Raw genomic sequence first — 96,101 nt, forward strand, 5'->3', positions numbered from 1 at the left:
CCAAGGATCAGGCCACCATCGGTGCACTACGCAAATCCGCTGAGGGTCATGATGTTTCGATCCAAGCACTGTCCAAGCACGACCACGGCCACACCGATCTGACCGCTCAACTCAACGCGGCCACCGGCTCGCAACGATGATCCGACGGGATCGAGACCGCCGGCTCAGTGGCCGCCTCGGCCGGTGATGTGTTCGAAGGCGTGATTCAACCGTCGCGTCATGCGTTTGGTGTCGCGCAGATCCGCGTCCGGCTCGACATCGGCGAAATCGCCGATGCCCGCGGCGTAGGTGCCGGCCACCACCGCCGACCAGACGGTGATGGTCCTGATGATCAGCGGATCGTCACGCTTCATGCCGTAGTGATCGGCGAGTGCGGGTGTGAGCGTCTGTTTGCGGCGCGTCGCGCTGAGCTCGGCCACGGCGGGTGACGCCATGGCCAGCAACCCCATCTGTTGCATCCGTTCCAGCGGCACCGCTCCGGTACCGGCGATGATCTCGCCAAGCATTTCCTTATGGGCCCGGCTCAGCGCGTCGACCAGATCCTCGTCCTGCTCGCCGTCGGCCAGGTGCCTGACGACGGCAGCCAACATGTCGTCGACGACGTCGAGGACTACCGACTCCTTGGTGGGGAAGGCCGCGCCGAGAGTCTCGACGGGTATCCCGCCGGCTTCGGCGATGTCGTCGAGCGTCGTGGGACCGAATCCGCGCGACAAGAAGAATTTCAGCGCTGTATCGATCACCGTGCCGCGATCGAATTCCGGCGTCATTGTTCGTGTGCTCCTCGACGCGCGAGTAGTTGCGCAAGCAAATACCTGGTTGTAGCGATGGTAACGCGTGTGGCATAGATCGGGCGCATCGATTGAGCGAACGTGGCCCCTTATCGTCGGCGCAATGCGAAGGTAAAGACGATGTTCCGACAACTGACTGCGCTGCCCACGGTTGTTGCAGCCGCCATGTGCGTGGCGGTTGCGCCCGTCGCGGCGGCCAGCGATGACGACTGCGCCTTGCTGCTGCCGGCGGCGGATCAGTTGGAAGCGGTGTTCAACACCATCACGCCGACTGGGACGCCGCCGTGGGTGGCCGCCCAGGTCCGCGCCCCACTGAGCCCGCTGCACAACCTGAGCAGCGCGCCCGGGATCGATCTGCGGATCCGGTCGAACATGGTGGCGTCTCAGATCGACAACAGCGATCCATACCGGCCGGCCAGCCCTGAAGGACTCGCCAGCGATCTCGGCAAGGCCAGGGGCTTGTTAGTCGCGGTCCGCGATTACTGCGCGCCGTAACGCCCTAGTTTCCGCCCAGGCCCCAACGTTTGATCTGAACGCGTTCGGCGTCGGGCCAAATAGCCTTGGCGGCAGGCGAATTGCAGAAGTAGTCCTCGGCTTGGTGGTCGGTCATGTCGACCGCGTGCAGCCCATCTTCCTGGTGCGCACGGCAATTGACGGTCAATGCCTGATTGGTGGCCGGATCAGCCTCCAGGACTTCGATAGTCAACACGACCACGAGTGTGTACCCCGCCCCGGTCGGTAGGTAGAAGGTCAGATCCCGGCTGGACGGGCCGCCGCCGTTGGTGACCAGATAACCGTCGCCACTGGGATAGACGGCTTGGGCGACCATCTGGGTCCGTTCGTAATGCTGGCTGTCACCCGGCGCACGCCACACCGAGAACCGGGTATTGGGATTGCCGCCGTTGAGCAGGTTCTGGGAGATCGGGATGATCAGCTCCTCGCGGCCGTCGCCGTCGACATCCTGCAATCCCACGCCGCCCGGGGCCGAGGGCTCCAGTAGCTCATCGATGGTCTGCACGACCGCCCCCGACCGATCGGTCACGGTGACCTTTACCGCTCTGGGCCGTGGCAATTCGGGCACACTCCAGTACTTGACCGTGAAATCCAGGTCGCCGGCGTGCAGGATGCAGTCCACCTGGTCGGACGTGCCGGTTGGGGTGATGACCGGGTCGGTCTGGGGGCACGGCGGCAGCGTGGTGTCAGCGGCCGCGCGCGGGGGAGGCACCGCACCGGCAGTCACCATCGTCACGATGGCGACCAGGAGCGGCAGTCGTTTCACGGACGTGGAGCCGGAGCTGGTATGGCCGGTGCCGGTCCCGGCGGGGGAACGGGTACGGGACCGGTGCCAGGCGCGGGCGCAGGACCACCGGGCGCCGCCGGTGCCGCGGCACCCGGAATCTGTTGTTCCTCAGCAGCTTTGGTGCCGGTCTTCGGGCCAATGTCGGCGACCTGCCAGCCGTTGCCGGCCTTGGCCACGGTGACTTGCAACAGGATGATGGACACTTTCGGCGTTGGGTTCTGCAGATTGCGGGTGGTCTGATGCGCTGACACCACCACCTGGAAGGAACCGTCGGGCTGAAGGACCGGGTCGGTGGCCAGCACCTCACCGGTGGAGCTCACCTGCGCCTGCAGCATGACCGCTTTGAGCAGATCGGTGGCGTTGACGTACTTGTCCTTGAGCTGCTGCGACACCCCGTCTTCGACGGCCTTGAAGAAGGCGTCGGGATCTTCGAAGGTGTAGTTCAGCGACTTCAACGCGTAGTCCCTGGCGAGCTGCGCGACCGCCTCGCGATCAGCCTGGGCTTGACGCAACTGAGCGAGCTGGTCGCTTACCTGCTGATATTTGATGAAGCCGAACACACCACCCGCGAGCACCGCTGCCACCAAAACGACTGCGACCCAAAGCCCGCGCCGCTTCGACCACGGCTGCGGCGCCGGCATTGGGTCGACGGCGAGCTTTCCTTCGGCTTCAGCCTTCGTATCCGTGGCCTCGGGTGCGCTCTCGTCCACCTTGTCGTCTTCGCCGACGGTTGACTCGCCCATGTCAGATGATTCCTTGCTGTTGGTGTCGTTCGCGTTCACTGGTGCCACTCAGGCACGTTGAGTTGAACCCGCACGCCGCCGGTGTCGTTGAACGTCGATTCCCAAAAGTCCAGCCAGTGCCCCGCGTCCACCTTAACGTCGTGGAGCGGCGCCAGCGCCGGCTGCAGGATGGTGGCGAAGGTGCCCAACGGGCCGGCCAGCATGTCGAGCCACTCGCCTAACTTGTTCACCAGGATCCCTGCCGGATCGTGTGGGCCGATCACGCCGATGCCGGTGTGCGACAGAATCTCGATCTGGTGGACAAGCTGCAAGAACGCCGGCACCGACTTCGGCAGGATCTTGCCGGTCTCGCTGATGATTTCGCCGGCGTGGAGATCGCCCAGGTTGGTGGTGAACGTCGAGACGTTGCTGAACAAGGTGCCCATCAATTCCTTGTCGTCGCGGATCACCTTGGCGGTCAACCCCGCGGTGACGGCCAGCGAATCGATGGTGTCGTCATTGCCCTTGAACGCCGCGGACATGTCGTTGATGATGCCGTGTATCTGGTCCAGGTTGAGCGCGGTGAACAGGACGTTGGCCTTGGTGAGCAGGTCGCTGGCCGTGACGATCGGTGCGACCCGGTCTGGCTGAATCACCGCGCCGTCGGTAAAGTACGGTGGCGCAATCAATTTCGGCCGGAAGTCGATGTACTGTTCGCCGGCCGCCGACAAGTTCTCCACACTGATCATGCTGTCGGCGGGGACCTCGTATTTGCGGTCGACCTCCATCGATACCGCCAGCCCGGTATCGGTGGTCTGAATGCCGGTCACCCGGCCGACCTTGATGCCGCGCATCGTCACTTCCGAAGTAGGCATCAGGCCGCCGGAGCTGTTGAGCAGCAGCGTGAGTCGATTTACCTGCTTGGTCGGTCCCATGTCGAGGACGCCGAACGACATGTAGGCCGCGCCGGCCAGCGTCATCACCACCAGGATTGCCAGCGTGGTGCGCGCGTTGAATTTCATGGCACCATTCCCATCGTCTGCATCGCCTTGACCGCCGCGTCGGCCTTGTCGGCGGGGTCCACGCCCTCTTGCCCGGTCGGTGCGTGAAGTTCGGTGATGTTGTATTTCGGGCCGCCGTCGCGGAAGAACCCCAGAAGCTTGTAGCGCAGCAGCGCGAGGAATTTGTCGGCGATCACCGGAATGGTGGTGTCCGCGGTCGCCATCGTGTCGACCATCGGCGTGATGTAGGACAGGATCTGCATCAAATCGCCGGCGATCGGGTTGATGAGTTCCCCGCCGAGTTTCCCGACGTCCTTGGAGGCGCCCACCACGTTCAGGATGGCCATGGTGACCGCCGACAGGCCTTGAAGTTTCGCCGGGCCCTCGGTGATCAACCGGTTGAACACCTGCGTGTTCGCCGCAAAGCTGGAGGTGATGTTCTCCATCCCGGAGAGGATTCCGTCGATCGTGTCCTGGTTGGCGGCAAGGTCATTGAGCACTCCGGCGACGGTGTGCTGCATGTGGGTCAGCTCGTTGGGATCTTGCGGGAACGCCTTGTTGACGTTGACCACGGTGGTTTGGAGCGTGCCGATGGCGCCGCCGGCCACCAGGTTCGACATCGACCGCAACAGGTCTTCGACGTTGTCGGCCGGCGCGGTGTTGCGCATCGGGATCGTGTCGCCGTTGCGCAGTATCGGCCCGGACCTGTCCTCCGGTGGCAACAGTGCGATATAGATATCGCCCAGCGGCGTGGCCTGGCGAAGCTCGGCGCGGGTATTGACGGGAAGTTTTGTATCGCCGGCTATTTCGACGTAGGTGACCGCCGTGTTCCCCACGAGCTCGACGCGATCGAGCACACCGATCTGAACGCCACCGGAGTCGACCTTCGCCCGCGCGGGCAGATTGAGGACGCTGGAGAACTCGATGTTGATGTTGTAGGGGTGACGGGGGGTGTAGGCGCCAGGGACCGGCAGCCGGGTCGGATCCAGCGAGCAGGACGCGGTGAAGCTCATGGCCACCGTGGCCAGCAGGGCACACAGCGCGCGCATCGTCGGTCGGGTCATGGCAGTGCCGCCCCCAGAACGAGATTGGTGAGGCCCAGCGTGACCGGGTCCGTCGGGGTGCCCGACGCGCATGCCGCCGCGGCACCGGGGATGTTGCGCGCTTTCAGCCCTTCGCAGATGGCGCCGGCCTGTGTCGGCGCGATCGACACCTGCGGCGGGATATAGGTGACGTTGTGCGTACCCCAAGACGGCTCGTAGATATCGGCAATCCAGTGGCTGAACTGCGGCCACGAATTGATCATCGCGGTGATCGCCGGGATGTGTCGGTTCAGCAGGTCCCGCAGCCCCGAGAACCGGGCATCGAATTTCTCATACCACCGCGGTCCGAACCGGCTGAGCGCTTCCACCAGGATCGGCAGCAGATGCGAGAAAGACGCCAGCGCGGCGCCGAAGTTGTCCGACAAGCCCTCCATCAACTGAGTGGTGACCGGAAGCGTCCGGATGACCGACGCGAAGCTGTCCCAATTCTTGAGGAAGTCGGAGGTGAGGATCTCGCTGTTCTCGAACAGCGCCCGGTAGTCCGCGTCGGCCTTGTACGGGTCGGCCAGCATGGTCACCAGATTGCGCATCGTCTTGTTGATGCCGGGACCTGTGCCCTTCAGTGAATTGCTGGCCGCGGTCAGGCTGTCATTGATGGCCTGCACACCTGGTGCTTTGGAGGCGTCTTGGCCCGGCTGGTTTCCCAGGATGTCATCGGTGAGATTGCCGATGGCGGCGAAGGTTTCGCTGACACTGATCGGGGTCTTGGTGGACTTCAGCTTGATGCAGCCCGGACCGGTGAACTTCGGTCCGCCGGTGTAGGCCTTGGTCAGTTCAATATGGCGATCAGTGACAATCGACTGCGAGTAGGTGACTGCGCCGACGTCGGCCGGCAGGGCGAGGTCGGCCGGCACGGTGAAGTCCACCTCGACGTGGTCGGGCTTGTTCACGATCGCGTTCATCGAGCCGACCTCGATACCCAGCAGCGCGACTTTGTTGCCCGGATACAGCCCGACCGCGTCGGTGAATTCGGCGCACATCGCCCGGGTGGGGTTGATCTTGGGCGTCAGGATTTTGATGCCCACGACCACTGCGACCGCGATCACGACGACGACCGCCACCACCGCTGCGATCACCCGTCGCGATCGCAGTCGGGCACCGATTCCCGCGCTGTCGGCCATCTCAGCAGGCCTTCATGATGTTGGGCAGACACAGGTCTTGTCCGGGAACCAGCCGGTTGTGCTCGTCGAAGACGACTCCGTTTCCGCTGAGCATCGGTCCGATGATGTTGAGGGTCTGGCCCAGACCGTCGAGGGCTTGGCCCCACTGTTCGGGGTGGGCGGCCAGCGTGTCGCTGATATCTTCGATTCCCTCGGCTACGGGAGCCACGTCCCGGCCGTACCACACGGTGAGGCGGTCGAGCAGACGGGCCAATTCCTTGATCAGGCCGAAGAACTCGACGATATCGACTGCCTTCGAGGTATACATCTTGCCGAGGATGTCGAACTGCTCGAATAGTGCGATGAGCTGTGCGCGTCCGTTCGTCATGGCGCGCAGCCCGTTGTTGACGAAGTCCAGACCGCGGTGAAAATCGACGGTGGACTTGCTCATCGACTCCGTCAACGTGTCCGCCGACTGCAGCAGGTTGCGTATCGCGTCGGGATACCGGTTGGCCGCGTTGGCAACTTCGGCGAAGGTGTCGTGGATGACCTGACCGTCCACCTTCTTGACCACCGGGGTGGCTGCCTGGATGATGTCGTTGACCTCGAACGGCAGGGTGACTCGGCTCGGCGGAATTCCGTTGCGACCCAGCGGCATCCCACCCTTGGGGTCCAATGCCACATAGTGGCCGCCCAGCGGAGTCAGCAGCTTGATGTCGAGGGTGGAATCCGAGCCGACCTGCACGGAGTTCTCGACGTCGAACTTCATCTCGACCAGCGCACCGTCCAGGCGAACGGTGGTCACCTTGCCCACCGCGATACCTGCGACACGCACCTGATCGCCGGCGCGTAACCCGGCCGAGTTGGGCATGTGTGCGGTGTAGCCGGCCTCATCGGCCGGATTGAGGTAGGCCATCGCGGTGCCGGCCAGCGAGGCGATGATGACGACGACGCCGATGATGCCGTTGCGGCGGTTTCGCTTGGCGGTTTCACGCTCGTCGAGCGAGCCGTGCCTACCGCCGATTTTCGCGCGGAGTGCGGCGATTCGGTTGGCGCGTTCCATTACCGGCACACCACCAGGTTCTGCTGCGCGAACGACACCTGACCGATTCCCGGCAGCGTCACTTCGCCGCGCGAGCAGGAAAACGTTGGGGCGGCCGGTTGTTCGTCCACCAGCCAGTCCCGCATGCCCTGGATCAGCGAGGGCGCCAGCGACAGGCCGGCGATGATCGTCGGGGTCTGCGGCCACATCCGGCTGGTCAAGTCGTAGAGCGGAACGGTGGTCCCGTCGAAGGTGCGCTCGAAGTATTGCAGAACGTGGGTGGTGCTCCGAAGGACCGGCAGTCCGCTGTCCAGGGACTGACGGAATTCCTCGGCCTTGGAGCCGAATTTCGCGAGCACCTCGTTGAGTTCGGAGATCAGCTGAAACAGCTGGCCTGACTTTCCGCCCAGATCTTGGGAGATCGCGCTGAGGTTGCGGATCATGGTGGTGATGACGAGTTGGCGGTCCACCGCCAGCTTGGAGATTTCGTCGAGGTCATGAAGGAACGGGCCGATGCCGGATTCGTCGCCCTGTATCAGCCGCAGGAGGTTCTCGCCCAGAAGGTTGAATTGGGCCGGGTCCAGCGTCTGGAAGATCGGCTGAAACCCGTTGAACAGCTTGGCGACATCGAACGACGGGATGGTCTGCCCGATGGGGATGGCCCCGCCGTCGGGCAGCTGGCGGTCGGGCGTGTTCGGTTGGACGAGTTCGACGTAGCGCTGACCGATCAGGGTCTGGTAGCGCACTGCGGCAACGGTGTTCGTGTACACGGGATGGTCGGCTTGGGCGGTGAAGTCCACCTTCGCGACGCGCCCGTCGAGGCGGATGGTTTCCACCTTGCCGACCTGCACTCCGGAGATCCGCACGTCGTCACCCACGTAGAGCCCGGACACATCGGAGAATGTCGCGGTGTAGCGGGACTGGGCACCGTTGACCGGACTGCGCAGTGCAGTCAGCACGATGAGCGTGCAGACCACGGCGACCGCAGTGAAGATCGTCAGCCACACCACCGATTTGGTGACACTTCTCATCGGCCACCCGCCTCCGCCGGAAGTGGTGCTGGGGCGGGGTCGGGAGGTTCGCCGGCGGGCAGCGCGTTGGTCAGACCCGGCATGGTGTCCAGGGTGAGTTCGAGGTTCAGCCGGACCTTGCCGTTGATGATCGGAAACGCCGCGCTGGTGCGGTCCAGCAGACCAGAGATCCGGTCATAGGCCGGCGACATACTCCCGATGCTGTAGGCGTACGGCAACCACACGCTCATGATCCCGCCGAACAGCGGGACCAGCCACGTCATGTGCTTGGCGAAGATCCCGTCCATGTTGAAGAGCAGCTTGGCGGTCTGGTCCATGATGAGGTTCATCCGGTCGACCCCGTCGGGGTGCGCCAGGAACTCCATCCCGTTGAGCAGGTCGTAGGCCAGGCTCACGAGCGGCACGGCATCGCTGACGCCGTTGACCACCGAGGCGAGAACCGAAAGTGTCTGAGAGAAGGGCACTTTCTGGGAGTCGGTGAGCATCTTGATCAGGTCGAAATACGACCGGGTGACCGGCTCGGTGAGGTCGGCGTGCTTGCGCACGATCCCGATGATGTGGTCGATATCGGGGGAGTCCATGATGCGGCCGAACTTCTGGCCCTGCCGCAGCAGGCCGGTGATGGACGCCGACTTCACGTTGGTGTCGACCGTCAGCGTCTCGTTCGGCGTCAACCGGGGCCCGGTTCCGCTGCTGACCAGTTCCACCGCTGCGAGGCCGAAAGTGTTGGAAGACGTGAAGTTTGCGGTGGTATCGGCGGCCAGGGCCGCAGCTTGGCGCGGCTCGAGTTCCAGGGTGATCTTCTGCTTGTTGAAGCCGGCCGACTGCAGCGTTTTCACCGAACCGATGGTCAGGCCGCGGAATTTCACTTCCGCGCCCGGGGTGAGTCCTTCGCCGAGCTTGTCAGCCATCACCGTCAGCTTGAACGTGTCGGAGTAGCCGCCGGTACCCAACTGGTAGAGCACGGCGCCGATGAGAGCCAGCACCACCGCGGCAACGAGGCCCCGAATTCGCAACGAGCGTGAACTGGGTACCCGTCCTCCTGGATCTGAGGAAATCGGCATGCCCTACCCCGAAATCCGAATCCCGGGACTGTTACCCCAGAACAACAGCGTCAGCACCATATCGGCGGCGACCACGGTGACGATGCTGGCCCGGATGGCTCGGCCCGAGGCACGTCCGACACCTTCGGGACCGCCCATGGCGTAGTAGCCCTGGTAACCGTGGATGGCGATGATCAGTGTCACGAAGATGACGGCCTTGAGCACCGAGAACACCACATCGGACGGCCCGATGAACGAATCGAAGTAGTGGTAGTACGTGCCCGACGACTGCCCGTGCAGCACGTTGACCACCAGTGCGCATGACACGTAGCTCAGCGCCAGTGTCACCACATAGAGCGGAATGATGGTCAGCATCCCGGCGATCACGCGAGTGGTGACCACGAACGGGATCGATCGGATGCCCAGCGCTTCCAGCGCGTCGATCTCTTCGGAGATCCGCATCGCGCCGATCTCGGCGGTCATGCGGCAGCCGGCCTGGGCGGCGAAGCCGATCCCGGCGATCATCGGCGCCATCTCGCGGGTGTTGGCGTAGGCGGAGACGAATCCGGTCAGTGGGCCCATGCCGACCATGTCGAGGGCGCTATATCCTTCGATGCCCACCGAACCGCCGACCGCAGCGCCCATGAACACCAGCACGCCGATGGTGCCGCCGCCGACGATCAGTGACCCGTTGCCCCACATCACGTCGACCAGCAGCACCCCGGTCTGGTGCCGGTAGTGCTTGAGCGTGTGCGGGACCGCCCCGAGCACCTGAGCCAGGAAGCTGACCTGATGCCCGAGACGTTGGAACACCGAGTCGCCCCGCTCGGCGACCCATAGCGGGGCGCGCAGGACGCCCGGGAGATACCGGGCCGGAGTCGCCATCAGCCCATCCTCAGCGGCATGGACATCGACACACCCTGGGTGATGATCAGGTTGAGAACGAACACCGCGACCACGCCGATGACGACGGAGGCGTTGACCGCGTCAGCCACACCGCGCGCGCCGCCGGTGGTCTCCAGGCCGCGCTGGCAGGCGACCAGGATCACCACGACGCCGAACAACCAAGTCTTGAGCATGGCGACCACGACGTCGCTGACGCTGGCGAACGACGCGAACGAGGCGATGTAGCTGCCGGGTGTGCCGGACTGGAAGCCGACGTTGATGGCATAGCCCGCCGCCAGCCCCATGAAGATGATGAAGGCGCACAGCACCGGTGCGACGAACACGATCGCCGCCAGTCGCGGGGTGACGAGTCGCTGAACCGGGTCCACGCCCATCACGCGCAGTGCGTCGACTTCTTCGCGGATGGTGCGGGCGCCGAGATCGGTGGCCACTGCCGAGCCGGCCGCGCCGCCGAGCAGCAACGCGGCCACCATCGGTGCCCCTTGCCGGATCACACCAAGGCCACCGGCCGCGCCCGAGACCGACGAGGCGCCGACCTGCTGGATGAAGTTGCCCACCTGCACGGCCACGATCACCCCGAACGGGATGGACACCAGCAGGGCCGGAATCGCGGTAACACTGATGATGAACCAGGCCTGGTTGACGGTGTCCCGCCACGGGTGGCGCAGCCGGACCAGGTCGGTGACGAGGAACGCGAACGCCTGTGCGCCGAGGCCGAAGAAGCGGCCCAATGTCTGCAAGGACGAATCCATTTGGGCGAGCACATGCCTAAGCGGTCTGCTTAGGATGGCGGCGACCTGGCGTCCGGTCGACGGCTCCGCGACGGGCGCGCGATCTTCGTGTGGGCCGGACGTCGTGTCGTCGGAAACGATGTCGACGGGGGTGGCGACGGCCATGTCGACGTCGATGTCGACGCAGGCGAGATCGTTGCCTTGCGCCTCGGGAGCTGCTTCGGCCGCAGTCGCGTCATGGACACCTGCGGTCAACGGCAGACACCTCCTTAATCGCTGGTACGACTACTTCCCCCAGCAAAGTCCGAGCTTTGTCGTCGTGCGTTTACCAGCGGTACGAGTACGTGCGTTGTACCAGCGACGGCGTGCGTGTGTTCACGGAAAGAAGATCAGTGTGATGTACGCCACAAACGCCCGTCAAGAGCTGTTCGCGCTCCGCCGCGCCGGCGGATGCGGCCGCAGGGTTGCGGCGGGGTCAATAACGTGCGCAGACAGGTGCCGCACGCGTCAATCTGGGTAAGTTCCCAGCGTCCGCGATGCTTCGCGGAGGCGAGGCTGTGTTTTCGTCGAGGCGCGCCGGCCTCGGATGGCTGCGCGGTACACAGGCAATTGCCAGTGCGGCAATTCGCCGTTAAGCCGAAGAATTCGCCCCGGCCCGATCACGGCTCGCGGGCGCGAAGTCAGGGCCGCCGGTGGGCCGTTGTACCGGAGATCGTCGTGTTCACATTTCGCGCACGGCAGGTTGGCGCTGGGCTCGGGCAAATACCGCTACGACCCGGCGCGGTTCTCTGCCAGATCGTCAAATCCCGGCGAAATACCGCGCTTCTGGATTAGGGTTCGTGCGAGTTGGACCGACTAGGTGGGGGTCATGGCGAGCGCTGTTTCTGGGCACGTGCCGGGGGAGACTGCGCTCGAACGTCATGCCGGTCAGCTCTGAGCGCATCGGCGCAGGGGATGGGCGCACGCGAGTAGTCGACTACATCGTCGAACACCTGGCACGTCGCGGCCTCCGGCATGTGTTCGGCGTCGACGGCGCCAATATCGAGGACCTCTACGACGCCGCCTACTCATCACCGGACGTGACCGCAGTGATCGCCAAGCACGAGTTCTCCGCGGCCGCGATGGCGGACGCCTACAGCCGTGCCGGCGACGGAATCGGCGTCGTGGCCGCGACGTCCGGCGGCGGAGCCCTCAACACCATCCCGGGACTGGGGGAGTCGTTCGCCAGTCGGGTGCCGGTCCTGGCGCTCATCGGCCAGCCGCCGACCACCATGGACGGGCGCGGATCATTCCAGGACACCAGCGGCATGAACGGCGCGCTGGACGGGGAAGCGTTGTTCTCCGCGGTGTCGGTGTTCTGCCAGCGGGTGTGCAACCCTGCCGACATCGTGACCGCGCTGCCGCGGGCACTGTCTGCCGCGAAGAGCGGTGGTGGACCGGCGGTGTTGTTGCTGCCCAAGGACATCCAGCAGGCCTTGGTGGAAGCCCCCGAGCACGACATCTCCGAGAGTTCGACACGCACGGTCGAGGATCTCGCGGCGTTGATCGAGTTGCTGAATGGTGTCGACGGCCGGGTGACGATCATCGCCGGCGATCAGGTCGTCCGCGACGACGCCCGCGCGGAACTGGACAACCTGCGCGCGGTGCTGCGGGCGAGCATCGCGACGGTGCCGGATGCGAAGGATGCCGCGGATGCGGCAGTGGGCGTGACCGGGGTGATGGGTCACCCCGCGGTGGCCGCGGGGCTGGCCGGCAGCTCCGCCTGCCTGCTGGTGGGCACGCGGCTGCCGCTGATGGCGCGCGCTGGACTGGACGAAGCGCTCGGATCGGTGCCGATCGCGTCGATCGGCTCGGCCCCGCCGTATCTGCCTGCCATACATGTCGACAGCGACGACCTGCGTGCCTCGCTGGCCCGGTTGGTTGCGGCGTTGAGTCCGGGCCGTACGGCCCTGGCCGTCGATTCGCCACCACCGAGTGAACTGACCCCACCGCCGTATGTGGGGTCCGGCGTTCGGTACCGGGACGCCATGCTCACACTGGACGCCGTGCTGCCGCAGGACACCGACATCGTCGTCGACGCGGGCAATATCGGGGCGGCCGCGATCCATTGGCTGCCGGCCCGCCGCAACGGCCGCTTCCTGGTGGCGCTCGGAATGGGCGGAATGGGATACAGCTTCGGCGCAGGCATCGGGATGGCGTTCGCGCGCGGCCGCACCGCGGTGATTGCCGGTGACGGAGCATTCTTCATGCAGGGCATGGAGATTCACACCGCCCTGCATTACCGGCTTCCGGTCACCTTCGTGCTGTTCGACAACCATGCCCACGCCATGTGCGTCACCCGTGAGCAGCTGTTCTACGGCGACCGGTACAGCTACAACCGGTTCGGCCCCAGCCGACTCGGGGCCGGGCTGGCCGCGATGTTTCCCGCGCTGCCGTCGATCGACGTCTCCGACATAGCCGAACTCGGGGTGGCGATCAAAGCCGCGCTGGACGTCGACGGTCCGTCCGTGGTGGCGGTCGAGTGCTCAGCCGACGAAATACCGCCCTTCACAGCCTTTTTGAAAAACTCAACACCGAGGGACAGCTGATGACACTTCCGGCACTCGAAGACATCACCGCTCACCACGGCGGCGACGACCCGATTCCTGGGCTGATGCGGATCGAGACCTCGCCCCGGGAAAAGGCCACCCCGATCCTGATGGAGATGATTCACGCGGTCTATCCGCACGACGAGGTCTTCGGCGAGTACTGCACCGTCAACGATTTCATTGACTGCCCTCCCGATGAGCTGTTCGACTACCTGGCCGACACCCGCTCCCTGGAGGAGTGGACCTACAGCCTGCGTGGGTTCACCCGCACCGAGGAGGACGGGTTGTGGGTGGCCTACGACCGGTTGGGCAGCGAAACGGAGATCTATACCCGCACCGTCGCCAACCGCGAGGCCCGCACAGTCGACTACCACTGCGCTTGGGACCAGGGGCGGCACCTGTGGATGATCTATCTGATGCGCGTCGTGGACGCGCAGGTGGTCTTCAACAAGCCTGGCTCGGTGGTGCTGTGGACCAACTGCCACCACCCGTTCTACGACGACAACCCCTATCCCGATACCGCGCCGCCGGAGCGACCGGTCTGGGTCGGTGACTTCTGGGAGATGTTCGGTGCCGGCCACCTCCTGGAACTGAAGAACCTCAAGGCGATTGCCGAATACCGCCACCACAACGGGTTACCCATCACCCCGCACTGGATGCGTGAGGCATGAACACGGTCAGCCTGATCGACGTCGCTACCTACCTGCCCGAAAACCGGGTCCCGGCGCAGTGGTACACCCAATTCAGCGGCAGCGACGACCTGCGCGACAACCCCATGTTCCGGGCCCCTGAATACCGTCACCACGCGGCCGACGACGAGTCGAACGTCGACATGATCCAGCGCGCCGTCGCCGCCTTGACCGCCCGTCACGGGTCCGATGTGCTCAATGACGTCGACGTACTGCTCACCCACTCGCAGCTGCCTGATCTTCCGATCCTCGGTGCCGGCGGCGAAGTTGCCAAGCGGCTCGGTATCAGCCCGGAGTGGATCATCGACGTCCACAACGGCGGTTGCGCGGCATTTGTGTTGATGCTCAAGCTGGCTCGCCAACTGCTGACCGGTGGCGCCGGGCGCACCGCTCTGATCGCGGTCGCGCAGAACGCCGCGGGCAAGATCTTCGAGCAGGAGCAAGTGCGCAAGCTGGCCCAGGCCTCGGTTCCTGGCGACGGCGCCGCAGTCGGGCTGGTCACCCTGTCGGACAGCTCACCGGTCCTCGATATCGAGTGCCGCTACTTCGGTGAGAACGCCACCGACATGACCCTGGCCGCTGATCCTGCGCGGCGTTGGTGGGAAGCCGGCCTGGGACAAGGCTACGTCGGGTTCAACGAGGGCAAGATCATCAAGGTGCTGGCCCGAGGCAACCGGCAGGTGCCTGCGGTGGTGCGCGCGGTGTGCGACCGCATCGGGGTGAAGCCAGGCGACCTGGACCTGCTCGTCACCAATCAGCCGAACCGGTTGCTGCTGCGGAATTGGAATGAGGCGCTGGGCCTTTCACCTGAGCGCCATCGCGACACATTCCACGAATGCGGTAACCTGTTCGCGGTCGCCATCCCGGTCAACTTGGAGGCCGCGATCATCGACGGCCGGATCGGTGCCGGCGACATCGTGATGATGGCCGGGTTCGCGCACGCCGGAGACTTCGCGGGCGCCGCCGCCATCCAGTGGGGCGGAACCCGGAGATGACGGCAGCCGGTGGACCGCCGACGACCTTGGCCACCGTCACGCAGGAGATCATCGGACTGATCGAATCCGAAAGCGGCAGCGCGGCAGGAAATCTCACCGCCGAATCGGGATTGCAGGACGCCGGGATGGATTCGGCCCAGGTGCTGTCGTTGGTGTTCCGTATCGAAGCACGTTATGACATCGACCTGGATGCGCAGGACGATGACGACCTGCACACCATTGGTGAGCTGGCCCATCTGGTGCTGCGCCGCATCCGAGAGCGCTCATGAAGGGTGCCCCGGCCATCCGGCCCAAGTTCGAGACACTGATCGACATGCTCGACGCCGCCGCACTCGGTGGCCAGAGCCTGTTCTTCGTCGACCGAAACGAGGCCGACACCGAAGTCGCGATGGCCGACATCCGCAGCGACGCACGCTCACTGGCCGCCGGGCTGCGCGCCGCCGGCGTACAGACCGGCGACCGCGTCGCGCTGGTGTTGCCGACCGGCCCGGAGTTCGTCGCGTCCTTCTTCGGGGTGCTGTACGCGGGCGCGGTGCCGGTGCCGCTATACCCACCGGTGCGGCTCGGCAAGCTCGATGAGTACCGCGACCGGACCGCGGCGATGCTGCGGGCGGTTCAAGCGATCCTGGTGATCACCGAGGACCGGATCCGCCCGTTGCTCGAAGCCACCCAGACCAGGTGTGCCACCCCAGCGGATCTGAGCGCCGGGAATTACCCCGAGATCGGTGTGGCCGCTGCCGATCTCGCCTTGATCCAATTCTCGTCCGGCACCACGCACGATCCCAAACCCGTGGCCCTCACGCATGAGAACCTGCTGTACAACCTTGCGGCGATCGCCGGGTATTTCGCCGAAGCCGGCATGCCCGAGCAGGTGGGCGTCACGTGGCTGCCGCTCTACCACGACATGGGATTGATCGGCAACCTGCTGATGGCGTTCTATCTCCCGCGCCCATTGGTCTTGCTTCCGCCCGAACTGTTTCTTGCCGTGCCTGGGGCCTGGTTGCGTGCCATCTCCCGGCACCGCGGCACCATCACCGCTGCTCCCAACTTCGCATTCGGCTTGTGCCTGAAGCGAATTCGTGATGATGAGCTCACCGGTGTCGACCTGAGTTCGTGGCGGCTGTGCCTCAACGGGGCCGAGCTGACCAGCGCGGAGGTTCAGCGCCGGTTCGGTGAGCGCTTCGGGCCCTGGGGATTTGACGCGGGCGCGTTCACACCGGTCTACGGGCTGGCCGAGGCGTCGCTGGCGGTCACCTTCAAACCGGCCGGCTCGTCGTTCAAGTCTGTCGAGATCGGTGGCAAAGAACTGGTGAGCACCGGCCGGGCGCTGGCCGGCGTCGAGGTCGAGATCCGCGGCCACGATTCGCGACCACTGCCCGAAGGCGAGGAGGGGCACATCTTCGTTCGCGGGCCCAGCGTGATGGCCGGCTACTTCGGCCGACCCGACCTCACCGAGCAGGCTCGGCACGCCGGCTGGCTGGACTGCGGCGACCTCGGATTCGTCCAGGACGGTGAGCTTTTCGTGTGCGGACGCAGCAAGGAGACGGTGGTGATCCGGGGAGCCAACCACGCACCCCAGGACTTCGAGGCCGCCCTCGACGGGCTGGCCGGCGTTCGCGCCGGATGTGCGATCGCAGTGGGCTACCTTCCCGCAGATATGGACGACGAGGCACTCGCCTTGCTGGTCGAGACCACCCCCGACGCCCCAGCCGGATTGGCGGCCGATGTGGCGGCGCGGGTGCTGCAGCGCACCGGTATCGCCGCGCACCACGTTGAGCTGTTGGCGCCGGGCACATTGCCGCGCACCTCCAGCGGAAAGCTCCGCCGGCTCGAGGCGCGTACGCAGTGGCTGGCAGGGACGCTGACGCCGTGTTAGCGGGCATCGCTCGGCTCGCGACTCGTGCTCCCCGGCAGATGGTCGCGGTCGCCGTGCTCGTCCTGATCGGCACGGCAGCCTTCGGCGTTCCGGTGGCCGGCCGGCTGTCGGCCGGGGGACTCACCGATCCCGGCGCGCAGTCCTCACAGGCGAAGACCTTGCTGGCGAGCACTTTTGGCCAGGGTGACATGCCGCTGCTGATCACGGTCAGTTCGCCCGACGGGGTCAATTCCGCCGCGGCGAGGGCGGTGGGCACCGAGATCGTGCAGACGCTGAGCCATGCGCCGGCCGTGGGCGCGGTGACCTCGCCGTGGACCGTCCCGCCGCCCGCCGCCGCACCGTTGATCAGTAAGGACGGCACGATCGGTCTGATCGTCGCCGGTGTCACCGGCGGAGACAACGGCGCTCCGAAGAACGCCCAGGCGCTGATCGGCGCAGCGGTGCACGACCGCGACGGCGTCACCGTGCGGGCCGGCGGTGAGGCGGCCATGATGCAACAGATCACCCTGCAGAGTGAAAAGGACCTGAAAATCATGGAAGGCGTGGCGATTCCGCTGAGCTTCCTGGTACTGGTCTGGGTGTTCGGCGGTCTCGTGGCGGCCTCGCTGCCGGTCGCGGTCGGTGCTGTCGCGATCTTCGGGGCGATGGCCGCGCTACACGTGATCACCTTCGCCACCGACGTCTCCATCTTCGCGCTCAATCTCGCCGTCGCCCTCGGTTTGGCCCTGGCCATCGATTACACCCTGCTGCTGCTGAGCCGATTCCGCGACGAGCGGGCCGCAGGCGTCCAGCGCGACGACGCACTGATGCGCACCATGGTGTCCGCCGGCAGGACGGTGTTGTTCTCGGCGATGACCGTCGCTCTGTCGATGTCGACGATGGTGTTGTTCCCGATCTACGCGCTCAAGTCGTTCGGTTACGCCGGTGTCGCCGTGGTCGCGTTCGCTTCCCTCGCCGCCGTCTTCGTGACACCGGCGGCTATCGTGCTGCTCGGTGACCGGCTGGACTCGCTGGATCTGCGCCGGTGGCTGCGGCGCCCGGTCGCGGCTGCGCGTCCGGTGGAAGAGAGCCCGTGGTATCGGGTGGCGATGTTCTCGATGCGCCGGGCGGTGGCCGTCGCATTCGTGATCGTCGCCGTCCTGGTGGCGCTCGGCGCACCGTTTCTCGGCGCCCGATGGGGCGTGCCCGATGATCGGGTGCTGCCGACGACGAGCTCGCCGCACGCGGTGGGCGATCAGCTGCGCACGCAGTTCAGCGCCGACCCGGCGAAGAGCCTGACCGTCGTCATCCCGGATGTCAACGGAGTCGGTGTCGCGCAGCTGGATGGCTACGCGGCCGCGCTGTCGCGGGTATCCGACGTGTCGTCAGTCTCCGCTCCCGGCGGCACATTCGTGGGCGGTGCGCCCGCGGGACCGCCGACGGCGCCCACCGCGATCACCAATGGCAGCGCGTACCTCACCGTCGCCAGCACCGCGCCGCTGTACTCCCGCGCATCCGAGACGCAGCTCGACCAGCTGCAGGCCGTTGCCACGCCGGCCGGCCGGCACGTGCTGATCGGTGGAACATCCCAAGTCAACCGGGACACCGCCGGCGCCATCGCATCCCGGCTTGGCGTCGTGCTGGCCATCATCGCTGGGATCACCTTCATCCTGCTGTTCCTGATGACGGGCAGCGTCGTGGTGCCGCTGAAGGCGCTGCTACTCAATGTGTTGTCGCTGACCGCGGCGTTCGGTGCGCTGGTGTGGATCTTCCAGGACGGCAACCTCGGTGCGCTGGACACCACGTCGACCGGAACCCTGGCGATCAGCATCCCGGTGCTGCTGTTCTGCATCGCGTTCGGGCTGTCGATGGACTACGAGGTGTTCCTGGTGTCGCGTATCCGCGAATTCTGGTTGGCCAGCGCCCAGACCGTCGCCGACAACGACAAAAGTGTGGCCCTGGGACTGGCTCGCACCGCGCGGGTGATCACGGCTGCGGCGCTCATCATGGCTATCTCGTTTGCGGCGCTCTCCGGAGCGCAGGTGTCCTTCCTGCGGATGCTGGGCGTCGGACTGACGCTGGCGGTCCTCGCCGATGCCACGCTGGTGCGTGTCCTGCTCGTGCCGGCGTTCATGCATATGATGGGCCGGTTCAACTGGTGGGCCCCGAAATCACTGGTGCGCCTGCATGAGCGGGTCGGATTCCGGGAGGTGCCCCATGCCTAGACGTGCCAGGGTGCCACCCGCGCGACTGGCCCGCGCGGTCGAGTGGACCCGCCATCACCTCCTGTTACTCCACCAACGGCTGCTGCCCGCCCCGATGGCGATGATGGAGCTGGTGGTGTCCGGCTGGCCCGCGCAAGCGATCACCACCGCCGCCCAGCTGGGTATCGCCGATGCGCTTGCCGACGGACCACTGCCCATCGACGAGCTGGCCGCCAGGGTGGGCGCCGACGCCGACGCGCTGCGTCGGCTCATGCGGGCACTGATCGGCCGTGGCATCTTCCGCCGTCGCCGCGACGGCCGGTACGCGCTGAATTCCCTTGCCGCCACACTGCGTTCGGACGCGCCGATCTCGCTCAGGGGCGCGGCCCTGTTCCAGGGCTCGCAGGAGCAACGCGAGCGCTGGACTCTGCTGACCGACTCGGTCCGGACAGGCGAATCGGTGGTCCCGGCATTGCGCGGAATGGAGGGGTTCGACTACCTCGTCGAGATTCCCGAGCATGCCGACCTTTTCGACCAGACGATGACCAGCCTGGCACAGATGACGCTGGCTGTCGTGGTGGGAAGCTACGACTTCGCCGCCTACCGCACCATCGTCGACGTCGGCGGCGGGCAGGGTGCGATGCTGGCCGCCATCCTGGAGAGGGCGCCGGGCTCGCGCGGCGTCCTTTACGACGTGCCACGCGCCGTCGCGGGTGCACCAGAGTTGTTGAACGCCAGGCATGTCGCGGACCGGGTGCAGATCGTGGGCGGGTCGTTCTTCGACGAGGTTCCCGCCGGGGGAGATGCCTACCTGCTCAAGAACATCATCCACGACTGGCCTGACGGCAAGTCGCTGCAGATCCTGCGCAACGTGCGCGCCGCCGCTGAGCCGGGAGCCACCGTGCTGCTGGTCGAGATGGTGGTGCGCGAGAACGGTCGCGACGGCCCAGAGAACTGGGTGGATCTGGAGATGCTCCTGAATCTCGGATCGCGTGAGAGGACCGCAGACGAGTACCGGAAGCTGCTGCGGGAAGCCGGTTTCCGAATGACGCGGGTGGTGCCGACTGCCTCGCCGCTGAGCGTGGTCGAGGCCGTCGCCGACGAAGCACCATCCGGCTGAGGGAGGCAGGGATGGACATCGCGACCATGCCGCGCGGCGGGTTCGACGCGTCGTGGCTGGATCGGCGCCTGCAGACCGACCGTCCGGAATTCCTGGACCGCAACGATATCGACGATCGAATCAAGCGAGGGGTCATCCGCTGGCTTGACCGGATGGGCCGGGTTCTGCGGGATCACGAACATCTGGCTGGGCGCGCCCTGCCCCTCGTCAGCGACATTGCCGAGCCGAGAATTCTCGAACTCGGAGCCGGCCATGGCGCACTTTCCCAGGCGGTGCTCGACATGCATCCGACCGCCCAGGTCACGGTGACCGACATCGATCCGATCTCGGTGTCGAACATCGCTGCCGGCGAACTCGGTAGAAATCCGCGTGCCGTCGTGCGTCAGGTCGACGCCACCGACATCGGTGCCCCCGACCGCTCGTACGATCTGGCGTTGTTTGCGTTGTCGTTCCATCACCTGCCGCCGGCTCAGGCCGCCCGGGTGCTGGCCGAGGCGACCCGCGTGGCGGACCGGTTCGTCGTGTGCGACATCTACCGGCCTGCCGCCGCTGTGCACGTGTTGCGACTGGCATCGATGCTGCCGTTCGCGCTCGTCTGGCCCTTCGCTCATGATGGGCTGATCAGCTCGTTGCGTGCCTACAGTGCTTCGGCATTCCGGGCGTTGGCCGCATCCGCCGACTCGGCCATCACCGTCGAGTTCAGCCGGCTGGGCCGCAATATGGTCGTCGTTGCGTCGAGGACGACGTGAAAGCAACGCTGGCGGCGCTGGGGCGCGCCGCCTGGGCCGGTGTCGACCCGGAGGGATTCTTCCGGCGTCATGCGGCCGATCCCACGCCGTTCTCGGTGCGGTTTCCCGGTCTGGGTGAGGTGCTGTTCGTCTCGACCGCCGACGGTGCGCGCGATATCTTGACCGCCCCGGCAGCGCTGTGTCGCGCTCCGCTGCCCAACCCGATCGAACCTGTGGTGGGGCAGAACTCGCTGATCCTGCTGTCCGGCGAAGCGCATCGGCGGGCCCGAAGCATCCTGACGCCGCCGTTTCGCGGCGACCTCATGCGGTTTTACGTCGACATGATCGCCGAGGCAGCCGAGGAGCACATCGCAGATCTGCACCCGGGTGATCAGCTGCTGGTCGGCGACGCGGCACAAGCCATCACTCTGGACGTGGTGATCCGGGTGGTGTTCGGTGTGACGGACCGGTCCCGGCGTCGAGAATATGCGCGGGTGACATCGCAATTGCTTCGCTCTGGCAGCGCGGTTCTGATGCTGGTGCCCTGGTTACGTAGGGACCTGGCCGGTCGGGGACCGTGGGCCCGCCTGGTCGCGTTTCGTGCCCAGCTGGACAGCCTATTGTCCGAACAGATCGAAGAGCGAAGGGACAGTGGCGAACTCGGCAGCGACGTGCTCGGGCTGATTCTGAACGCCACCGACGACGAGGGCAACAGGCTGGGCGACGATGTGCTGCGCGACCAACTGCGGACGATGCTGGCCGCGGGGCACGAGACCAGCTCGACGTCGTTGTCTTGGGCGCTCCACCACATTCACCGCGACGAGAGCATTCGTGCGAAGGTCGCCGGGGAGTTGGCCGCTGCTGCGACACCGGCAGACATCGCCGCCCTGCCCTACCTGGGGGCGGTGATCCAGGAAACCCTGCGTGTGCACCCGACGGTGCCGATCGTCCTGCGCCGGCTCACCGGGCCACTCACCGTGGCAGGCGTGTCCTGTGCGTCCGGTGATGTGGTTGGGATCGCGCTGCCTGCACTGCATTTCAACCCCAGCGCGTGGAGCGATCCCGAGTCGTTCAACCCGGAGCGATTTCTGGACGCCAAGCCTCCACCGTTTCAGTACGCTCCGTTCGGCGGCGGCTACCGTCGCTGTATCGGTGCCGCGTTCGCACACAACGAATTGGCTGTGGCGATCGGCACGATCATGAAGACCCTGGAATTGCGGGCGCCTGCGGATGCGCGGCGCGGGAAATCGCCGCGCGCGGTGCCCCGCGGTATCGCCACCAAGCCCAGCCACGAGATCGCTCTCGATGTGATCGCGCGGCGCTAGTCACTGGCGATAGGTTGCCAGGAACTGCCCGATTCGCTCGATCGCGGATTCCAGCTCGTGGGCCCGGGGCAGCATCACGATCCGGACGTGGTCAGGCTCGGGCCAGCTGAGACTGGTACCTGGAACGATGTGAATCTTCTCCTGCAGCAACAGATCGAGGACGAACTGCTCGTCGTCTCGGATGGGGTACCTGCGCAGGTCGATCTTCGGAAAGGCATACAGCGCCGCCTTGGGCTTGACGCACGAGACGCCGGGAATCGCATTCAGCCCCGCCCAGGCGCGATCACGCTGCTCCTGTAGCCTGCCGGTGGGCAGGGTCAGATCAAAGGTGGTCGGATCGGCTTCCAGTGCAATGCGAATCGCCTGCTGGGCAGGCACATTCGCGCACCGTCGTAAACCGGCCACGGTGGTCAGGCCGCCCAGGTAGCTGGCTGCGTGGTCGGTCGGCCCGGATACCGCAAGCCAGCCGGCCCGAAAACCCGCGCAGCGGTACGCCTTCGACAGGCCATTGAACGTCAAGCAGAGCAGATCCGGTGCCAGCGAGGCCGTGGTGATGTGCTCGGCGTCGTCGTAGAGGATCCTGTCGTAGATCTCGTCCGAACAGACGATCAGGTTGTGTTCCCGCGCGATGTCGAGGATCGCGGTCAACACCTCCGGCGGATACACCGCACCCGTCGGATTATTCGGGTTGATGATCACGATCGCCCTGGTTCGTGCGGTGACCTTTGCCGCGATATCGGCTGCATCGGGGTACCAGTCCGACGACTCGTCGCACCGATAGTGAACGGCGCGGCCGCCGTTGACGTTGACTGCGGCGGTCCACACCGGGAAATCGGGTGCGGGCACCAAGACTTCGTCACGGTCTTCCAGCAGTGCGGTCATCGCCATCGTGATCAGCTCGGAGGCGCCGTTGCCCAGGTACACGTTGTCGACATCGACATCCGCGACGCCGCGGCGGGAGTAATAGTGCGTCACCGCATGCCGCGCCGAGAGCAACCCTTTGGGGGAGGTGTAGCCCGCCGACGCGGATAGACAGGTGGCGATTTCCTGAACCAGGGCCGCCGGCGGCTCGAAACCGAAGGGGTGGGGATCGCCGGTGTCCAGCCGCATGACCCGGTGGCCCGCCGCTTCCAGCCGAGCCGCCTCTTCGGCTATCGGGCCCGGGGTTTCGTGCGACAGGCTCGACAACCTGCTCGACTGGGCGAACTTCATGCGGTTCCTTTCGCCGCAGAAAGCATCGCAGAAAGTGCCCTGCCCAACGCGGTTAACCGATGGCCGATGTGCTCGCCGGATGTCTACCGGTCAATTCGCAGGTCATCTGGGGTGACGACGGTATTTACGAATGCGTCAGAAGCCTAGCGTTCGGTTACGGAACTGATCAATTAGTCAGTCGGCGGGTCAGGTCAGGAGTTTGGTGACACACGTGGTGTGGCGGCCGGGTGTACGTCACGCCACCGGCGGCAGCGGCACGGGAAGGGCAACAAGAAGTGCCCGTAACGCAGTAATCGCCGGTCAATGACAGCTCGGCGTTAATATCTACCTGCGACGCAGGTCCGTGCGCCCGCACGGAGCAGCCGTATCAGGGGAAGGCGGCCTGCCAGTGGAGTGGCCGTTCGTTGCCCGATCGGCAGAGATCCGTCAGGCGATCGACGCCGTCGAAAACCCCCCATTCAACGGTGTTGTTTTCGTCGGGGACGCCGGTGTCGGCAAGACGGTGCTGGCGCGCCAGGTGGCCGCGCATCTCGGTGCCCGCGGCAGGCGCACCCACTTCGTCCTGGGTACTCAGACCTCCCGTGCGGTGCCGCTGGCAGCGTTCGCCGGGATCGTGCAGATCCCCGGTGCGCTGGAACCGATCCGCCTGCTCGCCGCCGCGCACGACGCGCTCGACGGAGTGGACGACCTGCTCCTGGTCGTCGACGATGCGCACCTGCTCGACCCGCTCTCGGCAATCGTCATTCACCAGCTGGCGGTGCGAGGAGCGGCGACCCTGATCGTCACCATGCGCTCGGACGCCGAGGTGAGCGACGCCATCACTGCGCTGTGGAAGGACCAGTATCTTCGCCGCGTCGAAGTGGGCGCGTTCTCCCACGCCGACACCGGCCGATTGATCACCGAAGCGCTGGGGGGTCCTGTCGCCGGCACCGTGGTCGACCAGCTTCACGAGCTGTCGGCCGGCAGTCCGCTTTTGTTGCGTGGCTTGCTCGACACCGCCATCGACGACGGCGCGCTCACCGACGACACCGGCCGGTGGCGGCTGACTCATTTGCCGCGCCTGGGTGCCGATATCGAACAACTGCTTGAGGCGCGGGTGCGTGGGCTGCCGCCGAACGAGCGCGATGTACTCGAAATCGTCGCAGCCGCAGAGGTTCTGGACTGGAACACACTGCTATCGATGTGCGATGTCGATGCGATCAGCGAGGCTGAACGGCACGCCGTGATCCACGTGATCAGCGACCCGCACCGGGTGCGTGTCCAGGTCGCCCACCCGGTGCTGGCCGACGTGGTCCGCAAGAGCTGCGGTGTGGCTCGACTGCGCCAGATCAACACGTCTCTCGCGCAGAGGTTTTGGTCCCTGGCGGGCGATACGGGCCAGGGCTCGGCGAAAGATCCCCGGCTGGTCATCGAACTCGCGCGGCTGATGATGAACAGCGATACGACACCCGACGTCGATCTGGTGGTCGACGCGGCCGAGAGCGCGATGACGATGTCCAGCCTGACGCTCGCCGAGCAATTGGCGCGCTTCGCCTACGACCACGACGGGGGATTGCGCGCCGCGATCGCGCTCGCAGACGCTCTGGGCTGGCAGGGATTCAATGCGGAGGCTGAAGAACTGCTGGCGACCTTCGACCCGCGCGACGAGGTCATGCTCGTGCGCTGGGGATGCCTGCGCGCCACGAACCTGTTCTTCGGCCTCGGGCAGCGTGTGATTGCCGAGGAAGTGCTGGGCACCGTCCGGTCTCGTGTCACTATCCCGGCGTTGCGCAGTTATGCCCTTGCGGTCGAGGCGTCGATCGCCTACTTCGCAGCCGATCTCGACACCGCCGACGCCGCGAGTGCGGCCGTTATCGCCGATCCGGACGCGATGCCGATGGCAGTACTGTGGGCGGCCGTCCCGGCGGCGGCCTCTGCAAACCTGCGGGGCAGGGCCGAGGGCGTGGTGGCCGCGGCCAGTCGTGGCGCCGACGCGGCGCTTCATTGCGCGTCCGGTCCCCAGCAGTACGCGATTTCGTTGTCCGAGGCGCTATCTGCGCTCAATCAGGGCGATATCGCCGGCGCGCAGGCGATCGTCGACCGTCAGCAAGCCCTGGCGCACGGCGCCCCGCACGCGGAAGCCATCGTTGCGGCGATGGCCGGCCGTGTCGAACTCGCAGCCGGCCGTCCGCAATCCGCCTGCGACTGGCTTCAGCGGGCGTTGTCGGCGATGGTGTCGACGCTGTCCGGCGGATGGGTTCCGCTCGTCGCGACCTGGACCGTTCAGGCCGAGGTGATGCGCGGCGACACTGGTGCGGCGGCGCGGGCACTGAGCATGGCGGAAGGCGCGTGGGGACCTGCGGTAGAGGTGTTCCGGCCCCTACTCGAGCTGGCCAGGGCTCATCTCAGGGCCGCCACCGGTGACACCGTCGAAGCGCACCATGCGATCGAGCGGGCCGCGGAAGCCGCCCGTCGTTCCGGCAACACCACCGGCGAGCTGGAAGCCCTCTACACCGGGCTGCGATTCGGGATGGAACCCGATCTGGGTCGCTTCAAAGTCCTTGCAGAACAACTGAATACCCCGATCGCGAACCTGGCTGCCCGGCACGCCGAAGCCGTCGCCGCCAACGACGGCGACGGTCTGGACAGCGTGGCCGGCGAATGGGAATCCCTCGGGATGGTGGCGCATGCGGCGGACGCATTCGCCGCGGCGGCATCGACGTATCGGCGGGCCGGTGCGCGCCTGCCTGGCCTTCAGTCCTCGACCCGAGCGCATTGGCTGGTCAGCACGTTCGGGCTGCATACCCCGGCGACCGCGTCGGGCGGGGTGCCGCTGCCGCTGAGCGATCGGGAACGTGAGATTGCCACACTGGTCGCCAGCGGCCTGTCGAATCCACAAGTCGCCGAACACCTGGTGGTGTCTGTTCGCACCGTGGAAGGCCACTTGTACCGGGTGTACAAGAAGCTGGGCATCACCGACCGTGAACAGCTGATCCGCCTGATGCGCAAGGCTGATCCCGACGCGCCGAGCGGCTAGTAGCGGTGGGAGAACTCCGGGTTGCTCACCGGCGCCGACGACGGCTCGTCGTCTGGCGATGTGACGGCTTCGGATTCGACGGGGTGGGAGAAGAGGGGTTCGATGGGGTGGGACACGGGAGGCTGAGAATCAATCATGCGCAGGCCGATTCGAATTCACCGCTGGTGGAGATCGGCAGTCCGCTGCGTGGCTCGCAGAAGTCCACCACGCGCGTGACGCTGTGCGCTGGTTGGACCAGCCACGTGACGCCGGCCGTGCGGCAGCGCTCGTCGATGTACTGCAGCGCCGAAAAGCCGGCACAGTCAAAGAAACTCACCAAAGTCATATCGAGAACCAATCTCTTGCAGTTGCCCGCGCGTCGGAATACATAGTCACTGAATTCGTGCGCTGTCGACATGTCGACGTCGCCGACAGCCGTGATTCGAACGTCGGTGGCGCTGAGCCATTCGGTAAGAAGTTGCAACCGGTTTCGAGTTTCGACGCCGAGGTAGGAATCGGAAGTAAAAGAAGACATTAAGCGGCTCCAGTGAGCATTAGACAGGTTAAGCAAGTGTGGGTGGGACGCGCCCGAGAGGCTCGCATTGCGGGTGCAAAGCACACCGCACGCCTGCGACGAATACCGCGGCTGGAAAGTCAACCTTGCCCCAGCCTACACGTAGCGGACCGGTCCGCTCGTTTCGTCAGGAGCAGGGGGCGTCGCCCGGGGTGTAGTAGGTGGAGCCGTCAGGGGAGAAGCAGGGCTCTCGTCCGGCAGCGGCTTGGGCCGCCGCGTCCAGGGGGTCAGCGAAAGTGATGCCGGGACCGACTTGAACATTGGGGCCGACGACGTTGGGACCGAACACGTCATCTGCGTGCGCCGACGCAGGGGCTAGGAGCAGAGCCGCGGCCGTCGTACCAGCGGCGAACAGTGTCTTCATCTGCCTATTTGTAGCCTAAAGTGCGGCTGGATTCGCGCTCATTCGCGTCAATTCAGGTATATGTGGCACATGGCACTGACGAAGATTTCCTTCACCACGGTTTTCCTCACCGGTGCCGCAGCCGCCGCGGTCGCGGCCGCTCCCTTGGCCGCCGCGGACCCCGTGGGCTGCATCAACCCCGACGGCAGCGTGTGTGGAGCCGCCTCGGCCGGACCAAACGGCGCCTCGGGCAGCATTCCGGGCGGCCCCGGTGGCACGGCCGGTCCGGGTTATGCAAGCGGTGGTATCCCGAACGGGCCCAGCGGTTCGGCATGGCCCGGCGGGGCCACGGGTTGCCTTCCGTACGTGGGCTGCGCCACTGTCGGTCACTGAAACCGGGCTAGCCCCAACGGTTTTCGCTGACGAACTCGGCCAGCGGCCGGCCGAACGTCCACTCGTCGATCTCCAGGGCGGGCCGGTCTGGAAAGTCGGGCACCGGACCGAGGCACAGGACCGCCACCGGCTCGGCGCCCGCCGGCATCTCGAGCAGGTCGCTGAGGCGCTGCGGATCGAAGATCGAAACCCAACCCATGCCGAGGCCCTCGGCGCGCGCCGCCAGCCACAGATTCTGGATGGCACACGACACCGAGGCCAGATCCATGTGCGGCATGGTGCGCCGGCCGAACACGTGGCCGTCGCGGCCGTCACCGAGGGCGACCACGAGCAGCTCCGCGCAATCGAGGATGCCCTCGACCTTGAGCGCCAGGAACTCCTCGGCGCGCTCGCCCAGTGCTGACGCGGTTTGTTGACGCTCCTCGTCGACCAGCGCGTGGATTTTGTGCCGCAGGCCGTCGTCGGTGATGCGCAAGAACCGCCACGGCTGCATCAGCCCGACGCTGGGGGCGGCGTGCGCGGCCGCCAGCAGGCGAGCCAGCACTTCCTCGGGCACCGTCCCACCCGGGCTGAACCTGCGCATATCCCGGCGTTCGTTGATCACGCGGTAGATGGCGCGGCGCTCCTCGGCGGAGAACGCGTGGTCGGTCACCGGGTCATCTTAGAGAGCGAAACCAAGCGATAACGATGGGCGCGGTCTACCGGTTCACACCGCCCGTGACGACTACTGTGGACAACCCCGGTGTGGCAGCGTCGCTGCGCCGAGCAAGGGGGAACCATGGCCACGGCCCATGCGACCGTTCTCAGCGGTCTCGCGCTACCGCCCAGCCAAGCCGTCGAGGTCAAGGCGGCCGACGGCACACGGCTGCACACCGAGGTGTTCGGGCGCCCGGACGGCTATCCGATCGTGTTGGCGCACGGCATCACCTGCGCCATCGGTGTCTGGCACCAGCAGATCAACGACCTGTCCCGCGACTACCGGGTGATTGCCTACGACCACCGCGGACATGGCCGCAGCGGGCTGCCCCGCCGCTCGGGCTACAGCCTCGGCCACCTGGCCGGTGACCTGGATTCGGTGCTCGCGGCCACCCTGAGGCCGGGGGAGCGGGCCGTGATCGCCGGCCACTCGATGGGCGGTATCGCGATCAGCGCCTGGTCCGACCGCTACCGGCACCGGGTCGCCCATCGCGCCGACGCCGTCGCCTTGATCAACACCACCACCGGTGACCTGCTCGAAGAGATCAAGCTGCTGCGGGTTCCACCGCCGCTGGCAGGTGGCCGGTCGCTGGCCGCGCGCGGGATGATCAGGACGTTCGGCGGGGCGCCACTGGTGCGCGGCGCGCAGCCCGGCAGCCGCTGGTTCGTCACGATGATGGCCGTCGGCGCCGAGGCCGACCCCGCGGTCGGCGCCCTCGTCCACGACCTCTTCGCCGCCACCCCGGCCGCCGGCCGCGGAGCCTGGGCGCGGGCGCTCGTCGACGAGATGGGCCCGCGCCACATCGACCTCGCCGGCCTGACGGTGCCGACGCTGGTCATCGGAAGTACCGAGGACCGGCTGCTGCCGATGTGCCAGGCCCGCAAGATCGCCGCCGCCGCACCCAATCTGGTCGAACTGGTGGAGATGCCCGGCGGCCACTGCGCGATCCTGGAGCACCCCGAGGCGGTCAATGGGCGCCTGCGGGCGTTGGTCGAATCGGTGACCGCGCAGGGGCGGATCAGCTCCTGAGGGTCGCGGCGACTTCGCTTGCCGCGCGCAGCCCGGAGCGCACCGCGCCGTCCAGGAAGCCGGTCCACTCGTCGGCGGTCTCGGTGCCCGACCAATGCAGCGGCCCGACCGGTTGGCGCAGCAGTGGGCCGAACTGTGTCCACATCCCTGGCGGCACGGCCGCTGTCGGCCCACCGGGTGCGAAAGTCTCTGCCCCCCAACAATGATCGAGGTATTCGATCGGGTTTTCGGCGTCGGGTCCGAACAATGCCGCGAAGCTGGCAACGGCTTGCTTCCGGCGCTGTTCGGGGGGCAGCGCATCGAACCCCCGGGAGTCGACGAACCCGAGCAAGATTCCCGGACCGTCGTCACTGGGGCTCACGTCGAAGGTGATGAAGACCGGTCCTTTGTCGGACAGCGCTTGACCGGACAGTTTCTGATCCCGCCAGAACGGCCGGGGATAGGCGGCATACGCCTTGCTCAGAGCGCCCTGCGGCCACCGTTGGGCCAGCTGCTGGTAGCCCATCGGCGGCGACGGGGCGATGTCGATGGCCAGTCGGTGCGCCGGCGGGATCGCCAGGATGGCGCGGCGCGCCTCCACGACACCGCCTGACGACGCGACGGCCACCGCGTCGTCGGACCATTCGATTCGGGAGACCACGGCGCGCAGGTGAACGCGGTCACCGAGCTCGGCGGCCATCTTGTTGGCGATCTGCTGAGTGCCGCCGGGGAAGTGGTCCTGCTGGGCGCCGCCGACCACGTCGAGCATCCGGTCCAGCCCGCCCGCGGCCTTGACGTAGCGCACCGCATGCAGCATCGACACCTCGTCGGGCTCGGCGCCCCAGGTCACCCGCGCCATGATGGCCAGTAGGTCCCGCGACGAGGAGCCGGCGCGCACTGAGTGCAACCAGCCGTCCAGTGTCATGCCGTCGAGATTCTTGGCGCTGGAGGCCGCCCACGGTTCGGTGATGTCGATAGCCCGGCCGAGCCGTTCGAACTGCCATTGGATCCGGCCGATGTCCAACAGCTGGAACAGCGACATCCTCGGAATCGTGCCGCGGTACGTGCGCACCTTGCCACGCCACCGGATCAGGTTGGAGCCCTGGTTGTAGGTCGGGGAGGTGGGGCAGTCCAGTTCCTTGGCCAGCGCAATCACCGCATCCTGGGTGGGGCCGACGAAGGTGCCGCCGAGGTCTACTGGGATACCGGCCAGCGTCGCGGTGCTCGACCGCCCGCCGACTCGGTCGCGGCCCTCCAGCACCACGACATCGAACCCGTCCTTGACCAGCTCACGGGCGGCTACCAGGCCTGCGAAGCCGGCGCCGATGACCACAACGTCATAACCCACCACCCCACCAGTGTTGCCTTTCCTTACGCCCAAACCAACAAACGGGCGCGAAAGCGTGAGTAGAACCCGTCAATACGTCGATCTCGGCGCAGGTCTCAGCGGGCCAGCTCGTCGACGATCTCGGCCAAGGTATCGATGGCGATGGGGCCCGGCTGGTAGAGGCAGACGGTGTCGCCGACGCCGTCGACGCGGTCACGGATGTGCGCCGCGATCTGCTTGGGCGTGCCGCACGCCGCGATGGTGTGCAGCACCTCGTCGGTGATCAGACCGGCCATCTGCAGCCATTTGCCTTGTTTGGACATCGAATTCAGCTCGGGCTGCAGATCGCCCCACCCGTGGATATCCAGGACCGGACGGTAGGCCGGGGTGGACCCGTAGAACGCCAGCAGCCGTCGCGTCGCGTCGTGATCCTCGCCGGCTGACAGGATGATCTCGGGAACCACCGCGAACGACGACTCCTCTCGCCCCGCGGCTGTCAGACCGTGGCGCACTGCCGGCATCGTCGACTCGCGTAGGAACTTCGCCGAACCGAACGGCATCACCAGCAGCCCGTCAGCCACCTCCGCGGTCGCGCGGGTCAGCCGTGGACCGAGCGCGCCCACGTAAATTGGCGGCGGCCCAAAAGGATTCGGTCCGGGATTGAACATCGGCGTCATCAGGGTGTGCCGGTAGTAGTCGCCGCGGAAGTCCAGGCGTTCGCCGGTCTCCCAGGTGTTGAAGATCGCCCGCAGTGCACGCACGAGCTCGCTCATCCGCGCCACCGGCTTGTCGAACGCCGCACCGTAGTGCTTCTCGATCTGGGCCCGCACCTGGGTGCCCAGCCCCAGGATGAACCGACCATCCGCGAGCAGCTGATGATCGTAGGCCTGGTGAGCCAACTGGATTGGATTGCGGGGGAACGCAATTGCCACATTGGTCATCAGGTCCAACCCGCCGACACCGGAGGCCAGCGTCAGTGGGGCGAACACATCGTGCGGGCCTTCGAATGTGAAGACGCCGCTGGCGCCGGCCTCGCGCAGCGCACGCGCGCGGTCGACCGCATCGGTTGGCCCGTACAGGGCGGTCATGACTTTCACGGCGTGCTCACCTAGCGATCGAAATCGACGTAATGGCGGGACGGGTCTTAGGGCGCGACTGTCAACCAGTCCGCGAAGCCCGACGGGTCGTGGCGGCCCAGCGCGCCGTGCTCGAACAGGCCCCAGCCCTCGACCGACGACTCGCCGTCATGGCAGACCGCGCGACCGACGTGGTCGATCACCCCGAACCCCGAACGCCCGATGATCGCCGGATCGTTCATGTCGTAGGTGAGCCGCTCGGCGAACTTCTCGCCTTTCCAGACACCGTGTATCCAGTCCGAGTCGCCGCCGTAGCCGCCTCCGACGTGGATGGGGCAGGGAAGCTTGGACTCCACATCAAAACGGAGCGTCAGCCCCTTCGCGTCGGTGGCCTCGATGGTGGCACCGGTGGGAATCCGGGTGCCGGAACGGTAGTGGATCTTCACCCGCGGCCAGCCCAACTGCTCGACCCTGCCGTCGCGCCAGATCCGCGTGCAGTCGTTGAGTGAGCGGAAGCCGTCCGGCGCCTCCTGGATGATGACCACAATCGCGTAATCCTCGAAGGCCATCGGCACGTACAGCCACCACATGCCCTCGAACGGCGGGTCGGCCGGGCGTCCAGCGGGTTCGGCCTCGCCGATCGGGCGGATGCCCCACGATCGATCCCGGCTGCCGATCCACACCGACGGGTCGACGGTGATCTCCTCGCCATCGATGACGATATGGCCTGCCCAGGAACCCAATTGGGCAAAACGCTGCGCATCCAGCGTGACCCGGTTGCCCTGGCGCATGATGTGCGGCTGCTCCTGCACTACCGGGAACAGACCGTCCCAGGTGAGGTCGACCGCCATGCCCTCGGTCTCCTCCAGCACGATCCGCACCTTCTGAAGCGGCTCGACGACCTCGATGCGATAGCTGTTGCAGTGCTGATTGAGACGGTCCTGATCGATCGCGTCGGACACGTGCACCGCGGTCTGCGTGTGACCGCTTCCGCCGGATTCGCCGCCTCCGCGGCGGGAGACCAGCACGTAGGCGTCTTTCACCCCGAGGTTGGGGTAGTAGCCCAGGCCGGTGATCAGGAAGATGTTCCCGGTGCGGTCATGGGCGTTGAAGTAACTGCGGTCGTAGAAGTTTCGGTCCGAGGACCCCGGCCACGCGATCGGCAGCGGTGCCTGGTGGACGGGATATTCGTCGAGCGGTCCGAGCATTCGGGTCAGGCCTCCTTGTTATCCCGTGCCGCTTCGCTGCTGCGCTCCGGCTCCTCGATGAGCCTTTGCAGCAGGCCGGCGTGGTAGAACATCGACTCGACGTCCTCGGGTTTTTCGATCTCGCCGAAGTGCACGCGTCGTGCGCCGGTGCGCATGAACACGCAGCACCAGATCACTCCGGAGTAGACGTAGAACCATCGCAGGTCGCCGAGTTCGACGCCGGTCAGCTTCTGATACGTGGCGCGAACATCCTCTTCGCGCATGACATCCGGCAGTCCGGGCATTCCGGCCAGCCCGGCGAGTTCCTGGAAAACCATGTGCGCGAAGATGATCCACGCGACGTCCAGCTCGCGCGGCCCGAGTGTCGCCATCTCCCAGTCCAGCACCGCGACCGGGCGGAAGTCTTCGTAGAGCACGTTGCCGACCCGCGAGTCACCCCAAGCCAGAACCGTCTCTCCCGCGGCGACGTCAGCCGGGAAGTTGTCCTCCAACCACGCCAGGGCTGTCTCGACCAGCGGCGAGCGGCCGATGTCGGGAACGGCGAACTCGTACCATCCCTTGAGCCAGTTCAACTGGCGGCGCAACGGAGTGTCGCCCTCGGGCACCGCCTCGGCCAGGAAGCCGAAAGTCTTTGCCGCATCAGGGATCGAGTGAAGCTTGGCCAATACCTCGACCGTCGAATCCTGCAGCGCGCGCTGTTGTTCCACAGATGCGTCGGCGAACCAGTTGCCGCCGAAGGTGTAGGGCATCACGTCGGGCGGGACGGTGCCCGAGACATGGTTCATCAGGAAGAAGGGGGCGCCGAGTACCTTGCCGGTCGAATCGATCCAGCGCACCTTCGGCACCGGCACGTCGGTCAGTTCATCGACCAACCGGATGACCTCGAACTGATGATCCATCCGATAGGTGATGAAGACCGGCACGTCTTCCTCGGTGGGGGCCACCCGGGCCACCCACTTCTGCTCGACCTCTTTGCCGTCTTCTTCCCAGCGGCCGGTCAGGATGATCGTCTCTGACGACATGCCGTTGGAGTCGACACCGCTCTCGACGACCACTTCCGGTGCCACGCCGCCGGGCATGACAGTGGAAAGCCATTCAGACAGCACCGCGGGAAGCGTGCTGACGTCACGACCGGAACGTTGTAACCGCTCGACGTCGGTTTCTACGGTCGGTTGGTTGGTCACCTTTGTCCTCTCCAACCCTATTACGATACGGTGGGTAGCGTTATGAAAGCAGACGCGTCTTCGCTTGACAAGACCACGGTCCCGGGGCGGCCCCGGGATCCGCGTATCGACGCTGCCATATTGCGTGCAACGGCGGAGCTGCTTGTCGAAATCGGTTATCCGAATCTGACTTTGGCGGCAGTGGCCGAACGGGCGGGTACGACGAAGACCGCCCTGTACCGCCGGTGGTCCAGCAAGGCCGAGCTGGTCCACGAAGCGGCCTTTCCGACCGCGCCGACCGCGTTGGCAACCCCCGCGGGCGATGTCGCCGCCGACGTACGCGCCATGCTCGCCGCCACCCGCGACGTCTTCACCAGTCCGGTGGTGCGCGCCGCCTTGCCCGGTCTGATCTCGGACATGAGCGCCGACGCGGACCTGAATGCGCGGGTGCTGGCCCGGTTCGCCGACGTGTTCGCCGCGGTGCGGGACCGCCTGGTGGAAGCCGTGCACTGCCGCGAGGTTCACGCCGATGTCGACCCGGAACGGCTCATCGAACTGATCGGTGGTGCGACGATGATGCGGATACTGCTGCGCCCCGAGGATGTTCTCGACGCGAACTGGGTGGACCAAACCGCCGCGATCCTCGTGCACGGGGTGGCGATCTGACCGGAGGAGTGCGATGACTGGACGACTGGCAGGCCGAACCGCCATCGTCACCGGCGCCAGCCGTGGACTGGGCCGCGCGACAGCGCTGGCCCTGGCCGTCGAGGGCGCCGCGGTGGCGGTGGTGGCCCGAACCGAACAACAGTGGGACGAACGGCTGCCGGGCACCATCGGCGAGACCGTCGCGGCCATCGAAGCCATCGGCGGGCGTGCCGTCGCCATCCAGGCCGACCTACTCGAACGCGACGACCTGCCGCGACTGGTCGCCGACGCGCGCGGCGCACTGGGCCCCGTCACGATCCTGGTCAACAACGCCGCGTTCACCGCTCCGGGGCGCCCGCCGAAACCAGATGCCGCATCGAAACCGGCGAAACCAACGAACACACCGGCGGCGGCCAACGCGGACTGGCCCGGCTTCCTGGCGATCCCGCCGAATGCCTATCGCCGTCATTTCGAGATCGGTGTGTTCGCCTCCTACGAGCTCATCCAGCTGGTCTGTCCAGACATGTTCTCCGCAGGTGTCGGATCCATCATCAACGTCACCTCGGTTGCCTCCCGAGTGCCGGGCGACGGGCCCTACACGAACTTCGACGGTGGCGTGCTGCCCGGCTACGGCGGATCCAAAGCGGCGCTGGAGCACCTGACCTGGTGTGCCGCTTACGATCTGCAGCGCCACAACATCTCCGTCAACGCGCTGTCGCCCTCACGGCCGATCCCCACTCCTGGCCTGTCGTACTACCGCAACGAATTCGCGAACGTGTCTCCGGAGGACGAATTCGCTTGTGCCGCAGCCGAACTGACGCTGGTAGACCCGAACATCGTGACGGGTCGCACCATCGGGCACCTTGAAGTGCTCGACGGCAGCTTCGCCCCGTTCACGAACACCACGTCCGCATTGGGCTAGTGATGAGCGACCACGTCAGCCCGTTCCGGGCCGATCTGCTGGCCGGGAAGGTCGCACTCGTCACCGGTGGCGCGACCGGCCTCGGGCTGGAAGTCGCTCGGCTGCTCGGCGCGCACGGCGCTCGCGTGGCCATCTGCAGCAGAAAAGAGCCGAATCTGGAAGTAGCTGTCACCCAACTGCGTGGCAATGGTATCGACGCCATGTACAGCGTCTGCGATGTCCGCAAACCCGATGAGGTCGCGGCGACGATGCAGAGGGTGTTGGCTCAGTTCGGGCACTTGGACATCGTCGTCAACAATGCCGCGGGCAACTTCCCGGCCCCGATCTCGGGACTGAGCGCCAACGGATTCAAGGCCGTCGTCGACATCGACCTGCTCGGCACCTACAACGTGTCGAAGGCCGCCTACGAAGCGTGGCTGCACCAGCACGGCGGGGCCATCGTGAACATCAGTGCCGCAACCCAATACCGCGGCATGGCGCTGCAGGCCCACGTGGTGTCCGCGAAGGCCGGCGTCGACGCCCTGAGCAGGGCGTGCGCGATCGAATGGGGTGCCGACGGAATACGTGTCAATGTCGTGGCACCCGGGGCGATGGCGGGAACCGAAGGCGTCGCCCGTATCGCGGGTGGGGAGTTGGGCGCCATGCCGCACATTCCACTGCAACGCGCGGGCTCGACCACCGAGGTGGCCCAGGCGGTGCTGTTCCTCGCCAGTGATGCCGCGTCGTACATGACCGGGGCGATCGTCGTCGTCGACGGCGGCGCCTGGCTCACCTCGGGTACGAGCACGCCGAGATCGATGTGATATCGGCTTTCACTTGCACTTTCACGGCCCCATGTCGGTTTGGGCGCTAGAGAATCTGCCGCTTGTTGCGCTCGGCGACCTCACGCTGCCGGGCAGCGAGCTGGGCGGTGTCCACCGATGCCGCACCGGCCACCGTACGTTCGGCTTTCAGCGCAGGCCCGGTGACCGCTGCGGTGCCGGTGCGGTAGATCTCCTTGAGGCCGGCCATGGTCGGCGCGGGCACCTCCGCGATCTGACTGGCGAGTTCCAGCGCGCGGGGTAGAAGCTGTTCGTGGGCAACCACTTCGGTGACCAAACCGATCCGTTCGGCGCGCTGCGCATCGACCACCTCGCCGGTCATCGACAGCCGTCGCGCCATCCCTGAGCCGACCAGCCGCGGCAGCCTAGCCGTCATCCCGCCGCCCGGAAGGATCCCGACCCGGGCGTGGGTGTCGGCGAAAACCGCGCGCTCCGAGGCGATCAGGAAGTCACACGCCAGCGCGATCTCGAGCCCGCCGGTGAACGTCGCGCCGTTGATCGCGCCGACGACCGGCTTGCGCAGCTCGACGATGGCGTCCATGCAGTTCATCTTGTCGAAACGGCCGAAATAGTCCATGCCCAGGTTCTGCGCCTGCTTGAGATCCACGCCCGCGCAGAACGCCGGATCGGTGCCGGTGAGCACCACGGCACGGACCGAGTCGTCGCCGTCGGCGGCACCGAGTGCGGCGTAAAGGGCCTCGAAGAGCTCGGTGCTCAATGCGTTGCGCACTTCGGGCCGGTTCATGGTCAGGACGCGGACGGCGTCGTGGTCTTCACTGAGAAGGATCATCAGTTCAGGAATCTAGCCGCATGGTCGACGAGGTCGAGCAGCGGCTGGGGTAGCGCGCCGAGCGCGAACGTGATGGCCGCGGTCAGGGCGATGGTCGCGACGCTCAGCGAGCTGGGCGTGATCACTTCCGGGGCGTCCTCGGGCGGATCGGTGAAGAACATCAGGACGATCACCCGCACATAGAAGTAGGCGGCGATCGCCGAGGCGATGACGCCCACCACCACCAGCGGGATGGCCCCACCCTGCCCAGCCGCTTTGAACACCGCGAACTTGCTGACGAATCCACTGGTCAGCGGGATACCGGCGAAGGCGAGGAGGAACAGCGAGAACACCACGCCCACAAGGGGATAGCGGCGGCCCAGCCCGGCCCAGCGAGCCATGTCGGTCTCCTCGGCACCGCCTGTGTCGCGGACAACGCTGACCACTGCGAACGCGCCGAGGGTGGAGAAGCCGTAGGCGAACAGGTAGAACAGCGTGGCCGAAAGCCCGGCCGGGTTGGCGGCGATCACACCCGTCAAGATGAAACCGGCGTGCGCGACGGCCGAGTACGCCAGCATCCGTTTGACGTCGGTCTGGGTCACCGCGGTGATGGTGCCGACGGCCATGGTCAGGATCGCGACCGCCCACAGCACCGGCCGCCAGTCGTGGTTGAGGCCGGGCAGTGCGACGTAGAAAATGCGGAGCATGGCGCCGAATGCCGCGACCTTGGTAGCCGCGGCCATGAACGCGGTGATGGGTGTGGGTGCGCCTTGATAGACGTCGGGGATCCAGGAGTGGAAGGGGACGGCGCCGACTTTGAACAGGATGCCGACGGTGACCAGTGACGCCCCGATGAGCGCCAGGGCCGAATTGTCGGTGCTGGTGTCGATGGCGTGCGCGATGCCGGTCAGCCTCAGGGTGCCGGCGTAGCCGTAGAGCAGCGCGATGCCGTAGAGGAAGAACGCCGAGGAGAAGGCGCCCAGCAGAAAGTACTTCAGCGCGGATTCCTGGGACAGCAGCCGCCGGCGCCGCGCCAGTCCGCACATCAAGTACAGCGGCAGCGAGAACACTTCCAGTGCGACGAACATCGTCAACAGGTCGTTGGCCGCCGGGAAGAGCATCATGCCGCCGATGGCGAACATCGTGAGCGGGAAAACTTCGGTTTGGACAAGCGCCGACTTGGTGGCGATCTTCTCCGCGACACTGCCGGGCACCGCCGATGCGTCGGGGGTGAAGGCGTCCAAACCTGCTGCACTGCCGTCCGATTCGGCTGGCACCCGTCGTTCGGCGATCAACAGGACACTGAGCACTCCGATCAGCAGGATGGTGCCCTGCAGAAACAGGGCCGGCCCGTCGACGGCGACCGCGCCGACAACAGCCGACTCTCCGACGCCACCGTGCAGACCTCGTGCCACCAACACCACGGCGACGAACGCCGCCGTCAGACCGGCCACGCTCAATGCGACCTGCGTGGGGTAGCGGCTCTTGCGTGGCAGGAACGCCTCGACCAGCACGCCGGCGACGGCCACACCCAGCACGATCAACATCGGTGAGAGCTGGCCGTATTCGATGCTGGGCGGGGTCATCGTCATGGCCGCGCCCCTTCTGCGACGGTGGGTTGCGGGTCGGGTTGATGAATCGACGTCAGCGTTGCGGTCACGGCGGGGTTGATGACGTCGAGGGCGATCTTGGGATACACCCCGAGTCCGATCAGCAAGGCGATCAGCGGTGCCACCACCAGAAGTTCGCGGGGCCGCAGATCCCGGACGTTCTCGTTGCCGTCGGTGACGGAGCCGGTCATCATCCGCTGATACAGCCAGAGCACGTAGATCGCGGACAGCACCAGAGCCGCCGACGCGATCACGGCGAAGGCCGGGTAGCGGGTGAATGTGCCGATCAGAACCAGGAATTCACTGATGAACGGCGCCAAGCCGGGCAGCGACAATGTCGCCAGACCCGCCACCAGGAAGGTGCCGGCCAGGACGGGTGCGACTTTCTGGATCCCGCCGTAGTCGGCGATGACGCGGGTGCCGCGGCGGCTGACCAGGAATCCGGCGATCAGGAACAGTGCGGCCGTGGAGATGCCGTGGTTGACCATGTAGAGCGTGGAGCCGGCCTGGCCCTGGCTGGTCATCACGAAGATGCCCAGGATGATGAAACCGAAGTGGCTGATCGAGGTGTAGGCGATCAGCCGCATGACGTCGGTCTGGCCGATGGCCAGGATGGCGCCATAGACGATCCCGACGACCGCCAGCGCGATGATCAGTGGCCGGAATGCGGTTGCCGAGTGCGGGAACAACGGCAGACAGTAGCGCAGCATCCCGAACGTGCCGACCTTGTCCATCACCGCCATCATCAGCACCGCCGATGCGGGCGTGGCCTGCACAGCGGCGTCGGGCAGCCACCGATGGAACGGCCACAGTGGGGCTTTCACCGCGAAGGCGAACATGAACCCTCCGAAGAGTGCGTTGGCGACGCCGGGGCTCATGGTGAATTTCCCGGTGGCAACGGCATCGGCGATCGCGCGGAAGTCGAACGTGCCGGCGTCGAACGCCTTGCTGGCCGAGGTGACCACGTAGAGCCCGATGACGGCCGCCAGCATGATCAAGCCGCCGAACAGGTTGTACAGCAAGAACTTCACCGCGGCTTTCGACGCCGCGGAGCCGGCGACATCGGATTGAGCCCGGTTTCCTCCCCCGAATCCGCCGATGAGGAAGTACATCGGGATCAGCATGGCTTCGAAGAAGACGTAGAACAGCAGGATGTCCAGGGCGACGAGCGACATCATGACCATGCCCTCGACGGCCAGCGTCAGCGCGATATAGCCGTGCGGCCCCCGCCCGGAGAGTCCGGGCCGGTCGTCGGCGTCGGTCCAGCCGGCGATAAGAAGCAGCGGCACGAGAACGGCGGTGAGTACCACCAGGGCAAGCGCGATGCCGTCCAGGCCGAGAATGTAGCCGGTGCCGAATGACGGTATCCACGGATGGTTTTCGACGAACTGAAACTGTTTGCCGGATGGGTCGAACCGCACGGCGAGCAGAAGGGACAGCGCGAGCACGGCCACCGAGACGACCACACCGGCGTACTTGGCGAACTGCCGCAGGGAGGCGGGCAGCACGATGATCACCGCGGCGCCGACCACCGGGATCGCCCAGAGGATGGTCAGCCAAGGGACGTTGGCCATGGTGTTCACCTCCACGCCGTGAAGAGGACTGCGGCGACCACCAGCGCCGCACCGGCCAACATGGACAGCGCGTACGAGCGGGCGAATCCGGTCTGCAGTTGGCGCAACCGGTCCGAGATCCGGCCGACCGCGAAGGCCAGTCCTTGCGTCACGCCGTCGATCCCCTTCTCGTCCACCACCACAAGGCCTTTGGTCAGCTCCTGGCCGGTGCGCATGAATGCCACTTCGTTGAAGGCGTCGCCGTAGAGGTCGTTGCGTGCTGCGACGGTCAGCGCGGACACGTCCAGCGGAGGAGTCTCGGGCACCTTGTGCATTGCGTACTGCCGGTACGCGACCGCGATACCGATGGCGACCACGCCCAGAGCGGTGACGGTGATGAGCCAGGCCGGGATCAGGTGTTCGGCTTCGTGGCTGCCGACTACTGGCTCGAGCCAGCGCTGCAGCGTATTGCCCAGGGCCAGAAGGGCGCCGGCGCCGACGGAGCCGAACGCCAGCACGATCATCGGGCCGGTCATCACCGCGGGTGACTCGTGTGGATGTGCGGCTTCTTCTTTTTTGGTCCAGCGTTGCCGGCCGAAGAATGTCAGCAACATGACCCGGGTCATGTAGAAGGCGGTGATACCCGCACCCAGCAGGGCTGCTCCGCCGAGGAGCCAACCCTTGAGTCCGCCGCTGTTGAACGCGGCCTCGATGATGGCGTCTTTGGAGAAGTACCCGGCGAAGGGCGGAACGCCGATGATCGCCAGATATCCGAGTCCGAAGGTGGCGAACGTGATCGGCAGCAGGGTGCGCAGACCCCCGTAGCGGCGCATGTCGGTTTCGTCGTCCATGGCGTGCATGACCGATCCCGCGCCGAGGAAGAGTCCGGCTTTGAAGAAACCGTGGGTGAGGAGGTGCATGATCGCGACGGCGTACCCGGCGGGCCCGAGCCCGGCCGCCAGCACCATGTAGCCGATCTGGGACATGGTCGACGCGGCGAGGGCCTTCTTGATGTCGTCCTTGGCGCACCCGATGATCGCCCCGAACAACAGCGTCACCGCACCCACGGTGACCACCGCGGTCTGAGCGGCGGGCGCAGCATTGAAGATCGGACCCGACCGGACGATGAGGTAGACGCCGGCCGTGACCATGGTGGCGGCGTGGATCAGCGCCGACACCGGTGTGGGGCCTTCCATGGCGTCGCCCAGCCACGACTGGAGCGGCACCTGCGCGCTCTTACCGCAGGCGCCGAGCAGCAGCAGCAGGCCGACCGCGGTCAGCGCACCCTGACCCATGGCCGGTACCGACGAGAACACCGTGCCGAAGGTGACCGAGCCGAGGCTGGCGAACAGCACCATCAACGCGATCGCCAGGCCCATGTCGCCAACCCGGTTGACCACGAACGCCTTCTTGGCGGCGGTGGCGGCGCTGGGCTTGTGCGACCAGAAGCCGATCAGCAGATAGGAGGCTAGACCGACGCCCTCCCAACCCATGTAGAGGCCGAGGTAGTTGTCGGCAAGCACCAGCAGCAGCATCGCGGCCACGAACAGGTTCAGGTAGGCAAAAAATCTGCGACGGCCGGGATCGGTCTTCATGTAGCCGATCGAGTAGATGTGGATGAGCGCCCCCACACCGCTGATCAGCAGCACGAAGCACATCGACAGCGCATCGACTTCCAGGCCGAAGTCAACCCGCAGGACGCCGACGGGTACCCACGAGAACAACACGTCATGCACCATGCGGTCTTCGGCCGGTAGGCCGAGCAGGTGGCTGAACAGCACTGCGCCACAGGCGAAGGCGCCGATCACGGTGGCGCAGCCCAAGAGATGCCCCCACGCGTTGGTGGCTTTTCCGCCCAGCAGCAGGATCACCGCCCCGGCCAGGGGCAGCGCGATGGTCAACCACACCAGGGTGTGCATCAGTGCCGCAGCAGGTGGGCGTCGTCGACGTTGGCGCTCCGTCGGGTGCGGAAGATCGTCATGATGATCGCCAGGCCGACCACCACCTCGCAGGCGGCCACCACCATGGTGAAGAACGCCACCACCTGGCCATCCAGATGGCCGTGCATACGAGAGAACGTCACAAACGCCAAGTTCGCCGCGTTGAGCATCAACTCCACACACATGAACATCACGATCGCGTTGTGCCGCAACAACACCCCCGAGGCGCCGATCGTGAACAGCAGCGCCGACAGGTACAGGTAGTTGTCCGGGTTCATCGTTGATCGTCCCCGTGCTGATGCCGCAGGATCGTGCTCACCGACGATTCCTCCTCCGAGCCGTCCGGTAGTCGAGCGAGGGTGTTGAGAGCGTTATGACGGGCATAGACACCCGGGTTGGGCAGCGGGGTGGCGCGGGCCCCGGTTTGGAACCGCTCGATGACCAGCTCGCGCTGGGTCTTTCGTCGCTCGAAACGCTCCCGGTGAGCCAGTACCATCGCGCCCAGCGCCGCGGTGATCAACAGCGCGCTGGTCAGCTCGAATGCCCACAGGTCCTGGGTGAAGATCAGCGCGGCCAAGCCTTGTACATTGCCGCCCTTGTTGGCTTCGGCCAATCCGACGAACCCCGTTGTAGAGACGGTGCCGATACCGGCGATCAGCAGGATGCCGAAGCCCAGGCCGGCCGCGATGGCCGCAACGCGTTGGCCCCGAATGGTTTCCACCAGCGACTCGGCGGAATCGACGCCGATGAGCATGAGCACGAACAGGAACAGCATCATCACCGCGCCGGTGTAGACGACCACCTGGACCACCCCAAGAAACAGCGCGTCCTGTGCGACGTAGACCATCGCCAGCGCGATCATCGTGGTAGCCAGGAAGATCGCCGAGTAGACGGCCTTGGGTGCGGCGACCACGCCGATCGCCCCCGCGACCGCAACGACGGCCAGGATCCAGAAGACCACTGCCTCGGGAGTGGATGTGCGGGTGAGGGTTTCGACCGCCAGCAGGGCTATCGTCACCCCGCCACCTCCTTACCGCCGGTGATGCGACCGAGGTAGTAGTCGTCGTCCGTGGTCCCGGGTTCCATCGCATGCGGGGGCGACTGCATGCCGGGCTGCAGCGGAGCCAGCAGCTTGTCCTTGCCGTAGATCAGGTCTGAGCGGTTGTCATCGGCCATCTCGTAGACGTTGGTCATGGTCAGCGCTCGGGTGGGGCAGGCCTCGATACAGAGTCCGCAGCCGATGCAGCGCAGATAGTTGATCTGGTAGACCTGCCCATACCGTTCACCCGGGGAGAAGCGTTGGTCCTCGGTGTTGTCGGCGCCCTCGACATAGATGGCATCCGCGGGGCACGCCCACGCACACAACTCGCAGCCGATGCACTTCTCCAGCCCATCGGCGTAACGGTTGAGCTGGTGGCGGCCGTGATAGCGCGGCGCGACCGGACCCGGCTTCTCCGGATACTCCTCGGTGATGGGACGTTTGAACATCGTCCCGAACGTGACGCCGAAACCCTTGACCGCATCGAGGAACTTAGGCATCTGCTTTCTCCTTGCGTGGCGCCGGGGTACCTGGCATCGGAGGGATGGGGAAAGCCCTGGCATCCGCGGCCGGCGGCGGAGGTGGTGGCGCGTTGCGCTGGATCATCCTGCGCCGCAGCGAGTTCACGGCCAGCAAGGCGAGCAGCAGCCCCGCCGCGGCGATCAGGTTTTCGATGATGCCCTTGTGACCGAACGAATGCAGGACGGCCACGATCATGATCCAGATCAGTGAGATCGGGATGAGCAGCTTCCAGCCCAGCGCCATGAACTGGTCGTAACGCAGCCGCGGCAGGGTCGCGCGCAGCCACATGAACACGAACAGGAATGTCCACACCTTGGCCACGAACCAGATCAGCGGCCACCAACCGGCATTGACGCCAGGGATGAGACTGATCGGCCATGGCGCGTGCCAACCGCCGAGGAACAGTGTGGTGGCCAGCGCGGAGACCGTGGTCATGTTGACGTACTCGGCGAGCATGAACATCGCGAACTTCAGCGAGGAGTACTCGGTGTGGAACCCGCCGACGAGTTCGCCCTCGGCTTCGGGCAGATCGAAAGGTGCCCGGTTTGTCTCGCCGACCATAGCCGTCACGTATACCGCGAATGACGGCAGCAGCAGGAATACGTACCAGGTTTTTTCCTGGGCGGCCACGATCCCCGAGGTGGACATAGTGCCGGCGTAGAGGAACACCGCGGCGAAGGACAGCGCCATGGCGATCTCGTAGGAGATCACCTGCGCACTGGAACGCAGGCCGCCGAGCAAGGGGTAGGTGGAGCCCGACGACCACCCCGCCAACACGATGCCGTACACCCCGATCGAGGTGACCGCCAGAATGTAGAGCACCGCGACCGGAAGATCGGTCAGCTGCAGCGGAGTTCGGTGCCCGAAGACCGACACCACCGGACCGAGGGGGATCACCGCGAATGCCAGGATCGCCGGGATCACCGAAATGGCCGGGGCCATAAGGTAGATGGGTTTGTCCACGCCGGCCGGCGTCAGCCCCTCTTTCAGCGCGAGCTTGATGCCGTCGGCCAGCGATTGCAGGATGCCGAACGGGCCGACCCGGTTGGGGCCGTACCGCATCTGCATGCGGCCCAGGATCTTGCGTTCGGCCAGGATCGCCACCAACACGGTCAGCAGGAGGAAAGCGAAGATCGCGACGGCTTTGATCAGGATCAGCCACCACGGGTCGTGGCCGAACACCGTCATATCCGGCGGGATCATCGGGCTGTCTCCTGCCGCTCGATTCGCACGACCGTGCCCACGGTGACTCCGAGTTGTTCGTGTACCGCACTCCCGGGGGAGTTCAGCGGCAACCACACCACGCCGTCAGGCATTTCAGTGATCACCAACGGCAGACTGATCGCTCCCCGGCCCGTCGACACAGCGACCACGTCCCCGTCGCCAGCCCGGATGTCTGCCGCCGTCGCCGGCGACAACCTCACCACCGGCGTTCGCGCCGTGCCGGCCAGATAGGGCTCGCCATCCTGTAAGCGGCCGGCATCTAACAACAATCGCCAGCCTGCCAGTACCGCCTCGCCGGATTCCAACGGCGGCAGGTCTTTCGGCGCGACGGCCGGGGGAGCGGGCCGATCCCCGTCCCATAGCCCCAGCGTGGCGATCTCGGCGCGCGCCTCCGCGGCGGTGCGGAAGCCGAGATCCACACCGAGTTCGTCGGCCAAGATCTGCAGCACCCGCAGATCGGGGAAGGAGTTGGCCGGCAGCGCCGGCTCGAAGGACCGTATCCGCCCCTCCCAGTTCAGGAATGAGCCGGCCTTCTCGGCAACGGGTGCGATGGGGAACACCACGTCGGCGAGCGCCGTGACTGTCGACTCGCGTAGTTCGAGGCTCACGACGAATCCGGTCGACTCGACGGCTGCCAGCGCGCCCTGGGGCTCGATCAGGTCGGCCGTGTCCACCCCGCCGATGAGCAGCGCGTCGAGGTCGCCGTCGGCCGCGGCGGCCAGGATGTCGGCGGCATCGCGACCCGGTGCCGACGGCAGCTCGTCGACATGCCACGCGGTCGCGAGTTGTCGCCGCGCAGCAGCGTCTGCGACCGGGCGCGCACCGGGCAGCAGGTTGGGGAGACAGCCGGTGTCGACTGCGCCGCGGTCGCCGGCGCGACGGGGAATCCAGGCCAGCCGGGCGCCGCTGCGCTGGGCCAGCCGGGCCACCGCCGACAGCGCACCCGGACTGGTGGCCAGGCGTTCTCCGGCCAGGATGATTGCCGCGGAAGGCAGTTCATCGGCCAGTCCATCGAGGGCGAACGCTTCCTGGCCGGGCGCCGTCGGGACCAGACGGGCGGACAGCTTGGTGGATCCCGGCGAGGCGAACGCCGCGATCGTCACGACCTTCAGCCCGTGTTTGCGGACCGCTTTACGCAGCCGCAGGAACACGATCGGGGACTCGTCCTCCGGTTCGAATCCGGCCAGTACCACCACGGGTGCGGCCTGCAGATCGGCGTAGCTGACATCGCGGCGGCCCGCCACTTCGGCGGCCAGGAACTCCTGCTCCTCCACCGAGCGCGGGCGGGACCGGAAGTCGATGTCATTGGTGGCCAACGCAATCCGCGCGAACTTGGAATAGGCATAGGCGTCCTCGGCGCTTACTCGGCCACCGACCAACACGCCAGTCCGGCCTGCCGTCAGCCCGGCGGCGGCCACCGCGATGGCCTCCGACCAGGAGGCCGGGCGCAATCCACCGCTCTCGTCGCGCACCAGCGGTGTGGTGATGCGATCGCCGAGGCGGGTGTAGGTGAACGCCCACCGGCCCTTGTCGCAGTTCCATTCCTCGTTGACTTCGGGGTCGTCCCCGGCCAGCCGTCGCAGTACAACGCCGCGGCGATGATCGGTGCGCTGGGCACACCCGGATGCGCAGTGCTCGCAGACGCTGGGGCTGGACACCAGATCGAATGGGCGAGCCCGGAAACGGTATGCGGCGCTGGTCAACGCCCCCACCGGGCAGATCTGGACGGTGTTGCCGCTGTAGTAGGAGTCGAACGGCTCGCCGGGGGCGATACCGACCTGCTGCAGCGCGCCGCGTTCCAACAGAGAGATGAACGGATCACCGGCGATCTGCTCGGAGAACCGCGTGCAGCGGGCGCACAACACGCAGCGTTCGCGGTCCAGCAGGACTTCGCTGGACAGGTGGATCGGTTTGGGGAAGGTGCGCTTGATGTCGGTGAAGCGGGTCTCGACCCGGCCGTTGGACATCGCCTGGTTCTGCAGCGGGCATTCCCCGCCCTTGTCGCACACCGGGCAGTCCAGTGGATGGTTGATCAGCAGCAGCTCCATCACCCCGTGCTGCGCCTTGTCGGCGGCCTCGGAGGTGAACTGGGTGCGTACCACCATGCCGTCGGAGACGGTGGTGGTGCAGCTGGCCATCGGCTTGCGCTGGCCTTCCACTTCGACGAGGCACTGGCGGCAGGCCCCCACCGGATCGAGCAGCGGATGGTCGCAGAACCGCGGGATCTGCACCCCCATCAATTCCGCGGCGCGAATCACCAACGTGCCCTTGGGAACCGCCACCTCGACATCGTCGATGACGAGATCGACCATCTCGACGGGGAAGGCTGCCGGTGCGCCCTTATCTGCCGTCTGTGTCATCAGGCTCCCACCCCCTCCGGTGTGGCCAGCATCGAGGCGTACGGATCGAACGGGCAGCTGCCGTTCAGGTGAGCCTCGTATTCGGCGCGGAAATACTTGATCGACGAGATGATCGGTGAGGCGGCGCCGTCACCCAACGCGCAGAACGACTTTCCGAAGATGGTGTCGGAGATGTCGAGCAGTGTGCCGATATCTTCGGCGGTGCCGCGGCCGGTCTCGAGTCGCTCGTAGATCTGGCTGAGCCAATAGGTGCCCTCCCGGCAGGGGGTGCATTTGCCGCAGGACTCGTGGGCGTAGAACTGGGTCCACCGGCGCACCGCACGGACCACGCAGGTGGTTTCGTCGAAGATCTGTAGGGCCTTGGTGCCGAGCATCGACCCGACAGACGCCATGCCCTCGTAATCCAATGGCACGTCGAGATGTTCGGCGGTCAGCAGCGGGGTCGATGAGCCGCCGGGGGTCCAGAACTTCAGTTCGTGACCGGCTCGGACCCCGCCCGCGTACTCGAGCAACTCGCGCAGCGTGATGCCCAGCGGGGCCTCGTATTGGCCCGGTGTGGTGACGTGACCCGACAGCGAATACAGCGTGAAGCCAGGGGATTTCTCCGATCCCATGGACTTGAACCAGTCCACGCCGCCCAACAGGATCGGCGGCACGCTGGCGATGGACTCGACGTTGTTGACCACGGTCGGGCAGGCGTACAGTCCCGCGACCGCGGGGAACGGTGGGCGCAGCCGGGGTTGGCCGCGGCGGCCCTCCAGCGAGTCCAGCAGCGCGGTTTCCTCACCGCAGATGTAGGCGCCTGCCCCCGCGTGCACAATCAGGTCCAGATCGAACCCCGAGCCCGCGATGTTGCTGCCCAGGTAGCCCGCCTCGTAAGCCTCGGCGACGGCGGCCAGCAGCCGCCGCAGCACCGGCACCACCTCACCGCGCACGTAGATGAAAGCGTGCCGGGCGCGGATAGCGTATGCCGCGATGATCGCGCCTTCGACGAGGAAATGGGGGGTGGTGAGAATCAGCGGAATGTCTTTACATGTTCCGGGTTCAGACTCATCGGCATTGACCACCAGATACTTCGGCTTGGCTCCGGCGCCGGTGGCATCCTGCGGGATGAAGGACCATTTGGTCCCGGTCGGGAAACCTGCGCCGCCACGGCCGCGCAGGCCGGACTCCTTGACCGTCGCGATGACATCGTCGGGCTTCATGCTCAACGCCGTGCGCAGCGCCTGATAACCGTTGTGTCGCAGATAGGTTTGCAGCGTCCATGGCTCGGGCTCATCCCAGAACCGGCTCAGGACCGGTGTCAGCGGTGTGGCGGGGCTCATCGGCCCTCGCTTTCTCCGAATCGGGGTGCTGACATACCGAACTCGCGAGCGATCCGCAGACCCGCCAGCGTCGCGTCGCCGGGCGCACCACCGGCGGATTCGCCGGCATGCGGGAGCCCGGCCAATGTGCGCGCAGTGTCGCGAAACGAGCAGACCCGCGAGCCGCGGGTGGCGTTCGGTGCCTGGCCGGCGCGGATCTGCTCGACGAGTTGGCGCGCGGTGATTGGGGTTTGGTTGTCGAAGAATTCCCAATTGACCATGATCACGGGGGCGTAGTCGCAGGCGGCGTTGCATTCGATGTGCTCGAGGGTGATCCGCCCGTCGCCGGTGGTGTCGCCGGCGTGGACGCCCAGGTCGGATTCCAGGGTGTCCAGAATGGCGTCGCCACCCATGATGGCGCACAGCGTGTTGGTGCACACCCCGACCAGATACTCGCCGGTGGGGGTGCGCCGGTACATCGAGTAGAAGGTGGCGACGGCGGCCACCTCGGCATCTGTGAGGTTGAGTTGTCTTGCGCAAAAGGCGATTCCGGCCGCGGTGATATAGCCGTCTTCAGATTGAGCCAGGTGCAGCAGGGGCAGCAGTGCCGAACGGGCCTGAGGGTAGCGGGCCATGATGACCGCCGCGTCGGTGGTCAATCGCTCTTCGACGTCCGCCGGGTAACTGGTGGGCCCGCTGATCGGCGGTCCGGGTTCCTCAGGGCGGGAACCCAACACGAGGTCGATGCTCACCTGTCGACACCTCCCATGACCGGGTCGATGGACGCCACCGCGGCGATGACGTCAGCGACCATGCCGCCCTCGCACATCGCCGCGACGGCTTGCAGATTGGTGAAGCTGGGGTCGCGGTAGTGCACCCGATACGGTCGGGTGCCGCCGTCGGAGACGACGTGCACGCCGAGTTCTCCGCGAGGGGATTCCACCGCGATGTACACCTGGCCGGCAGGCACCCGGATGCCCTCGGTGACCAGTTTGAAGTGGTGGATCAACCCCTCCATCGAGGTCCCCATGATCTTGGCGATATGAGCCGGCGAGTTGCCCAGCCCGTCGGGCCCGAGTTGCAGGTCGGCAGGCCAGGCCAGTTTCTTGTCGCTGATCATCACCGGACCCGGCTCCAACCTGTCCAGGCACTGCTCGACGATGCGCAGTGATTGGTGCATTTCACCGACCCGGATGAGGTACCTGCCGTAGCAGTCCGCTCCGGTAGCGGTGATGACGTCGAAGTCGTAAGACTCATAACCACAATAGGGTTGGGTCTTGCGTAGATCGTGTGGAAGCCCGGTGGAGCGCAGCACCGGCCCGGTGATGCCCAACGCCATACAGCCGGTGAGATCCAGATAGCCGATGCCCTGGGTGCGGGCCTTCCAGATGTAGTTCTCGGTCAACAGGTCTTCGAGTTCGCGCAACCGTCCCGGTAGAATCTTGAGCAGCTCACGGACCCGATCTTCGCCGTCGTCGGGCAGGTCGGTCGCCAGCCCGCCGGGACGGATGTAGGCGTTGTTCATCCGCAGACCGGTGATCGCTTCGAACACGTTCAAGATGAGTTCGCGTTCGCGGAAGCCGAAGAACATGGGCGTCATCGCGCCCAACTCCATACCGCCGGTGGCCAGGGCCACCAGATGGCTGGAGATGCGGTTGAGTTCCATCAACATCACTCGCACCACACTCGCCCTCACCGGGACGTCGTCGGTGATGTCCAACAGCTTTTCCACGCCCAGGCAGTAGGCGGTCTCGTTGAAAAACGGTGAGAGGTAATCCATCCGGGTCACGAACGTCACGCCCTGGGTCCAGGTTCGGTATTCGAGATTCTTCTCGATCCCGGTATGCAGGTAGCCGATTCCGCAACGGGCCTCGGTGACGGTTTCGCCCTCGATCTCCAGGATCAATCGCAACACCCCATGGGTGGAGGGATGTTGCGGACCCATGTTCACTACGATCCGTTCGCCGGCTTCGCCCTGGCGGGCGGCGGCCACGATTTCCTCCCAGTCCTGGCCACCCAGGACGATCACGTTCTCGTCTGTGCTCATCAGTGATACGACCTGCGTTCGTCGGGCGGCGGGATTTGGGCGCCGTGGTATTCGACCGGGACGCCGCCAAGGGGATAGTCCTTGCGCTGCGGGTGGCCCACCCAGTCGTCGGGCATCTCGATCCGGGTCAATCCCGGATGCCCGTCGAACACGATGCCGAAGAAGTCGTAGGTTTCCCGCTCGTGCCAGTCGACGGTCGGATACACCGAAAACAACGACGGCATATGTGGATCCGCGTCCGGGCAGGTCACTTCCAGCTGGACCCGGCGGTTGTGCGTGATCGACATCAGGGGGTAATACGCGTGTAACTCGCGGTCGCTGTCCTGCAGGTAGTGCACACCCGATACGCCACAACACAATTCAAATCTCAGTAGCTCGTCGTCGCGCAGTACACGGGCGACGGTCCGCAGATGCTCCCGCCGGACCTCGAGCGTCAGCTGGTCTCGGAAGACGACCACCCGCTCGACGGCCGCACCGAATGCGTCGGCGCCCAACACCTCGGCCAACCGGTCGACGAGCTCGTCGAAATGGCCGCCGTAGGGCCGCGGCGTGCTGCCGGGCAGCGCGACTTCACTGACCAGCCGTCCATAGCCCGAGGTGTCGCCGCTGCCGTCGATGCCGAACATGCCATGGCGCACGCCGATGACTTCTTCATCGGTCACCGCAGCAGACCCTTCAGTTCGAGGGTGGTGGGCGCGGCCAGGGCGGCCTTCTCGGCCGCCGCGATCGCCTCGGCGCGGTGCACCCCCAGCGGCATCTCGGCGATCTTGGCGTGCAACGCCAGAATCGCGTTCAACAACATCTCAGGGCGTGGCGGGCAACCGGGGAGGTAGATATCGACCGGTACCACGTGATCGACGCCCTGCACTACCGCGTAGTTGTTGAACATTCCTCCGCTGGAGGCGCAGACTCCCATGGCCAGGACCCACTTCGGTTCGGCCATCTGGTCGTAGACCTGCCGCAGCACCGGAGCCATCTTCTGGCTGACCCGACCCGCCACGATCATCAGATCCGCCTGCCGCGGTGTGGCCGAAAACCGCTCCATGCCGAACCGCGCGATATCGAATCGCGGGGACGCCGTGGCCATCATCTCGATCGCACAGCAGGCCAACCCAAACGTCGCCGGCCACAGCGATCCCTTGCGCACAAACCCGGCGACCTTCTCCACCGTCGACAACAGAATGCCGCCCGGCAGCGCCTCCTCTAATCCCATTCCAGCCCACCCCGGCGCCACACGTACCCGTAGGCCACAAATACCGTGCCCATGAAAATCAGCATCTCTACCAGCGCGAACGTCCCCAGCGAATCGAACGAGACCGCCCAGGGATAGAGGAACACGATCTCGATGTCGAACACGATGAACAACATCGCGGTCAGGTAGTACTTGATCGGAAAGCGCTGCCCCGCCGGTTCCCCGGTCACCGGCTCGATCCCGCACTCGTAGGCCTCGAGCTTGGCTCTGTTGAACCGCCGGGGGCCGATCACCAACGCGATCACCACCGACACGATCGCGAACCCCGCCGCGATCACGCCCAACACCAGGATGGGTGTGTAGAGATTCATCGGGCTGTGTCACTCCTCGCTTGGGCTGGAGATGTGAGCTAAGACACACCCTACCGATGTTCAGACGTGGGTCGCCGCGTTTTCGTTAGGATGTCTTCAATAACTGAGCGCGGCCATTTGCTGTTCGGGATGGCAAGGGCGGCAGTGCTTTTGGGTGTTTAATTCACTGCACGGGTGCGCGCAGCAAACCGACGACCGCGTCGCCCAACCGGATCGGGTCGATCGGGTGCGGCACCGCGGCCTCCGCGCGCGACCAGTTGGCCAGCCACGCATCGTCGGGCCGGCCGGTCAGGACCAGCACCGGTGGGCAGTCGTCGATCTCGTCCTTGAGCTGTTTGGCAATGCCCATCCCCCCGACAGGGGAAGCCTCGCCATCGAGGATCACCAGATCGAATCCGCCGGCATCCATCAGCTGGACCACCATGGGGCCGGTGGCGACATCGGTATAGGTCAGCTCCGGCAGTTCGGGATGGACGCGCTTGCCCAACGCCAGGCGCACCTGCTCCCGGGTGCGAGCATTGCTGCTGTACACCAGAACGTGGAGTGGCTGTGCACCGGGCCGAGACACCCAGCCGATGTTACTGCGACGCCTCGGAATTCATCGTGGATGCGCCGAAATCGACGCCAGCGCGGGAATTGTCGAATGATGCACCCGCCGGCGTCGATCTCGGCGCGAGCCGAGCGCGTTCGTCTTGATCGTGGGGGGTTTTCGTCGGCGATCGTCTGGCGGTTCACCGATAACCCCCACGCTCGGCGCGTTCTACTCCGCCTTGGCGAAGATGATGTCGGCCAGCAGCGTGGTCGTCGTCGGCATCATGCCGACCATGTTGCCGTTGACGCCCAGTTTTGCACGGTCGATCGTCGCCTGCGTTCGCACGTGCACGGTGCCGTCGCCCAGTCGGTCGATGGCGGCCGACAGCGGCAGCGGCTCGGTGGTACCGCGCACGGTCAAGGTGGCCTGCACGTCGGCGGTGTTGGTGCCGGTGGACGTCAGTGCCGTCACCTCGACACGGATCTCCGGGTGCTTCTCGACATCGAAGAAGTCGGCCGAACGCAGGTGCTCGTCCCGTTTCTTGTTGCCGGTCTTCAGCGACGCCGCCTGAATGTCGAGCCCGCCGGTCACCTCACCGTTCGCGCCGATCTGGCCGGCGCCGCGCACATCGGCGAATTCGCCGGTGACGGTGGCCAGTCCCCAGAACGTCTTGTTCTTGAAGCGCACTGAGGATCGGGCCGGCACCAGCTGCCAGCGACCGGGTTCGTCGAGTATTCCCTGTAGGGACGCCATGGGATTTCCTCCACTTAGGACAGTAGCGGCGCCAACTCGGCCGGATCGAGGTATTCATCGATCCGCCGGATGAGGCCGTCGTCGCCGATCTTCACGACCAGGCATACCCGCAGCGCCACGTCTTCACCGCGCCCGGTTCTGGAATGCAGGATGTGCTGCTGCACGAAGCCGCCGTCGAACACTTGCCGGTCGAGCACTTCGTAGCGTCGGTAGGTGGTGGCGCCGACGTACCACCGGATCACCTTCAGCGCGCGGGCCTTGTCGTTGTCACGATCGTCGCCCTGGTGCCACACGGCGACGTCCTCGGACCACAGTGCGGCGACCGCGTCGGTATCGCCCGCCGAGATGGACGCGAAAAGTTGGTCGGCAACCTCGATGATCCGATTTTCGGCGGACATCAGCGCGTCCCTTCCTCTGATTGGTCGTATCCGGGATGGGCGATGGCAATGCGGTGCCGGACCAGTGTGCGCAGACAGCTCACCGTCTCGTCGGTGCGGTCATCTAGGTCACCGGCGCGGATCGCGGCGGCTAGCGCCTTCTCGTCGGCAAAGCCGAGCTGCGCCAGGGCCGCCAATGGCTCGGGGGCGTTCTCGTCGAGCAGCTCGCGTTCGACGGTGCGCAGTACATTGGCGGCGACGAGGGCGTGGAAGTTCACCGATCCGGTGGTGTTGGCCCGGACGTCGCCCTCGAGGAATTCGGCCACGGCAGCAACGAGTTCGGCGGCGGTGGGTCGCCCGTTCGGTCCGGTCATGACACCTGCTCCAGCAAGTCGAGGACGTCCCATTCGGTTTCGCAGACCCGCCGCCCGATTGCGGCGAGTTCGACGGAGCGGGTCTGGCCACTCAGATGTCGTTCGGCCTGGAACCGGCAGATCACCCCCCAGCGCAGAGTGGCCAGCACCAGCCACCAACGCAGCGCGGCGCGGTCGACGGTCGCGCCGCCGGCGTCCTGGTAGGCCGCGACGAAGTCGTCGATGCTGCCCAGCCCGCCTGCTGCCATGCTGGGCGGGGCGCCGAAGCGCCAGGCCCTGATGCAGAACCAGGCGAGGTCCTCGTAGATTTCGCCGATGTGGACCAGTTCCCAGTCCAGCACCGCGGCCAGGTTGGAGCCGTCCACGATCATGTTGCCCATGCGGAAGTCCCCGTGCACCAGCCGTAGGGGAGAGGGTGCAGGGCGGTGCGCAGCCAGCCAGCGGAACGCCCATTCGAATGTCGCTGTGGTGTCGCCCATTTCGTCCAGTCGCAGCCGCCATTCAGCCAGGTCGTCCTGCTCGGCGAGGCCGGGGGCGTCGGCTGCGCCGCGGTGGATGGCCGCCAGCGCCTGGGCGCACTGGCGCAGTAGCGCGGCTCGGCCTTGGTCATCGAGCTGCCGCTGAATGCGCCGCACGATGGTCTCACCGGCGATCTCGTTGCAGATCAGAAACGGATTGCCGAGTGCCTCAATGGAATCGGAGGCAACCAGCACCTCGGGAACCGGGGCCCCGGCCGCGGCGGCGGCCCGCTGGACGGCCGCCTCCAACTCCATGCCGGCATGCACGTCGTCGGGCGGGCCGGTACGCAGGATCAGGGCGCGCCGCTGCGCCCCGGTCACCGCATCGAACGCCCACGTGGTGCGGCTGGCGCCGCCGGTCAGCGCGCGCAGGTTGTCGATCTCGGTGCCCGGACCGAGCTGCGGGCGTAAAACGGCGGCCAGGTCGGCGGGCAGCGTCTCAGCGGTCACGTCAGCGGGCCGGCTTGCCGAACTTGAACATCCGCTGGGCCACCCGGCGCATCTGAATCTCTTCGGCGCCCTCGGTGATCCGGTAGCGGCGGTGATGGCGATAGATGTGCTCGAAGGGCTCGTGGCGGCTGTAGCCGATGCCGCCGTGCACCTGCATGGCCCGGTCGGCGGCCTCACACACCAGCCGATTGGCGCGGTAGTTCGCCATCGACACCTTGTCGGACACTTCCAGGTGATGGTTGCGGTCGAGCTCCCAGGCGGCGTAGCGGACCAGCAGCCGCACCATCTGCGCTTCGGTCTGCAGCTCCACCAGCGGCCACTGCACCGCTTGATTGGTCGACAGCGGCTTTCCGAAGGTCACCCGTTTACCGGCATACTCCACGGCGCGATCGATGCAGTGCTGGGCGGCACCCAGGCTGCTCGCGGCCTGACGAATCCTGTTCTCGTGCAGGAACGTCTGCGCCACCTCAAGTCCGTGGTCCAGCTCGCCGAGGACTGCATCGGCGGGCACCCGCACGTCGCGCAGCTCGACTTCGCCGTGATCGGTGGGCATGTTGAAGGTCCACCAGTAGAAGGGCACCTCAAAACCGTCTGCGTCACAAGGAACCAGGAAGGCCGTGATGCCCCGGGCCTGGCCGGGCTCACCCGAGGTGCGGGCGAACACCAGATCGTGGGTGGCCCGGTGTACACCGGTGTTCCAGCGCTTGGCCCCGTTGATCACCCAGCTGCCGCCATCGCGCTCAGCGCGCGTCTCCAGCCACGTGGCGTCCGAGCCGTGGTCAGGTTCGGTGAGGCCGAACGCCATCGACCGTGTGCCGGTCAGCATTGCCTCGATCCATTCGCTCTTCTGTTCATCGGTGCCGAATCGGTCCATCATGATGACCTGGGGGAAATTGCCGACGATCGATGACTCGTCCTGAAGGTCGTTGTGCAGCCCGAGTCCCTTGTGCGCCAAATGTTCCCGAATGACCGCCATGTCCAGATTGGTGCCGTCGCGGCCGCCGAACTTCGAGGGGAGTCCGTAGCGCAGCCAGCCCGCCTTGTCGGCGCGACGGCGCATCTCGTCGAGCAGATCCTCCCATTCCCGTCGCGGGATGCCGCCGTTTTCCACGTCGGTGCGGGCGAATTCGCGACGCTGGTCGAAATACTGCATGTTCTCGCGTTCGAGCGGCATGATCTCGGCTTCGATGAACGCGTCCATCTCGGCCAGCAGGCCCGGAAGATGTTCGGGCAGGGTGAAATCCACGTTGATCTCCTTGCTTGGTCAGAAGCCGTAGAGCGTTTTCTTCCAGATGGTCGACAGGGTGGCGATGGCCTCGGTATCCGACAATCGCAGGCCCAGGCCGGTGCTGTCGGGACGCAGGCACACCGTGGTGAACTGTTCGAACAACAGCGCGATCGCCAGTGCGGTGTGTTCGGGCTGCAGGCCGATCGCGTAACCGTGGTCCTGGGCGCGCAGCACTGATGCCGCGACGATGTCGATGCCGAACTGGCGGAATTGATTCTGCAGGCGGGCGAAGCGGGGCTGCGTCGCGGCGAGCTGATCGACGGCGACCATGATGCCGATGCTCCGCTTGAACATCTCCCAGTAGGCGGTGACGACCGTGACGAAGAACCGGGTGTCGTCGGGGGATTCGGGCAGATGCAGCCGCAGGCCTGACGGCAACACGACGTCGTGCAGAAAGGAGTCCGCCAGTGCGGCCAGCAGGTCTTCTTTGTCGGTGTAGTAGCGGTAGAACACCGCGGGCGACCTGCCGGCGGCCGAGGTGATATCGACCAGGGTGGTGCCGTGAAAACCCCGCTCGGCGAACATTTTCCGAGCCGCGTCTTCGATGGCCTGCCGGGTCTGACGACCCTTGGAGCTCAGTGCCCGGGCGCCGTCGCTGGCCCCGTCCGCTTTGTACGAACGGCTGGACGGCTCCATGGTTGGCCCCCGTGCTCGCCGGTGAAAAAACTAAAGCTGACGTTACTTTTTGTTCCGGTGGATGGCAAGAGCGCCATGCGCTCTGAGATTTCGTTTTCACCTGCCTCAACAACCCCGTCGTCGCTGTTCCTGGCAACGATCCTCAACAAGGTGGGTACACTTACCGAGAAGTCGGGGAGGCTCTCGAACAGTCTGGAGCTGCGCTAACAGAAGCCCAACGTCAAAGGCCCTTCCCTTGTCACACGCAACCAGCAACAAATCTCCTCTGAAGCCGCACTTCGAGGACGTCCAGTCGCACTACGACCTGTCGGACGACTTCTTCCGACTCTTCCTCGACCCGACGCAGACGTACAGCTGCGCATATTTTCAGCGCGACGATGCGACCTTGCAGGAAGCGCAGTTGGCCAAGATCGACTTGTCACTGGGCAAGCTTGGCCTGCAGCCCGGAATGACGCTGCTTGACGTCGGCTGCGGATGGGGCGCCACGATGCGCCGGGCGATCGAGAAGTACGACGTCAACGTCATCGGGCTGACTCTGAGCCACAACCAGCAGGCGCATGTCGAGCGGGCGTTCGCCGAGATGGACACGCAGCGCACCCGCCGCGTGCTGCTGCAGGGCTGGGAGCAGTTCGACGAACCGGTAGACCGCATCGTGTCGATCGGAGCCTTCGAACATTTCGGGGCAGATCGCTACGAGGCGTTCTTCGAGTTCGCCTACGACGCATTGCCCGCCGACGGCGTGATGCTGCTGCACACCATTGTGCAGATTCGGCGCGCCGAGATGGAGGCGCTCGGGCTGCCGATCACGATGAGCCTCCTGAAGTTCTTCAAGTTCCTCTCAGTGGAGATCTTTCCCGGTGGTCGTCTGCCGACGGGCGACCTGGTCGAGGAACTTGCCGGAAAGGCCGGCTTCGCAGTCGATCTCGTGCAACCACTGCAGAAGCACTACGCGAAGACCCTCGATTTCTGGGCGGCGGCACTCAAATCGCGTCGGGATGAGGCCATCGCAATCCAGTCCGAAGAGGTCTACGACCGCTACATGCGGTACCTGTCCGGCTGCGCAGACCTGTTTCGCAACGGCTACACCGATGTCCGTCAGTTCACTCTGACGAAGAAGTAGATCACCCCTGGCTCGCGCGCCACTTGTCCAGCGCCCGGCGGTCGCGTTTGGTCGGACGGCCCGCCCCGCGATCGCGGGCCGCTACCGGCACGGACAACGTCGGCGGTCGCGGCGGCGTGCGGTCCAGGTAGCAGGTCACGGCATCAGCGGCCCCGACCCGCTTCGGTATGGCCCTCAGGACCTCGACAATGCGCGTCGTGTCGCCCACCCGGACGCGTACCTCGTCTCCTGGTGAGACCGCCGTGGAGGGCTTGGCTGATCGATCGTTGACTCGGACCTGTCCGCCTCGGCACGCCGCGGCGGCGTCCGGCCGGGTCTTCGTCAGCCGGACCGCCCACAACCACCGGTCCACTCGGGTTGAGTCCATGAAACCCAGCTGACTCCGATCAGTTCAGGATCCGGTCGCCGGCCCGCAGCAGCGCGCTGGGCAGGTCGTGGCCGACCACCGATCGCGCGACGGCTGCGGCGCGGATCGCGGCCTCCAGGTCGATGTCGACGCTAATCCCGCTGTCTCGCAGCAGGTACACGAGGTCTTCGGTGGCGATGTTGCCGCTGGCGCCCGGCGCGAACGGGCAACCACCAAGCCCGCCAACCGAGGAATCCAGGCGCGTGACGCCGGCCGTTACCGCGGCGTACGCGCTGGCCAGTCCGGCGCCGCGGGTGTTGTGGAAGTGCGCGCCCAGCGGCAGGTGACCGATGCGCGGTTTCACCTCATTCATCAGTGCGGTAACCCGGCCGGGGGTCGTGGTGCCGATGGTGTCGGCGATCGCGATCCGGTCGGCGCCGGATTCGCATGCGGCATCGACGATGTCGAGCACCCGCTGCGGCGGGGTCGGGCCGTCGAAGGGGCAATCCCAGGCGGTGGCGATGATCACCTCGACAGTTACCCCGGAGTCGTGGGCGATGGCCACGATCTCGGCGATCTGCGCGGTGGCTTCTGCACTGCTGCGCCCGACGTTGGCCTGGCTGTGCGCGTCGGCTGCCGACACCACGTACTCCAGCGAACGCAGGCCGGCGGCGATCGCACGCTTGGCGCCGTTCGGACTGGCCACCAGCGCGGAGAATTCGATGTCGGGGTAGTCACCGAGGTGTGCGGCGAGCTCGGGAGCATCGGCCAGTGCGGGAACCTTCGAGGGGGAGACGAACGCCGTCGCCTCGACCTCACGGACTCCGGTGGCGGCGATGGCGGCCAGCAGTTCCAGCTTGGCCGACAGAGGAATCGGCTCTTCGATCTGTAATCCGTCGCGCAGGGCGACTTCGCGGATCGTGACGTGTTCCGGCAGCTCGCTCACAGCACCCCCTGAGATTCGAGGTCGGCGATCTGTTCGACGGGCAGGCCCAGCAGGTCGACGTAGATCTCGGCGTTGTGCTGCCCGGGGCGCGAGGAACCCGCCGACCGGATGGTTCCCGGCGACTCGGACAGCACCGGAACCACGCCCGGCCCCTTGACATTACGGCCGATCCGCTCATCCCAATGATCGGCGATCATCCCGCGCGACACCAGCTGCGGGTCGGTGAACACCTCGGCGACGGTGTTGATCGGGCCGCTGATGACTCCCGCCTCGCTGAGGGTGCCGATGATGTCGGCAGGTTCCCGAACCGACGCCCAATCTCCGATGATCTTGTCGAGCTCGTCTTGATTGCGGCCGCGGGCAACGTGATTGGCGAACCGATCGTCGTCGGCGAGTTCGGGCTGACCCATCGCCGCACACAACCGGCGGAACACGGTGTCCTGATTGGCGGCGATCACCACCCAGCTGCCGTCGGCGCTGCGGTAGATGTTGGACGGGGCGATCCCGTCCAGTCTGGTGCCCGAGGGCCCGCGCACCACGCCGCCGATGTCGTAATCGGGGATCGTCGACTCCTGCACTGCCAGGCAGGATTCGGTCAGTGCGGCGTCGACGATCTGGCCCTCCCCGGTGACGGTGCGCCGGTAGAGCGCCGCCAGCGCGCCCTGCGCCGCGAACATGCCGGCCAGGCTGTCGCCGAGCGACAGCGCCAGCCGCGGCGGCGGCCCGCCGGGGAAACCGTTCATATGGCGCAGCCCGCTGGCGGCCTCGGCCACCGACGCGTAGCCGGCCTTCTTGGCCTCCGGCCCGGTCTGCCCGTAGCCGGACACCCGCACCAGGATGATGCCCCGATTACGTTCCCGCAGAACGTCGTAACCCAGGCTCCACTTCTCCAACGTGCCGGGCCGGAAGTTCTCGACGATGATGTCGGAGCGCTCGACCAGATCGAGGAAGAGCTCGCGGCCGCGGGCTTCCCGCAAGTTGAGGGTGACGGCCTTCTTGTTGCGCGCATGCACGGTCCAGAAGAAGTGGTGGCCGTCGAGTTCGGCCTGGCCCCAGGTGCGCAGCGGGTCGGGGGCGCCTGGCGGTTCGATCTTGATCACCTCGGCTCCCATGTCGCCGAGCAGCCGGCCCGCGAACGGCCCCGAGATCAGGGTGCCGACCTCGATCACCCGAATCCCGTCGAGCGGTCCCGTGGTCACGCCGGCCACCTTTCCCGCGCCATCAGTCCGCCTTCGCGAAGTCGTGCCGCACCAGCCAGTCGGTGACGATCCCGATCGCTTGGCGCAGCGTCTCCCGTTGGTCGGGCCCGGAGTAGTAGTGATTCGCGCCCGGGATCTCGTACATCTCCTTGTCAGGATGCCCGATCGCTCCGAACAGCCGCCGGGTGTGGCTGGGCGTGCAGGCGTCGTCGGCGAGATTGCCGATCACCAGCGCGGGTACCGCGATGTCCGGGCCGGCCTTCACGGCGTCACCGTTGGCGTCGTCATAGCTCCACTGTGACAGCCAGCTGCGCAGGGTGCAGAACCGCGCCAGCCCGACCGGGCTCATGTTGACCACCTCGGGATCGCCCAGATAACACGTACCCGGAGCGCGGTCGTTGGGGTCGACGGTCGGGTCGAGCCACCGCGGGTCGGCCATCGTGCCGTGCACGACGAAACCGAACTCTTCGAATTCCGCGCCGGGACGTCCGCTTGCTTTTATTTCGGCCAATTTTTCTTTGACCCACTTGGTGATTCGCCGGTTACGTGCGATCTGTGCGTCGTGATAGCGCGCCAAGAACTCCGGGGTATAGGGCGGCTGGTTGGGATTGTCCTTGTTGTAGAGGTCCAGTTCGGGATCCCGTTTGGACGGGTCGTTCTCGTCCAGGATCGAGGCGTCCATCCACTCGGTCATGGTGCCGTGCCTGCTGATGTGTGCGGCCAGCAGCATGATGCCGTCGGCCGGGATCAGGCCGAGTTTGGTCAGATCCGGGCCGTCTCCCGACGGGCTGGCCGTGACCGTCGGGTTCTGGGCCTGCTGCTGATAGAACACCGACAGCGAGCCGCCGCCGCTCCAGCCGGCCAGCACGACCTTGGAGTAGCCCAACCGGTTCTTGGCGTCCTTGATGCATTCGCCGAGATCCTCGACCACCTTTTCCATCAGCAGCGCCGAGTCGGTGCCGCGGAACCGGCTGTTGCAGTAGATGACGTGATGGCCGGCCCGCGCCAGGGCGTTGATCATCGGCAGGTAGGCGCCGCCGCCGATTGGGTGCATGAACACCAGCACGGTATCGGACGGGGTCGTCGGCTTGAGCAGGTAGCTCTCGAGCACCACCAGCTCCGCGACGCCGCCGTAAACATCGCGGACAGCCGAATTATTTTGGTAGGCAACCAGATACGGGATCCGCTCGTAGGCGCGCTTGACCGGAGTGGACATCAGTGTTGCCCCAGATCGTTGGCCAGGACTTCCGGTGATGGAACCAGTCGCTTGCGGGTGTCGATGGCGATGACTTTCCAATCCACTCTGGTGAAGTCGTCGAATTTTCGCCTGGCTCGTTCGCGGGCCTTCTCCGGGGCGCCGTGGTGCACCCCCTGCGGCGCGTGGCTGATCAGGCCCGGCGGCATCGGGATGCCGTAGAGCGAGCCACCGTGAAAGAACGCGATCTCGTCGAAGTCGACGTTGCGGTGATACCAGGGGGTGCGCTCGGTGCCGGGCACGGATTCGGCGGGCTTGGGCAGGAAGTTGCACACGTAGACGCCCGTCGCCTCCATGAACAGGTGAACCATCGGCGGCAAGTGCACGCTGTCGGAGGTGATCACGTTGTAGTCGTCGAGGTTGAAGGTGAAGGCGTAGTTGTCGCCGCGCCAGCCCTCGACGTCGATCGGATTGTGCGGATAGATCAGCGTCGTCGTCTCGAGGCCGTCGATCGGCCGGTGGTACAGCCGCACCTCATACTCACCGTTGCTGTGCGGACCGTCGCCGTCGGCGATGGGCTCGGGATCGGGGACGACGGCCTGCGACGGGTCGAACGGCCAGTGCCTGCCGAGCGGCCCGGCCGGAGGCACCCGGAACTCGTCGGTGGCCTCGATGATGAGCCAGGTGCTTTCCGATTCGGGAAGTTGGCGCCAGGTGCAGGCCTTCGGCACGTAGATCCAGTCGCCGGCGCGGTAGGAGAGTGGGCCGAACTCGCTCTCCAGGCGGCCGGCGCCCTGGTGGACGAAGCAGAGCAGATCGCCGTCGACATAGCGGACATAGAACGGCATAGCCGCCTCCCGCCTGCTCAGCGAGATGCGGCAGTCGGAGTTCGAGAACAGAAGCAGGGGAGCGCCGGCGGGATCGGTGAGATCGCCCGGTTTGAGCTCACTGGAGAGCACATCGATCGGTCGCAACGGCCCGCTGGCGCGAAATGTGGTGGGATCGTTGCGCCGATAGATATTGGCAGTACGGCCGGTGAATCCACCGCGGCCCAATTCGTCGTCCTTGAGACCGTCGAGGTCCGCGTGCAGCCGCCGTGGGGTCGTGCCTTTGCGCAGGTGGGTGAAGGATTCCATGAATTCTCCCGAGTTCGGCGTCGAGGTACGGGCGGGCAGAAAACTAAAAGTGACATTAGTTTTTGTTTAGCCTGCTGACAAGGGGGGAACCTCCTGCGGGTAACGTGGCGGACTTTCACAGGTTCAAGACGACATGTTTTACTCAAGTCTGAAATCCGAGTACCGGGGTCTAAGAAAGCTGGGTGGGTTTGTGAAGTCCTTGTTTGACAAGGTGCGCGGATGGCCGCGCCGATTCGCGGTCGCGGCCATCGTGACGGCGGCTCTGCCGGGCCTGATCGGCCTGGTCGGCGGATCCGCAACTGCGGGCGCGTTCTCGCGCCCCGGCCTGCCCGTGGAGTATCTGATGGTCCCGTCCCCGTCGATGGGGCATGACATCAAGGTCCAGTTCCAGAGCGGTGGCCCGAACTCTCCGGCTGTCTACCTCCTCGACGGCCTTCGCGCCCAGGATGACTTCAACGGCTGGGACATCAACACCCAGGCGTTCGAGTGGTACTACCAGTCCGGTCTCTCGATCGTGATGCCGGTCGGTGGTCAGTCCAGCTTCTACGCGGACTGGTACTCGCCGGCCTGCGGTAAGACCGGTTGCCAGACCTACAAGTGGGAGACCTTCCTGACGCAGGAGCTGCCGTCGTGGCTGGCCGCCAACCGTCAGGTCAAGTCCACCGGCAACGCAGCCGTGGGCCTCTCGATGGCCGGCTCGGCATCGCTGATCCTCTCGGTCTACCACCCCGAGCAGTTCGTCTACGCGGCGTCGCTGTCGGGCTTCCTGAACCCCTCCGAGGGCTCGTGGCCGTTCCTGATCAATATCTCCATGGGTGACGCGGGTGGCTTCAAGGCCAACGACATGTGGGGCCCGACGCAGGACCCGAACAGCGGCTGGATCCGTAACGACCCGATGGTGCAGATCCCCAAGATCGTCGCCAACGGCACCCGCATCTGGATCTACTGCGGTAACGGCACTCCCAACGAACTGGGCCACGGTGACCTGCCGGCCACCTTCCTGGAGGGCCTGACCATTCGCACCAACATCACCTTCCGCGACAACTACCTCGCGGCGGGCGGAAAGAACGGTGTGTTCAACTTCCCGGACAACGGCACCCACGACTGGGCCTACTGGGGTCGCGAGCTTCAGGCGATGAAGCCCGACCTGCAGAAGACCCTGGGCGCGGTTCCGCAGTCCTAACAGGTCAACGAAAAGCGGGCCGCCGGTCTAGTACCGGCGGCCCGCTTCGTTGTCTGGGGGTCAGAACCCGCCCGCGACCCGCACCACCGCGCGGCCGGAGTACTTCCCGGCCCGCACCAGGTCGATGACTGTGACGACATCCTTGACGTCGACCTCATGGGTGACGTCGCCGAGATGGCGTGGCTTCAGATCGCCGCCTAGGCGCTCCCACAGCGCGCGGCGCGGATCGATCGGCAGCTGCACCGAGTCGATGCCCAGCAGGGACACACCGCGCAAGATGAACGGCATGACGGTGGTGTTGAGGCCAGGGCCTCCGGTCAGCCCGCTGGCCGCCACGGCACCGCCGTACTTCAGCGTGCTGATGACATCGGCCAGGGTGGCCCCGCCGACGCAATCGACCGCACCGGCCCAGCGCGTCCTGCCCAGCGGGCGCGGTTTGGCGTCGGGGTCCTCGGGCAGGCGACCGATGACCTCGGCGGCCCCGAGTGCCTTGAGATGTTCCCGGGCTTCGGCCTTGCCGGTGGACGCGACCACTTCGTAGCCGGCGGCCGCGAGGATGTCCACGCTGACCGAGCCGACGCCGCCCGTCGCGCCGGTCACCACGATAGGCCCATCCGCCGGCGCGATGCCGTGCGCGATCAACGCTTCGACGCTCATCGCGGCGGTGAAGCCGGCGGTTCCGATTGCGGCGCCTTCTCGCGGTGTCAGCGAGCCCAGTGCGACGACCTGTGCGGCGGGCAACCGGACGTATTCGCTGTAGCCGCCGTGATGTCCGGTCCCGATATCGTAACCGTGCGCCAAAACCTGTTGTCCGACTGTGAATTCGGGGGACTGGGAGTCCACGACCTCACCTGCCAGGTCGATGCCGGGCACGATCGGGTACTGGCGGACCACTCCGCCGCGCGGCGTCAGCGCCAGTGCGTCCTTGTAGTTGACGCTGGAATAGGCGACCCGGATCGTGACCTCGCCCGGCGGGAGTTCGGTCGCGTCGAGAGTCTCGATCGCAGCGGTGATCTGATCGCCGTCCTGACGGGCCAGCAGTGCTGTGAAGGAATCCATAGCCAAAGACCGTAGACCTCGCTGCCGCGCTCCCTGCGCGTCACCTACTAGGCCTATAAACCCGTTGCGTGACGAGCCAAGCCCGGGAACCATCAGTGACATGCTGATCCATCCCTGGGACGCCGCGCTGGATGCCGGCGAATGGCGGGACTGGCTGGCGACCATCGATCGGTTCGGTGTCCTCGCCGTCAACAACGTGGACCCCGCTCAGGCACCGTTGGTGTTGCCCACCCACTTCACCCTTGCCGGCGAGGAACTGCTGTTCCATCTGGCGCGGCCCAATCCGGTCTGGCCGCATCTGGAAGCCGCCGTCGAAGTGCGGCTCGCGGTGACCGGTGACTATGCCTACATTCCCTCCTATTGGCGGGCCAAGGCGGGCGGCCCGGACGAGGACGGCGTGCCGACCAGTTACTACTCTTCTATCCAATTCGTCTGCCGTCCAACGATTGTCGACGAACCGCACGCTAAGGTCGATATCCTGAGGACCCAACTCGGCGACCTCCAGCCCGAGGGCGGCCACGCGGCCGTCAGCGTCGACGAAGATCCGTACGGCCGGATGCTGTCGGGGATCCGCGGTGTGCGACTGGCGATCGTGCGCGTCGAGGCCAAGTTCAAGTACGACGACGCCAATCCCGTCGAACACCGACAGCGTGTCGTCGGCTACCTCGAGGAGCGCGACCGTGGTCTGGACGGCGCGGCCGCCGTTCAGCAGCGGCGGCGCCTTTCGGTCATCGGCGACTGGCGCACAAACCGGCAGTAGAAGGCTCAGTCGGTGACTGAGTCGGCCAGGCGATGCAACATGTCGGTCATTACCAGTTGCTCCTTGCTCGACAGGATGCTGAACAGTTCCTCGGCCGCCGCGGTATAGGCGGTGGCCCACGCCTCGGCCTGGGCCCGCCCTGCCGTGGTCGTCTTCAGCAGGGTCACACGGCGATCGGAGTCATCGGGCGACCGCTCGATGAGGCCCTCGCGCACCAGCGCGTCGATCAGGGTGGAGGCGGTGCCCTGCGTGATGCCGATCGTCCGCGCCAGGTCGGTGAGTCGCACTGGGCCGCAGCGGTTGACTTCGAATAGGACCTTCGAGCGCGGGGTAGACACACCGTGGTCGCCGAGTCGCTCGTCGAGGGCTCGGACCAACGTCTTGCCGGCGCGACCGAATGCGTCGGCGAGATCGACAGCCCGCTGACGGGATTGGTTGCCATGTGCTGAGCGTGAAATCTGGCTTCACCTCCCTGGGTTGACATGGAGCCTATCGCGACAGGAAGATAGTTTGATATCGAACAATTCGGTCTCAAAGAGAATGGATGCTCCATGCAACGCTTTCCGCTCGCCGGTTACAACGTCCACCGCGTCGGATTCGGCGCCATGCAGCTTCCCGGCCCGGGCGTGTTCGGGCCGCCGCGGGATCGAGAGCAGGCACTGGCAGTGCTGCGCCGCGCTGTCGAGGCCGGTGTCGACCACATCGACACCTCACAGTTCTACGGCCCCGACGTGGCCAACGAGCTGATCCGCGAGGCACTGCACCCTTATCCCGACGACCTCGCTCTGGTCAGCAAGGTGGGCGCCCGCCGCGACGGCCAGGGAGGGTGGCTGCCGTACAACGAGCCGGATCAATTGCGTGCAGGCATCGAGGAGAACCTGCGCAGCCTGGGAGTCGACCAGCTCGCCGCGGTCAACCTGCGCGTGATGGAGTTCGAACCCGACACGCTGTTCACCGACCAGCTCGGCGCGATGATCACCGCCCGCAACGAGGGCCTCATCGCCGGGATCGGGTTGAGCAACGTCAGCCACGAGCAACTGCTGCACGCGCTTGAGCTCACCGAGATCGTCTGTGTGCAGAACCCGTTCAATCTGGTGGATCGCGCATCGCAGCCTGTGCTCGACGAGTGCATCGCCCGCGATATCGCGTTTGTGCCGTTCTTCCCACTCGGATCGGCCTTCCACGAGGTGAACCCGGTGCTGACCCATCACCTGATCGAGGGGGCGGCCAAGCGGCTCGGCTATACCCCGGCGCAGATCGCGCTGGCGTGGACGCTGGGCGTCGCCAGCAATGTCCTGCTCATCCCGGGCACGTCGTCACTGGGTCACCTGGAGGAGAACCTCGCCGTCGCCGATATCGAACTCGACGAGGAGACCCAGCGGGAGCTGACCGCCGTCGCCTGACTACTTCAGCTCGGTCGACGACAACCCGAGCAGCCGGCGAGCCACCACCAGCTGCTGAATCTGCTGGGTGCCTTCAAAAATGTCGAGGATCTTCGAGTCGCGCGCCCACTTCTCCAGCAGTGTCTGCTCGGAATAGCCTGCCGTCCCGGCCAATTCGACAGCCTTGAGGGTGATGTCGCTGGCGACTCGGGCGGCCTTGGCCTTACCCATCGAGGCTTCCTTGGAGTTCGGGATCGCGTTGTCGGCCTGCCACGCCGAGCGCACGGTCAGCAGGTAGCCCGCCTCCCAATCCGCTTCCATGCGAAGGAATTCCGCGGCCGCGGCACTCTGGGCATGGGCAGGCTTGTCGTAGGAGATCTCGACACCCGCCTCGGTCAGGATCGTCCGAAGCTCCTCCAGCGCGGCTCGGGCGACGCCGACGGCCATCGCCGCCACGATCGGACGGGTGTTGTCGAAGGTCTCCATCACCCCGGCAAAGCCCTTCTCCACGTGGATCTCCGGGTCGCCGAGCAGGTTTTCCGTGGGGATGCGGGCATTGTCGAAGCGGATCACCGCAGTATCAGAGGCCTTGATACCGAGCTTGTGCTCGAGACGTTCGACGGTGACGCCGGGATGCTCCCGCGGGACGATGAACGACTTGATGGCCGCGCGTCCCTTCGACTTGTCCAGTGTCGCCCACACCACGATGTGGGTGGCTCGCGATCCGGCGGTGACGAAGATCTTCTCACCGTTGATCACGTATTCGTCGCCGTCGAGCACTGCCGTTGTGGACACCGCGGCCGAGTCGGAACCGAACGACGGTTCGGTGATGGCCATTGCGGCCCAGACGTTCTTGCCCAACCGCTCCAGTTGCTCGTCGGTGGCCACGCCCGAGATGGCGGCGTTACCCAGACCCTGGCGGGGGACCGACAGCAATAGCGCGATGTCACCCCAGGAGATCTCCAGTGCGTTGAGCAACGCGGACATATTGCCGCCGTTGATATTTCCCTTGGGTCCATCGTCGCTGTCGCGGAAGGCCTCCGTGCCCGCAAACGAGATCGTGTTGGCCTCCGACATGCCCTCGAACAGGGTTGCCAGAGTGTCCAGCTCGACGGGGTAGGCGTGCTCGGCGACGTCGTACTTGCGCGAGATCGGCCGCAACATCTCCGCGGCACCCTGGTGGGCCTTCTCGATCACGGCTTCGAGCTTGCGCGGCATTTCCAGATTGATTGCCATGACAGTCTTTTCCGTTCGTTAGCCGGTGCCGCTTACAGGACGACAACACCCTCGGCGACGCCGATGGCCCGCAGATCGCGGTACCAGCGCTCGACCGGGTGTTCCTTGGTGTAGCCGTGACCGCCGAGTAGCTGCACACCGTCCAGGCCGATCTGCATGCCCTTATCGGCGCCGAGCTTCTTGGCCAGCGCTGCCTCGCGGGCGAACGGCAGACCCCGTTCGGCGCGGGCGGCGCCGCGCCAGGTGATCAACCGAAGTCCGTCGAGCTCGATGGCGATGTTGGCGCACATGAACGCCACGGCCTGGCGCCGAGCGATAGGCTCGCCGAAGGCTTCGCGTTCCTTGACGTAGGGGATCACGTAGTCGAGCACGGCATGCGACGTACCGACCGCCAGTGCGGCCCAGCCCAAGCGCGACAACGCGATTGCTTCGGAATAGTCCGCGTCGGTGGCGCCGTCCTCGCCGAGCCGCGCCGACAGCGGGACCGACACCTTGTCCAGTTCCACCCGGCCCAGCGCGGCGGCGCGGATTCCCATGCTGGGATCGGCCTTGATGGATACGCCGGGGGTGGACGCCTCGACGATGAACAGGGCCGGCCTGCCGTTGAGTTGTGCTGCAACGATGAATAATTCGGCGTCAGCAGCGGCCGGCACCAGTGACTTCACCCCGTCCAGGCGATAGCCGCTGGGTGTGCGTACCGCGGTGGTCTTCAGCGCGGTCGGGTCGAAGAGAGCGTGCGGTTCGGCGATCGCCACACAACCCTGCGGCACGTTGTCGCCCGTGAAGTCGTTGAGGTAGGTGGCTTGCTGGTCGGCGCTGCCCCAGTGTGTCAGTGCGGATGCGACACCCCCAGGCGCCAATATCGGCAGCGCCAGACCCATGTCGCCATAGGCCAGCGCCTCGGCCACCAACGCGTTGGTGACCGTGGTGCGGTGCTCGGCGATGCCGTCGAAATCCTCGGGCACGTTGATCGCGGTGATGCCTAGCTCGGCCGCCTTGGCGATCAGACCCGGGGGATAGGCCGCCGCTTCGTCGGCATCGTGTGCCGCCGGACGCAGAATCTCCTCGGCGAACTCGTCGACCGTGCTGACAATCATCTTCTGGTCGTCGTCGGGGGTGAGATCGAAATAGTCGGCGCCGCTGGGCCGCAGCCGTGTCGGTGCCTTGCCGACGCCCTGAATCTTCTTGAACTGTCGCGTCGCTGCGCCTGCGGTCGAAAACGCTTGCTTGACACCGTATTTCAGGCCGCGGTTGAGCGGATCGCGCAGGTGGTAGCGGTCCAGAAATTCCTGGCCGACCAGCGGTGTGACGACCGCCAGTGCGATATCGGTGATGGACCGCTTGTGTTTGTACTGCCCGACCGCGCTGTCGCGGGCTCGGGCGGTGGTTGTTGTGGGCGGAAGAGTGTTGGTCATTGTCAGCCTCGTCGACGGTGGGCGGTGCTGGTCAGAATCGCTTGCCCTACCTTACTCCAAAGTAAGGTAGGTGTCGGAACCCTTGATGGATCCGGGTTTTGTTGGATAGGTCACAGCCGCCGATACTGTCCCCGTCGAATTCGACGCCGGCTACTAATGCCTGGCCAGGCGCGTTAGCGTCTCGTGGTGCAGCAGGCCGTTGGTCGCGACGGCGTGCCCGCCGTGCGGGCCGGGCTGCCCGTCGAGGTTTGTGAAGGTGCCACCGGCCTCACGGACCAGAATGTCCAGAGGTGCCAGGTCCCACAGCTTGACCTCGGGCTCGGCGGTGATGTCGACGGCTCCCTCGGCGACCAGGCAGTAGTTGTAGAAATCCCCGTAGCCACGCACGCGCCACACGGCGTCGGTCAGCTCGATGAATCGCTCGCGCAGCCCGAGGTCGGCCCACCCGGACAGGCTGGAGAAAGACAGACTGGCCGACCCCAGGTCGGCGACACCGGATACTCCCAGCGTGCGTGGTGCTGCGCCGCCGGTGCTCGCGAATGCGCCCAGTCCACGCCCGGCCCACCACCGTCGGCTGAGAGCCGGGGCGCTGACTACACCGACGATGGGCACGCCGTCCTCGAGCAGCGCGATCAAACTCGCCCAGACCGGCACGCCGCGCACGAAGTTCTTGGTGCCGTCGATCGGGTCGATCACCCACTGTCTGCCCTCGAAGATGGCCGTCCCGCCGTACTCCTCGCCGACAACCGCGTCGTCGGGGCGCTTGCGAGCCAGGAACTCCCTCACGTCGGCCTCGACGGCTTCGTCGGCGTCGGTGACCGGAGTCAGGTCGGGTTTGGTGTCGACGCGCAGATCCAGTGCGCCGAACCGGTCCAGAGTGATCGCGTCAGCCCGGTCGGCCAGCTCGATCGCTACCGCGAGGTCTGCCTGTAAGTCGTGGGCGCTCATGGCAGCAGTCCTACCATGGCCGCATGTGGGAATTCGCGGTGCTATTGCTGATCGTTGGCGCGCTTGTGCTTGTGCTGGCTCCGCGCTTCATGCGCCGCGGCCCGCGCGGTGAGGTGGCGCAGGGCACGCTGCTGGTCACGGGGGTGAGCCCGCGCCCCGATGCCACCGGCCAGCAGTTCGTCACGATCAGTGGCGTCATCAATGGTCCGACGGTCAATGAGCACGTCGTGTACCAGCGGATGGCGGTCGATGTGGACAGCTGGCCGACGATGGGTCAGCTCATCCCGGTGGTGTACTCGCCGAAGAACCCGGATAACTGGTCGTTCGCGCCTACCCCCGTCTAAGCGACGCGGCGCCGGTTGAGTCGAGCTGCCTTCCACAGATCAAGCGGCCGCGACAATGGGTGGTCGACCTTCGCGGCGTGCAGATGGGCGTCGCGACGTGCCCCGCGCACCAGGACTCGGTGTTTGCCCCGCCAGCCGCACTGGCAAATCGCAAATGGCAAGCTGTAGCGGCCCCGCCAGACCGACACGGTGTTGGCTCGGGCACTGTCAGGATGCACGTAAGCCGCATCCACGGCGAACCAGGCGAATGTCACTCGCGCTCGTAAAGGGGCGTCAGTGCGAGCCGATGTTCGTATGTGCGCTGATGGAACCACCACCAGATGCGGGGTCGAAGCCGCGAGTGCTTCTTCGACTTCGGCGGGTTCCATCCCGGCTGCCGATTGCAGATGGCGCAGTCGCGAATCATGGATTCCTCCTCAAGACCTGCACCGTCATGTGTGCGTGTCCTGCCGTCAATTTCTTGTTGATGCTTCGACCCGAATGGCGGGAGCTGTTCGTGGCGAACAGCAACTCAAACGGAACGTCGAGAATCTCCGCTATGCGCTGCCCTAGCTGGACCGAACACGACTGCTTCGCTCCCGAACAAAGGCCGTGCATGAATGCCTTACTGCACCCCGCACCTCGAGCTACCTGCGCCATCGAGTAGCCACGCTGGCGTATGAGTGCCCGCAGCGTGTCACCGGACTGCAGCTGCATCGTGTGTCCTCCCGACGAGGGTCTGCGTTGTCGACTGGCTCACAGCTTACCCCAAGGATCTATCAATAATTGATGCTATATCAGGTAATGGTTGACGATCTCCCGTCGAAAGCGGCGCGGAAGTTTCTGCTGCCTGCGATAACGGTGCAAGACTGCGCCTATTGTTTGGTGAACGTCGCCTGGTGGTTGACGGTGCGTCATCAGCGGACGAGAAAACGGGGTGCGGGCGACCATATGCGGCAGTTGATCCGGATCGTCCAGACGTACATGGACGAGTACGGCGTCTCCGAGGCGGAGGTCGCCCGTCGCATCGGCGCCACGCCGCAGACGGTCAACAGCTGGCGCAACGGCGAGATGAAACAACTTCCCCGGCAGCGCTATCTGCGCGGCCTCGCCGAGGTGACGCATACCGACTACGCCACCGTCTTGGCGGCCGCCCTCGCTGACACCGGCTATCTCTCAGAGCCGATCCGCGTCGACACCAACTTCGGCGTGCTCATCGTTTCGTTGGCCGTCGACGCCGACGAGCTCGTGCCTGCCGCGGCAGAAATCGATACCGCGGTCGACACATCCGACGCCGAAGCGGTCAAGGCGACCCTCGCTGCCGTCAAGAACCTCGTCAACGAGGTGGACGTGGTGCGCGAAACGATACGTAATGCTGCCGCGCAGGTGGTCGGGGGCGATGACAGTCGGCTGCGCCAGCTCAAGCGGGAAATTCGACGGAATCGGCGCGAGCAGACTGATCTGCGGCGCGTTGACATCTCATTCGGTGCGGACCGCGGTGCTCGACCTGATGCCGACGGACCCGCGTCCGCGACCCGCGGGGCGGGTGAGCCTCAGTAGTCGCGCCAATTCCCCTGGGCCCCTTCGGGGATGCGACTGTTGCACGAGTCTGGGCGACCTCGCCGCGCTAGGCGTGCGGCGCGTCCACCTGCTGATCGATGATGCGGTCGATCACGGCCAGTAGCCCTTCATCGAGCTCGGCTCGCGGCTGGCCGCCGAGCGCACTGAACAGGGCATGGTGATACAGCCCGTCGCCGATCAGCTTGATGGTGCGTGCGACGTCGCGGTCGCCGAGGGCTTCGGTCAGCACGCTCAGCCACTGGTCGGAGATCATCTCGATGGCCGCGCGTGCCCGAGGTTCGCCGGCCTGTTGCAGCCGCGCCACCGCGACCAGTGTGCGATCCAATGGCGTGTTCGCGTAATGCGAGGTGCGGATGTAGTGCCGTGCAGGCCCGTCCGCCGCCTTGCGCATCTTGTCCACGTCATCGGCGGCCAGGGCGATCAGCCGCTCACATAGCGCCTCGGCGAGCTGTTCTTTGGACGGGAAGTGGTAGAGCAGGCCGCCCTTGGATACCCCGGCCCGTGCCGCGACCGCGTCGAGGGTGGCGTGGCGCTCGCCGTCGACGGCCAGCGCATCTGCGTAGGCATCGATGATGCGCTCGCGCGAGGTCGTCATCGGCCGAGTTTATCCGTTTCCGACTGTACCGTCCGGACGGTACAGTCGGGCGTAAGTGGAGAACGAGAACTGATTGAGGAAGTGATAACCGTGCGCGCCTACGTTGAGCTCGTTCGGGTGCCCGGGGTGATCAATGTGACCGCGTCGCAGCTGTTTGCGCGGCTGCCGCTGGGCATGCTGTCGCTGGCGATCCTGCTGCATGTGCAGGCCCTTACCGGGTCCTACGCGATAGCGGGCGCCGTCGTCGCATGCACCAGCATCGGCGAAGCGGTGGCTATGCCGATGACGGCACGCCTCCTCGGACGCATCGGGATGGCGCCGACCCTGGTGTCGGCCGCCGTGATCAACGGCGTCAGCATGCTGGCTCTGGCGTTCGTCCACGTCCCGACGACGTTCCTCATGGTGTTGGGGTTCCTTATCGGCGCGTCGGTGCCGCCGCTGCTGCCTGCGGTCCGCGCGCTGTACCCGCAGATGGTCCCGGGCGAGGGACTGCGGGTGATTTTCGCGCTCGATACCACTGCGCAGGAACTGATTTGGGTCATCGGCCCCGTGGCCGCCACGTTCCTGGCGTCCGCGATATCGACAACGATCCCGCTGCTGTTCTCGGCGGCGGTTACCGTGGTGGGCACCGTCTGGTTCCTGCTCAGTGCTCGGCAATTCCGGCCGACCATCGTCAACAGCGCCGTCGCCTTCGGAAAGGTCCTGGCCAACCACGCCGTGATTCTGGCCATGGTCGCCAGCCTCGCGCTGGTCGCGTCGTTCACGGCCCTGGAGGTCGGGGTGCTCGCGTTGTTCGGCGACCACAACCTCTCGGCCGGTGTGGCGCTCGCGGCAACGGGCCTCGGCTCGCTCCTCGGCGGCGTGTTGTTCGGCCATCGCCATCTCGGCGTGCGTGGTCTCGCGATCTCGATGGCGGTCGTCGCCGCCGGCACCGCGCTGTTCGGCTGGGTCGACGGCTATGCGCTGCAACTCGTCGCCTTGTTCGCCTCCGGGTTGGGCTTCGCTCCCGCGCTGGCCACGCTGTACGTAATGGTGTCGCATGAGATCGCCGCACACTCCGCCGCGGAGGCGTTTGGGTGGCTCAACAGCGGCGCCCTCGTCGGAGGCGCCCTGGGCACTGCGCTCGGTGGCGTGGTCGTCGACAGCTACAGCCCGTTCGCGGTCGTCATGGTCTCGGCCGCGTTGGCATTGGCCGCCGCGTGCACGCCGCTCATCGCCCGGACGGCCGGTCCGGTCAGTGGGCTGTCGCGCGAGCCCAAGCAGCAGAGGGCAGGAGCGGAGCGACCCGGGATGTCGGCGAAGGCCTGATCGCTAGGTGTGGCCGATACGCAGCAGCTCGGCCACGTTGGCGATCTTCACCCGTGGCCGGCCGTGCGGTTCGCCGGCGCCGCGCTCGTGGGCGTCGATGATCTGCCAGTGGTCGTCGGTCACGAGCAGCGGCTGCCGGTCCACCAACCAGCGGACCAGCTCGTCGGCGTAGTCGGGTCCGACCTCGGCCAGCTGCGCGCCGTCGAGGTCGGCCAACAGGGTGTCGACGGTGTCCTGGGAGTCTTTCTTATTGGTGCCGATGATTCCCGACGGGCCACGCTTGATCCACCCCACGACGTACTCCCTGGAGCTGCCCGCGATGCGCCCGCCTTCGTGCGGGATGGTGCCTGCGCCCTCGTCGAACGGCAGGCCGGGGACCGGGACGCCCTTGTAGCCGACCGCGCGCACCACCAGCTGGACGGGCAGCGCCTCGCGCTCGCCGGTGTCTTTGGCGACGACTCGGCCGCTCTCGTCGGAGACCAGTTCGTTGCGGCCCAGCACGATCTCTTCCACCCGGTCGGAGCCGTGGATCTCGATGGGGGACGACTGGAACCGGAACACGATCCGGCGATGTCCGTCGGTGTGGTCCCGCTCGGCATAGTCGCGCAGCACCTTGATGTTGGCCTTGGCGATCTTGCCCGCGGCCTCGGCGTCCTCGTCGGTGATAGTGGCCAGGTCGGCCGGATCGACCACCACGTCCACACCTTCGAGCTCGCCGATCTCTCGGAGCTCCAGCGTGGTGATCGCGGACTGCAGCGGGCCGCGGCGACCCAGGATCACCACTTCCTGCACGCCACGGTCGTGCAGCGACTGCAAGGCGTGGTCGGCGATATCGGTGTTGGCCAGCACGTCGGGATCGGTCACCAGGATGCGCGCGACGTCGATGGCGACGTTGCCATTGCCGACCACGACCGCCCGGCCGCTGGTGATGTCGGGCGCCATCTCCTCGAAGTGGGGGTGCGCGTTGTACCAGCCGACGAAGTCGACGGCGGCCACGCTGCCGGGGAGCTCCTCGCCGGGGATGCGCAGTGCCCGATCGGACTGCGCACCGACGGCGTAGACCACCGCGTCATAGCGCTCGGTGAGCTCGGCGGCGTGCACGTCCTTGCCGACGGTGATGTTGCCGAAGAAGCGGAACCGCGAATCGTTCGACGTCTTCTCGAAGGTCTTACTGATGGACTTGATTTTCGGATGGTCGGGCGCCACCCCGGACCGCACCAAACCCCAGGGGGTGGGCAGCATTTCGAGCATGTCGACGTGCACATCCGGTCCGCCGGCGGCGACCGAGGTGTCGGCGAACTTCAGCAGCGACGCCGCCGCGAAGTAACCCGAAGGTCCCGCGCCGACGATCGCGACATAGTAAGGACGCATTCTCGCGCTTTCTGTCCGGGCCCGGCCGCGCGCAAGGGGCTGTCGCGTCGCAGTCGAGGAGCGCCGCTATGGGCTGCGCGGCGCACATCCTGGTTACGGAAGTGATGTTAGACGCGCGACCGGCTGGGCCGCCCCAGAAGTCTCAGCAGCCGCCGTGGATCACAACGTGTCGCGACGCCGGTACCCTGAGAACCCGTGGACCTCGATCGTCAATCAGATATCGCCGCCCTCGACACCACCTTGACGACGGTGGAGCGAGTGCTCGACATCGACGGTCTGCGGGCCAAGATCGAGAAGCTCGAACACGAAGCCGCGGATCCCAATCTGTGGAACGACCAGAGCCACGCCCAGAGCGTCACCAGCGAGCTGTCCCATGCTCAGGGTGAGTTGCGGCGCGTCGAAGGCTTGCGGTCGCGTCTCGAGGACCTGCCGGTGCTCTACGAGATGGCAGCCGAGGAAGAAGGTGACGGCGCCGCGGACGCCCTCGCCGAAGCTGACGGGGAACTGAAGTCATTGCAGGCCGACGTCGAGGCAATGGAAGTCCGCACGCTGCTGTCCGGTGAATACGACGAGCGCGAGGCGTTGGTGACCATCCGCTCCGGCGCGGGTGGCGTGGATGCCGCCGACTGGGCCGAGATGCTGATGCGGATGTACATCCGCTGGGCCGAGCAGCACAAGTACCCCGTCGAGGTGTTCGACACCTCCTACGCCGAAGAGGCCGGCATCAAGAGCGCGACGTTCGCGGTGCACGCGCCCTACGCCTACGGCACGCTGTCGGTCGAACAGGGCACCCACCGGCTGGTGCGGATCAGCCCGTTCGACAACCAGAACCGTCGTCAGACGTCGTTCGCCGACGTCGAGGTATTGCCCGTCGTGGAGACCGCCGACCACATCGACATTCCCGAGCAGGATGTGCGCGTGGACGTCTACCGCTCCAGTGGCCCCGGCGGTCAGTCGGTCAACACCACAGACTCGGCCGTTCGGCTCACCCACATCCCCACCGGCATCGTCGTCACCTGCCAGAACGAGAAATCGCAGCTGCAGAACAAGGTTTCTGCGATGCGCGTCCTGCAGGCCAAGCTCATGGAGCGCAAACGCCAGGAAGAACGCGCCGAGATGGACGCCCTCAAGGGCGACGGCGGCAGTTCGTGGGGCAATCAGATGCGCTCCTATGTTCTGCACCCCTACCAAATGGTCAAGGATCTGCGCACCGAATACGAGGTCGGCAGTCCTGCGGCGGTACTGGATGGGGACATCGACGGATTCCTCGAGGCGGGGATCCGGTGGCGCAACCGACGCGATGACGACGACTGATTTCGTGGCCTCCGCCACGCCGACTAGTTATCTGGCGTTTCCATTCGCCGATCGCTGGCATGACTTCTGGCATGGCTCGATCGGCGAGTGGATCCTGACCAGGGGTCTGCGGATCACGCTGCTGGTTCTCGGTGGTCTGCTGGCGGCCCGGTTCATCAACTGGTCGGCACAGCGGATCTCCCGTCGCATTGACGCCGACTTCCGCGAGAGCGACGCGCTGGTCCGCTCGGAGAGCGCCAAACACCGCCAGGCCGTGGCGTCGGTCATCTCGTATGTGGCGATCGCCCTGCTGGCCGTGATGGTGGTGGTCGAAGTCACCGACGTGCTGGCCGTCCCCGTCAGCTCGCTGGTGGCGCCCGCGGCGGTTCTGGGTGCGGCCCTGGGCTTCGGCGCGCAGCGCATCGTGCAGGATCTGCTGTCCGGGTTCTTCATCATCACCGAAAAGCAGTACGGCTTCGGTGATCTGGTGTCGCTGACGGTGGCCGGTATCGCCAAGGAGGCGACCGGTACCGTCGAGGACGTCACGCTGCGGGTGACCAAGCTGCGCTCATCCGAGGGCGAGGTGCTCACCATCCCCAACGGCCAGATCGTCAAGACCCAGAACCTGTCCAAGGACTGGGCGCGGGCCGTCATCGACATTCCGGTGCCGACCACCTCGGACCTCAACCGGGTCAACGAGGTACTGCACGGGGTTTCGGAGAAGGCGATCGCCGACCCCGGGCTGAAGGACCTTCTCCTGGATGCCCCACAGCTGATGGGAGTGGAAAGCATCGAACTCGACACCGTCAACCTGCGCATGGTGGCGCGGACGCTGCCTGGTAAACAGTTCGAAGTAGGCCGCAAACTGCGCGTGCTGGTGATCGCCGCGTTGATGCGTGCCGGCATCGCCAGCCCGTCCGACGGTTCGCCGATGGTCGAGGCGATCGTGCACCCCGCGACCGCGGGTGGTGCCGAGGGGAACCAAGGCCCGGTGACGCCGAAGTGAAGTTGACGCCGACGCGTAGAGAAGGGCGCGGCTGGCCCCAGTACATCCTGTGGGGGCGCGTCCGAACGTCCACCGCCGCGCTAGTCGCGGCGTTCATCGCGGTGTGGTGGCTGTATGCGACGTACCAGCCGGTGACGCCGGTCCCGCAGGAACAGGGCACGCAGGTGGTGCCGCCGGGTTTCGTCCCCGATCCGTCCTATACCTGGGTGCCTCGCACCGAGGTCCGGGACCGCACGACGACCACGCGCACCACCACTACGACGCCAACCACCACGGAGACCACCGAGACCACCGAGAGCACGACGCCGAGCACGTCGGAGACGTCCCCGACGTCGCCCACGTCGCCGACAACCACCACATCGGCACCGCCTCCGCTGTTCCAAATTCCGGGGCTGCCGACGCCCACACCGACGCCAACGCCGTCACCGGCCCCGGGGCAGGGGCCGATGCTCACGCCTGCGGCTCCGACGCAGTAACCGGCGCTCCGGCTACACTGGCGTGCCGTGATGATCACCCTTGACCATGTCAGTAAGCAGTACAAGTCGTCGGCACGGCCAGCCCTCGACAACGTCAGCGTCAAGATCGACAAGGGTGAGTTCGTCTTCCTCATCGGACCGTCGGGGTCGGGCAAATCGACGTTCATGCGGCTGTTGCTGGCCGAGGAGACACCGACCTCCGGTGAGCTTCAGGTGTCGAAGTTCCACGTCAACAAGCTCTCGGGCCGGCACATCCCCAAATTGCGCCAGGTCATCGGCTGCGTGTTCCAGGACTTCCGGCTCTTGCAGCAGAAGAGCGTGTTCGAGAATGTGGCCTTCGCGCTGGAGGTGATCGGCAAGAAGCCCGACACCATCAACCGCGTGGTGCCCGAGGTGCTGGAGATGGTGGGCCTGTCCGGCAAGGCCAACCGGCTGCCCGCCGAGCTCTCCGGCGGTGAGCAGCAGCGGGTGGCGATCGCGCGAGCATTCGTCAACCGCCCGCTGGTGCTGCTGGCCGATGAGCCCACCGGAAACCTGGACCCGGAAACCAGCAACGACATCATGGACCTGCTCGAACGGATCAACCGGACGGGCACCACAGTTTTGATGGCCACCCACGACCACCACATCGTCGACTCCATGCGCCAGCGCGTGGTGGAACTGTCCTTGGGCAGGCTTGTCCGCGATGAGCAGCGTGGTGTCTACGGAATGGATCGTTAAGTGCGCTTCGGCTTCCTGATCAACGAAGTCTTCACCGGGCTTCGCCGCAACGTCACGATGACCGTGGCGATGATCCTCACCACGGCGATCTCCATCGGCCTGTTCGGTGGCGGTCTGCTGGTCGTGCGGTTGGCCGATCACTCCCGCGACATCTACCTCGACCGCGTCGAGACTCAGGTGTTCCTGAACAACGACGTGTCGGCCAACGACCCGACGTGTGACGCCGACGCGTGTAAGGCGTTGCGCACCAAGATCGAGAAGCGCGACGACGTGCGCTCGGTCCGGTTCTTGAACCGCGACGACGCCTACAACGATGCGATCCGCAAGTTCCCGCAATACAAGGATGTAGCGAGTAAGGATTCGTTCCCGGCGTCGTTCATCGTGAAGCTGGATAATCCCGAGCAGCACAAGGAATTCGACGCTGCGATGCAGGGCCAGCCCGGTGTGCTCAACGTGCTGAACCAGAAGGAGCTGATCGACCGGCTCTTCGCGGTGCTCGACGGGTTGTCCAACGCGGCGTTCGCGGTCGCCGTGGTGCAGGCGATCGGCGCGATCTTGTTGATCGCCAACATGGTTCAAGTGGCGGCCTACACCAGGCGAACCGAGATCGGCATCATGCGGATGGTGGGCGCCACGCGGTGGTACACCCAGCTGCCATTCCTGTTGGAGGCGGTGGTGGCCGCGACGATCGGTGTGGTGATCGCGATCGTCGGGCTGATCGTGGTGCGGGCGCTGTTCCTGGAGAAGGCGCTCAACCAGTTCTACCAAGCCAATTTGATCGCCCGGATCGACTACGCCGACATCCTCTACATATCTCCGATCATGTTCGGCGTCGGCGTGTTGATGGCCGGTGTCACCGGCTACGTCACGCTGCGCCTGTACGTGCGGAGGTAGCGGTGGCCAAAAATCCGGACAAGAAGCCCGAGCGCAAGATCGTCGCCACCAATCGCAAGGCGCGCCACAACTATACGATCCTCGACACCTACGAGGCCGGTGTGGTTCTGCAGGGCACCGAGGTGAAGAGCTTGCGGGAGGGTCATGCGTCGCTGGCCGACGCGTTCGCGACCGTCGACGACGGCGAGATCTGGCTGCGCAATCTGCACATCCCGGAGTATCACCACGGCTCGTGGACCAACCATGCGCCCCGGCGCAACCGCAAGCTGCTGCTGCACCGAAGCCAGATCGACACGTTGGTGGGCAAGATCCGCGACGGCAACCTGACACTGGTGCCGCTGTCGCTGTACTTCAGCGAGGGCAAGGTCAAGGTCGAACTGGCGCTGGCCCGCGGTAAGCAGGCCCATGACAAGCGACAGGATCTGGCTCGCCGCGACGCGCAGCGTGAGGTGATCCGGGAGCTCGGCCGGCGGGTCAAGGGCAAGCTCTGATCGGCGTAGTGCTCGCGCTGGCATCGGCACTCGGGTACGGCGTCAGCGATTTCGTTGGGGGTATCGCGTCGCGGCGGGTGGCTGCGCTTCGCGTGGTGTTGATCTCGTACCCGCTGGCGATGGTCGTGCTCGGGGCGCTGGCAGTCATCGTCGGCGGCACGCTGTCCACCCCCGCGGTGGTGTGGGGACTGCTGTGCGGAGTGAGCCAGGCGTTCGGGGTCTGGTGGTTCTACGCCGCGCTGGGTGCCGGTCCGATCTCGGTGGTTTCGCCGTTGACGGCGGTGCTCGTCGCCGGTGTGCCCGTCGGCGTCGGACTTGCATTGGGGGAGCGCCCCGGCTTGATCGCCGGAATCGGAACCGTGCTGGCGCTGGTCGCCGTCGTCCTGGTGAGCAGGGAGGCCACCGACGAGGACGAGCAGCCGCACCGGTTCACGAAGAAAGTGGCGTGGCTGACCGTCGGCTCGGGCCTGGCGTTCGGCTTGAACTTCGTGCTGATCCATCAGGCGCCGGTAGAGGCGCACCTGTGGCCGTTGTTCTTCGCGCGGTTGTCGGCGACGGCGGTGGTGCTCCTGGTGGCGGCGTTCACCGGGAATTTCCATGCGCCGCGAGGACTTCCGCTGAAGCTGGCGGTCGCCGCCGCGTTTCTGGACAGCGGTGCCAACGTGTCGATGCTGCTGGCGTTGCAGGCCTCGATGTTGTCGTTGGCCAGCGTGCTGATGGCGCTCTACCCCGCTGCAACGGTGTTGCTGGCCATCGTGGTGCTGCGCGAGCGCGTCACCCGCTGGCAGGGGGTGGGCATGGTGCTAGCGCTGGCCGCCGTCGGGATGATCTCCGTCCGGTAGTCCGGATCTAGCGCAGGGGCTCGCTCGGAACGTCGTAGCGCTCCTGGTAGGCCCGGACTCTGTCGCGCAATTCCGCGGCATCCAGTCCGGTGTCGGCCCAGGTGTACCGGTTTCCCCCGCCATCGCCAGGGTTGGCCGAAAGGTGTTCGCGCATGCGCTGTTCGGCCACGGGTGTCAGGTCCCTGCCCAGGCGAGCGTAGATGAGGTTGATGGTGTCGAACGGGTCCCGCATGAAATCGGCGAACCGTACGTTGATGACCCGATCCGATCCGATCACGCCGTCATCCGCCCACGTCATCAAGCGGTCCAGCCCGAGAATGTTCTCGGCGGCGCATTGGCCGGCCGCGCGCTGCACGGTCGCGTTGTCGCTCGCCAGTTTCTGCAGGTGAGCGATCAGCGCGCTGATCGACGAGATCACCACCAGCGGATCGCGGTGTGTCTGAACCAGAATCGCGTCGGGATACTCGACCAACAGCTTGTCGAGAGTCCACAGATGCGCCGGGCTCTTCAACAGCCACTGGCCGTGCACTCCCGACTGCAGGTGCTGCAGATACTGGCGGTGGTAGCGATAAGCGGCGCCGTGGTCGGCCTCGTACATCAACCAATGCTGGTAATTGGGCATCCGGTACTGCGTGGGAAAGATCATGCTACAGAACGTGCCGCCGGTGATCCGTACGCATTCCTGGCCGCCACGCGCGCTCATCGGATGGAACTTCATGAAGCCGGGCATCAGCTGCTCGGTCATCTCCAGCTGCGCCTGGGTTTCGGCGATGCGCGGATCGGTCTCGTAGGTCTCGGGCTGGGGGACCGGGAAGGGGTGGTCGACCTCCCACGTCAGCGGTGCCCGCAGGTCGGGGTCCTGGGCGAGGAGATCGTAGAGGATCGTCGTGCCGGTGCGGGGCTGGCCGAGAATGAAGATCGGGCGCTCGATCCGTTGCTCGGCGATCTCCGGATGTGCCGTGCGCCAGGCGGTGATCTGCAGCCGGTTGCGCAGCGGGACAATGATATCCGCCGCGGCGATCTCCACGCCCAGCGGCGATAAGTCGGCTTCGGCGACGAAGTCGTCGAGCACGCGGGACAGGTTATCTCGCCAGCCGTCTTCGGCGCCGAAGTCGTCGCTCCCGGCCAGCTCGCACGCCTGCTCGATCAGCTTGTCCGGGTCAAGCCGGGCTTCCACCGCACTGGTCATCACCGAATCTCCTTATCCAGCAAGGTAACTGTCACATCAGGGGCAGTCGGGTTGTCCAGCCAGCGCACGATCATGAAGCCGCGCCGCCGTTCGCCGGTGTCGAGCCAGAATCCGTCACCGATGTCCTCGGCGCCAATCGTGAGACGAACGTATCCGTCCGGGTCGGCGGTGACGCCTTTGTTGGTCACCGAGCTGGTGCGCATCGTCGGTTCGAGGCATTCGTGCCAGATACTCTCCAAAGTGACTGACCAGTAGCGGGTTTGGGGAGGGCGGAACGTCAATTGGAGGCTTTGGTGCGGTTCGAGGTCGAACACGCCGAGCATATAGAGGTTGTCCGGAGTGGTGTTTTCGCCGCCCAGGTTCTCCGCGCCCGAGGTGATCAGGACGTTGGGATTGTCCAGCAGGTCGGGCCGCACGGTGCGGTGCAGGGTGGTGAGTTTGACGATGGTCCAGCCCATCGCGGTGAGCTGTCCGGCCAGCGCCTCGTCAGTCAACGGCGCGGGTGGCGGCGCCTCGCCGAGCAGGGAGACATCCAGGTGGACAGGGATTTCGGTGGTCGGGTCGCCGACGTAATCGCGGACCACGATCGAGGTGGCGTCCTCGGGGATCTCCACGAACTGAGCTCCGGCCAGGTCGCTCTCGGCGGGACGGGAGGCGGCGAAGACGACGTCGAACCGGCCGCCGTCGTCGAGCACGAGATCACGGTCGGACAGGTAATTGCTCATCCGGCGAGGGTTCATCCCGGTGCCGGCCAGGACCTGCAGGCCCAGGTAGGCCGACGTGCCGCGGGTGCCGGTGATGCGGTAGGCCCGGTCGCCGCTGATCATCGCCAGGGGATAGGTGCCATGCGGATTGGGTCCACCGATAAGGCGATACGGGTTGCTCATGTCGACGAAATGCGGATGGTCTGGGTCGGTGTCGACCGAGAGTTCGGTGCACAGGGCCGTCACCCGATTGAGTACGCGCAGCCCTTCGAGCAGCTCGCGTTCGTCGCGGGCATCCTCGGTGATCTGGCCGGTCAGGTCGTCGAGGACTTTGCGAACGAATCCCCAAGCCTCCAGCGACTTTTCGCCACTCATTTGCTCCTCATTCCTTGATCGGGCGTGCGGCCATGGAGTTGACCGCACGGGAGATTCGGTCGGACAGCGATCCGCCGTCGCGAAGCCAGTCGTCGATCGAGATCCGGACCGACGCCATGGCCAGTGCGCCGATCAGCCGTGGGCGGGGGTCGTCGACGGTCAGGTCGGGCAGCCGGGGGGCGATCGCCTCGGCGATGGCCGTCTCGAAGTTCAGGTAGCACAGCAGTGTCCAGGCGCGCAGGCTCAACGAGTCGCGGGTCTGACGCTCGATCTCGGCGATGTTCTGCTCGACGAGGGCGAAGCCGGGAGTGAGCTCGGAGAATGCTGCCGTCAGCGCCTCGGTGACCGACAGGTCGGGCGGCTGGCGGCGCAGTGCGTCGGTGATCGCGGCGATCCAGGTGGCGGTGAAGCCCTCGGCGACGGCGTATTCCTTGGACTCGAAGTACCGGAAGAACGTCGCGCGGGCGACGTCTGCTGCTTGCGCGATCTGGTCGGCGGTGGTGGCGCTCAGCCCGTTTTGGGTGACCAGCTGGGCTGCCGCGGTGGCGATGCGCTCGCGCGTGCGCTGGCGCTTCCGGACCCGCAGACTTTCAGACACCGTCGCACTGTAGACAGAGTCTCAATTTATTTTCGCCCAAACCGAGAAACGGGTGGTGATGTGCAGGAAGTGCCCGACGCAACGTCGATCTCGACGCGTGGATTAATGCACTTCAGTCCACGGTTATAACTCGCGTACCATGGGGTGTCCGGCCGAACCTCGGCCGGGGTGCGAGGGGCTGAAGGGTTTCGACTTCGCGCATCGAATCAAGGGAAGCGTGCCGGTGCAGGCAAGAGACCACCGTAAGCGTCGTTGCAACCAATTAAGCGCCGATTCCAATCAGCGCGATTACGCTCTCGCTGCCTAAGCGAAGCTAATCCGTCAGACCGGGAGAGCCCTCGACCCGGACCCTGGCGTCATCTAGAGGGACAAACCCACAAGTTCGGTCGCGGAACATGTGGGGACATCAAACAGCGACTGGGATCGTCATCCCGGCGGGTCCGCGAGACCGGGAGATCCAAGTAGAGACATAGTGGACTGCGCACGGAGAAGCCTTGAGGGAATGCCGTAGGACCCGGGTTCAATTCCCGGCAGCTCCACCTATTTATGCTGGTCAAGGCCCCGAGATTCGGGGCCTTTTCCACGTCCACATTTGCGCTCTGCGCTTGGCGAGGGTTCGACCGCCGGTCGGCGCGAATTCCACGGACAGGTTTGTCGTTTCCGCGTCAGTTCGGGGCTTCGGTGCGTCCACGGGCAGGCGCCCCCGGGTGAACGCGGCGGCGATGGGTGCTTTCGGCCAGTGTGTATCCGGGCGTGCTGGCGGGCGGTGCGGTCGCAAACAGAGGTGTTGTTGACGGTTTAGCTGCTGTGCCCGCCGCCCTCCTGCAGCTTGGCCATCACCTGCTCGAGGCCAAAGCTGGCGGACTTCTGCCGTTGTGGGAACTCGGCGAACGTCTGCAGCATCTGGCCGACGTAGGCCTGGGCCGGGACGAGCATGTAGGCATGCGAGAGCAGCCAGTCGTAGTAGGTGTTCGACGTGATCTCGGCCCGCTCATAGGGGTCGGTCCGCAGGTTGAAGATCAGGGGCACGCGTAGCTCGGTGTAGGGCTCGGCCCAGATCCGCAGCGTGCCTGTGCAGCGCTGCTCAAGGAACACGAACTTCCAGTTGTCGTAGCGCAGCCCGGTCAGGTCACCGTCGTCGGAGACGTAGAAGAAGTGCTGGCGCGGGCTCTCATCTGTCTCACCGGTGATGTACGGCAGCTGGTCATGACCGTCGAGATGGACCTTGTAGGTCGTGCCGTTCAGATCTGTTCCAGCGCGGAGCTTCTCGGCGATGTCCGGCACACCCGCCGCAGACAGCAACGTGACGAACCAGTCGTTGTGACTGACGATGCCGGTGAGCACCGTGCCGGCCGGGATGTGCGCCGGCCAGCGCACCAGGGCCGGAACGCGATAAGCGCCTTCCCAGTTCGAGTTCTTCTCGTTGCGGAACGGGGTCATCCCGGCGTCGGGCCAGGAGTTCATGTGCGGGCCGTTGTCGGTGGAGTACATGACGATCGTGTCGTCGGCGATGCCGAGATCGTCGAGGGTGTCCAGCAGCGTGCCGACAAGGTCGTCGTGGTCCATCATCGTGTCGTGGTAGATGGACTGCCAGCGCCCTGAACGGCCGATACTCTCGGGTTTGGGGTGTGTCCTGAAGTGCATGTGTGTGGAGTTGAACCACACGAAGAACGGCGTGTCCGCCTCGTGCTGAGCTTTGATGAAATCGACTGCAGCGTCGCGGAATTCCTCGTCGACGGTCTCCATCCGCTTCTTGGTCAGCGGACCGGTGTCTTCGATGCGCTGGGTGCCGTCGCCGTTGGCCCAGGTGTGCAGGACACCGCGGGGGCCGAACTTCTTGCGGAACTCCGGGTTCTTCGGATAGTCCGGTTCTTCGGGCTCTTCTTCGGCGTTGAGGTGATACAGATTGCCGAAGAATTCGTCGAAGCCGTGCACGGTGGGTAAGTGTTCGTCGCGGTCGCCGAGGTGGTTCTTGCCGAACTGGCCGGTGGCATAGCCCTGCGCTTTGAGAGCCGTTGCGATCGTCGGGTCGGCTGCCTGCAGTCCGAGGGTGGCACCCGGCAAGCCCACCTTTGTCAGGCCGGTGCGATACGGGTTCTGTCCGGTGATGAAGGCCGCGCGGCCGGCAGTGCAGCTCTGCTCTCCGTAGTAGTCGGTGAACAGCGCACCTTCTGCCGCGACGCGGTCGATATTTGGTGTCCGATATCCCATCACGCCGTTGCTGTAACAGCTGAGGTTGGACTGCCCGATGTCGTCGCCCCAGATGATCAGAATGTTCGGCCTGTCACTCACATCTGAACCTCTCGCCGCGCGCAGCCTCCCGGTCGGCTGCCTGGGGGCGCGGCCGGCCGCAGCGGTTGCGTCGGACGTCCGTGGCAGCGAGGCTAGCCCCTTTATGCGCCCACGGTGTCGACTTCGATCCACAATCTGTGATTCAGCGTGTTCACAGTTGAACGCGCTTTCCGGTTTGAATTGCCCGGCAGCTCCACCGAAGTGAGGAAGGCCCCCAGAAATGCGGGCGTGTCTTGCAGGTTGGCCCGGCTACGCGGTGTCGCAGGCGCGCTCGTAGAGCGTGACGTCGTGTGAGTTGACGATCAACAGGTCCGGATCTTGGCGCAGGTAGAGCTCGGCGAGGCGGTCATGGTTGGCCCGAACTTGCTTCAAGTTCCACGCAACTGCCGACTCCATGGCCGTGAGAACGCGAGGCACCCGTGACCGGCCATCGAGGGTGGCCCGGTGATAGAAGGAATCCCCGCAATGCAGGATCCAGCGGTGGCCGGCGTCGACGGCGACGCACGCATGACCGCGGGTGTGGCCGGGTAACGAGATGAGAGCGATCCCGGGCGACACGTCGTCGAGTTCCTTGGCTGCGGCGAATCCGCGCCATTTCTCGCCGCGCGGTTCGTGTTCGACGATGTGGGGTCCGTGCGACCACTGCGGCGCGCGGTAGCGCAGCTTCTCGCGCCGCGACGGCGACCTGATGGCGCCGCGCGCTTCGGCGGCGGTGACATGGATCTGCGCCGCCGGGAAATCCGACAACCCCCCGATGTGATCGATGTCGAAGTGCGTGATGATGATGTGGCGCACATCGTCTCGCCGGAAGCCGAGGCGTTCGACGTGATGCACCGCGGTTTCCCGCTGATCGAGGATCGGCCGCACGACGTGGCGGGTGGGGCCAAGACGTTTTGCCGGCTCGAGACAGTCATTCGAACCGAACCCGGAGTCGACCAGGACGAGACCGTTGGCGGTTTCGACGAGCAGGACGTGGCAAACCATGGGAGCGCTCGGCATGTTCATGGTGCCGCAGTTGAGGTGGTGCACCTTCACGATGAAAGTCGCTCAGCCATAGGAGGGTTCGCCTTCGGTAGTGACGTCGAATGTGTTGAGGAAGTTGCAGACCAATTGGTAGAAGCCCACTGTCATGACCAGATCGGCGAGTTGGGTGACCGTGAGCAGTTCGAGGGCCTCGTCGCGGTCGCTACCGCTGAGGGTGTGGGTGTCCAGGAGCCTATCGGTCCAGGCGAGTATGCCCACCTCGTCGGCGGGCAGGCCGCCCGTGTCACCGCTGGCCGCGGCTGCGATCGCTTCGGCCGACAGGCCGGCATAGCCGGCGATCATCTCGTGTTGGTGTGTCTCATACGGTGCGGCATAGCGGTATCCGACCCGCAGGATCGCCAGTTCGCGCAGGTGCGGCGGAAGCGAATTGGCCTGGAACATCGCATCGGCCATCACGAAGAATCCTGGCGCCAGCCCCGGCGAATGCATGACCATTCGGTACACGTTGACGGGTGCGTGCTGCGCGAGGATGTCCTTGAGATTCTGGGGAAGGGCGTCGATGTCGGGGTAGTCCACCGCGCTTACTCCCGGCCGCGGATCGGATCGGTGCCATCCCAGGTGGCAGCGACTTCGCGAATGTATTGGAAGAACTGACCTTTAGGGCCGCTGATATCGGAGATTTCGATGACGGTGCCCTGTGTGGTTTCGGTGTCGAGGTAGGCGAAGCGGCCCTTTTCGCCACCGATGCTGCCTTCCTGTCCGATGGTGTAGCCGTCGCGCAGCGCCCGATCGAGCAAGCTCTGGTAGTCGCTGGACCAATACGCGATGTGCTGCATGCCTTCTCGTCCGGATTCGAGGAAGTCCTTGTACATCGATGGCGCGTCGTTGCGTGGCTGGATCAGTTCGAGTTGGACGTCGCCGGAATTGGCCAGCGCCACGCTCATCTGCATGTCTGATTCCACACCGCGGTAGCGGAAGTAGTCAGTCTGGACGCGGTCGACGTAAAACCACGGCCCGACACCATGTTTCACCCAGTCGTCCATCGCGGCGTCGATGTCGCGCACGACGTAGCCGATCTGGGCGATGTTGCCGAAGTTCCGGCTCATGATCGGTCTTCTTCCTGTTCGGTCCTGAATCGGTGGATGAGGAGGGCTTCGACTTCGCCTCGAGCTGCTTGCAGGTCGACGTCGTCGTCCATAAGTGATTGCAGCGCCACGCCCCGCAGCACGGCGACGACAGCCGTGGCCAGCCCTTGAGGATGAATCGTCGTGGGCGCCAGGCCGGCGGTCATCGCGAGCGCGATGCGTTTCTCGATCTCTTCCCGGAACTCTCGGTCGGCGGCGACCATCGTTGCGCGGGTTTCTGAGGCTGGGTGGGCTACCGCGTCGGCCCAGAGCACAAGACGTGCTCGGTTGACCGGTTGAAGGTCGGCCATCACGTCGAAATAGATGCCGATCAGTGCCCTTAGCTCGACAACGGGGTCGGTGGATTCGCCGCGGTCGAACATCGCGTTGCGGAACTGGTGGGTCACGGTCTCGACGAGGCGCTGCATCAACGCGCCTTTGGAGCCGAAGTGATGGGTCGCCAGTCCGCGGCTGTAGCCGGCGCGCTCGCCGACGTTGGCCAGGGTGACGTTAGCGGGTCCGACCTTGCCGACCATCTCAGCGGCGGCGGCGATGAGTCGGCCTTCAGCTTCGACTCGGCGCACCTCCTGGGTACGCGGGGCGGAATGGCCTCGGTTCACGTGCGGTCACCTCCGCCTGACGGAGAACTAACTTGTCAGCCAACAAGTTATCGGGTCAGTTAGTTTCACGTCAAGAGCGAACGTGTGCGCCGGCTTAGCCGTACTTCACGAACAGCGCCAGCGCATCGTCGATCTTCCGCTGGATGAATTCGTTGTCGCGGCCGTGCATTGCCAGTCCAGCGCTATAGCCCGTCAGCCGAACGACCAGGTCAACGGGATCGCTAACCTCGCGGATCGCGGCCCGAATCCGCGCCTCCCAGGGGCCGTCGAGCGTCACACCGTCAAGGCGGTTGCGCACCTCGTCGTAGAGCATGTTCCACGCGCGCTCGCGCTCACTGGGGGCCGTCACCGCACATTCCCGTAGTGGCCGGCCATGGCCGATTCGGCGAGGCCTAATCCGTGAGAGAAGTTGGCTTCGGCGACATGGAGGGCTGCCATCGGCCGAGAATAGGGAGCCAGATCCAATCTGTCGCGCGTAGTCGCCCACTCTAAATTTGGTGCGATATTCGGACGCCGACGGCAACCCTGGCCGCTCGCCGGGTAGGGAACGGCCGCGAGTGATTCCCGGCACAAAAGTTTGCCCCTCTTGGATGCGGGGTAAATCGACGCATGTTCTCTCGTCCCGTACGTGGCTTTGGCGTGGCCGACGCGCGGTCGGTGGGGCGTCGGGCCGGAGTTGTCGTTGTGGCACTGTTCTCGGCGGGAGTCCCGCTCGTCGTCGCACCCGCGCTACCCGTGGCGTCGGCCACCGACTGCGCCGACGCCGAGGTCATCTTCGCGCGCGGCACCGATGAGCCGGCCGGCATGGGCCGCGTCGGCGATGCCCTCGTCGACGCGCTGCGCAAGCAGACCGACGGCTTGAACGTCAGCTCCTACGCCGTGAACTACAAGGCCGGCAAGCTGCAGCTACACGGCGGTGACGGCGCCAATGACGTGATCAACCACATCAAATCGACTGTCTCCTCCTGCCCCGATACCAAAATCATCTTGGGCGGCTACTCGCAGGGCGCGAGTGTGATCGACATCGTGGCCGGCGTGCCCATGGGTGGCATCACCTGGGGCAGTTCGCTACCCCCCGAGTACGCGAAGAACATCGCGGCGGTCGCTACCTTCGGCGACGTAGCGGACCGTACCGGTGGGTCCCTGCCGGCCCAGAGCACGTTGCTCGGCTCCAAGGCCATCGACTTCTGCAATCCCGCCGACCCGATCTGTCATGCGGGTCCGGGCAACGAATGGAGTGGACACACCGAGGGCTACGTCCCCTTCTATACCGACCAAGCAGCTGCCTTCGCTGCGGCGAAGCTGCTCGCTGGCTACAGCCAGCACATGCCCGACTATGGACCACCGCCCGGCTATGACTCGGCTGCAACGGGCTATGGACCGGCGACGTCGAACTTCGATCCGACATCCTCGGTGCACGGTCCGTCGCCGGGGTACGGGCCGGAATTGCCGGGGCCGAGTCCGGGCCCGTCGACGACGGGGACGGGGTCTGACTCGACATCCCCCGGATACGCACCCGCCTCGACGTCCTCCGGATATCCCTTGGCCGCGGAGGTCCACTGAGCTGGGGCGGAGGTCCGCGTTCCCCAAGCTGACTATCAGACTCCTCACATTCGGCGGTTTTAAGCTGCTGCCCAAAAAGTTCAGGGGGAACTATGACCACCGAACAGATCAAACGACAATGGCACAACGTCAGGCGTCGATTTCGGTACGCCGCTCGCCACAGCGAAGGCGTCCTTCATCCCGCGGTCAAGATTGCCCTCTTCGTGGCGATATTCGCCGTCGCCGCAGCCCTGGCTGTGTACACCCTGACAATCAGATAATCGTCGGCAACAATTCTGCCGCCGTAATCGATTGCAGCGGTGCGACATTCACCGGCCGCTGATCACGGCAACGTGCGGCTCAAACTCCGTCGAACCTGCAACGCCGCGCCGCTAAGGGAACTGCCGGACCGCTGCGGGAGCGCGAGTCTGCGAGTGACTGTTCCGATGGCACCCGGGCCGATCCGCCGTCGCGTGACTGCTGCCGCCACGAACCCGGTGACGACGCCCAGCACGAAGTATCGGCCGAAACGCCGCTTGTTCCGCTCCCGCAGGGTGGCCGTGATGTAGCCGCACAGTGCGGCGGTAGCAGCGACCGCGATGAGCAGAAGACTCAGCGCTCCGACCGCGTCCATGGTGAAACCTCCAAACGTCTCTGTGTTCGATCACATCACCGTCGCCGCCAATCCGGCAGGGGCCGCCAAAGGTCGTGACCGAACCGAGGACGCAGCGTTACCGTCATCTCAGTAGGAACTCGGACCGAGTCCCGGCGGTGACTATTTGCGAACGACTCGTTCGGCCAGGTCGTGTTGGCTAGGCTCGGCACGGCAAGCAATGCCGCCTAACGTCTACGAGTTCGGTGTGGAGCAGACGACTGTGGCCAACATTGTCTTGATCAATCCTCGGTTCGAGGTGTCCTACTGGGGCCTGGAGCACGCTCTTCCGTTGCTGGGCAAGAAGTGCAACGTTCCGACCGCTTGCCTGCCGCTGCTGGCCGCGCTGACACCCAGCGACCATCAGGTGACGCTCATCGACGAGAACGTCGAGGATATCGACTTCGACCGGGTGGCGCAGGCCGACATCGTCGGGCTGACCGGCATGATCGTTCAGCGCCAGCGCATGCTCGAGATCCTCAATGAACTCAAAGCGCGCGGCGTCTTCGTCGTTGTCGGCGGTCCCTGGGTCAGCGTGCAGGAGGACTACTTCGACGGCCTCGCCGACGCGATCTTCATCGGTGAAGCCGAGACCACCTGGCCGCAGTTCCTCGACGAGTGGGCGCAGGGCCGACATCAATACCGCTACGAGCAAGCCGACCGCACTGATATGACGCAGGTTCCCGTACCCCGGTACGACCTGCTGAAGACCAAGAACTACGTGTTCGGCAGTGTTCAGTTCAGCCGCGGCTGCCCGTTCCAATGCGAATTCTGCGACATCATTGTCACGTTCGGCCGCAAGCCTAGGCTCAAGACCAGTGCGCAGGTGATCGCCGAACTCGAGGCAATGCGCAAAGAAAACCTGTTCATCGCGTTCATCGTCGACGACAACCTGATCGGCAACAAAGCCGCCGTCAAGGTGCTGCTGCAAGACGTGGCCGCCTGGCAAGCACGAGATGGATACCCCTTCCAGTTCTTCACCGAGGCATCGCTGAACCTCGCCGAAGACGACGAGCTGATGGAGTTGATGGTCGCCGCCAATATCACCGTGGTCTTCATCGGCATCGAGAGCCCGAACGAAGACTCTCTGAAAGAGGCGAAGAAGTACCAGAACGTGAAAAAGGGCGACACGATTGTCGATCGCGTTCGCAAGGTCCAGGACTCCGGGCTGGAAGTGTGGTGCGGCATGATCGTCGGTTTCGACAACGACGACCCCCGGATCTTCAAGCAGCAAGCCGAATTCATCGACCAGACCGACATCATGCACGCGATGGTCGGCATGCTCGCGGCCATTCCCAAGACGCCCTTGCACGCGCGCCTGAAGAACGAAGGCCGCCTCGACCTGAATGACGACGAACGGACCTTCGGCACCAACGTGATTCCGTTCAACATGAGTCGCGAAGAGTTGCGAGACGGCTACATCGGCCTGATGCGCGACCTGTACGACCCGGATTCCTACTTCGACCGACTCGAAAGCCTCTATCTCACACGCAAATTCGACTTCGGCCGGGCCCGCAACGCCTATCTGCGCGACCACCCGTGGCGCCGGCGCAAGATGCAGTTACTCGACGGCGGGCGTGCGCTGGGCCTATTCCTGCTGCTGATGAAGAACGTTCCCGATCCGCAGTTGCGCAAGATCTATCGGCGGCGAATGCTCACGATCCTGCGCAACCGGCCCGCCCCGGGCGTCCTGTTGGTCTGCGTGGTCAAGTGCGCAACGCACTACCACCACTACACGATGTCGCGGGAGATGTCCGAGCGCCGGACGCTGGTCAATACGTTCTAGTTCTTCTCGCCATTGCCATTGCCGTCGCCGGTGACCTTGTCCAGGAAGTCCACTGCGAGCACCCGAACCGGGACGTTGGTCTGTTGGCTTTGGATGCGGAGCACGTCGAACGCCTCGTCGGCGTCGATGCCGCGCATGGCCATCAGCACGCCTTTAGCCTGCTCGATCGGCGCCCGAGTCTGCAACACCCGCTGAATCGACTCGGCGGTGTCCTGGGCGGACTTGAAGCGCGCGAAGTCGCCGATCGCCCGGGACACGGCTGTGGTCAAGAGGTCGAGTATCTCGGCGTCGAGACTGTCGAACGCGTGAAACGACCGCCCGTAAAGATTGAACGACCCGAGCGTCTGGTCGGCGGTGAACAGCGGCGCCGCCAGGAAGCTGTTGACGCCTTCCTCGCGGGCGCGGGCAACGAAGCTCGGCCAGCGGGCCATGGCTTTCTCGGAATCCAGCAGCACGATGGTGCGAGTGCGTGCGGCGTGCAGGCAGGGGCCGTCGCCGACCTCGTACTGCTCGCTGTCGATGCGCAGGGTGCGCTCGTCGGTGTGCACGGCGGTATAGGTCAGGCCTCCCAGGTCGATGGTGATGCCGGTGTAGTCGGCGCCGTCGATGGCTTCGTGGGCGATCCCGGCCACACGCTGCAGCAACGTCAGCAAATCATTCTCGTCCTCGATGCTGCGGCCCGCCTCGACCAGCATTCGTCCCAGCGCTGCCGGCGAGATGGTCTTGCGGATGGCGGCATCGACGACGATCTCGGCGGCCTGCTCGGTGTCGGTTCCGTTCAGCACCTCGGTCGGGATGGAGTCGTCGACGCGCGAGTCGCTGGTGTCGTCCATACCGCTGAGTGTCCCACTAAAGCGGCGTTAGGGGAGCACAGTGTGCATGAGCATCACGTTGTAGGCCGACCACAGCGAGAGGTTGTAGTACAACTCTCGGCCTGTCGACCACGGATGCAGGAACGGTGCGTAGATTCCGCCTGGGACCTGCATCGACGACACCAGCATCTGCTCGGGCCCCCACGGACCTTGCGGCGCCGGCGCTGTCCGCATCACCACGTCGTTGTTGCCGTTGCAGTACAGCACGAGGTACTGCTTGAGATAGGTGTTGAACTGGGCGGACATCTCGCCGACCGGGCCCGGGATGACCGGCGTCGCTGCTGACGGATTGTTGGGGACCCAGGAGTTGCTGTCGGCGTTCCAGTACTCGTATTTGGTCAGGTCCGGGATGAGTGCGGGGGATACCCGTGACACATAGGCTGCTCCGCCGCGTCCGTTGGGGGTGCCGAAGGAGTAGATGTAGGGATCGCCCGGCCCGGGCTTGAGGAAGGCACCCATCTGGAATTTCTCGTTGCCGTTGGCCGGCTGGCGGACGGTGCCGGGGTAGACGCCCCACGTCTCGCCGTTGTCGGTGGACGTCGCGATCGCCGAGTAGTTCGTGGTCCACGCACCGTTGTTGTCCCAGCTCTTGATCGACATGAAATTCATGAACTGGTTTGGCCCGACGGCCACGCCGGACGTGGGGATGATGCCCGTCTCTTCCGGCGCGGCGTTGATGCTGTTGACGACCTGCTTGGCGATACCGGCCCGCCAGACCGGGGAGCCGGAGTACTTATTGCCGACGGCACCGTCGGACACCGCGATCGTGTTTGACAGCGCGCCGTCCGAGCTGCGCATCAGGGTGTTGTAGCGCCACTGCTTGCCCGGGATCTGGCAGAAGCCGTTCGTGTCGCCGAAGGCCATGAGGACCTGTCGGTGACTGGGATCGCCGTTGTCCCACATGATTCCGAGGTCGGTGCCGGTGATGGCGAATTTCTGAACGGTCTGGTTGGGGCTGTCCGGCCCAGTCACCCAGCCGACGACCGTGGTGCCCGGCGGGGCGGTGGACGGCGCGGGTTGGGCG

At 65.6% G+C, this 96,101-nt stretch carries 98 protein-coding genes, 1 other RNA gene and 1 pseudogene; 34 read left to right on the forward strand and 66 right to left on the reverse strand.

Going from position 1 to position 96,101, the window contains the following annotated elements; all coding sequences use genetic code 11:
* Positions 1-140 (forward strand): annotated as a pseudogene (locus CG716_RS30880) (amidohydrolase family protein); the annotation flags it as partial.
* A gap of 24 nt (positions 141-164) precedes the next feature.
* On the opposite strand, the gene CG716_RS23625 reads toward CG716_RS30880, so the two are convergent.
* The gene (locus tag CG716_RS23625; RefSeq protein WP_094483563.1) at positions 165-767 is read right to left on the reverse strand and encodes a TetR/AcrR family transcriptional regulator; all 603 of its coding nucleotides are present in this window, start codon (positions 765-767) and stop codon (positions 165-167) included.
* 141 nt (positions 768-908) lie between these two features.
* Between CG716_RS23625 and CG716_RS23630 the strand changes: the two genes are divergently transcribed.
* Positions 909-1,283 (forward strand): hypothetical protein, encoded by a 375-nt coding sequence (locus tag CG716_RS23630; RefSeq protein ID WP_094483564.1) that lies wholly within the window; start codon positions 909-911, stop codon positions 1,281-1,283.
* A 4-nt stretch (positions 1,284-1,287) separates the two neighbouring features.
* Here the strand turns inward: CG716_RS23630 and CG716_RS23635 are convergent, their stop codons facing one another.
* From CG716_RS23635 to CG716_RS23680, 10 genes are read right to left on the reverse strand one after another with little or no spacing between them, the layout of a single operon-like run.
* A complete protein-coding gene (locus CG716_RS23635) occupies positions 1,288-2,031 on the reverse strand; it encodes a hypothetical protein (RefSeq protein WP_420093219.1) in 744 nt (247 codons plus the stop codon).
* A gap of 32 nt (positions 2,032-2,063) precedes the next feature.
* Positions 2,064-2,831 carry a hypothetical protein gene (locus CG716_RS23640; RefSeq protein WP_094483650.1) on the reverse strand — a complete coding sequence of 256 codons (768 nt, stop codon included), beginning with the start codon at positions 2,829-2,831 and terminating at the stop codon, positions 2,064-2,066.
* Between the two features lie 35 nt (positions 2,832-2,866).
* Positions 2,867-3,832, reverse strand: a complete 966-nt coding sequence (locus CG716_RS23645; RefSeq protein WP_094483566.1) for an MlaD family protein — start codon at positions 3,830-3,832, stop codon at positions 2,867-2,869.
* Positions 3,829-4,875, reverse strand: coding sequence for an MlaD family protein (locus tag CG716_RS23650; protein ID WP_094483567.1), 1,047 nt, complete (start codon positions 4,873-4,875; stop codon positions 3,829-3,831). Before CG716_RS23650 ends, CG716_RS23645 begins: the two co-directional genes overlap by 4 nt.
* Complete coding sequence (locus CG716_RS23655; protein ID WP_094483568.1) at positions 4,872-6,035, reverse strand: MlaD family protein; 1,164 nt, start codon at positions 6,033-6,035, stop codon at positions 4,872-4,874. The genes CG716_RS23650 and CG716_RS23655 overlap by 4 nt, the downstream gene beginning before the upstream one ends.
* A gap of 1 nt (position 6,036) precedes the next feature.
* On the reverse strand, positions 6,037-7,077 hold the full coding sequence (locus CG716_RS23660) for an MlaD family protein (RefSeq protein ID WP_094483569.1): 1,041 nt from the start codon (positions 7,075-7,077) through the stop codon (positions 6,037-6,039).
* Entirely contained in the window at positions 7,077-8,087 is a 1,011-nt protein-coding gene (locus CG716_RS23665) for an MlaD family protein (protein WP_094483570.1), read from the reverse strand. The genes CG716_RS23660 and CG716_RS23665 overlap by 1 nt, the downstream gene beginning before the upstream one ends.
* Positions 8,084-9,151, reverse strand: coding sequence for an MlaD family protein (locus CG716_RS23670; RefSeq protein ID WP_094483571.1), 1,068 nt, complete (start codon positions 9,149-9,151; stop codon positions 8,084-8,086). Before CG716_RS23670 ends, CG716_RS23665 begins: the two co-directional genes overlap by 4 nt.
* 3 nt (positions 9,152-9,154) lie before the next feature.
* The gene (locus tag CG716_RS23675) at positions 9,155-10,015 is read right to left on the reverse strand and encodes an MlaE family ABC transporter permease (RefSeq protein WP_094483572.1); all 861 of its coding nucleotides are present in this window, start codon (positions 10,013-10,015) and stop codon (positions 9,155-9,157) included.
* Positions 10,015-10,788 (reverse strand): MlaE family ABC transporter permease, encoded by a 774-nt coding sequence (locus tag CG716_RS23680; RefSeq protein WP_234818003.1) that lies wholly within the window; start codon positions 10,786-10,788, stop codon positions 10,015-10,017. The genes CG716_RS23675 and CG716_RS23680 overlap by 1 nt, the downstream gene beginning before the upstream one ends.
* Positions 10,789-11,687: 899 nt before the next feature.
* Between CG716_RS23680 and CG716_RS23685 the strand changes: the two genes are divergently transcribed.
* The 9 genes from CG716_RS23685 to CG716_RS23725 are packed head-to-tail and all read left to right on the forward strand — an operon-like array spanning position 11,688 to position 22,271.
* A complete protein-coding gene (locus CG716_RS23685) occupies positions 11,688-13,355 on the forward strand; it encodes a thiamine pyrophosphate-binding protein (protein WP_094483573.1) in 1,668 nt (555 codons plus the stop codon).
* Positions 13,355-14,026: a DUF8713 domain-containing protein gene (locus CG716_RS23690; RefSeq protein ID WP_094483574.1), complete on the forward strand. Its 672-nt coding sequence runs from the start codon at positions 13,355-13,357 to the stop codon at positions 14,024-14,026. Before CG716_RS23685 ends, CG716_RS23690 begins: the two co-directional genes overlap by 1 nt.
* Complete coding sequence (locus tag CG716_RS23695) at positions 14,023-15,039, forward strand: 3-oxoacyl-ACP synthase III family protein (protein WP_094483575.1); 1,017 nt, start codon at positions 14,023-14,025, stop codon at positions 15,037-15,039. The genes CG716_RS23690 and CG716_RS23695 overlap by 4 nt, the downstream gene beginning before the upstream one ends.
* A complete protein-coding gene (locus tag CG716_RS23700; RefSeq protein WP_094483576.1) occupies positions 15,036-15,308 on the forward strand; it encodes a phosphopantetheine-binding protein in 273 nt (90 codons plus the stop codon). Before CG716_RS23695 ends, CG716_RS23700 begins: the two co-directional genes overlap by 4 nt.
* Positions 15,305-16,915, forward strand: coding sequence for an AMP-binding protein (locus CG716_RS23705; RefSeq protein ID WP_094483577.1), 1,611 nt, complete (start codon positions 15,305-15,307; stop codon positions 16,913-16,915). The genes CG716_RS23700 and CG716_RS23705 overlap by 4 nt, the downstream gene beginning before the upstream one ends.
* The gene (locus CG716_RS23710) at positions 16,909-19,119 is read left to right on the forward strand and encodes an MMPL family transporter (protein ID WP_094483578.1); all 2,211 of its coding nucleotides are present in this window, start codon (positions 16,909-16,911) and stop codon (positions 19,117-19,119) included. The genes CG716_RS23705 and CG716_RS23710 overlap by 7 nt, the downstream gene beginning before the upstream one ends.
* Entirely contained in the window at positions 19,112-20,218 is a 1,107-nt protein-coding gene (locus CG716_RS23715; protein ID WP_094483579.1) for a methyltransferase, read from the forward strand. Before CG716_RS23710 ends, CG716_RS23715 begins: the two co-directional genes overlap by 8 nt.
* Before the next feature lie 11 nt (positions 20,219-20,229).
* Complete coding sequence (locus CG716_RS23720) at positions 20,230-20,967, forward strand: class I SAM-dependent methyltransferase (RefSeq protein ID WP_094483580.1); 738 nt, start codon at positions 20,230-20,232, stop codon at positions 20,965-20,967.
* A complete protein-coding gene (locus CG716_RS23725) occupies positions 20,964-22,271 on the forward strand; it encodes a cytochrome P450 (protein ID WP_094483581.1) in 1,308 nt (435 codons plus the stop codon). Before CG716_RS23720 ends, CG716_RS23725 begins: the two co-directional genes overlap by 4 nt.
* Here CG716_RS23725 and CG716_RS23730 read toward each other — a convergent pair whose 3' ends face one another.
* Positions 22,272-23,483, reverse strand: coding sequence for a pyridoxal phosphate-dependent aminotransferase (locus tag CG716_RS23730; protein WP_094483582.1), 1,212 nt, complete (start codon positions 23,481-23,483; stop codon positions 22,272-22,274).
* Between the two features lie 388 nt (positions 23,484-23,871).
* Here CG716_RS23730 and CG716_RS23735 point away from each other — a divergent pair, with 388 nt between their 5' ends.
* Positions 23,872-26,499: a helix-turn-helix transcriptional regulator gene (locus CG716_RS23735; RefSeq protein WP_094483583.1), complete on the forward strand. Its 2,628-nt coding sequence runs from the start codon at positions 23,872-23,874 to the stop codon at positions 26,497-26,499.
* Between the two features lie 133 nt (positions 26,500-26,632).
* Here CG716_RS23735 and CG716_RS23740 read toward each other — a convergent pair whose 3' ends face one another.
* The gene (locus tag CG716_RS23740) at positions 26,633-27,136 is read right to left on the reverse strand and encodes an STAS domain-containing protein (RefSeq protein ID WP_133067012.1); all 504 of its coding nucleotides are present in this window, start codon (positions 27,134-27,136) and stop codon (positions 26,633-26,635) included.
* Positions 27,137-27,179: 43 nt separating this feature from the next.
* Positions 27,180-27,416, reverse strand: coding sequence for a hypothetical protein (locus CG716_RS23745; RefSeq protein WP_094483585.1), 237 nt, complete (start codon positions 27,414-27,416; stop codon positions 27,180-27,182).
* Between the two features lie 69 nt (positions 27,417-27,485).
* Here CG716_RS23745 and CG716_RS23750 point away from each other — a divergent pair, with 69 nt between their 5' ends.
* Positions 27,486-27,788 carry a hypothetical protein gene (locus CG716_RS23750; protein ID WP_094483586.1) on the forward strand — a complete coding sequence of 101 codons (303 nt, stop codon included), beginning with the start codon at positions 27,486-27,488 and terminating at the stop codon, positions 27,786-27,788.
* A 7-nt stretch (positions 27,789-27,795) separates the two neighbouring features.
* Here the strand turns inward: CG716_RS23750 and bluB are convergent, their stop codons facing one another.
* Positions 27,796-28,440 carry a 5,6-dimethylbenzimidazole synthase gene (bluB, locus tag CG716_RS23755; protein ID WP_094483587.1) on the reverse strand — a complete coding sequence of 215 codons (645 nt, stop codon included), beginning with the start codon at positions 28,438-28,440 and terminating at the stop codon, positions 27,796-27,798.
* A 126-nt stretch (positions 28,441-28,566) separates the two neighbouring features.
* On the opposite strand from bluB, the gene CG716_RS23760 reads away from it, so the two are divergent.
* Positions 28,567-29,514, forward strand: coding sequence for an alpha/beta fold hydrolase (locus CG716_RS23760; RefSeq protein ID WP_094483588.1), 948 nt, complete (start codon positions 28,567-28,569; stop codon positions 29,512-29,514).
* On the opposite strand, the gene CG716_RS23765 is transcribed toward CG716_RS23760, so the two are convergent.
* The 4 genes from CG716_RS23765 to CG716_RS23780 form a co-directional block, all read right to left on the reverse strand.
* Positions 29,504-30,841: a flavin monoamine oxidase family protein gene (locus tag CG716_RS23765; RefSeq protein ID WP_420093218.1), complete on the reverse strand. Its 1,338-nt coding sequence runs from the start codon at positions 30,839-30,841 to the stop codon at positions 29,504-29,506. The two genes, CG716_RS23760 and CG716_RS23765, sit on opposite strands and share 11 nt — an antisense overlap.
* 95 nt (positions 30,842-30,936) lie before the next feature.
* Positions 30,937-31,908, reverse strand: a complete 972-nt coding sequence (locus CG716_RS23770) for a TIGR03617 family F420-dependent LLM class oxidoreductase (RefSeq protein ID WP_207760761.1) — start codon at positions 31,906-31,908, stop codon at positions 30,937-30,939.
* A 56-nt stretch (positions 31,909-31,964) separates the two neighbouring features.
* The gene (locus CG716_RS23775) at positions 31,965-33,104 is read right to left on the reverse strand and encodes an Rv3169 family protein (RefSeq protein WP_094483591.1); all 1,140 of its coding nucleotides are present in this window, start codon (positions 33,102-33,104) and stop codon (positions 31,965-31,967) included.
* Positions 33,105-33,109: 5 nt separating this feature from the next.
* Positions 33,110-34,288, reverse strand: coding sequence for a phosphotransferase family protein (locus CG716_RS23780; protein WP_094483592.1), 1,179 nt, complete (start codon positions 34,286-34,288; stop codon positions 33,110-33,112).
* Positions 34,289-34,330: 42 nt separating this feature from the next.
* Here CG716_RS23780 and CG716_RS23785 point away from each other — a divergent pair, with 42 nt between their 5' ends.
* Genes CG716_RS23785 through CG716_RS23795 form a run of 3 tightly spaced genes read left to right on the forward strand, consistent with a single transcriptional unit; the run spans position 34,331 to position 36,637 of the window.
* Positions 34,331-34,933: a TetR/AcrR family transcriptional regulator C-terminal ligand-binding domain-containing protein gene (locus CG716_RS23785; RefSeq protein ID WP_094483593.1), complete on the forward strand. Its 603-nt coding sequence runs from the start codon at positions 34,331-34,333 to the stop codon at positions 34,931-34,933.
* A gap of 13 nt (positions 34,934-34,946) precedes the next feature.
* Entirely contained in the window at positions 34,947-35,834 is an 888-nt protein-coding gene (locus CG716_RS23790) for an SDR family NAD(P)-dependent oxidoreductase (RefSeq protein ID WP_094483594.1), read from the forward strand.
* 2 nt (positions 35,835-35,836) lie between these two features.
* The gene (locus CG716_RS23795; protein WP_094483652.1) at positions 35,837-36,637 is read left to right on the forward strand and encodes an SDR family oxidoreductase; all 801 of its coding nucleotides are present in this window, start codon (positions 35,837-35,839) and stop codon (positions 36,635-36,637) included.
* Between the two features lie 46 nt (positions 36,638-36,683).
* Here CG716_RS23795 and CG716_RS23800 read toward each other — a convergent pair whose 3' ends face one another.
* From CG716_RS23800 to CG716_RS23905, 22 genes are all read right to left on the reverse strand, one after another.
* Positions 36,684-37,445 carry an enoyl-CoA hydratase gene (locus CG716_RS23800; RefSeq protein ID WP_094483595.1) on the reverse strand — a complete coding sequence of 254 codons (762 nt, stop codon included), beginning with the start codon at positions 37,443-37,445 and terminating at the stop codon, positions 36,684-36,686.
* On the reverse strand, positions 37,445-39,010 hold the full coding sequence (gene nuoN / locus CG716_RS23805) for an NADH-quinone oxidoreductase subunit NuoN (protein WP_094483596.1): 1,566 nt from the start codon (positions 39,008-39,010) through the stop codon (positions 37,445-37,447). Before nuoN ends, CG716_RS23800 begins: the two co-directional genes overlap by 1 nt.
* 2 nt (positions 39,011-39,012) lie before the next feature.
* Positions 39,013-40,608, reverse strand: coding sequence for an NADH-quinone oxidoreductase subunit M (locus tag CG716_RS23810; RefSeq protein WP_094483653.1), 1,596 nt, complete (start codon positions 40,606-40,608; stop codon positions 39,013-39,015).
* A gap of 5 nt (positions 40,609-40,613) precedes the next feature.
* Positions 40,614-42,506 carry an NADH-quinone oxidoreductase subunit L gene (gene nuoL / locus CG716_RS23815; RefSeq protein ID WP_094483597.1) on the reverse strand — a complete coding sequence of 631 codons (1,893 nt, stop codon included), beginning with the start codon at positions 42,504-42,506 and terminating at the stop codon, positions 40,614-40,616.
* Positions 42,506-42,805 carry an NADH-quinone oxidoreductase subunit NuoK gene (gene nuoK / locus CG716_RS23820; RefSeq protein ID WP_094483598.1) on the reverse strand — a complete coding sequence of 100 codons (300 nt, stop codon included), beginning with the start codon at positions 42,803-42,805 and terminating at the stop codon, positions 42,506-42,508. Before nuoK ends, nuoL begins: the two co-directional genes overlap by 1 nt.
* Entirely contained in the window at positions 42,802-43,545 is a 744-nt protein-coding gene (locus CG716_RS23825; RefSeq protein ID WP_094483599.1) for an NADH-quinone oxidoreductase subunit J, read from the reverse strand. The genes nuoK and CG716_RS23825 overlap by 4 nt, the downstream gene beginning before the upstream one ends.
* On the reverse strand, positions 43,542-44,129 hold the full coding sequence (nuoI, locus tag CG716_RS23830; protein ID WP_234817999.1) for an NADH-quinone oxidoreductase subunit NuoI: 588 nt from the start codon (positions 44,127-44,129) through the stop codon (positions 43,542-43,544). The genes CG716_RS23825 and nuoI overlap by 4 nt, the downstream gene beginning before the upstream one ends.
* Positions 44,059-45,291 (reverse strand): NADH-quinone oxidoreductase subunit NuoH, encoded by a 1,233-nt coding sequence (nuoH, locus tag CG716_RS23835; RefSeq protein ID WP_094483601.1) that lies wholly within the window; start codon positions 45,289-45,291, stop codon positions 44,059-44,061. Before nuoH ends, nuoI begins: the two co-directional genes overlap by 71 nt.
* The gene (locus CG716_RS23840) at positions 45,288-47,672 is read right to left on the reverse strand and encodes an NADH-quinone oxidoreductase subunit G (protein WP_094483602.1); all 2,385 of its coding nucleotides are present in this window, start codon (positions 47,670-47,672) and stop codon (positions 45,288-45,290) included. Before CG716_RS23840 ends, nuoH begins: the two co-directional genes overlap by 4 nt.
* Positions 47,672-48,997, reverse strand: coding sequence for an NADH-quinone oxidoreductase subunit NuoF (gene nuoF, locus CG716_RS23845; RefSeq protein ID WP_094483603.1), 1,326 nt, complete (start codon positions 48,995-48,997; stop codon positions 47,672-47,674). Before nuoF ends, CG716_RS23840 begins: the two co-directional genes overlap by 1 nt.
* The gene (nuoE, locus tag CG716_RS23850) at positions 48,994-49,728 is read right to left on the reverse strand and encodes an NADH-quinone oxidoreductase subunit NuoE (RefSeq protein ID WP_094483604.1); all 735 of its coding nucleotides are present in this window, start codon (positions 49,726-49,728) and stop codon (positions 48,994-48,996) included. The genes nuoF and nuoE overlap by 4 nt, the downstream gene beginning before the upstream one ends.
* Positions 49,725-51,023: an NADH dehydrogenase (quinone) subunit D gene (gene nuoD / locus CG716_RS23855; RefSeq protein WP_094483605.1), complete on the reverse strand. Its 1,299-nt coding sequence runs from the start codon at positions 51,021-51,023 to the stop codon at positions 49,725-49,727. Before nuoD ends, nuoE begins: the two co-directional genes overlap by 4 nt.
* Positions 51,023-51,649 (reverse strand): NADH-quinone oxidoreductase subunit C, encoded by a 627-nt coding sequence (locus CG716_RS23860; protein WP_234818004.1) that lies wholly within the window; start codon positions 51,647-51,649, stop codon positions 51,023-51,025. The genes nuoD and CG716_RS23860 overlap by 1 nt, the downstream gene beginning before the upstream one ends.
* Before the next feature lie 32 nt (positions 51,650-51,681).
* Positions 51,682-52,236 carry a NuoB/complex I 20 kDa subunit family protein gene (locus CG716_RS23865; protein WP_005140943.1) on the reverse strand — a complete coding sequence of 185 codons (555 nt, stop codon included), beginning with the start codon at positions 52,234-52,236 and terminating at the stop codon, positions 51,682-51,684.
* Positions 52,227-52,586, reverse strand: a complete 360-nt coding sequence (locus tag CG716_RS23870) for an NADH-quinone oxidoreductase subunit A (protein WP_094483607.1) — start codon at positions 52,584-52,586, stop codon at positions 52,227-52,229. Before CG716_RS23870 ends, CG716_RS23865 begins: the two co-directional genes overlap by 10 nt.
* Before the next feature lie 163 nt (positions 52,587-52,749).
* The gene (locus tag CG716_RS23875) at positions 52,750-53,154 is read right to left on the reverse strand and encodes an Rv3143 family two-component system response regulator (protein ID WP_094483608.1); all 405 of its coding nucleotides are present in this window, start codon (positions 53,152-53,154) and stop codon (positions 52,750-52,752) included.
* 192 nt (positions 53,155-53,346) lie between these two features.
* Positions 53,347-53,871 carry a YceI family protein gene (locus CG716_RS23880; RefSeq protein WP_094483609.1) on the reverse strand — a complete coding sequence of 175 codons (525 nt, stop codon included), beginning with the start codon at positions 53,869-53,871 and terminating at the stop codon, positions 53,347-53,349.
* Positions 53,872-53,885: 14 nt separating this feature from the next.
* Positions 53,886-54,269: a nuclear transport factor 2 family protein gene (locus CG716_RS23885; protein ID WP_094483610.1), complete on the reverse strand. Its 384-nt coding sequence runs from the start codon at positions 54,267-54,269 to the stop codon at positions 53,886-53,888.
* Entirely contained in the window at positions 54,269-54,622 is a 354-nt protein-coding gene (locus CG716_RS30885) for a DUF6285 domain-containing protein (protein ID WP_094483611.1), read from the reverse strand. Before CG716_RS30885 ends, CG716_RS23885 begins: the two co-directional genes overlap by 1 nt.
* Positions 54,619-55,590: a phosphotransferase family protein gene (locus CG716_RS23895; RefSeq protein ID WP_094483612.1), complete on the reverse strand. Its 972-nt coding sequence runs from the start codon at positions 55,588-55,590 to the stop codon at positions 54,619-54,621. Before CG716_RS23895 ends, CG716_RS30885 begins: the two co-directional genes overlap by 4 nt.
* A gap of 1 nt (position 55,591) precedes the next feature.
* Positions 55,592-56,836: an acyl-CoA dehydrogenase family protein gene (locus tag CG716_RS23900; protein WP_094483613.1), complete on the reverse strand. Its 1,245-nt coding sequence runs from the start codon at positions 56,834-56,836 to the stop codon at positions 55,592-55,594.
* 18 nt (positions 56,837-56,854) lie between these two features.
* Positions 56,855-57,514 carry a TetR/AcrR family transcriptional regulator gene (locus tag CG716_RS23905; RefSeq protein WP_094483614.1) on the reverse strand — a complete coding sequence of 220 codons (660 nt, stop codon included), beginning with the start codon at positions 57,512-57,514 and terminating at the stop codon, positions 56,855-56,857.
* Positions 57,515-57,749: 235 nt separating this feature from the next.
* Here CG716_RS23905 and CG716_RS23910 point away from each other — a divergent pair, with 235 nt between their 5' ends.
* Positions 57,750-58,634, forward strand: coding sequence for a cyclopropane mycolic acid synthase family methyltransferase (locus CG716_RS23910; RefSeq protein WP_165774282.1), 885 nt, complete (start codon positions 57,750-57,752; stop codon positions 58,632-58,634).
* Between the two features lies 1 nt (position 58,635).
* Here the strand turns inward: CG716_RS23910 and CG716_RS23915 are convergent, their stop codons facing one another.
* The 5 genes from CG716_RS23915 to CG716_RS23935 are packed head-to-tail and all read right to left on the reverse strand — an operon-like array spanning position 58,636 to position 63,456.
* Positions 58,636-59,001 carry an Hsp15 family ribosome-associated heat shock protein gene (locus CG716_RS23915; RefSeq protein WP_094483615.1) on the reverse strand — a complete coding sequence of 122 codons (366 nt, stop codon included), beginning with the start codon at positions 58,999-59,001 and terminating at the stop codon, positions 58,636-58,638.
* A gap of 19 nt (positions 59,002-59,020) precedes the next feature.
* Positions 59,021-59,926, reverse strand: coding sequence for a hydroxymethylglutaryl-CoA lyase (locus CG716_RS23920; protein WP_094483616.1), 906 nt, complete (start codon positions 59,924-59,926; stop codon positions 59,021-59,023).
* The gene (locus CG716_RS23925) at positions 59,923-61,125 is read right to left on the reverse strand and encodes a CaiB/BaiF CoA transferase family protein (RefSeq protein WP_094483655.1); all 1,203 of its coding nucleotides are present in this window, start codon (positions 61,123-61,125) and stop codon (positions 59,923-59,925) included. The genes CG716_RS23920 and CG716_RS23925 overlap by 4 nt, the downstream gene beginning before the upstream one ends.
* 22 nt (positions 61,126-61,147) lie before the next feature.
* Positions 61,148-62,341 (reverse strand): alpha/beta hydrolase family protein, encoded by a 1,194-nt coding sequence (locus CG716_RS23930; protein ID WP_094483617.1) that lies wholly within the window; start codon positions 62,339-62,341, stop codon positions 61,148-61,150.
* Positions 62,341-63,456 carry a homogentisate 1,2-dioxygenase gene (locus CG716_RS23935; RefSeq protein ID WP_094483618.1) on the reverse strand — a complete coding sequence of 372 codons (1,116 nt, stop codon included), beginning with the start codon at positions 63,454-63,456 and terminating at the stop codon, positions 62,341-62,343. The genes CG716_RS23930 and CG716_RS23935 overlap by 1 nt, the downstream gene beginning before the upstream one ends.
* A gap of 190 nt (positions 63,457-63,646) precedes the next feature.
* On the opposite strand from CG716_RS23935, the gene CG716_RS23940 reads away from it, so the two are divergent.
* A complete protein-coding gene (locus CG716_RS23940; protein WP_165774283.1) occupies positions 63,647-64,639 on the forward strand; it encodes an esterase family protein in 993 nt (330 codons plus the stop codon).
* A 60-nt stretch (positions 64,640-64,699) separates the two neighbouring features.
* Here the strand turns inward: CG716_RS23940 and CG716_RS23945 are convergent, their stop codons facing one another.
* The gene (locus CG716_RS23945) at positions 64,700-65,698 is read right to left on the reverse strand and encodes an oxidoreductase (RefSeq protein WP_094483619.1); all 999 of its coding nucleotides are present in this window, start codon (positions 65,696-65,698) and stop codon (positions 64,700-64,702) included.
* 100 nt (positions 65,699-65,798) lie between these two features.
* On the opposite strand from CG716_RS23945, the gene CG716_RS23950 reads away from it, so the two are divergent.
* Positions 65,799-66,458: an FMN-binding negative transcriptional regulator gene (locus CG716_RS23950; RefSeq protein WP_094483620.1), complete on the forward strand. Its 660-nt coding sequence runs from the start codon at positions 65,799-65,801 to the stop codon at positions 66,456-66,458.
* A 5-nt stretch (positions 66,459-66,463) separates the two neighbouring features.
* Here CG716_RS23950 and CG716_RS23955 read toward each other — a convergent pair whose 3' ends face one another.
* A complete protein-coding gene (locus CG716_RS23955; protein ID WP_234818000.1) occupies positions 66,464-66,796 on the reverse strand; it encodes a MarR family winged helix-turn-helix transcriptional regulator in 333 nt (110 codons plus the stop codon).
* Positions 66,797-67,009: 213 nt separating this feature from the next.
* Here CG716_RS23955 and CG716_RS23960 point away from each other — a divergent pair, with 213 nt between their 5' ends.
* Positions 67,010-67,861 (forward strand): oxidoreductase, encoded by an 852-nt coding sequence (locus tag CG716_RS23960; protein WP_094483622.1) that lies wholly within the window; start codon positions 67,010-67,012, stop codon positions 67,859-67,861.
* On the opposite strand, the gene CG716_RS23965 is transcribed toward CG716_RS23960, so the two are convergent.
* From CG716_RS23965 to hisN, 3 genes are all read right to left on the reverse strand, one after another.
* Positions 67,862-69,076 (reverse strand): acyl-CoA dehydrogenase family protein, encoded by a 1,215-nt coding sequence (locus CG716_RS23965; protein WP_094483623.1) that lies wholly within the window; start codon positions 69,074-69,076, stop codon positions 67,862-67,864.
* A gap of 32 nt (positions 69,077-69,108) precedes the next feature.
* Positions 69,109-70,491 carry an acyl-CoA dehydrogenase family protein gene (locus CG716_RS23970; RefSeq protein WP_094483624.1) on the reverse strand — a complete coding sequence of 461 codons (1,383 nt, stop codon included), beginning with the start codon at positions 70,489-70,491 and terminating at the stop codon, positions 69,109-69,111.
* Positions 70,492-70,644: 153 nt separating this feature from the next.
* Positions 70,645-71,439 (reverse strand): histidinol-phosphatase, encoded by a 795-nt coding sequence (hisN, locus tag CG716_RS23975; RefSeq protein WP_094483625.1) that lies wholly within the window; start codon positions 71,437-71,439, stop codon positions 70,645-70,647.
* 23 nt (positions 71,440-71,462) lie between these two features.
* Here hisN and CG716_RS23980 point away from each other — a divergent pair, with 23 nt between their 5' ends.
* Positions 71,463-71,783, forward strand: a complete 321-nt coding sequence (locus CG716_RS23980) for a hypothetical protein (RefSeq protein ID WP_094483626.1) — start codon at positions 71,463-71,465, stop codon at positions 71,781-71,783.
* A gap of 402 nt (positions 71,784-72,185) precedes the next feature.
* Here the strand turns inward: CG716_RS23980 and CG716_RS23990 are convergent, their stop codons facing one another.
* The gene (locus tag CG716_RS23990) at positions 72,186-72,479 is read right to left on the reverse strand and encodes a helix-turn-helix domain-containing protein (RefSeq protein ID WP_094483628.1); all 294 of its coding nucleotides are present in this window, start codon (positions 72,477-72,479) and stop codon (positions 72,186-72,188) included.
* A 234-nt stretch (positions 72,480-72,713) separates the two neighbouring features.
* Here CG716_RS23990 and CG716_RS23995 point away from each other — a divergent pair, with 234 nt between their 5' ends.
* Positions 72,714-73,322, forward strand: a complete 609-nt coding sequence (locus tag CG716_RS23995) for a helix-turn-helix domain-containing protein (protein WP_207760759.1) — start codon at positions 72,714-72,716, stop codon at positions 73,320-73,322.
* A 67-nt stretch (positions 73,323-73,389) separates the two neighbouring features.
* Here CG716_RS23995 and CG716_RS24000 read toward each other — a convergent pair whose 3' ends face one another.
* Positions 73,390-73,938 carry a TetR/AcrR family transcriptional regulator gene (locus CG716_RS24000; protein ID WP_094483629.1) on the reverse strand — a complete coding sequence of 183 codons (549 nt, stop codon included), beginning with the start codon at positions 73,936-73,938 and terminating at the stop codon, positions 73,390-73,392.
* A gap of 90 nt (positions 73,939-74,028) precedes the next feature.
* Between CG716_RS24000 and CG716_RS24005 the strand changes: the two genes are divergently transcribed.
* Complete coding sequence (locus CG716_RS24005; protein ID WP_094483630.1) at positions 74,029-75,246, forward strand: MFS transporter; 1,218 nt, start codon at positions 74,029-74,031, stop codon at positions 75,244-75,246.
* A gap of 3 nt (positions 75,247-75,249) precedes the next feature.
* Here the strand turns inward: CG716_RS24005 and CG716_RS24010 are convergent, their stop codons facing one another.
* Entirely contained in the window at positions 75,250-76,617 is a 1,368-nt protein-coding gene (locus tag CG716_RS24010) for an FAD-dependent oxidoreductase (protein ID WP_094483631.1), read from the reverse strand.
* A 195-nt stretch (positions 76,618-76,812) separates the two neighbouring features.
* On the opposite strand from CG716_RS24010, the gene prfB reads away from it, so the two are divergent.
* The 7 genes from prfB to CG716_RS24045 are packed head-to-tail and all read left to right on the forward strand — an operon-like array spanning position 76,813 to position 82,339.
* A complete protein-coding gene (prfB, locus tag CG716_RS24015) occupies positions 76,813-77,931 on the forward strand; it encodes a peptide chain release factor 2 (RefSeq protein ID WP_094483632.1) in 1,119 nt (372 codons plus the stop codon).
* The gene (locus CG716_RS24020; protein WP_094483633.1) at positions 77,918-78,916 is read left to right on the forward strand and encodes a mechanosensitive ion channel family protein; all 999 of its coding nucleotides are present in this window, start codon (positions 77,918-77,920) and stop codon (positions 78,914-78,916) included. The genes prfB and CG716_RS24020 overlap by 14 nt, the downstream gene beginning before the upstream one ends.
* A gap of 2 nt (positions 78,917-78,918) precedes the next feature.
* Positions 78,919-79,392: an Rv3103c family proline-rich protein gene (locus CG716_RS30890; RefSeq protein WP_275988687.1), complete on the forward strand. Its 474-nt coding sequence runs from the start codon at positions 78,919-78,921 to the stop codon at positions 79,390-79,392.
* Between the two features lie 30 nt (positions 79,393-79,422).
* Positions 79,423-80,112, forward strand: coding sequence for a cell division ATP-binding protein FtsE (ftsE, locus tag CG716_RS24030; protein ID WP_094483657.1), 690 nt, complete (start codon positions 79,423-79,425; stop codon positions 80,110-80,112).
* Positions 80,113-81,006, forward strand: a complete 894-nt coding sequence (ftsX, locus tag CG716_RS24035; RefSeq protein ID WP_094483635.1) for a permease-like cell division protein FtsX — start codon at positions 80,113-80,115, stop codon at positions 81,004-81,006.
* A 2-nt stretch (positions 81,007-81,008) separates the two neighbouring features.
* Positions 81,009-81,497 (forward strand): SsrA-binding protein SmpB, encoded by a 489-nt coding sequence (smpB, locus tag CG716_RS24040; RefSeq protein WP_094483636.1) that lies wholly within the window; start codon positions 81,009-81,011, stop codon positions 81,495-81,497.
* Positions 81,498-81,505: 8 nt separating this feature from the next.
* Positions 81,506-82,339 (forward strand): EamA family transporter, encoded by an 834-nt coding sequence (locus CG716_RS24045; protein ID WP_094483637.1) that lies wholly within the window; start codon positions 81,506-81,508, stop codon positions 82,337-82,339.
* 7 nt (positions 82,340-82,346) lie between these two features.
* Here CG716_RS24045 and CG716_RS24050 read toward each other — a convergent pair whose 3' ends face one another.
* Genes CG716_RS24050 through CG716_RS24060 form a run of 3 tightly spaced genes read right to left on the reverse strand, consistent with a single transcriptional unit; the run spans position 82,347 to position 85,205 of the window.
* Positions 82,347-83,528 (reverse strand): sulfotransferase family protein, encoded by a 1,182-nt coding sequence (locus tag CG716_RS24050; protein ID WP_094483638.1) that lies wholly within the window; start codon positions 83,526-83,528, stop codon positions 82,347-82,349.
* Positions 83,528-84,607, reverse strand: coding sequence for a DUF1214 domain-containing protein (locus tag CG716_RS24055; RefSeq protein ID WP_094483639.1), 1,080 nt, complete (start codon positions 84,605-84,607; stop codon positions 83,528-83,530). The genes CG716_RS24050 and CG716_RS24055 overlap by 1 nt, the downstream gene beginning before the upstream one ends.
* Positions 84,608-84,614: 7 nt before the next feature.
* Positions 84,615-85,205 carry a TetR family transcriptional regulator gene (locus CG716_RS24060; RefSeq protein WP_094483640.1) on the reverse strand — a complete coding sequence of 197 codons (591 nt, stop codon included), beginning with the start codon at positions 85,203-85,205 and terminating at the stop codon, positions 84,615-84,617.
* Between the two features lie 174 nt (positions 85,206-85,379).
* On the opposite strand from CG716_RS24060, the gene ssrA reads away from it, so the two are divergent.
* Positions 85,380-85,747, forward strand: a transfer-messenger RNA (tmRNA) gene (gene ssrA / locus CG716_RS24065).
* A gap of 256 nt (positions 85,748-86,003) precedes the next feature.
* Here the strand turns inward: ssrA and CG716_RS24070 are convergent.
* The 6 genes from CG716_RS24070 to CG716_RS24095 form a co-directional block, all read right to left on the reverse strand.
* On the reverse strand, positions 86,004-87,497 hold the full coding sequence (locus CG716_RS24070) for an arylsulfatase (protein WP_094483641.1): 1,494 nt from the start codon (positions 87,495-87,497) through the stop codon (positions 86,004-86,006).
* 249 nt (positions 87,498-87,746) lie between these two features.
* Positions 87,747-88,532, reverse strand: a complete 786-nt coding sequence (locus tag CG716_RS24075) for an MBL fold metallo-hydrolase (RefSeq protein WP_094483642.1) — start codon at positions 88,530-88,532, stop codon at positions 87,747-87,749.
* 12 nt (positions 88,533-88,544) lie between these two features.
* Complete coding sequence (locus CG716_RS24080; protein ID WP_094483643.1) at positions 88,545-89,057, reverse strand: carboxymuconolactone decarboxylase family protein; 513 nt, start codon at positions 89,055-89,057, stop codon at positions 88,545-88,547.
* Positions 89,058-89,062: 5 nt separating this feature from the next.
* Positions 89,063-89,587 (reverse strand): VOC family protein, encoded by a 525-nt coding sequence (locus tag CG716_RS24085; RefSeq protein WP_094483644.1) that lies wholly within the window; start codon positions 89,585-89,587, stop codon positions 89,063-89,065.
* Positions 89,584-90,225, reverse strand: coding sequence for a TetR/AcrR family transcriptional regulator (locus tag CG716_RS24090; protein WP_234818001.1), 642 nt, complete (start codon positions 90,223-90,225; stop codon positions 89,584-89,586). The genes CG716_RS24085 and CG716_RS24090 overlap by 4 nt, the downstream gene beginning before the upstream one ends.
* 94 nt (positions 90,226-90,319) lie before the next feature.
* Positions 90,320-90,574: a hypothetical protein gene (locus CG716_RS24095; RefSeq protein WP_094483645.1), complete on the reverse strand. Its 255-nt coding sequence runs from the start codon at positions 90,572-90,574 to the stop codon at positions 90,320-90,322.
* Between the two features lie 308 nt (positions 90,575-90,882).
* On the opposite strand from CG716_RS24095, the gene CG716_RS24100 reads away from it, so the two are divergent.
* Positions 90,883-91,788 (forward strand): cutinase family protein, encoded by a 906-nt coding sequence (locus CG716_RS24100; RefSeq protein ID WP_410431352.1) that lies wholly within the window; start codon positions 90,883-90,885, stop codon positions 91,786-91,788.
* 322 nt (positions 91,789-92,110) lie between these two features.
* On the opposite strand, the gene CG716_RS24105 is transcribed toward CG716_RS24100, so the two are convergent.
* Positions 92,111-92,401: a hypothetical protein gene (locus CG716_RS24105; RefSeq protein ID WP_094483647.1), complete on the reverse strand. Its 291-nt coding sequence runs from the start codon at positions 92,399-92,401 to the stop codon at positions 92,111-92,113.
* A gap of 199 nt (positions 92,402-92,600) precedes the next feature.
* Here CG716_RS24105 and CG716_RS24110 point away from each other — a divergent pair, with 199 nt between their 5' ends.
* A complete protein-coding gene (locus tag CG716_RS24110) occupies positions 92,601-94,205 on the forward strand; it encodes a B12-binding domain-containing radical SAM protein (protein WP_234818002.1) in 1,605 nt (534 codons plus the stop codon).
* Here CG716_RS24110 and CG716_RS24115 read toward each other — a convergent pair.
* Positions 94,202-95,038, reverse strand: a complete 837-nt coding sequence (locus CG716_RS24115) for an ANTAR domain-containing response regulator (RefSeq protein ID WP_094483648.1) — start codon at positions 95,036-95,038, stop codon at positions 94,202-94,204. The two genes, CG716_RS24110 and CG716_RS24115, sit on opposite strands and share 4 nt — an antisense overlap.
* A gap of 27 nt (positions 95,039-95,065) precedes the next feature.
* Positions 95,066-96,101: glycoside hydrolase family 183 protein (locus CG716_RS24120; protein ID WP_207760760.1), on the reverse strand; the 1,036-nt coding region annotated here is incomplete at its 5' end.

Origin of the sequence: Mycolicibacterium sphagni, assembly GCF_002250655.1 — a bacterium.
In the GTDB taxonomy this organism is placed as follows: Bacteria; Actinomycetota; Actinomycetes; order Mycobacteriales; family Mycobacteriaceae; genus Mycobacterium; species Mycobacterium sphagni.

Excerpts from the sequence above, each read along its gene's own strand:
- CG716_RS23675 (WP_094483572.1), bottom strand. The coding sequence starts at position 10,015 with ATGGCGACTCCGGCCCGGTATCTCCCGGGCGTCCTGCGCGCCCCGCTA.
- CG716_RS23795 (WP_094483652.1), top strand. The coding sequence starts at position 35,837 with ATGAGCGACCACGTCAGCCCGTTCCGGGCCGATCTGCTGGCCGGGAAG.
- nuoK (WP_094483598.1), bottom strand. The coding sequence starts at position 42,805 with ATGAACCCGGACAACTACCTGTACCTGTCGGCGCTGCTGTTCACGATC.
- CG716_RS23840 (WP_094483602.1), bottom strand. The coding sequence starts at position 47,672 with ATGACACAGACGGCAGATAAGGGCGCACCGGCAGCCTTCCCCGTCGAG.
- CG716_RS23915 (WP_094483615.1), bottom strand. The coding sequence starts at position 59,001 with ATGGACTCAACCCGAGTGGACCGGTGGTTGTGGGCGGTCCGGCTGACG.
- CG716_RS24110 (WP_234818002.1), top strand. The coding sequence starts at position 92,601 with ATGCCGCCTAACGTCTACGAGTTCGGTGTGGAGCAGACGACTGTGGCC.
- CG716_RS23700 (WP_094483576.1), top strand. The coding sequence starts at position 15,036 with ATGACGGCAGCCGGTGGACCGCCGACGACCTTGGCCACCGTCACGCAG.
- CG716_RS24115 (WP_094483648.1), bottom strand. The coding sequence starts at position 95,038 with ATGGACGACACCAGCGACTCGCGCGTCGACGACTCCATCCCGACCGAG.
- CG716_RS23995 (WP_207760759.1), top strand. The coding sequence starts at position 72,714 with ATGCGGCAGTTGATCCGGATCGTCCAGACGTACATGGACGAGTACGGC.
- CG716_RS23635 (WP_420093219.1), bottom strand. The coding sequence starts at position 2,031 with ATGGTGACTGCCGGTGCGGTGCCTCCCCCGCGCGCGGCCGCTGACACC.
- CG716_RS23625 (WP_094483563.1), bottom strand. The coding sequence starts at position 767 with ATGACGCCGGAATTCGATCGCGGCACGGTGATCGATACAGCGCTGAAA.
- CG716_RS23745 (WP_094483585.1), bottom strand. The coding sequence starts at position 27,416 with ATGAAGACACTGTTCGCCGCTGGTACGACGGCCGCGGCTCTGCTCCTA.
- ftsE (WP_094483657.1), top strand. The coding sequence starts at position 79,423 with ATGATCACCCTTGACCATGTCAGTAAGCAGTACAAGTCGTCGGCACGG.
- hisN (WP_094483625.1), bottom strand. The coding sequence starts at position 71,439 with ATGAGCGCCCACGACTTACAGGCAGACCTCGCGGTAGCGATCGAGCTG.
- CG716_RS23930 (WP_094483617.1), bottom strand. The coding sequence starts at position 62,341 with ATGTCCACTCCGGTCAAGCGCGCCTACGAGCGGATCCCGTATCTGGTT.
- nuoH (WP_094483601.1), bottom strand. The coding sequence starts at position 45,291 with ATGATCCCGCCGGATATGACGGTGTTCGGCCACGACCCGTGGTGGCTG.
- CG716_RS24050 (WP_094483638.1), bottom strand. The coding sequence starts at position 83,528 with ATGACCAGTGCGGTGGAAGCCCGGCTTGACCCGGACAAGCTGATCGAG.
- CG716_RS23690 (WP_094483574.1), top strand. The coding sequence starts at position 13,355 with ATGACACTTCCGGCACTCGAAGACATCACCGCTCACCACGGCGGCGAC.
- CG716_RS23720 (WP_094483580.1), top strand. The coding sequence starts at position 20,230 with ATGGACATCGCGACCATGCCGCGCGGCGGGTTCGACGCGTCGTGGCTG.
- CG716_RS23885 (WP_094483610.1), bottom strand. The coding sequence starts at position 54,269 with ATGTCCGCCGAAAATCGGATCATCGAGGTTGCCGACCAACTTTTCGCG.
- CG716_RS23715 (WP_094483579.1), top strand. The coding sequence starts at position 19,112 with ATGCCTAGACGTGCCAGGGTGCCACCCGCGCGACTGGCCCGCGCGGTC.
- CG716_RS23630 (WP_094483564.1), top strand. The coding sequence starts at position 909 with ATGTTCCGACAACTGACTGCGCTGCCCACGGTTGTTGCAGCCGCCATG.
- CG716_RS23865 (WP_005140943.1), bottom strand. The coding sequence starts at position 52,236 with ATGGGATTAGAGGAGGCGCTGCCGGGCGGCATTCTGTTGTCGACGGTG.
- CG716_RS23990 (WP_094483628.1), bottom strand. The coding sequence starts at position 72,479 with ATGCAGCTGCAGTCCGGTGACACGCTGCGGGCACTCATACGCCAGCGT.
- CG716_RS23870 (WP_094483607.1), bottom strand. The coding sequence starts at position 52,586 with ATGAATCTCTACACACCCATCCTGGTGTTGGGCGTGATCGCGGCGGGG.
- CG716_RS23750 (WP_094483586.1), top strand. The coding sequence starts at position 27,486 with ATGGCACTGACGAAGATTTCCTTCACCACGGTTTTCCTCACCGGTGCC.
- CG716_RS23645 (WP_094483566.1), bottom strand. The coding sequence starts at position 3,832 with ATGAAATTCAACGCGCGCACCACGCTGGCAATCCTGGTGGTGATGACG.
- nuoL (WP_094483597.1), bottom strand. The coding sequence starts at position 42,506 with ATGCACACCCTGGTGTGGTTGACCATCGCGCTGCCCCTGGCCGGGGCG.
- CG716_RS23810 (WP_094483653.1), bottom strand. The coding sequence starts at position 40,608 with ATGGCCAACGTCCCTTGGCTGACCATCCTCTGGGCGATCCCGGTGGTC.
- CG716_RS23670 (WP_094483571.1), bottom strand. The coding sequence starts at position 9,151 with ATGCCGATTTCCTCAGATCCAGGAGGACGGGTACCCAGTTCACGCTCG.
- CG716_RS23680 (WP_234818003.1), bottom strand. The coding sequence starts at position 10,788 with ATGGATTCGTCCTTGCAGACATTGGGCCGCTTCTTCGGCCTCGGCGCA.
- CG716_RS24055 (WP_094483639.1), bottom strand. The coding sequence starts at position 84,607 with ATGAGTGGCGAAAAGTCGCTGGAGGCTTGGGGATTCGTTCGCAAAGTC.
- CG716_RS23860 (WP_234818004.1), bottom strand. The coding sequence starts at position 51,649 with ATGTTCGGCATCGACGGCAGCGGCGACACCTCGGGCTATGGACGGCTG.
- CG716_RS23945 (WP_094483619.1), bottom strand. The coding sequence starts at position 65,698 with ATGGATTCCTTCACAGCACTGCTGGCCCGTCAGGACGGCGATCAGATC.
- CG716_RS24105 (WP_094483647.1), bottom strand. The coding sequence starts at position 92,401 with ATGGACGCGGTCGGAGCGCTGAGTCTTCTGCTCATCGCGGTCGCTGCT.
- CG716_RS23760 (WP_094483588.1), top strand. The coding sequence starts at position 28,567 with ATGGCCACGGCCCATGCGACCGTTCTCAGCGGTCTCGCGCTACCGCCC.
- CG716_RS23965 (WP_094483623.1), bottom strand. The coding sequence starts at position 69,076 with ATGGCAATCAATCTGGAAATGCCGCGCAAGCTCGAAGCCGTGATCGAG.
- CG716_RS23705 (WP_094483577.1), top strand. The coding sequence starts at position 15,305 with ATGAAGGGTGCCCCGGCCATCCGGCCCAAGTTCGAGACACTGATCGAC.
- CG716_RS24085 (WP_094483644.1), bottom strand. The coding sequence starts at position 89,587 with ATGAGCCGGAACTTCGGCAACATCGCCCAGATCGGCTACGTCGTGCGC.
- CG716_RS23650 (WP_094483567.1), bottom strand. The coding sequence starts at position 4,875 with ATGACCCGACCGACGATGCGCGCGCTGTGTGCCCTGCTGGCCACGGTG.
- CG716_RS24010 (WP_094483631.1), bottom strand. The coding sequence starts at position 76,617 with ATGCGTCCTTACTATGTCGCGATCGTCGGCGCGGGACCTTCGGGTTAC.
- CG716_RS23775 (WP_094483591.1), bottom strand. The coding sequence starts at position 33,104 with ATGCTCGGACCGCTCGACGAATATCCCGTCCACCAGGCACCGCTGCCG.
- CG716_RS24020 (WP_094483633.1), top strand. The coding sequence starts at position 77,918 with ATGACGACGACTGATTTCGTGGCCTCCGCCACGCCGACTAGTTATCTG.
- CG716_RS23935 (WP_094483618.1), bottom strand. The coding sequence starts at position 63,456 with ATGGAATCCTTCACCCACCTGCGCAAAGGCACGACCCCACGGCGGCTG.
- nuoI (WP_234817999.1), bottom strand. The coding sequence starts at position 44,129 with ATGCCAGGGCTTTCCCCATCCCTCCGATGCCAGGTACCCCGGCGCCAC.
- nuoD (WP_094483605.1), bottom strand. The coding sequence starts at position 51,023 with ATGAGCACAGACGAGAACGTGATCGTCCTGGGTGGCCAGGACTGGGAG.
- CG716_RS23960 (WP_094483622.1), top strand. The coding sequence starts at position 67,010 with ATGCAACGCTTTCCGCTCGCCGGTTACAACGTCCACCGCGTCGGATTC.
- CG716_RS23880 (WP_094483609.1), bottom strand. The coding sequence starts at position 53,871 with ATGGCGTCCCTACAGGGAATACTCGACGAACCCGGTCGCTGGCAGCTG.
- CG716_RS23695 (WP_094483575.1), top strand. The coding sequence starts at position 14,023 with ATGAACACGGTCAGCCTGATCGACGTCGCTACCTACCTGCCCGAAAAC.
- CG716_RS23770 (WP_207760761.1), bottom strand. The coding sequence starts at position 31,908 with ATGACCGCCCTGTACGGGCCAACCGATGCGGTCGACCGCGCGCGTGCG.
- CG716_RS23905 (WP_094483614.1), bottom strand. The coding sequence starts at position 57,514 with ATGGAGCCGTCCAGCCGTTCGTACAAAGCGGACGGGGCCAGCGACGGC.
- CG716_RS23730 (WP_094483582.1), bottom strand. The coding sequence starts at position 23,483 with ATGAAGTTCGCCCAGTCGAGCAGGTTGTCGAGCCTGTCGCACGAAACC.
- CG716_RS30885 (WP_094483611.1), bottom strand. The coding sequence starts at position 54,622 with ATGACCGGACCGAACGGGCGACCCACCGCCGCCGAACTCGTTGCTGCC.
- CG716_RS23665 (WP_094483570.1), bottom strand. The coding sequence starts at position 8,087 with ATGAGAAGTGTCACCAAATCGGTGGTGTGGCTGACGATCTTCACTGCG.
- CG716_RS23950 (WP_094483620.1), top strand. The coding sequence starts at position 65,799 with ATGCTGATCCATCCCTGGGACGCCGCGCTGGATGCCGGCGAATGGCGG.
- CG716_RS23640 (WP_094483650.1), bottom strand. The coding sequence starts at position 2,831 with ATGGGCGAGTCAACCGTCGGCGAAGACGACAAGGTGGACGAGAGCGCA.
- CG716_RS23800 (WP_094483595.1), bottom strand. The coding sequence starts at position 37,445 with ATGATCCTTCTCAGTGAAGACCACGACGCCGTCCGCGTCCTGACCATG.
- nuoF (WP_094483603.1), bottom strand. The coding sequence starts at position 48,997 with ATGAGCCCCGCCACACCGCTGACACCGGTCCTGAGCCGGTTCTGGGAT.
- CG716_RS23790 (WP_094483594.1), top strand. The coding sequence starts at position 34,947 with ATGACTGGACGACTGGCAGGCCGAACCGCCATCGTCACCGGCGCCAGC.
- CG716_RS23660 (WP_094483569.1), bottom strand. The coding sequence starts at position 7,077 with ATGGAACGCGCCAACCGAATCGCCGCACTCCGCGCGAAAATCGGCGGT.
- CG716_RS24000 (WP_094483629.1), bottom strand. The coding sequence starts at position 73,938 with ATGACGACCTCGCGCGAGCGCATCATCGATGCCTACGCAGATGCGCTG.
- CG716_RS23655 (WP_094483568.1), bottom strand. The coding sequence starts at position 6,035 with ATGGCCGACAGCGCGGGAATCGGTGCCCGACTGCGATCGCGACGGGTG.
- CG716_RS23685 (WP_094483573.1), top strand. The coding sequence starts at position 11,688 with ATGCCGGTCAGCTCTGAGCGCATCGGCGCAGGGGATGGGCGCACGCGA.
- nuoN (WP_094483596.1), bottom strand. The coding sequence starts at position 39,010 with ATGACCCCGCCCAGCATCGAATACGGCCAGCTCTCACCGATGTTGATC.
- CG716_RS23785 (WP_094483593.1), top strand. The coding sequence starts at position 34,331 with ATGAAAGCAGACGCGTCTTCGCTTGACAAGACCACGGTCCCGGGGCGG.
- CG716_RS23970 (WP_094483624.1), bottom strand. The coding sequence starts at position 70,491 with ATGACCAACACTCTTCCGCCCACAACAACCACCGCCCGAGCCCGCGAC.
- CG716_RS23980 (WP_094483626.1), top strand. The coding sequence starts at position 71,463 with ATGTGGGAATTCGCGGTGCTATTGCTGATCGTTGGCGCGCTTGTGCTT.